Below are 115,343 nucleotides of genomic sequence, written 5' to 3'. Positions count from 1 at the left end.
CCAGCCAGGCGGCGATCCCCAGCGGCACGAAGGTGCGGGCGCGTGAGCGCTTCGGGCGGGTCGGGTCGCTCTGCTGGGATGCGCCGGTCATCATGCCTCCAAGTGTGCCCGGACCCGTGCGCGAAACGGAGCCCGGGGCCGCGTGGCCAAGGGGATCGAGGGGATCTCATGGGTTCCAACGTGCGAGGTGTCCCAGAGGCTCCAGCAGCCGGAAAAGGAGTGCGAAGAGGAGTCCGAGGAGGGGTCCAAGGAGGGGTCCAAGGAGGGGTCCGAAGGAGACCGGACGGAATCCGCGGGGAATCGGCGGTGGCGGTCCGGGTACGCGCTGTCGGCGGAGGTGTCGAATGACGGGTGTGCTGGAGGTCCTGGTGTGGTGGGCGGCGCTGACCGGGATCTGGCTGGTGCTGATCGGCACCGTCGACCCCCTGGAGATCCTGGTCGGTTCGGCCGCCGCGCTGGCCGCCGCCCTGCTCGCCCGCGCCGGGCGCCGGGCGGTGACGGGCCGGTGAGCACCTCCGAGGGCTGGCTGGCGGCGGCGCTGGTGCCGCTGCTCGCACTCGTTCCGGTGCTGTGGCGGATCGCCTACGGCTCGCCCAAGGACCGGCTGATCGGCCAGAACCTCACCTCGCTGCTGGCCGGGCTGGTGCTGCTGCTGGCCGCGCAGGGCTTCCACCGGACCTCGTACACCGATGTGGCGCTGGTGGTCAGCGTGCTCGGCCCGACCGGAACGCTGGTCTACGCCCGCTTTCTGGGCGTCCTGCCCGACTCGCGGCTGGTGCGGTGGACGGCGCTGGTGGGGGTGCCCGCCACGGTGCTGCCGCTGTGCGTGGCGACCGGGCCCGGCCGGGCCATGGCGAAGCTGCTGCTGATCGGCGCACTGCTGATCGCGGGCAGCGTGGTGACCAGCGCCCGCGGCGGAAACGGGGGCATCACGGCATGACCGATGTGCTGATCGTCGTCGCGCTGCTGCTGGTCGCGGGCGCCGCCACCGCCGCCGTACTCAATCGGGACCCGGTGCGGCAGGCGCTGGTGCTGTCCTTCCTCGGCCTCGCGCTGGCCCTGCTGTTCACCTTCCTCCAGGCGCCGGACGTCGCGCTCTCGCAGCTCGCCGTCGGCTCCGCGGTGACGCCGCTGATGATCCTGCTGACCGTGCGCAAGGTGCGGCGCCGCCCGGGGGACGGCGGCGCGGACAAGCGGGCGGGCGGTGAGCGATGAGCGCCCGGGTCCGGCTGTGGGTCTTCCTGGTGGGCGCCGCCGGGTTCGCCGTGCTGTTCGCCGTCGCCTGCTTCGGTCTGCCGGCGTTCGGCACCGGCCACCACCCGTACGGCGTCCGGGCCGTGCACGCCTCCTTGAGCCATCACACGGCCAATGTCATCGCGTCCGTCAACTTCGATCTGCGCGCCTTCGACACGCTCGGCGAGGAGACCATCCTCTTCTCCGCCGTCCTCGGCACCGTGGTGCTGCTGCGCCAGGGCCGGGACGAGCACCGCAAGGATCCCGAGCCCGCCGTGGTCCACCCCCGGGTGCGCCGGTTCGCGCTGCTGATGCTGCCGCTCGCCCTGCTGGTGGGGCTGTATGTGATCGCGCACGGTCAGCTGAGCCCGGGCGGCGGCTTCCAGGGCGGGGTGGTCGCCGCCACCGCGCTGCATCTGCTCTACATCGCCGCCGACTACCGGGCCCTGGAGCGGGTCCGGCCGCTGACGCTCTACGAGATCGGGGAGGCCGCGGGCGAGGTGGCCTATGTCATCACCGGGCTCGCGGCCGTCCTCGCCGGGTCGGCGTTCCTCGCCAACGTCCTGCCGTTCGGCACCTTCGCGACCCTGTCCTCGGGCGGCACGGTGCCGGTGCTCAACGCGGCCGTCGGCCTGGAGGTCGCCAGCGGGGTCGTGGTCCTGCTGGCCCGCTTCCTGGACCAGGCCGTGGAGATCGAGGAGCCCGGGGCGGACGACGGGAGCCCGCGCGGCGCAGGGGACAGCGGAGCCGACGGAGACAGCGGGGACAACGGAGACGACGAGAGGGAGCGAGCGTGACGGTCCTGCCGTACCTGGTCGCCGGATGGATCTTTCTGATCGGTGTGTACGGGCTGGTGACCAGCCGGGACCTGATCCATGCCGTGGGATGCCTGGCGGTCACCCAGTCCTCCACCTATGTGCTGCTGCTCGCCGTCGGCTACCGCGACGGCGGCACCGCCCCGGTCTTCGCCGACGCGCCCACCGACAGCCGGGTGGTCGACCCGGTCGTCCAGGCCCTCGCCCTCACCGACATCGTGGTCGGCGCGACCGTGACCGCGCTGCTGCTCGCGCTCGTCGTCCAGCTCCGCAAACGCCATGGCACGGTCGACCCGGACGCCCTGTCCGAGCTGAAGGGCTGACCGGGTGGAGACCGCGCGACTGCTGCCGCTGGTGGTGGCGGCGCCGCTGATGGGCGCGGCGGTGCTGGTAGCCACCGGACGGCGGCTGCCCCGGCTCGCCTCCGACGTTCTGGGCTGCGCCTTCGCGACCGCCACCGCCGTACTGGCGCTCCTGGTGTTGTTCCGGGCCGGTCATCCCGGGCCGGAGGCGTATCCGGTGGAGTGGGTGGGCGGCTGGCGGCCGGTGGGCGGCGGCGCGGTGGGCATCGTGCTGGTCGGCGATCCGCTGGGCGCCGGGCTCGCGGCGCTGGCCTCGCTGCTCGTCATCGCCGTCCTCGTCTACTCCTGGCGCTACTTCGAGCAGCCGCCGCGCCGTCACACCGGCTCCTTCCCCGCGCTGATCCTGGTGTTCCAGGCGGGCATGTGCGGTTTCGCGCTGACCGGCGATCTGTTCAACGCCTTCGTCTTCTTCGAGCTGATGGGCGTGGTCGCCTACGCGCTGACCGGCTTCCGGGTCGAGGAGCCCAAACCGCTGCAGGGCGCGCTGGCCTTCGGGGTGGTGAACTCCCTGGGCGCCTACGTCACGTTGCTGGGCATCACGCTGCTGTACGCGCGCACCGGGGAGCTGGGGTTCGCCCAGATCGGGCGGAAGCTGGACGCGGGCGGGCCGGACGGGCTGGTGCTCGCCGCCTTCGTCCTGGTGACGACGGGTCTGCTGGTGAAGGCGGCCGCCGTCCCGTTCCACTTCTGGCTGCCGGACGCGCACGCGGTCGCCCCGACGCCCGTGTGCATGCTGCTGTCCGGGGTGATGGTGGAGCTGGGCGTCTACGGCGTCGCCCGGGTCTACTGGACGGTCTTCGCCGGGCCCGGCGGTCTCTCCCACCCCGACTTCACCCGCGCCCTGCTGGTGCTGGGCGTCCTCACGGCGCTGCTGGGGGCGGTGATGTGCTGGCAGCAGCGCCATCTCAAACGGCTGCTGGCGTTCTCGACCGTCTCCCACACCGGGCTGTTCCTGATCGGCGTCGCCGTGCTGACCCCCGAGGGGATCTCGGGCACGGCGCTGTACGTGCTCGGCCACGCGGGGGTGAAGGCGGCCCTCTTCGCCTGCGCCGGGGTGCTGCTGGACCGGTACGCGTCGGTGGACGAGCACGAGTTGTTCGGCCGGGCCCGGGAGCTGCCGGAGGTCGGGGCCCTGTTCGCGGTGGGTGGTCTGGCGCTGTGCGGGCTGCCGCCGTTCGGCTCCGGGCTCGGCAAGGCCGTCGCCGAGGAGGCCGCGGGGCACACCGCCGCATGGCTGCCCGCGCTCTACGTCCTGGTGTCGGCGGTGACCGGGGGCGCGGTGCTGCGCGCCGGGCTGCGGATCTTCGCCGGAGTGGGGCGGCGGCCCCGGGACGGGCGGGAGAGCGGTCCGGAGACCACCGGCGAGGAGGAGCCCGAGACCGGCCGCCGCCTCGCGCGCATCCCGGTGCCGCTGCTGGCGGTGCCCGCCGTGCTGCTGGCCGCGTCGCTGGCCGTCGGGGTGATCCCGGCCGTCGCGTCCGCGGTGGGCCGGGCCGGGGCGCTGTTCACCGACACCGGCGGCTACCGGCGGTCGGTGCTGGACGGACGCGCCGCGGCCGTCCCGGCCTCCGTGCCGCCACACTGGCAGGCGACCGGGATCCTGCTCGGGCTGCTCTCCACTGCCCTCGCCATCACCCTGGCCACACTGGCGGTACGGCGGCCGGTCCGCACCGGGACGGCCGCGCTACTCGCGCCCGTACGGCGGCTGCAGTCCGGGCATATCGGCGACTACGTCGCCTGGCTGGTCGCCGGGACGGCGCTGCTCACGGTGCTGACCGTCCCGGGGGTCCGCTGAGCCCGAGGCTCGCTCGGTCCCGTGGTCAGCGGTGGCGCAGTGCCGAGATCAACTGACTCTTGGACATCTGGGACCTGCCCTCGATGCCCGCCTTCTGGGCCTCGCGGTACAGATCCTCCTTGGTCCGCATCTCCATGCTGCCCGACTTGTCGCTCCCTCGGGACGCCATGTCGCGCGCCGTCGACTTCCCGCTCTTCGTGGTCGCTTTAGCCATGTTCCGCCTCCTTCCGCCTCAAGTGTCCGGTACGGGACGGAAGGACGCCTGCGGGACTACTCCGAGCGCGGAGCCGGGCTTACGGCTCCTTGCGGCCCAGCATCTTGTTGACCCGTGAGCCCACGCCCCAGGACATGACCCGCCAGGCCGCCTCCGTGACGATGTCGCGGCTCATCTTGCTCTCGCCGCGCTCGCGTTCGATGAAGGTGACCGGAACCTCGATGACGTGGAAGCCCGCCTTGATGGCCCGCCAGGCCAGGTCGATCTGGAAGCAGTAGCCCTGGGAGGCGACCTCGTCCATGCCGATGCCCTCGAGCGTCTCCTTGCGGAACGCGCGGTAGCCGGCCGTCATGTCGCGGATCGGCACATCGAGGAGGAGGCGGGAGTACGTGCTGCCGCCCCGGGAGATGAACTCGCGGGACTTGGGCCAGTTGACGATGCGGCCGCCGGGCACCCAGCGGGAACCGATCACCAGATCCGCGCCCTTGAGCGCGGTGAGCAGCCGGGGCAGCTCCTCGGGCTGGTGGGAACCGTCGGCGTCCATCTCCACCAGCACGCCGTAGCCGTGCTCGATGCCCCAGCGGAACCCGGCCAGATAGGCGGCGCCGAGGCCCTCCTTGCCCTTGCGGTGCAGCACCTTGACGCGGTCGTCCTCGGCGGCCAGCTCATCGGCGACCTTGCCGGTGCCGTCCGGACTGTTGTCGTCCGCGACGAGGATGTGCGCGTCCGGAACCGACTTCCGGACCCGCTCGACGATCGACTTGATGTTCTCCGCCTCGTTATAGGTCGGGATGATCACCAAGGTCGTACCGAGCGGACCGTACTTCCGCCGGCCACCGTCGTCCTGGCGCTCGCGGCGCGACTCCGGGCCCGCGCCGTCGGTGAGCGGCTCGTCGGCTCCGGCCAGCGGCTCCTCGGCCTTCGTGCTGGGCGCTTCGGCTCCGGTGCGCGGCTCCTCGGCCATCGCGCTGGGCTCGTCGGCTCCGGTACCCGGCTCCTCGGCCTTCGCGCTAGGCTCGTCGGCTCCGGTACCCGGCTCCTCGGCCTTCGCGCTCGACTCACCGGCTCCGGCCAGCGACTCCTCGGCCTTCGCGCTCGGCTCACCGGCCTCGCGTGCGTCGCTCACGGCGTCGGATTGTTCGCTTCTCCGCCCGTGAGACGAATCATCACGGTCGTTGCTCCGGCGCGGCTCCTCGGCCTCGCGTGCGTCGCTCACGGCTACTGCCCCTTCTCGTCCGTACGTCCCCGACGGCCGATCGTGATCGCGGCCGCGCAGGACAGAACGCCCACCATAGCGAGCACCCACTCGGGGATCGCACCGACGCGGTCGGCCAGGGTCTTGCCGTCACGCAGCGGGATGCGCGCGGTGAGCACATCTTGCGTGAATTCTTTCGTCCGCTGCTCGATCGTGCCATCCGGGGAGACCACGGCGCTGATCCCGCTCGTGGCCGCGGTGATCACCGGCCGACCGTGTTCGATCGCCCTCAGCTTGGACATGACCAGTTGCTGCTCGGGCTGTCCGCTGCGCCCGTAGGTGGCGTTGTTGGTCTGGACGACGATCGCCCGGGCGCCCGCGTTGACCGTGTCGCGGACGATCTCGTCGTAGGCGACCTCGAAGCAGATCACATCGCCGAGCCGGGCGGGGCCGACGTTGAGCACACCGGTGTGGTCGCCGGGGTAGAAGTCGCGGGGCACCCGCTGGAGCCGGGTGATGATCTTGCTGAGCTCCTTGCGGAACGGGACGTACTCGCCGAAGGGCACGGGGTGCTGCTTGGTGTACGAGGCGCCGGGGCCGCTCTTCGGGTCCCAGACGATGCCCTGGTTCTCCACGTAGCCCTGCTTGGTCGGATGGTCGACCAGGGCGCCGACCAGCACCGGAACGCCGATCGCCCGCACGGCCTCGTCGATCCGGGCGTATGCCTCCCGATACTGGAAGGGATCGAGGTCGGAGGCGTTTTCCGGCCAGATGACGAGATCGGGCTTGGCGATCCGGCCGGCCTTGACGTCCTTCGCCAGGTTCAGGGTCGCCTTCACATGGTTGTCGAGGATCATCATGGGGCGGCCCAGGAAATCCATACCGGGCTGCTGCACATTGCCCTGGACGACCGCGATGTCGACCGAGTCGTCGGCCGCGGTGGGGATGGGCACCGCGAATCCGGCCACCGTCACGGCGGCGGCGACGGCCACGGCCCCGGCGGCGGGCAGGGCGCCGCGCGGCGAGAGGCCCCCGGCGCGCTTCAGCCGCCACAGGAGCAGCGCGGCGGAGGCGAGCGCCCCGCCCGTCACCGCGACACCGAAGGTGACCAGCGGGGCGCCGCCCAGCGCGGCGAGCGGGGTGTAGGGCGAGCCGGTGTTGGCGAAGGCCAGCCGGCCCCAGGGGAAGCCGCCGAAGGGCACCCGGTCGCGGGCCCACTCCTCGGCGATCCACAGACAGGCCGTCCACAGCGGCCACAGGGCCGGTACCGGCAGCCGGGAGACCAGGGCCAGGCCGGCCCCCATCAGCGCGAGGAAGGCCGCCTGGATGATCGACAGGCCGATCACCGCGTCCCAGCCCACCACGCTGAGCCACTTCAGCAGCAGCAGGAAGAACGGCACCCCGAAGGCGAAGCCCGTCCAGGCGCCCTGGCGGGCGGTCCGGCCGTGGGTGAGCAGGGCCAGGGCGGCGACGGCCACCAGGGACAGCGGCCACACCCCGAACGGCGGGAAGGCGAGGCCGAGCGCGAGCCCGCCGGCCGCCGCGAGCGCGCTGCGCCGCGCCTCGCGGCGGGCGAGCAGGCCCAGACGGCGCAGCCGGCCGGGCCGCCGCTCTCCGGTGGACGGCTCGGACGTGGACGGCTCGGACGCGGACGGCTCGGAGGCGGTCGCGGGCGCCGCGGTCCCGGTCTCGCCGCCCTCGGCGGTGTCACCGCCTTCGACGGCGCCGCCGGTGGGCGGCGTGACGGCGGGGCCGGACCGCGGACCCGGACGGTCTGCGTCCGGCCCGGTGGGGGCGGTTTCGGCGGTGGTGTCGGAACCCGATGGCACGGTGCGGCCTTCCTACAGGTCGTGCTGTGGTGAAGTGACCGTATAACGCGGGCGCCCAGAAGTTGTCCCGAGGTGCGGATTGTGACCTCGGGCTATGGAAACGCTTCGGCCATGGCGGGGGTTCCTCGCCCGGCGGCGGCCCCGCCCCCGAGTCGGGGGGCGGTCCGCCGGTGTGCGCGTGCGGAGTGGGGGCCCGACGCCCTTCGGGCCGACCTGGGACCCGCTGGCTGCGGATCGACCGAGAGCCGTTGTCTACTGAGCGTCCGGGCCCCTCCCGGGTCGCACCTGCCGACCCGGCGATCCCTCCCTCGCCCCCGTGCGCTGGACCTGGCTCCCAGTGGCGGCGCACCACGGCGGCGCGTCTCCCTCTGGCCCAGCGGCGTTCGACGACTGCGTGAAGATTCCCCGGTCGGGCGTCCAATGGTGGACGAGGCCGAACCTACCGGCCACCGACCGCACCCTGTCAACAGCCACATGACCTGCGCCGTTTCCTCAAATGACCAGGTCAGTACGGACGATGTTCAGATGCCACGACAGGCCGGGGGCTCATCGTTCGGCGGTACGGGGCGCCCGCTCGTCACTCGTCCGGCCGGAGGTGGACGGTGCGTCCGCCCACCACCGTGCGCACGCAGACGGGCAGTTGACCGCCGGGGGTGAGGTCGGGCAGGCCGGGGGTGCCGGAGCGGGGGTCGGTCGACCATCCGGCGACCCGCGTGTCGGGCACCTGCACGATGAGTTCACCGGTCCGCCAGATCGCGTAGTCGGCGGGCGCGCCGGGCACCAGGACGCCGGCGTCGTCCCGCCCGATGGCCCGCCAGCCGCCGCGGGTGTGGGCGGTGAAGGCGGCGCGGACGGAGATCCGGTGTTCCGGGGTGCGGTGGAAGGCGGCGGCGCGCACGGTGCCCCAGGGGTCGAGCGGGGTGACGGGGCAGTCGGAGCCGAGCGCCAGGGGCACACCGGCGCGCAGCAGCGCCGCGTACGGGTTGAGGGTGCGGGCCCGCTCGGGGCCGAGCCGCTGGGCGTACATGCCGTCCTCGCCGCCCCACAGGGCGTCGAAGGCGGGCTGGACGGAGGCGGTGAGGCCGAGGTCGGCGAAGGCCGCGATGGTCTCGGGGGTGAGCATCTCGACGTGTTCGACGCGGTGGCGGGCGGCGCGGACGCGGGCGAGCCCGGCCTTGTCGGCGGCGGCCCGTACGCCCTCGACGACGGCCGTGACGGCGGCGTCGCCGATGGCGTGGAATCCGGCCTGGATGCCGGCCTCGGTGCAGGCGATGACATGGGCGGCGATGGCCGCCGCGTCCAGATAGGCGGTGCCGGTGTGCGGCGTGTCGGCGTACGGCTGGTGGAGACACGCCGTGTGCGAGCCGAGCGCCCCGTCGGCGAAGAGGTCGCCCGCCGCGCCGATGGCGCCGAGTTCGCGCACCTTGTCCAGGTCGGCGGCGCTGCTCGCGGCCTCGGCCCAGTAGCCGTGGACCCGCGGTCCCGGCTCCCCGGCGGCGAGCTTCAGCAGCCCGGTGAGGTCGTCCTCGGAGGAGATGTCGGGCCCGGCGCATTCGTGGAGGGAGCCGATGCCGAGCGAGGCGGCGCGGGCGAGGGCGGCCCGCTGGGCGTCGGTGCGCTGCCGCTCGGTGACGGCCGCGTGGGCGGCGGCCCGGACGGCGTGGTGGGCGGCTCCGGTCAAGGGGGCGCCGGGACGGTGGCCGGCCAGGTCCGACACGCCGGGGACGCGGTCGAGGAGGGCGGTGGTGACGACGGCGGAGTGCACATCGATGCGGGTGAGATACAGGGGGCGACCGCCGGTCGCCTCGTCGAGTTCGGCCCGCGACGGGGGCCGTCCCTCGGGCCAGCGGGCGGCGTCCCAGCCGTGGCCGAGCAGCACCCGGTCGGCGGGGTGGGCGGCGGCGAAGGCGCGCACCCGCTCCAGCGCGTCGGCGAGCGTACGGGCGCCGGTGAGATCGAGTCCGGTGAGAGCGAGCCCGGTCGCGGTGGTGTGCACATGCGCATCGGTGAACGCGGGGGTCACCAGCGCCCCGTCCAGCGGGATGATCTCGTCCACGCCGTCCGCGAAGCTGTCCGCGGCCCCTTCGGAGCCGACCCAGGCGATGGTGCCGCGCTCGACGACCATCGCGGTCGCGAACGGATCGGCGGGGCTGTGGACCTCACCTCCGCGCAGCAGGACGGTACGGCCTTCGGGGGCCTGGGCGGGGGTCGGGTCGTTCACGGCGGGCTGCCTCGGGGGTATCAGATGAGGGGATCGGAAGGGGCCCGGCAAGAGGGGCCGGGCGTTACGAGGGGCCGGGCGTTTCAGACGCGCGGCGGGCGCGCCTCGTAGGGCGTGGAGAGGACCACGGTGGTGCGGGTGGAGACCCCGGCCAGCGAGCGGATCCGGCTGAGCAGGTGCTCCAGCTCCAGCGGGGTGGCGACGCGCACCTTGAGGATGTAGTTCTCATCGCCCGCGACGCTGTGGCACGCCTCGATCTCGGGCACCTCGGCGAGCCGCTCGGAGATGTCGTCGGGCGCGCTGGGGTCGAAGGGTTTGACCGAGATGAACGCGGTAAGGGGCAGCCCGACGGCCCCGGGGTCCACGACGGCGGCATAGCCGCGGATCACGCCCCGTTGTTCGAGGCGGCGAACCCGCTGGTGCACGGCCGATGTGGACAGGCCGGTGGCCTTGCCCAGGTCCGTGTAGCTCATCCGGCCGTCCTTGACGAGCAGCTCCACGATCTGTCTGTCCAACTCCTCCACAGCCGTTCACCTTATGTGGTCGGGAGGGCTCCGGCACAACGGGTGGGCACACCGGACACAGACGCCCGTACGCCGCACCTGCACCGGGCATGTGACGAACGACACATCTCCTCATGGGTGTCCTATGAGTTGCCGCGATTACCTATGCGGCCGCGAGGGAAATGCTTGCTGTGGTCGAGGCCGACGCGCCCGGCCAGCCCACCCGAGGGGGAAACACATGCCTCATCTCGAGCGCCTCGACGCAGGCGACATCGATATCGACGAGCACAACGACACCTATGAGATGTTCCGGGTGATCTGCCCGGACTGCGCTCGCCCCATCGCGCTCCTCGCCGACGAGGACGTTCTTCCCGAGCACGCGCTCTGCTCCTCCCCGTGGGACCCGTTCGGGCTCACGGTCTGCGCCGGCACCGGCCGCCGGGCGGCCGACGCCGCCCCCGCCGACGCGTCGCTGGAGGCGCGGGAGCGGGACGCCGCGCTGCTGCTGACGCTTCCGGCGGGCCTGGACTGGCGGACGCAGCCGTTCTCACACCTCGGCGGCCCCGGCTCGCAGCCGGTCCGCTCCCCGGTGACGCGGGGGTAGGCGAACGGCGGGGGCGCATGCCGCGCCCCCTACCGAAACACCCGGTTCGGCCGGTCTCAGGACCCTCGGCTCAGCCGGTCTCAGGTCCCGCGAGAGCGCGGGCGATGACCACCCGCTGGATCTGGTTGGTGCCCTCCACGATCTGCAGGACCTTCGCCTCGCGCATATAGCGCTCGACCGGGAAGTCCATCGTGTAGCCGTATCCGCCGAGCAGTTGGACGGCGTCGGTGGTGATCCGCATCGCGGCGTCCGTGCAGAACAGCTTGGCCATCGCCGCCTGCTTGGAGAACGGCCGCCCCGCGTCCCGCAGCCGTGCCGCCGCCAGGTACAGGGCGCGCCCGGCCTCGATCTGGGTGGCCATGTCGGCGAGCATGAAGCGCAGCCCCTGGAAGTCGGCTATCGGCCGGCCGAACTGCCGCCGCTGCGCGGTGTACGCGAGCGCCTCGTCCAGCGCCGCCTGGGCGACGCCGACGGCGCAGGCCGCGATGCCAAGACGGCCCGCGTCGAGGGCGGACAGGGCGATCGCGAACCCCTGGCCCTCCTCGCCGATGCGGCGGGCGTCGGGGACCCGCACCCCGTCGAGATGGATCTGGGCGGTCGGCGAACCCGCCATGCCCATCTTGTGCTCGGGTGCGGCCGCCGAGAGCCCGGGGGTGCCCGCGGGGACGAGGAAGGCGCTGATGCCCCGGGTGCGCTCGGGGCCGGTGCGGGCGAGCACGGTGTAGAAGTCGGCGATACCGCCGTGGGTGATCCACGCCTTGGTGCCCTCGAGCGTCCAGGTGTCCCCGTCGCGGGTGGCCCGGGTGGTGAGCCCGGCCGCGTCGGAGCCGGAGGAGGGCTCGGAGAGGCAGTACGCGCCGAGCAGACCGCCGCCCAGCATCGCGGGAAGGTGCTCGGCCCGCTGCTCCTTGCTGCCGTACCGGGCGAGCGCGTGGCAGGCCAGGGTGTGGACGCTGACGCCGAGGCCGACGGTCAGCCGGGCCGCCGCGAGCTCCTCCAGGACCTGCAGATAGACCTCGTACGGCTGGTCGCCGCCGCCGAACTCCTCGGGTTGGACCAGCCCCAGCAGCCCGGACTGGGACAACAGGGTGAACAGCTCGCGGGGAAAGCGCCCGGCGGCCTCCTCCTCGGCGGCCCGGGGCTTGATCTCCCGTTCGATCAGCTCGCGGACGAGCGAAATCAGGTCGCGGGCCTCCTCGGTGGGCAGCTCGCGTTCCACCGGCTGCGGGCCGTGGTCGGTCATGGCGGCGCTCTCCTCTCCCCTGTTCAGGCGCTGCGGCGACGTGCGCCGGGGTGTGGCGGCGCCGCCGGTGTCACTGCCGCCGGCCGGCCCGCCCGCTCGGATCGCGAGGGGTGGTGACCTGTACCGCGGCGGTTGGAGTATGCCCGATCCCGGGCCTTCCGCTACCGGTTGCCCGATCTTCGGCCAACTTCGCACACGAACGCCCACCACCGCCCATCACCTTCTTACGCGCATTCCCACCAACGGCGCACGTGCGGAGCAAATTGGCCCAGACCATTGACCCCACTGGTCTAGTCCTTCTACCTTTTCCCCACCCTGCCCTGCGCGTTCATGTCAAGCTATGGGCAGGTCGTCGGGCAGTTCACTCTCCCCTCACCCCCCACCGAGGAGATTCCATGCTCAGACCAGGCAGACTGTCGGCCGCGCTCGCGGCGCTCTGTACGGCGGTCCTGACCGCCACTCTGCTCGCGGGCTCGGCCGCGGCCGGTGAACCCCAAAGCGCCGGCATAGCCAAGACCACGCCCAAGGCCGCGCCCAAGGCCGCCGAGGCCCCCGCCACGAAGGCCGCCGGTGGCAAGGTCGTCGGCTACTTCACCGAATGGGGCATCTACCAGCGCAACTACCACGTCAAGAACGTCGAGACCTCGGGCTCGGCCGCCAAGCTCACCCACATCAACTACGCCTTCGGCAATGTCACCGGCGGCAAGTGCGCCATCGGCGACGCCTACGCCGACTACGACAAGGCGTACGACGCGGCGAGCAGCGTGGACGGCCAGGCCGACACCTGGGACGCGGGCGCCCTGCGCGGCAACTTCAACCAGCTCCGCAAGCTGAAGAAGCTCCACCCCGGCCTCAAGGTGCTGTGGTCCTTCGGCGGCTGGACCTGGTCCTCCGGGTTCACCGAGGCCGCCAAGAACCCCGCGGCCTTCGCGCAGTCCTGCTACGACCTGGTCGAGGACCCGCGTTGGGCGGATGTCTTCGACGGCATCGACATCGACTGGGAGTACCCCAACGCCTGCGGGCTGAGCTGTGACACCAGCGGCAAGGACGCCTTCAAGAACCTGATGGCCGCGATGCGCGCCAAGTTCGGTTCGTCCAATCTGGTGACCGCGGCGATCACGGCCGACGCCTCCTCCGGCGGCAAGATCGAGGCCGCCGACTACGCGGGCGCCGCGAGTTACGTCGACTGGTACAACCCGATGACGTACGACTTCTTCGGCGCATGGGCCGCGCAGGGCCCCACCGCCCCGCATTCGCCGCTCAACTCCTACAACGGCATTCCGCAGCAGGGCTTCGACACCGACGCCGCCATCACCAAGCTCAAGGGCGCCGGCATCCCGGCCTCGAAGCTGCTGCTGGGCATCGGCTTCTACGGACGCGGCTGGACCGGCGTCACCCAGGACGCCCCCGGCGGCACGGCGACCGGCGCCGCGCCCGGCACGTACGAGGCGGGCATCGAGGACTACAAGGTGCTCAAGAACTCCTGCCCGGCGACCGGCACGGTCGCGGGGACGGCCTACGCGCACTGCGGCAACCAGTGGTGGAGCTACGACACTCCCGCCACCATCGCCGGCAAGATGAACTACAAGCAGCAGCAGGGCCTGGGCGGCACCTTCTTCTGGGAGCTCAGCGGCGACACCACCAACGGTGAGCTGATCAAGTCCATCAGCTGACCCTCGTACGAACCCCGTACGAACCCCGTACGAACCCCCCTGATGACGCGGGCGGGGAGCCCTCACCGGCTCCCCGCCCGCGTCGTCGTGCGCGGCGGGTCCTGCGTACGCGGTGGGCCGACGTGCGGGTGGGCCCGACCGACACGGCGGGCCCGACCGGCGCGGCGGGCTCGACCGGCGGCCGACCGATCCTCAAGCGTTCAAGCGGCGCGCGAGGGGGCGCGGGAAGCGTAGGGGGAGATCTCCGGCAACGCCGCACACCCGGTGTGAACACGCTCCATCCGGTGCCCGTACCCGAACGCGGCTTGTTCTGACTGTTGCGGGGCATCCGCCCCACAAGGAAATCTGAGCGCACGGGTGGCCCGCACCGTCTCGTGCGCATGAACCAAAGGAACGATCATGAGCTCCGAGCAGTGCCCGAGCTGTGGTGGCCAACTCGCCGTGAACCAGGACGGGTGGAAGATCTGCCACTCCTGCGGCTACGCCTCCCCGCCCGGGGTCGTGCCCGCCCCCTCTCTGCCCGCCCGAAGCTGACAGCCGACTCCCCCATCCCGTGCGCCCCTTAGTACCGTCTCCTCGTATCCCCGAAGCTCCGAATCCCCGAAACCCTGGGACCCTGGACCTCTGAACATTCCGCCCCCCGTACCGCTGAGCGAGGCACCATGGTCAATCCCTGGCTGGCGATGGCGTCCGGCACCGACCCCGCCGAGCGCACCCGTGCCGTGCGCCGCGCCCATGAGGCATTTCTGACCGAGGGGTCGGTGAGCCCGTCCGTGCGGCCGGTGGTGGCGGAGTCCTGGCGGCGCTCGGCCGACGCGCGGGTCGCCCAGGAGCGCAACGCGCCGATCGACCTGACGGACGACGCGCTGGACACCTACCGAGCGGACCATCCGCTGGCCCGGGTGATGCCGCTGTTCCGGGAGCTGCTGGGCACCATCGCGCACGACGGCGCCCATCTGCTCGCGGTCTGCGACGAACAGGGCCGGATGCTGTGGGTGGAGGGGCACGCGGGCGTACGGAACCAGGCCGAGCGGATGAACTTCGTGGCCGGGGCGCGCTGGGACGAGAGCCATGCGGGCACCAACGCGCCCGGGACGGCGCTCACCGTCGACCACGCGGTGCAGATCTTCGCCACCGAGCACTTCAACCGCAGTGTGCAGCCGTGGACCTGCGCCGCCGCCCCCATCCACGATCCGCACACCGGACGGCTGCTGGGCGCGGTGGACATCACCGGCGGGGACCATCTGGCCGCCCCGCACAGTCTGGCCCTGGTCCAGGCGACCGCCCGCGCCGCCGAGGCCCATCTTGCCGCCGGAGAGCCGCGGGCGCGCGGGCCGCGGATCAGTCTGATGGCGCTGGGCCGGGACGAGGCACTGCTGGTCGTCGACGGGCGGCGGCTGCGGCTCGGGCGGCGGCACAGCGAGATCATGGTGCTGCTGGCGGGCCATCCGGAGGGGCTGTCCGGCGACCGGCTGACGCTGGAGCTGTACGGGCCCCGGGCCGACGACCGCTCCCCGGTGACGCTGCGGGCCGAGCTGTCGCGGCTGCGCCGCCTGGTGGGCCCGCTGCTGGGCTCGCGCCCGTACCGGCTCTGCGCGTCCGTGAGCACCGATCTGGCCGACGCCGCCGAGGCGTTGGCCTCCGGCGACGCGTATACGGCGCTGCGGGCGTATCCGGGGCCGCTGCTGCCGCTGTCAGAGGCGCCGGGGGTGTGCCGGATGCGCCGGGTGCTGGAGGACGGGCTGCGGCGCACCGTACTGTCCCACGGCGATCCGGAGCTGCTGCGGCGCTGGGCGCAGACGCCGTGGGGCGAGGACGATCTGGAGGTCGCGGAGGCGCTGCTGACCGCGCTTCCGGCGCATGCGCCGGGGCGGGCGGTTCCGGCGGCGCGGGTCCGGCGGCTGCGGGAGCTGTACGGACTGGCGGGCGTTGCCCAACACGGAGACGGCGCCCACCACGGAGACGGCACCCCCCACGGAGACGGCACCCACCACGAGGTCGGCTCCCGACGCGGAGACCACGCCGAACGGCAAGGAGGCGGCCACCGGGACGCAACGTCCCCGCAACGTGGCCGCGGCTAGCCTCCCCGTCGGCTCCGCCCGTGTCGGCGCGGGCGGGGCCGGGACGCACACGAACGACGCGTCCGACAACGTGACCCCATCACGCGTACACCACGGGAGGCCGCCCCATGACGCGTTTCGCAAACCCCGGCTCCGAGGGCTCGGTCGTCAGCTATCAGCCGCGCTATGACCACTGGATCGGCGGCGAGTACGTACCGCCGGCCCGGGGCCGCTATTTCGAGAACCCGACCCCCGTGAACGGGCAGCCGTTCACCGAGATCGCCCGGGGCACCGCCGAGGACGTCGAGCGGGCCCTGGACGCCGCCCACGCGGCCGCGCCCGCCTGGGGCCGTACGGCACCCGCCGAGCGCGCCTCGGTGCTGCTGAAGATCGCCGACCGGATGGAGCAGAATCTGGAGGCGCTCGCGGTCGCGGAGAGCTGGGAGAACGGCAAGCCGGTACGGGAGACGCTGGCCGCCGACATCCCGCTGGCCATCGACCACTTCCGCTATTTCGCGGGGGCGATCCGGGCCCAGGAGGGCAGCCTCTCCGAGCTCGACCACGACACGGTCGCGTACCACTTCCACGAGCCGCTGGGCGTGGTCGCCCAGATCATCCCGTGGAACTTCCCGATCCTGATGGCCACCTGGAAGCTGGCCCCGGCGCTGGCCGCGGGCAACGCGGTGGTGCTGAAGCCCGCCGAGCAGACGCCCGCCTCGATCCACCTGTGGATGAGCCTGGTGGCCGATCTGCTGCCACCGGGCGTGGTCAACATCGTCAACGGCTTCGGCGTGGAGGCCGGAAAGCCGCTGGCGTCCAACTCCCGGGTGGCCAAGGTCGCCTTCACCGGGGAGACCACCACCGGCCGGCTGATCATGCAGTACGCCAGCGAGAACCTGATCCCGGTCACCCTGGAACTCGGCGGCAAGAGCCCGAACGTCTTCTTCGACGATGTCTCGGCCGCCGACGACGACTTCCTGGACAAGGCGCTGGAAGGGTTCACCATGTTCGCCCTGAACCAGGGCGAGGTGTGCACCTGTCCCTCGCGGGCCCTGGTCCAAGGCGGCCACTACCAGGCGTTCATGGACGCGGCCGTGGCCCGTACGGAGAAGGTGGCGCAGGGGCATCCGCTGGACACCGACACCATGATCGGCGCCCAGGCGTCCAACGACCAGCTCGAGAAGATCCTGTCGTATCTGGACATCGGCCGGCAGGAGGGCGCCCGCGTCCTCACCGGCGGCAGCCGCGCCGAACTCGGCGGCGAGCTGGAGGGCGGCTACTACGTCCAGCCCACGATCTTCGAGGGCGGCAACCATATGCGGGTCTTCCAGGAGGAGATCTTCGGGCCGGTGGTCGCGGTGGCGCGGTTCACCGACTTCGAGGACGCGATCGGCATCGCCAACGACACGCTCTACGGGCTGGGCGCGGGAGTGTGGACCCGGGACGGCACGACCGCGTACCGAGCCGGCCGCGCCATCCAGGCGGGCCGGGTGTGGACCAATTGCTACCACGCCTATCCGGCGCACGCCGCCTTCGGCGGCTACAAGCAGTCCGGGATCGGCCGCGAGAACCACAAGATGATGCTGGATCACTACCAGCAGACGAAGAATCTGCTGGTGTCGTACTCCCCGAAGAAGCTCGGCTTCTTCTAGACGCACGAAAAAAGGCGCCTGACCTGGGCTTTCGCCCGTCAGGCGCCTTTCGCTCAACCCTCTCTCGGCCGAGCCCGGCTTGCGCGCTAACTCCCAGTTCCTCCCACTACTGCACCCCTCCTGACCAGTGCTTCCGGACCAGTCACGGACCAAACCCCGGTTCAGCCCTCGGGTACGTCACCTTGGCTGACGCGCTGCCACTCGTCCATGGACCGCTCGATGAGGCGGTTCGCCTGCTCTCGAAGGCCGTCAAGGAACTTGGCATAGTGGCGGAAGAGAACCTCGATGCTCTGGCCCGCGCGGCGGGCGCATTCGGCCGGGTCCACTCCGGAGTAGAGCCAGAACGAGATCCCGGCATGCCGGAGATCGTAAGGTCGCGTGGCCAGGCGAGAAGTCCGCTCGGTACGAGTCAGGGCGTGCTCCCGGGCCCGTGCCCACGTGATGCCGTAGGCGGCAGCGTCCACGTAGTTGCCAGCCTGGTTCCGGAAGAGTCGGCCGTCGGGTGCCACGTCGAACCGTTTCACATGGGCACGCAGCTTGCGTACGAATTGCGGCGGGATGGGAACAGGTCGCGTCGTGCTTGCCGCGCGACGCTTGAGCGAGTGCACCTCGCCGTCGTCGGTCCACTCCTTGCCAGACGTGACAACTCCGCCCGAGAGGTTGAGCATCCCCCATCCAGTCTTCGGCAAGTGGCATTGATCGATCCGAAGATGGATGACCTCAGCTGGCCGCATAGCCGCGAAGTACATGCAGCCGAAGAACGCTTCAAGATGAGGACCCCTCCCCCGCTGGTGAGCAGCTGACGGCAACGGCGAAGATCGCCGCCCGCACGGGCACCCAGTTCGCCCGTACAGTGGCGGCTCATCGCTCCCTTCGGCAAAGACTCCACCGCGCACCGGTCAGTGTTGCGCGCCATCGCCGCGTAGACACGGTCGACTTCAGCCCCCGCTCGTTCGAGCGAATTGTTTCGAACCACCCGTCGCTGACAAACGGAACTGACAACATGCCGCGGTGGTACGTCAACCTCAAGTCGAAGGCGGGTCATTGAAACGACGGGTCAATGAGCGGCAGCTCTTGATGTTGCAGTGGGTGGGAGCCGGGTGCCCTGCCGGCGTCTGGGATACCAGCTCCTACAAGACCACTTGCCAGGCACTGCAGAACCGGGGCCTGGTCACGATCTCCCGGAAGGGCGGGCAGTGGAGTGTCGCCCTGACAAGCATCGGCCAGCACTATCTGGCGCACGGCACGTACCCTCCCCGCGGTTCACGCTCGCAGAAGACCCAGGCCGCCACTCCGCAACCCCCGTCTAACCGCGCGCAGGAAACTCCGGCCTCCGTGCGAAAGCCAAGCTCTCCCCCGCAGCCTCGCGTGACGTTCACGGAGCAGCTGCTGCAAGAGCTCGCGGACGCGGGCGGCAGGATCGTCAAGAACGGAAGCGGGCGGGATTCCGTAAACTGGCCGTCCCGTATCGCCGCTGCCCGCAGGTCCGGAAGAATCCCGGAGACGAAGGAGCTGTACGGGGGCTGGTGCCGTGACGGGTACGAGATCAAGCTCGTCGACATCCCCGCCTGGCGTCTTGCCGTCCTCGAACCCGTCCCCGTGCCCTCGCGGCTCGTGCGGCCGCACCCCGTGGTCCGGGCCATGCAGAACGAACGTCAGCCGCTGGGCCTGACCAAGCCCGTCCAAGGGCGTGCTCTCCGACTCATCCAGGCGCTGATCGCCGCCGCCGAGAACGACGGACACTCCAGTTCGGCAGGACAGACTGGCTTCGCACCCTCGTCTCATCGCCGGCGCAGGGCATCTCCCCACTTCACCATCACCGCGCAGGGACAGACCGTGGGGTTCCTCGTCCTCCGGGAGCAGGACCGGACGGAGCACGTCGCCACCGAGAAGGAACTCACCGAGGCGAAGAAGTACTCCTGGGTCAGGATCCCCCGCTTCGACTACACCCCGTCCGAGCGTCTCCGCTTCGTCCTTAGCGGTGGCCAACCGCACCGGGCGAGCGAATGGGCCGACACTCTCGGACGCTCCCTCGAAGAGCAGCTCGCTGAGATCGCGCAGGAGGTCGCCCTCCGCGGCGAAGCCGCAGAACGCAGACGTCTCGACGAGATCGAAGCGTCACGCCAGAAGCGCGTCTGCTGGGAAGCTGCCATGGAGGGGGCTCGCGTCCGGTACGCGGAGGCGTACCGCGTCAGGCACCTCGAAGCCCAGGAAGCGGCATGGCGCCACTCCACCCGACTGACCGAATATGTGAGCGCCGTGCGCACGCGAATCGAGGCCATGCCGCCGGGGAAGGCGAGAACCGAAGCCGAAGCATGGATCAGCTGGGCAGCGGACACCGTGGAGCGTCTCGACCCCCTGGAAACTCCGCCCCAGTTGCCCGACATCCCCGAGCCGCGAGCCGACGACCTGAAGCCCTTCCTCGGGCACTGGAGCCCCTACGGCCCCTGACGCGCCACCCGACCGACGGCCCGCCCAGCGTCACAGCGAATTGCAGCACGCGGCGTTCAGCAACGGCTACTTCACAACACCGTGAGACCAGGCACATAGCTGGACCCACGGTGACCGCACCACAGTTCATCAGGGCCGGCAGGACGGCCGGACGCTGAGCAGCTCGGTCCGCAGCACGGGCGTGCCGTCGACAGGCGCCGGGTCCTGCGTAGTTGGCTCGATTCCGCCAGCAGCGATCTTGTCGAGCGTCTTCAGGCCGGCGGTACCGACCGTGCCGAACACCGTGTAGTTCGGTCGCAGCGCGGAGTCGCCGTAGACGACGAAGAACTGCGAACCGTTCGTGTTCGGCCCGGCGTTGGCCATCGCCAGCAAACCGCGCCCGTAAAGGCGACGGACGCCGGTCGGATCGCTCGGTGCCGGCGGCAGGTCCACCGGCAGCTCGTCCTTGTACTCGTACCCCGGCCCACCCTCGCCAGTGCCGGTCGGGTCGCCACACTGCAGGACCTTCAGTGTCGGATACGCCGTCAGCCGATGGCACACCGTACGGTCGTAGAACCGGTGCCGCGCCAGGTGCACGAAGCTCTGGACCGTGCACGGCGCCTTCGCCCGGTCCAGACGCAGCGGGAGCGGGCCCTGGCTGGTCGGGACAGCCATATCGACCGTGCCGTGACTGGGGGTGTGCCGCGGGTCGGGCGGCAGGGGAACCGGCCGCGCCGCTGGCTCGTCCGGGGTCTGGGTGTACTGGCAAGGACCGTGCGTGGTTCGCGGCGGGGCATCGGAAGCGGAGGCGGTGGTGCTGCCCCCGGACACGACCAACGCTGCTGCCGCCAATGCGGTCATGACAGCTCGGTTCATCCTGCACACCCTCCAAAAGATCGTCAGATTTCGGAGCGGTCGCAGTCTAAAGCGCGGCCCGGCGGGCGAGTACCCGTCCGCAAGCCACATCCGCCTCTCAGCCTTCGGCCCGCGGCCGCAGGCCACTTCGTTCGGATGCGGCACAGCGTCGGCTGGCCGATCAGGGCGTCCACCCGGTGCACGACGGATGCTCCCCGAACCCGGCCTCCCCAGTCTACGCAGTGGCCCTCACCGAACGCTGCGTGCGCATGAGGTGATCTCACCGGGGTGCCGCTGTCGAGACTGATGGTGCCGCTGCCGTCATCTCGGGTCACTCCGGGGGAAGGCGTCGCCGGTCGGCCAGCGTTCCGGCAGACCGAGAGCGGTGTGGACGGAGCGAATCGCGGGCTGGCGCTCGACCTGGATCCCAGCCAATTGCGCGGTTGCCCAGGTAGGGAAGATGGGGACAGGAAGCGAGGCGGGATCCGGGCTTTGCCAGAGAACGGGAGTGTTTTTCGTCCAGGTCCAGGGTGCTGGGTTGTTCACGACGAGCACGCCGCTGACACGGCTGTGGGCATGGTCGTAGGTGGCAGTCCAGTAGCCATCGGGCTTTCGGTTGAAGGTCGATCCGCTGTCGTAGGCGTACTCGACCGTACTCCCGTACAGCCCTCTCTCGATGTCCTCATCCTCGGGGAAGTCGGCTGCATAGCCTACCGCCACGATGAATGGCAGCTCCAGGTCACCATACTTCCCACCCTTGTGTGTGACGGCGTCGAGCACTCGCTCCGATCCGTCCTCGACCACCCATGCCGAGGGGTAGACGCCGATTGTCCTGCTGGATGGATTGCCACGTTTGCCTGGGCTGCGGGGGATCGCTTGAAACGTGAGGCACCAGCCAGCCTCTTGCCAAGTGTGACTGGGAAGCGGCACCTTGCGCTCATGGCCGGCGATGACCTGGTCGGGGTCCAAGCTTGCAAGCCATCGCGTGAGCCCGGACTTCAGCCGTCTCTGCGGCGGCGTTGCCGTACCGGCGCTGTGGAGTTCGCACGATACGAAGAAGTTCGAACTCGGCAAGCGATCGATGGCATCGCTCAACTGCGGTGGGAGCGAGTAAGACCCAGCGTCGCGCTTCTGAGCCTTCCAGATCGCCTCGACGACGAACTGCTCGTTACCGCGCGTAACCAGGAAGTCGGGCTTAGAGGTTGTCTCACGTGGCGATTTTCGCCAGCTTCTTGTAGCAAGTGAGGGCGGCGGCCAGGCCGAGGAAGGCAAGGAAGTGAGAGCCCTTTCGCTCGTATCGGACGGTGAGGCGTCGATAGCCGAAGAGCCAGGCGATGGACCTCTCGATCTTCCAGCGGTGCCGGCCGAGCCGTTCGCCGGACTCGATGCCGGGCCGTGCAATGCGCGGGACGATGCCCCGCCGGCGCAGCCAGGCCAGGTGGTCGGCGGAGGAGTACGCCTTGTCCGCGCGGAGTTTGACCGGGCGGCGTCGACGCGGTCCGCGCTTCCTGTCGGACGCGAACGGCCTGCCCCTCCTTGTCGGCGTCTCCGCCGGCAACACCCACGACAGCGAAGGGTTGAAGCCGATGGTCGAGGGCCACCAAACGAGACACGACCCCCACAACGGCCGCTACTTCAAGCCCCAGCGCCTGCACGCGGACAAAGCCTACGACCGCGCCGACCTGCGCAGATGGCTCCGCGGGAAGCGCATTGGAGTACGCATCGCCCGCAAAGGCATCGAGTCCAGCGAACGATTAGGACGACGCCGCTGGGTCATCGAGCGGACGATGTCCTGGCTGTCCGGCTACCGCCGACTCAGCCCCCGCTACGAACGCAATCCCCGCAACTACCTGGCATTTCTCGGACTCGCCGCTGCCCTGTGCTGCTACAAACGGCTCGTCCGCCTCGCCACGTAGGACGCGGTCTTAGCACCGGCTCACCGATTCGTCAATCCAGCTAATTAGTTCGAAACCCATCATGCGCGAGTTCGACACCTCCGCACGGGGACGCCGACGATAACTTGTTTTTGCTAACCGCCCCATTAGAGCGTGAGCTCGCCGCCCCTCAGTAGGAACAAAGGTACGCCTCTTCACTCGAAGCGGGCATCTACCGGATAAGCATGCCGCTCCTCAGCTTCCTGATGCCAGCATGCTTCCTGTTCCTAACGTGCCGATGCGGGACGTCTGTTGGCCGATGGGTCGACGTACGGCCGCGACTCCCGAAGGGCCTCAGCCATGCCTTCATCCCCGGAATCCGACCGTCCTTTCGACGAATCCCCCGAGGAGACCCGACGCAAGGAGCGGGAGCTGGCCGAAGCCGAGGTCAAGTTGGCGCGCCGACAGCGGATAGTGAACCGGCTACGGATCCTGCAAATGATCTTCTCGCTGGTCGAACTCGCGACGGGCAACCCGGCTTACCGATGGGCGGCCAGGTGCGCCCAGTGGGCCATGGAACGCTTCCGGGACTCCGAGTGATGTGAGGTAGAGCATGAGCGAGGGCAGTGTCGATGGACCGTTTCCGATGCCGGTTTCCCGGGAGGATCAAGAGGCGTGGATCAAGGCCGTGCTAGCGACCGAGGGGGTGAATCTGCCCCGTGGTGCCCTGGAGAACCTCGCCCCCTTCATCGTTGAGCCCAATGACATGCTGAGCGAGCCCGACGCCCACGGTGTGCGCACACTCAAGGCGAGCGCAGTCCGGCGCATCCACACAGACGCCGGTGACCTCGTCGTCGCCGTCGTCCGAATGCACGGCGTCGGCGGTGTGCAGTGGGGACACAACGAACGGATCAGCTCGATCTGGCGCTCCGTCGCGGATCCGACGGTTGGTCGGGAGACCGAGAGGACCTTGGCTTCGGTCCGGCCGTGGATGGGCGTCGACGACGATGGACGCACGAAGTGTTTCGCCGCGCTGGAAAGCGACGTGGCCAACCGGCGCACGTTGATCATGAACGCTGAGGACGCGGCGGACGAATTGAAGAAGCGAGACCGCCTCCGCCCTTACGACCTCGAGGAAGACCTCGTCCTCAACGGACAACAGGAACCCGGGATGTACGTTCCTCAGCAGGTGAGGATCGAGGAGAACCCGGAGAGGGACTCTGACGGCAACCCGGTTTATCCGTCCGCCTATTGGGGATGGATGGCAGTTCGAGGCAACAACCGTACACAAAAACGACAATCGATTTTTCGTTTGACATCCGGTGAAGTGCTAGCCGGTGTCCCAGCGGAGAAACTGGAGCGGGAGGGGGACGAGGTAATCTGCGACCCCCGTGACTGGCTCCCTGAATTCTCCGCCGTACTCAACAGGGAGTTCGCGGAGACGGGCGGCGGCAAACCGGATCCGACAAGCGGCTCACGGGCGCAACGTGCCGCGGCCATCGCCGTAGTGGACGCGCATCTGGTGATCGGCACCCCCACTCCGCAGCGGCTCTACCGCATCGTGCAGATGAACAACCGGCGCGATCACGTCCACCCTCCGCTGGAGTTCGACGCCCTCGACCGCTCGCGTGCGCTAGGGCGGAGCGTTCTCGGGATGTACGTGGCGCAACAGGTTATGGACGAGAAAACGGCAGAGGTCCTTTCCGGGCTCGCGCCGGTCCGTGAACTCTCTGACGCTTCAGCGGACATGACGGTCTCCGAGCTCCGAGACCTGCGCTCCATGAGGTTGATGCAGGAACTGTTTCCGGTGGATCCGCGCAAGCGTCATCTACTGCGGCGCGCGCTCAGCGAGAACCCACCATCCCAGCTCAAGTCGGGGGAAATCAACCAGCGGGCGCGCACGTGGTCCGCGCTGACCTCCGAGAGCTACCCGACACCATGGAACCCACGCGTGGGCGAGGTCTTCTCAACCCGGGCCCGGGAGGGAATCGTCCTCTCCGGGCGCAGGCTGCCAGATCTGCTCGCCACCGCGGACACCGATGACGACTCCTTCGACGAACTGGTGTCCTATCGGGCGGCGCACTGGTTGGCCTTCTTCGGCATCATCGAGGCCGACCGAGGCTCACTCGATGGCCAGGAGGCGATCGGCGACGCAGGGGAACGAATTCGCCGATCTCGCAGGACCGTCATGAACTGCCTGCAGGCCCTGAGGTACGAGAAGAGCCGGATGATGGCAGTCGGCGTACTAAAGTCGCTGGCCGCAGCCATGGACGACGGAGACCGGCGGCCCTGGCGCGTCAGCAGCTCCGGCAAGGAGATGGTGGGGCGGGAGATGACACCGCTCTGGTTCGACAGCGAATTCCCCAAGGACACCGGTACCCGGCCCCGCAAGACTGCAAATTCTGCACCGCCATTGATCACGACGGTGACGGTGCCCGGCCCCCTCCCTTCGCCTGAACTGCCCGGGCTCTCATCCATGACATCAACGTCCTCACCCGTGACATCAGCCCCTGTACAACCCGCGCCGCAGCCCGCCCCTGCAGTCTCAGCCCAGTCCGAAGCGCCCGCCACCGATGAAACCGACGGAGCTGATAGCTCCGCACCCTCCCCCGAGGAACCCCTCAACCTTGAGACACTAGTGACCCGTGTCGAAGAACGGATCCGTGGCCTGCACGCGGCCTCCGCCGAAATCGGAGAACTCCTCGGCCACCTAGCGGACCAGAGCCGGGCGGCGTCTGTCACCCAGCCCATCGGCCGGCAGCAGGCCGATAGGACCGTGCGCCTCCTGAACCAGACACTATCCAAGCTGCGCAGACTGCCGGAACTCATGGAGGAGATGACGGAACCCGTCTGACGCGGTTCGTCCGGCAGGTCCGACGCACGGGATGCCCATCGCCTGCCAACTGGCCGCGGACCAGAGCCGCGCTTCCTTAGTACTCCAGCCGGACTTCTGTATTTCTGCTGGTCAACAGCCTGGCGGTGGGGAGTGTGGCGGGGGTGCGGCTGGAGTACTAAGAAGGCTGGGAGAGCTACCTCCATCGCCCGGGAGGCGCGTGCCGATGGTTCATGCAGGGCGGAGGGTGCCTGTGGTCATCACCCGCGGTCGGCCCGATGCACGGCCTGGAAGCACGAGGCGGCGAGCGGCGCACGGGCGAGGTCCCATTACACCCAACTGACCGCCTGACCAGCCCGAATTACGCAACAAGTCTCCACCTCGACCAAAGCCATAGGGGTACCTCGGCTCGGTGCGCCGCCATCAAAGCTACGAGGCAATATCCAACTGGGCGACGTCCGGCGTGCCGAACAGGTCGTCGAAGTGACGGGCTCCCTGTGTGGAGATCAGAACGTATGGGGCGCCTGATCCCGCGATGCTGTGCGGACCTTTCTGTCCCGCGACGAGGACATCGTACGGCGAACGCGCATCAAGGCCATCGAAGACGTAGTAGACCGGGAGCTGCGTCCAGGCAACGAGCTGCAAATGCGCAACCACCGCAGCCCGTTCGACAGCGTGCCGCCCCGTCTGCCTGCTGGTCATCCCACCCTTGCAGTCGATCAGTACGAGGTCCTTGGCTTTCGCCGCAATGAGATCCGGGAACCATCGGATGGAACTGCCGGTCTTCCTGAGCGCGCATTGAAGCGCCCGGCTCAGCTGCCCTTGTCCCCAGAAGTCGACTTCCCACCCTCGCCCGGCGAGTTGCTCAGCGACGTACCGCTCATGCGCGTCACCTATTGCTTTCCGCTGCTGAAAGCTCGTCATGGATGCAGTGTGGCCCGCCAAGCAAAGTAGGTAACCCTTCGTGGATTGAACCTAGCCAGTCCCATTCAGTCTCAGCAGTTCTCACTGTGTACGCGTCAGTCCGTGGACGTCCGGCTACGTCCGCAGACGTTCACCGCAACTTGGCCGAAATTCGGGAGCGCAGCCGCACTATCTACCGCTGGCCCCGCCTCAAAGCGTCTCCGCCCCTCAGTAGCCGTGACGCCCCTGCATGGTTCCAGGGGACCGTTCCGGACTGCGGCAGCTGCCAACCGCCGCGAGTAGAGCCCCCGCCGACACCTGCCCGGCCGGGGCCTCAGTGACCCACCACGTGTCACGTTGCTGTCACCAACACCATCGATACACCTGGACCACAAAGGCCCCACCTGCATGAAGAGCAGCGACATAGACCACGTAGACGCCAGAAGACGGTTCCGCCTACCTGTGCCATGTGGTACCACGGCCCACTCGCTAACACCACGTACCACTCATCAAGATCCGGACCAGGTGCGGACCGAATCAGCCTGGCACTCGACGTTTCCACTCTTTGTCGCAGGTCAGGAGCGAGGTCAGGCGTGTACCACCAGCAGACGAAGAATCTGCTGGTGTCGTACTCCCCGAAGAAGCTCGGCTTCTTCTAGACAGCTAGACAGCAAAAAAAGGGCGCCTGACCAAGGCAGAACCCGGTCAGGCGCCCTGTCGGCCCCTGACTGCCGGTCAGTACGGGCCAGTCGTGCCTCTCGTCCATTCCATCCGGCCCTTCAGAAGGAAATTCGGTCCCGCGCCGTTCACACCCTGGACATCGGCGACGACCTGCGCGGATGCCGTCCGGTGGGATCGTATGCCGTGGGCCGGCGAGTGTGTTCGAAAGCGCGCACAGTTGCGCATGATCTCGGCCGGTCCGGCACCAGATCCGAAATGGCTCGAGCAACGGCGAGGAATCGATGAACCCGAGCGAGGCTGACCGCGCTGAACAGGCGGTCGCCGAACGCGACGCCAAGACCGCGGCCGAGGTCAAGCCGCTGTTCGACACCCCGCAGACGGCCGCGGCGGGGGTGGCAATGTGGATCTTCGTCGTCGGCCCGCCGATCTGCCTGATCGCCGCGGCGCCGTTCGTGTGGGGATGGGGCCTGTTGTCCGCGCTGGACGTCGGCATGGCGGTGGTCGCCTACCTCGTGTCCGGCTTCGGACTCACGGTCGGTTATCACCGCCTCTTCACGCATCGCTCGTTCAAGGCACGGCGGGGTCTGCGGATCGCCCTGGCCGTCGCGGGTTCGCTGGGTGTCGAGGGTTCACCGGTCCAGTGGGTGGCGAACCACCGCCGTCATCACGCCTTCGCCGACCGAGAGGACGACCCGCACTCGCCCTGGCGCTACGGGACGGACACCCGCGCGCTGCTCAAGGGGCTTGTCCACGCTCACATCGGGTGGATGCTGAAGCGCGAGCTGAGCAACCGTGCCAGGTTCGCGCCCGACATCGCCGCCGATCCCGACCTGCGGCTCGTCGGTCGGCTCTTCGGGCTGCTGACCGCCGTCTCGCTCTTGTCTCCGGCACTGGTCGGCGGGCTCGTCACCGGCACCTGGACCGGCGCGCTGAGCGGGTTCCTCTGGGCCGGCGTGATCCGGATGGCGCTGCTGCACCACGTCACATGGTCGGTGAACTCGGTCTGCCACGTTGCGGGCAAACGTCCGTTCATCAGTCGGGACAAGGCCACCAACTTCTGGCCGCTCGCGCTGCTGTCCTTCGGCGAGAGCTGGCACAACTCACATCACGCCGACCCCACGGGTGCGCGCCACGGCGTCCTGCCGGGCCAGCTCGACCCGTCGGCCCGCCTCATCTGGGTGTTCGAGAAGCTGCGCTGAGTCCATGACGTGCGCTGGCCGAGCGAAGACCGCCTCAATGCCCGACTGCTCCCCGAAGCGGCCGGCCCGTACCCGCCCGCGGTCTGACACCCCTCACGAGGCGGCGAGAACAGCACTCCACGACCCGCACGGGCACGCCGACGGCCGGCAGGGCGGTCGGTGCTGCGCTGGCACGCACGGCTCATCGCATGGAAGTGGACCTACCCCTTCCGTCGTCCAGGCCGACCGCGACACCAGCGGCCCTAGCCCCAAGGGGTCGCGCCCATGAACGCCGGTCCGGTCGGCCCAAGGCGACCGGATACAGCGCGCGAGGCGGCAGCCTGGTCAGGGAGGGGAAGCGTGACCGACACCAGCAACACCCGGCCCGCCGAGGTCGTTACGAAGACGACCCCGGCCAGGGCCTCGCGGTCACCGCCCGGCGCCGGCCCCCGCCCTGCGGGCGCTTCACTTCCGTCGACGGCACCACCCGTCGGAACAGCACCCGTCGGAACAGCACCCATAATTCGTCCGCTTGCCGCACCCGCCGGTTCTGCGGTCGGCGCAACATGAGCGCCTCGTCACGAAGTTCCGGCTGAGGGCAAATCGGCATACAGGTTGAAGGAGGACCGCATATCGGATCATCCTTGACTCCATGAGTATCATCCCGACCTCCTTCGATGTGCCCGCCATGGGCGACTACGCCTACGACTGGGCCTTGGTTGATGTGGAGACGTCGGGACTCATGGCCCGGCGAGACCGGGTACTGTCCGTCGCGGTGATCACGGTCGGTCCGGACGGTGAGCAGACCGGGGAGTTCTCGACGCTGCTCAATCCGGGCTGCGATCCGGGGCCGGTGAAGGTCCACGGGCTGACCGTCGAGCGGCTGCAGGGCGCGCCGACGTTCGACCAGGTCGCCGGGCGGATCGGAGCGATGCTTCAGGACCGGGTTCTGGTCGCCCACAATGCCCAGTTCGACTACGACTTCCTGGCCCACGAGTTCGCCCGTGCGCGGACGTGGCTGCCGGTGTCGCAGCGGCTGTGCACCCTGGCGCTGAATCGTCAGGTGGATCCGCCGACCGGCGACATGAAGCTCGGCACCCTCGCCGCCCACTACGGCATCCCCCAACAGCGTGCTCACGATGCGCTGGACGACACCCGTGTACTGGCCGGGATCCTGCGGGCGTCACTGCGCGAGGCAGCGCAGCTCGATCTGCCCTTGCCGCTGGTGGCCTGCCCGCCCCGGGCAGAAACGCAGTTCACGCCGAAGCCGCCGAAGGCCCCCTGCGCCTACCGCAATCCGGGACGTCTGGCTCCCGGCGAGCCTCTCCAGCAGGGGATGAAGGTCGCGATCACCGGTGAGACCGCCCATGCCCGGGCGGAACTGGTCGGGCGGGCGGTCGCCGCCGGGCTGAACATGATGACCTCCGTCAGCCGGCACACCAGCGTGCTGGTCACCAATGAACCGGCGTCCGATTCGGCAAAGGCCCGACGCGCACTCGCCGAAGGCGTGCCGGTCATCGACGAGCACACCTTCCTGCGGCTGTTGGCCGACGTACGGCCAGGGACGGAGCATGAGGCGACGGCCGTCGCTGTCGCCCCCGCGGCTGAGCGGCAAGCCGAACCAGTCGTCGGGCCCATGGAGTTGGCACCCGCCACAACCTCTGCCGCACCCGTCCCGGAAGCCGCGGCCCTCCCCACGGTCGCCCCTGGTGCGCCGGTACCCGCGCCACGCCGGCCGGAGCCCTCCGCCGGCACCCTCGGCAAGCCTCTGGCGGGGCGTCGCGTGCTGGTGCTCGGTGGTGCCCATCCCGATGCCGCGGCGGCTCGTACCCGCATCGTCGAGCTGGGCGGGTCCGCGGCGGTCAACCTGTCGGCCAGTGTCACCGACGTCGTACTCCTGGAGGGAGGGCAGGGTGACCGGCGCATGCGCCGCATCACCGCCCTCGGACTCCCCGTGCACGACCACCACTGGCTCACCGCTCCGACCGCCACCGCCACCGCCCCGGCCGCGGCGGCGCTCCGGCCTCAGGAGCCGCATGTGATGCCGAGAGGCGGCGTCATCGACCTGCCCATGCCGCACGGCAGGCCCGCGCCGGAGTGGTATGTCACCGCCGGCTGGGCCCCGCAGACCGACTACGAGATCGACGTCGTCGCCTTCCTCCTCGACGATGACGAACAGGTCACCTGTGACGAGGACCTCATCTTCTACGGAGCTCCGGAGAGCCCCGCCGGAACCGCGCGACTGCTGACCGGCGGCCCTGCCGAACAGAGCATCGCCCTCAACCTGGCATCCCTGCCGCCCGCGACGCGCAAGGTCGTCATCGCCGCCGCCATCGACGGCGCCGCCACCTTCGGGACGGTCGGTGCGATCCAGGTCGGTGCCGCACCCGGGAGCAGCGGGGCACCTCTCGCCCGGGCGACTCTGGACGCCGCCACCACCGAACGCACCATGCTGCTCGCGGAGATCTACCGCAGGGGCCCGGTCTGGCGCCTGCGCGCCGTCGGCCAGGGCTACGACCACGGGCTGGACGCCCTCGCACGTGGATACGGGGTCGACATCGCCGAGTGAACGACGGTGCCGGAGGCGGAGGTCTGTGCGTCCCCCGGGCCTGGGTCAGGCCCGGCGACGCGGTGTGGGCGTGGAGCCAGGCGTGGTATCCCTAGAAGGTATGAACGCCAGCTCACGCGCCCAGTCGTTCGATGTGGCCGCGGCTCAGTACGCGGCAAGTCGGCCTTCTTACCCAGCCGCGCTCTTCGACCGCATCGAGGAGTTCGCAGAGTGCCGCCTGGCGGGTGCGCGGGTCGCCGACGTGGGCGCGGGCACCGGAATCGCCACCGTCCTGCTGCGAGAGCGGGGTGCCGAGGTGATCGCTGTCGAACCAGGTGCGGCCATGGCCGGTGAGTTCCACCAGGCGCTCCCGGGTCTGCCGATTGTGAGGGGCGATGGTAACGCTCTGCCGCTTGCCGAGGCTTCCTGTGACCTCATCACCTATGCGCAGTCCTGGCAGTGGACCGACCCCGGCCGGTCTGTCCCGGAGGCGTTGCGCGTCCTGCGAGGGGGCGGTGCGCTGGCGATCTGGTGGAACACCACGGCCTTCGACGTACCGTGGATCCGCGATCAGCACGAACGCATCGCGCACCACTGCGGGGTGGAGCCAAGGTCTGCGGTGCGGCCCCCGGACAGGGAGGCCATCCGGCTGGCGGGCCTGACGGGTCTGCGGGTCGCGCGCCGTCAAGTGCGCTGGAGCCGCACTGTCTCCCTGGACACGCACATCGCCAACATCGGCAGCCGCTCGGCATTCCTCGTCCTTGATGAGGCCGACCGTCATGCCTTTCTCGTCGATGAGCGGGAGCGGCTGGGCAAGGCTTTCCCCGGCGAGGAGGTGGAAGAGACCTACGTGGTTGATCTCCTGGTGGCACTCCGCCCCTGACGTTGCGCGGCGGCGGGGCGGGACGGTGCGGTGCGGTGCGGTGCGGTGCGGTGCGGTGCGGTGCGGTGCGGTGCGGTGCGGTGCGGTGCGGTGCGGTGCGGTGCGGTCGGTCAGGCTGCCGAGGCAAGGCTTATTCCCCGAAGAAGGTGGGCTTCTTCTGGACACCGAAGAAGGCATACGCCGCCGTCTCACAAGGCGGTATGGAACGCTTCCGCCGGCTTGCGAGTCTGCTCGTGGGAGTCGGCCATGGAAGCCTGATGCAGCGGCAGGAGTTCGGAAAATCCGCGAACACCGCGCCCGCTCCGGCCGAACGGTGCCCACGGCATAGGTCCCCGCGGAAACGGTGACGCTCACTCCTCCGCCTGAACGGGACGCATCGGCGCAGCTCCGCCTAAGGGCCCGCACCGCGCTGACCTGGGATGTGCAACTCCCAGAACCAGCACGTTAATTGGCTGCGCGCCCTAGCAGAGCCTGTCAGGCGGTGTACCTCATCGGGTCACCGCCCCGACGAGGTCGGCGGTGGCGTCCCACAGTCGGCCGGCCATGGCCTCGTCGAGACCGGCCTTGCCCTGTTGGCGCACGGCCGGGTCGCCCCGGAGGCCGCCCAGGCAGTCCGGCCCGACGTAGGAGTTGCCGGGGACGTCCTGGGTGGCGGCGTAGAGCAGCGACAGCGCTCCGCGCTCGGCGTCGTTGGTGAGGAACGTGAACCGGTTGATGACGTTCGACCGGGAGTGGGCGGCCAGAGAGGTGCGGGCGATGCCCGGGCTGGCGAGCACCGAGCGGACCGGGCTGCCGGCGGCGGTCAGCCGGCGCTGCAACTCCAGGGAGAACAGGACGACGGCAAGCTTCGACGCCTCGTAGGCACCCATCCCGTTGTACGTGCGGGTCCGCCAGTCGAGGTCGTTCAGGTCGATCTTGCCCTGCCGGTGAAGCTGGCTGGTGACGTGCACCACACGATCGGTGATGTGCTCGAGCAACAGGTTGGTCAGCAGGAAGGGACCGGAGTAGTTGGTGGCGGTCTGCACATCGAGGCCGTCGGCCGTGCGCGCGGCGGGGATGCCCATCACACCGGCGTTGTCGATCAGGATGTCGCGGTCGCCGGACCAGGCGTCGGCGAAGGCTCGCACCGAGGTCAGATCCGCCACGTCGAGCGGTCGGACCTCGAAGGTGCCGGGCAGGCCGGCGACGGCGCCGTGGGTCTTGCCGGTGTCGCGTACGCCCAGCACGACGCGGGCCCCTGCGTTCGCGAGCTCACACGCCGCGATCAGGCCGAGGCCACGGCCGGCGCCAGTGATCACCACCGTCCGGCCGGTCAGGTCCGGAAGGTCAGCACGACCAGTTCCCCGACCAGGTGGTTTCGCTGATGCTCGCCTTCCTCCGCTCGGACGCCGCTCATGCCTAGGGCCGGCCTGGACCCGACGGCCGTGGTCGCGGCCGGTGCCGCCCTCGCCGACGAGGTGGGCATCGCCAACCTGACGATGGGTCTGCTGGCCGAGCGGGTGGGCGTGCGCACCCCGTCCCTGTACAAGCACGTGGGCGGCCAGGAAGACCTCAACCGGCGCATCGCGGCCCTGGCGTTGAGCGAGGCCGCCGACGCCGTCGGCGGCGCGGTCCAGTGGGTACGCGGGCCGCGACGCCCTGGCGGCCGCGGCACGCGCCTTCCGCGCCTTCGTCCTGGAGCACCCCGGCCGGTACGCCGCGACGATCGGCCTGGAACCCTCCGGCCCGGACGACCCGCTGGCCATCGCGAGTCAGCGGCTGCTCGACGCGTTCACGGCGGTCCTGCGCGGCTACGACATCGCGGAGTCCGACGTGGACCACGCCCTGCGCATGCTCCGCAGCCTCTGCCACGGCTTCGCCACGTTGCAGGCGGCGGGCGGCTTCCAGTGGAGCACCGACATCGACGAGAGCTTCGAGTGGCTGATCGCCTTCACCGACCGGGGCCTGCGCGCCAGGTGAGGGCGCTGCCCGGCCCCGGCCCCGTCGTATCAGGCCCGACGGGGCCGGCGAGCGCCATGTGCGGGGGTGCGCCGCGGGGCGGAGCCGCGCCGCTACATGAAGCACACCATCCGGTAGGTGGACCACCGCGCCGCGGCCTCGTCCGCGGGCATCGGCCGTACCCGGTCCAGGAGGCGCCCCTCGCCGTCCAGTCCGTAGGCGGCCAGGCCAGGCTCCTCGGCGTACACCCGCACCCCGGCGTCCAGCAGCCGCAGCACGTCACCGCGCGGATCGGTGAGCGTCTCGATCACTCGGTTGCCGAGCCGCAGCGGGGGCACATGGGCATCGCGCGCCGCATACGTCACGGCCTGGCCGCGCAGCAGGATGTCGATCCCGCCGAGCTGGCGGTGCAGTTCGAGCGCCAGGTACAGGGCGTCCGCGAACTGCTTCTCCACGGCGCCGCGGTAGGCGCGCTCCACGATGGCCAGCACCTGGGGCCGCTGCGGTGCGGCCGAGGGCAGGTCGGGACGGTCACGCATCTCACATCACCCCGACCATCAGCGTCTTGCCGGTCGCGGCGCTGTTCGCGGCGAACGTGGAGGGCCGGCGCAGCACGACCTCGGGCACATGATCGTGGACGCCCCGGTCCTCGCTGCAGAACTGGCAGCCGTACCAGTAGAGCTGGTCGGGGAAGGCCGCGAGCATGTCCTGGACGAGCGTGGCGGTCGTCGGATAGGAGGTGGTCCAGGAGGCGATGTTGCGCTGTTTGGCCGCGCCGAGCGCCTGCCGAGTGAGATGGGTGGCGTGGCCGCAGGTCCACACCTGCACCCGGCCACCGCGCTCCAGCATCGCCTGGACCAGCCGCAGCACGCTGGTGGTCTGGTCGGACTCATGCGGTGCGCCCATGAGGATCACCATGACGTCGGTGTACGGAACGGGACGGCCCATCAGTGCCACACCACTTTCACCGCCGGGTTGAGTACCGCCTCGGCCACCGCGCCCATATCGGTGCGGTGGGCCGCGGGCAGGAGTCCGGCGCTCGCGAGGCCCCGCTGGGCGAGCGAGAAGTCGTCCACCCAGACCCGGCCGCCGGCCCCGATGAAGGCCTCCAGTTCCGGTGAACGGCCCGGGACGGCCAAGGCCACGGCGTCCTGAATGAGGAACAGCACCACCGGATGGCCGAGCCGTGCCTGGGCCACCGCGTCACGCGGGAATCCCACCCCGCCCGGCACGGCCGCCGCCTGAGTCTCGATCAGCAGGAACCCTTCACGCACTGTGGTCATCGATTGCGCTCCCCCTCAAGTCGAGAATGCGGCAGACCGTGATGGTGAATCTTCCGCAGCCGCCCGCGGTGCACGGAAACCGCCCGAGGAATTCCCGGGCAATACGCCGATGAAAAGCCGCCGACGACCGGTCCCCGAGCATGACGAACATACGGGGAGGTCTGCGAGCTTCTCACATTTATCCGTGTCGGCCCCGGGAGTGCAACCCCCAGACAAGAAGTTGACAGCCGGCGCCAGCGGGAATCCGACACCGCACGACCCCTGATTGCTGGCCGATACACACACCGGAATCAATAATTACGCATGATCCGGAACTCCGGATTACGCAATTCCCTTCACGGTCAGGAGGCGAATCCTTCCGGCCCCGCCCCTGATCCGGGCGTTCCCTCTGATCATGCCGAAAGCCCTGGTCACGCCTGCCGCGCATGGCCCCGCGCAGTCCGCGGAATTCTTCATTTCGCCTCTACGGAATCATCCGTTACGCAATTGATTATTCGATGCGGGGTGTCCAGGCGTTGTCCCGCTGCCCAGGATGAGGGCTCAGCCGGACGGCGCATGATCCCAACCGTGGAATTGCTGATTCTGCCGCCGCTGTCCACCGCGTGTGGCCGGCGGACATCGATACCCGAGAGGCCCTGTGGTGGAGACCATCCGTGTCGAAGAACTGAGCAAGTCCTATGCGAAGACCCAGGCGCTGTCCGAGGTCGGATTCACGGCTCGGGCCGGGACCGTTCTGGGGCTGCTGGGCCCGAATGGATCCGGCAAGACCACCACGGTGCGCATTCTGTCCACCCTGATCCGCGCGGACAGCGGGCGGGCCTGGATCGACGGACACGACGTCATGGCGCAGCCGCACCTGGTGCGGGCGGCGATCGGTCTGACGGGCCAGTACGCGGCGGTGGACGACGAGTTGTCGGGGCAGCACAACCTGGAGCTGGTCGGCAGGCTGCTGGGCCTGTCCCGGGGGGCGGCGCGCGGCCGGGCCACCGAGTTGATCGAGCGGTTCCGGCTGGAGGACGCCGCGGGCCGGCTGGCGAAGACGTACTCCGGTGGCATGCGGCGCCGGCTGGACGTGGCGGCGAGCCTCGTCGGGCGGCCTCGGGTGCTGTTCCTGGACGAGCCGACGACCGGGCTGGACCCGCGCAGCCGCACCGAGGTCTGGACGCTGGTGCGCGAGCTGGTGGCGGACGGCGTGACGGTCCTGCTCACCACGCAGTACCTGGAGGAGGCGGACCACCTGGCGAACGATCTGGTGGTACTCGACCAGGGGCGCGTGGTGGCCACCGGCACCCCCACCGAACTCAAGGCCCGGGTCGGCGGCCTCGCCCTGCAGATGCGGGTGGCGGATCCGGCCCAGGGCGCGCAGGCCGCCGCGTACGTCGCCGAGGCGACGGGGGTGGAGCCGACCGTCGACGCGGACACCGGCCTGATCGACGCCGCCGTCGCGGATGTGACGGCGCTGCGGCGAGTGGCGGCGCGGCTGGAGGCGGAGGGGATCGGCTTCGTCGAGCTGGGGCTGCGTCAGGCCACTCTCGACGAGGTGTTCTTCGCGCTGACCGGCCGTACCGCCCAGCCCGCCGACCCCGTCCAGGACCCCGATCCGGCACCGGTCACGGCCGGGTCCGCCGAAAGGAAACCGCGATGAGCAGCGCCCAGCACAGCACCCCGGCCCAGCTCCCCGTCGACCCGGGCCGCGGGGCCCTGGTCAGCCATACGCTGATCCTCGCCGGACGCCATCTGACCAAGTTGCGCGCCTCGCCGCAGATCGTGGTGTTCAGTGTGTTGCAGCCGCTGATCATGATGCTGCTCTTCATGGTGCTGTTCGCCGGGGCGGTGTCCGGGAGCCAGTCGGCCTATCTGCAGTTCCTGCTGCCGGGGATGCTCGCGCAGAACGCGGCGTTCATGGTCACCACCGTGGGCCAGGCCATCAACAGTGATATCGACAAGGGGATCTTCGACCGGTTCCGGAGCCTGCCCATCGCCCGGCCCGCACCCCTGATCGCGCACATCCTCGGGGACCTGCCACGCCAGGCCGCCACCACGCTGACGCTGCTCGCCTTCGGCTTCTGCATCGGCTTCCGCGTCCACACCGATCCGCTCTCGGCGCTGCTGGCCGTGGCGTTGGTGCTGTTGGTGTCGTTCGCGTTCTCCTGGATCGCCCTGACGATAGGGCTGATCGCGGACAAGCCCGAGTCGGTCAACATGCTCGTGATGATCCTGCTGTTCCCGATGGCGTTCGGCAGCAACACGATGGTCGCGACCGACACCCTTCCCGGATGGCTCCAGGCCTGGGCGAAGGTCAATCCGGTGACCCATCTGACCGATGCCGTACGGGCCCTGCTCACCGGTCCGGCTTCGGATTCCGGTTCGGCTCTCGGCAGCACGCTGCTGGCCTCCGCGGTGATCCTCGCCCTCTTCGTACCGCTGGCCATCCGCGCCTTCACCCGCCGCCTGTAACCGGCCGTTCCACACCATTTCGTTCTTCCGGATCAGCCAGGTCCGAGCCACTGCAGAAGGGGACGTCGACGTGTTTAGCGAGACCTCGGGGCGCGCCACGAATGAGCGCGAGGGAGCGGACGGCCGCGAGCGGCGGCAACTGCCGCTGACCGCCGCGCAGCTGGGCATTTGGCATGCGCAGCAGCTCGCCCCGCTCAGCACCGCCTACCAGGGCGGGGAGTACCTGGAGGTCGCGGGCCCGGTGGACGCCGCGCGGCTGGAGGCAGCGGTCCGGCGGACGCTGGAGGAGGCCGAGACGCTGCGGGTGCGGGTGGTGGACGGACCCGACGGGCCCCGGCAGGTCATCACGCCCCTGGGCGACTGGACGTTGCCGGTGGTGGATCTGCGCGACGAGCCCGATCCGCGGGCGGTGGCCGAGCGGGCGATGTGGGAGCGGCTGCGCACCCCGCTCGACCTCGGCGGGGAACCGCTCTTCGGATGTGTGCTGTTCGCCGTCGCGCCGGACCGTTTCTTCTGGTTCCACCACTACCACCATCTGGTGGGCGACGGGTTCACGGTGGCCGCGGTGGCCCGTCGGGTCGCGGAGCTGTACACCGTGGCGGGCACCGAGGGGGTGGCCGCGGGCACGCCGTTCCCGCCGCTGGCGGGGCTGGTCGAGGCGGACGCCGCATACCGTGCCTCGGAGCAGTTCGGGGCCGACCGTGCGTTCTGGGCGCGGGAGCTCGCGGACGCACCGGCACCGGCGTCGCTCAGTGCCAGGCCGCCCGCGCCGCCGCGGGAGAAGGTGCGGCGCGGGATGAGCTTGGAAGCGTCCCAGCTGGAGCGGCTGCGGGACGTGGCGCGTGAGGCCGCGCTGCCCTGGCCGATCGCGGTGCTCACAGCGGTCGCCGTCTATGTGCAGCGGATGTCCGGGGCCGGCGAGGTCACCCTCGGCGTGCCGGTCGCGTCCCGGATCGGCCACGCGCCGCAGCGGACTCCGGGCATGATGTCCAACCTGCTGCCGCTACGGCTCGGTCTGGGTCCGGGCCTGACCGTCGGCGAGGCGCTGCGCCAGGTGTCCCGGCGGCTGCGCGCGGTCCTGCGGCACCAGCGGTACCGCTACGAGGATCTGCGCCGCGAGCACGGCGGCCCTGACGCCCTCACGCCCCTGTTCGGCCCGCAGGTCAACATCATGTCCTTCGCCGCCGAACTGACATTCGACGGCGCCCCGGTCACCGTTCACAATCTGTCCATCGGGCCCACCGACGACTTCTCGGTCGTCGTCTCCGTCCACCCCGGCGGCACCGCGCTGAGGATCGAGCTGGACGGCAACGCCGACCGCTATGACGAGGCCGATGTCGCCGCGCACCAGCAGCGGCTGGGGCACCTTCTGGAGCGGCTGGCCCGGGCCGATGTGGACACTCCGCTGGGCCTGCTGGACATCACCACGCCCGCCGAGCGCACCCGTGCCCTTCCGGCGGCCGCGCCCCTCCCCCCTGCGGCCTCGCCCGAGGCGCGGGCCACGCTGCCCGGCCTGTTCGCGCACCAGGCCCGGCGTACGCCCTACGCCGCCGCGCTGACCTACGGCGACACCACGCTCACCTACGGCGAACTGAACGCCCGGGCCAATCGGCTGGCGCACCGTCTGATCGGGCACGGTGCGGGCCCGGAGCAGCTGGTGGCCATCGCGCTGCCGCGCTCGATCGACCACATCGTCGCGATCCTGGCCGTGTTGAAGGCGGGCGCGGCGTATGTGCCGCTGGATCCCGCGGCCCCGGCCGAGCGGCTGGCCCTCATCCTCGGCGACGCCCGCCCCGCGCTGCTGGTGACCGCCGCCGAGGTGGACGCCGTGGTCGGCGCGCACACCGGGGACGCGGTGCCGCGGCTGGTCGTCGACGCGCCCCAGGTCCGTAACGCCATGGCCCAGGAGCCCGCGACCGACCCGGTCGTGGCCGCGCTGCGGCCGGACTGCCCGGCATATGTCATCTACACCTCGGGCTCGACCGGGCGGCCCAAGGGCGTCGTGGTCACCCATCACAACGTCACCCGGCTGTTCGCCGCGGCCGCCGAGCACTTCGCGTTCGGCCCACGGGACGTGTGGACCATGTTCCACTCGCTCGCCTTCGACTTCTCCGTGTGGGAGGTGTGGGGTCCGCTGCTGCACGGCGGGCGGCTGGTGGTCGTCCCGTTCGACGTCTCCCGCTCCCCCGAGGACTTCCTGGACCTGCTGGCCGAGCAGGAGGTCACGGTCCTGAACCAGACTCCGTCGGCCTTCTACCCGCTCATCCAGGCCGACCGGGAGCGGCCCGGGCGCCACTTGGCCCTGCGCCACGTGGTGTTCGGCGGCGAAGCGCTCGACCTGGGGCGGCTCGAGGGCTGGTACGACCACCGCGCCGAGGACACGCCGGTGCTGTCCAACATGTACGGCATCACCGAGACCACGGTCCATGTCACCCACCTCGGGCTCGACCGCGCCACGGCGGCCCGCGCGACCGGCAGCCTCATCGGCGGCCCGCTCGGCGACCTTCGGGTGCTCGTGCTCGACCAGGCGCTGCAGCCCGTGCCCGAGGGCGCGGTGGGCGAGATGTATGTGACCGGTCCCGGCCTCGCCCGCGGCTATCTGGGCCGCCACGGGATGACGGCGAGCCGCTTCGTGGCCGCGCCCTTCGGCCGCCCGGGCGAGCGGATGTACCGCACCGGCGACCTCGCACGGCGGCGCGCGGACGGTTCGCTCGCGTACCTGGGCCGGGCCGACGACCAGGTCCAGATCCGCGGGTTCCGCGTCGAACCCGGCGAGGTCGCCGCCGTACTCGCGGATCTGCCGGATGTCGCGCAGGCCGCCGTGGTGCCCCGGACGGACCGGCCCGGGCAGACCACGCTGGTGGCCTATGTGGTGCCCGCCTCCGGTGCGCGGCCGGAGGTGTCGGCGTTGCGCGCGGGGGCCATGGCGGCGCTGCCGGACTACATGGTCCCCGGCGCGTTCGTGACCTTGCCGGCGCTTCCGCTGACCGTCAACGGCAAGGTCGACCGCGCCGCGCTGCCCGCGCCCGACCCGGGTGCCGAGGTGTCGGGGCGGCAGCCGCGCACCGAAGAGGAGACGGTGCTCTGCGACATCGTCGCCGAGCTGCTGCATCTGGAGCGGGTCGGCATCGACGACGACTTCTTCACCCTGGGCGGCGACAGCATCGTCTCGATCCAGCTGGTCGGCGCGGCTCGCCGCGCGGGGCTGCGGTTCACCACGCGTGAGGTGTTCCGGTGCCGCACGGTCGAGGCGCTGGCCGCGGTGGCCGAACGCGGCGCGGCCCAGGGCGGTGACGGCGACGACGGCACCGGGGAGCTGCCCGCGACCCCGGTGATCCGCTGGCTCCAGGAGCGGGGCGGCGCCATCGACCGCTACCACCAGGTGATGACGTTCACCACCCCGCCCGGCGCGCGCCACGAGGAGCTGACCGCGGCCCTGCAGGCGCTCCTCGACGGCCATGACGCGCTGCGCGCCCGGCTGCTGGACGACGGCGACGGCCCGTGGCGGCTGGCCGTCGCCCCACCCGGCGCCGTACGGGCCGCCGACCGCCTGCGGCGGGTGCCGCTCGCCGACGCCGATGCCGATGCCGACGCACCGGCCGAGGCGACCGCGCAGGCGGTGCGCGCCGCGGTGGACCGGCTGGCCCCGCGCGCCGGAACGATGCTGCAGGCGGTGTGGTGCGACGCGGGGGGCGACCGGCCCGGGCGGATGGTGCTGGCCGTCCACCACCTGGTGATCGACGGAGTCTCCTGGCGCGTCCTGCTGCCCGATCTGGCCGCCGCCTTCACCGCGGTCCGCGAGGGCCGCGACCCGCGGCCCGCACCCGTGGGCACCTCGCTGCGCCGCTTCGCCGGACTGCTGGCCGAGCAGGCGGCGACCGGCGCCCGGGACGGCGAGGCCGTGTACTGGCGGGCGGTGCTGACCGCCGCCGAGGAGCCGACTCTGGGGGCCCGGCCGCTGGACCCGGCGGCCGATGTGGCCGGGGCGCGGCGGCAGATGACGGTCACGCTGCCCACCGCTCTGGCCGAGTCCGTGCTGACCACGGTCCCGGCCGCGTTCCATACCGGGGCGCGTGAGGTGCTGCTGGCCGGGTTCGCCGCCGCAGTCGCCGACTGGCGTCGGGAGCACGGCGGGGCGGCGCCGGAGGTGCTGCTGGACCTGGAGGGCCACGGCCGCGACGCGCTCGCCGACGGGGCCGACCCGACCCGCACGGTGGGCTGGCTGACGGCCCTCTTCCCGGTCCGCCTCGGCCTGGGCGCCCTGGACTTCGCTGAGCTCGCCGCGGGTGGCCCGGCCGCCGGCCGGGCACTGCGGGAGGTCAAGGAGCGGCTGCGGGAGGTCCCGGACGGCGGCGTCGGCTACGGCGTACTGCGCTATCTGGCCCCGTCGGGCACCCTGCCGGACGACGGGGCCCGCCCGCAGATCCTCTTCAACTACCTGGGCCGGTTCGGTGCGGCCGACCCCGGGCGGCCCTGGACGCCGCTGCCCGGCCTGGAGGGGTTCGGCGGGGGCGACGACCCGGCGATGCCGGTCTCGCATGCCCTGCAGGTCGACGTGGTGGCCCAGGACGGGGCCGGCGGGCCCGCGCTCACCGCGGTGCTGTCCTGGCCCGACGGCGTCCTGGACGAGGTGGCGCTGGAGGCGCTCGCCCAGAGGTGGCGCCGGGCACTGGACGGCCTGGCCGCCCATGCCGCCCGCCCCGGCAACGGCGGCCTCGTACCCGCCGACGTCCCCCTGGCCGGGCTGACGCAGGACCAGCTGGACACGCTCGCGGCCGAGTCGGGTCCGCTCGCCGACGTGCTGCCGCTCGCCCCGCTCCAGCGGGGCCTGCTGTTCCACGCCGCCTACGACACCGAGCAGCCCGACGCGTACACCGTCCAGTTCCGCTTCACGCTCGAGGGCACGGTCGACCCGGAGCGGCTGCGGCGGGCGGTGGAGGCCACGCTGCGCCGCCACCCCCAGCTGCGCGCGGGCTTCTGGGACGACGGGTCCGGAGTGCCGGTGCAGTTCGTGCCCCGGGCGTTCACGGTGCCCTGGCACCGGATCGACCTGCGCCATCTGGACGAGCGGGCGCGGGCGGCGGAGCTGGAGCGGGTGTCGGTCGAGCAGCCGCGGTTCGCCCCGGACCGGCCGCCGCTGTTCCAGTTCCTGCTGGCGCGCGCCGGCGAGGACCGGCACATCCTGGTCTTCCGCCATCACCACCTGCTGCTGGACGGCTGGTCGGTGCCGCTGCTGCTGCGCGACATCCTCTCCGCGTACGCCGCGGAAGGGGCGGACTCCGGCTCGGCCACGCCCTGGGCCGTGCCCTCCCACCGGTATCTCGACTGGCTGCGCGGCCAGGACCGGGGGGCGGCCGAGGCGGCCTGGCGGGCGGCGCTGGCGGACCTGCCGGGGCCGACGAGGCTCGCCCCGGCGAACGCCCCGCCCGCCGGCGGAGCCGTCGAGGAGCTGGCCGTGGACCTCGGCGCACCGCTCACCGCTGCCCTGGAGGCTGCGGGCCGCCGCCACGGCATCACCCTGGGCACCGTGGTGCAGGGTGCGTGGACGATCGTCCTGGGCGCCCTGACCGGGTCGCGGGACGTGGTCTTCGGCGGCACCGTCGCCGGGCGGCCCGCGGAGGTCGACGGCGTCGAGTTGATGGTGGGCCTGTTCATCAACACCCTCCCGGTGCGGGCGAGGTTCCGCCCGGACGAGCCCGTACGCGCCCTGCTGGAGCGGCTGCAGCAGGAGCAGGCGGAGCTGACCGCCCATCACCATCTGCCGCTGGCACAGGTCCAGCGTCTGGGCGGGGTGGGCGAGCTGTTCGACACCCTGCTGGTGATCGAGAACTATCCGTTCCCGCCCGAATCGCTGCGGACGGCCGACGGCGCCTGGCACGTGGCGGGCATCGACGGCAGCGACGACACCCACTACCCACTGAGCATCGCGGTGATGACGGGCGACGCGCTGCGGCTGCGCCTGGGCCACCGCACCGATGTGTTCACCGCCGAGCAGGTGCGGACCGTCGCGTCCTGCCTGCACCACGTCCTGGCACGCCTCGCCGACGACCTGGAGCAGCCGGTGGGCCGGGTGCGGCTGCTGGACCCCGCCGCGCAGCGCACCGTCCTCGGCTGGGGCCGGGGCGCGGCCGCCTCGGCCGCGGCCGGCACCGTCGGCCGGCTGCTGGAGGATGCCGCCGCCCGCACCCCGGACCGCACGGCGCTGGTCGGCGCGGGCGGCACGCTGACCTACGCCCAGCTCGACGAGCGGGCCAACCGGCTCGCCCGGCTCCTGGCCGCCCGGGGCGCCGGGCCCGAGCACACGGTCGGGCTGCTGCTGCCCCGCGGCGTGGACGCGATCGTCGCCATGTTCGCGGTGCTCAAGGCGGGCGCCGCGTACGTCCCCATCGACCCCGGGCTTCCGCCCGAGCGCATCCGCTTCGTGATCGAGGACACCGCCCCGGCCGCGGTCGTGACCGCGACCGGACCGGCCCCGGCCCTCACCGGCGTGCCCCTGGTCGTCCTCGACGACCCGCGGACCGCGGCCGAACTGGCCGCGCTGCCCGGGCGGGCCCTGGCCGACGAGGAGCGCGGCGGCCCGGTGCGGCCGGAGAACCTGGCCTACCTCATCCACACCTCCGGCTCCACCGGTGTGCCCAAGGGCGTGGGGGTCGAACACCGCAACCTGGTCAGCCTGTTCGCCGCCCACCGGCGCGACCTGGTCGAGCCCGCGGTGGCGGCCGCGGGGGGACGCCGCTTCCGGGCCGCGATGACCGCGTCGCTGTCGTTCGACACCTCCTTCGACGGGGTGCTGTGGATGCTCGCGGGCCATGAACTGCACGTGGTGGACGACGACACGCGCCGCGATCCACGGGCCCTGGTGGCGTACGTCGCCGAGCACCGCGTCGACTTCCTCGACATCACCCCCTCCTACGCCGCGCGGCTGCTGGACGCGGGCCTGCTGGAGGCCGACGCGGCGCCCGCGGTGCTGATGCTCGGCGGCGAGGCGCTCGGTCCGGACCTGTGGGGCCGGCTGCGCGCGGCGGCCCCGGCGACCGCCGCGCACAATTTCTACGGTCCCACCGAGTTCACGATCGACGCCCTGTCGGCTCCGCTGGCGGCCGCGGAACACCCCGTGGTCGGACGGCCGCTGCGCGGTGCACAGGCGTACGTCCTCGACGACGCGCTGCGGCCGGTGCCCCCGGGCGCCCCCGGGGAGCTGTATCTTTCCGGGCCGCAGCTGGCGCGCGGCTATGCCGGGCGGCCGGCGCTCACGGCGGACCGGTTCGTCGCCGACCCGTTCGCCCCGGGCGGCCGGATGTACCGGACCGGCGATGTGGTGCGCTGGTCGGCCGAGAGGCAGATCGAGTTCCTCGGCCGCGCGGACGAGCAGGTCAAGGTCCGCGGGCACCGCATCGAGCTCGGCGAGATCGAGGCGGCGCTCACCGGTCACCCCTCGGTGGCCCGGGCCGCCGTGGTGGCCCGTAGCGACACGCCGGGCGTGACCCGGCTGGTGGCGTACGCCGTCGCCGCCGCGGGCCCCTGCGACCCGGCGGAGCTGCGCGAGTATCTCGCCCGGACACTGCCGGAGTACATGGTCCCGGCCGCGGTGGTACCGATGGCCGAGCTGCCACTGACGGCGAACGGCAAACTGGACACCGGCGCCCTGCCGGCGCCCGACTTCGCCGCCGCGGCCTCCTCGCGGCCCGCGGCCACCCCGGCCGAGCACACGCTGTGCGCACTGTTCGCCGAGGTGCTGGGGTTGCCCGCGGTCGGTGCCGATGACGACTTCTTCGCCCTCGGCGGCGACAGCATCATCTCCATCCAGCTGGTCAGCCGGGCCCGCCGGGCCGGGCTGGGCTTGAGCCCGCGCGATGTCTTCACCCGCCGCACCGTGGCGGCCCTCGCGGCCGCGGCCACACCGGTGACCGCGGACGAGACGGCCGACACCCCTGGCCCGTCGGCCTCGGGTGAGCTGCCGCTCACCCCGATCGTCGCGGCGCAGCGCGAACTCGGCGGCCCCATCGACGGCTTCCACCAGGCGTTCGTGGTGACGGTGCCCGCGGGCTCCACCGCAGAGGCGCTCACCGAGGTCCTGCAGGCTCTCGTGGACCACCATGACGCGCTGCGGCTGCGGCTGGACACCGGGGACGGCGACTGGCGGCTGACCGTACGCGAACCCGGCCGGGTGTCCGCCGCTCCGCTGCTGACCGCGGTCGAGGTCACGGTGGCCGGAGCGGACGGGGGCGCCGACCCGTACGAGGATGCCTTCGCCGGCGCGCTGCGCACGGAGCTGCCGCAGGCGCGGGCCCGGCTGGACCCGGCGGCGGGCACCGTCCTGGACGCCGTGTGGTTCGACGCCGGCCTTGAGCGTGCCGGGCGGCTGCTGCTGAGCGTGCACCACCTGGCCGTCGACGGGGTGTCCTGGCGGATCCTGCTGGAGGATCTGGCCCTGTCCTGGCAGGCGCGGGCCGCCGGCCGACGGGCCCAGCTGCCGCCGGCCACCACCTCGCTGCGGACCTGGGCCACCGGCCTGGCCGCGCTGGCGCACACCCCGGAGGTGGAGCGGGAGCTGGAGGTGTGGACGGGGCTGCTGCGCACCCCGGACCTGCCGGTGGCCGACCGTCCTCTGGACCCGGCCCGGGACGTGGCCGCCACGGCCCGCACCCTGACCGTGACCGTGTCCGCCGCGCACACCGCGCCGCTGCTCACCACGCTGCCCACCGCCTTCGCCACCGGGGTGAACGAGGTGCTGCTGGCCGGGTTCGCGGTCGCCGTCGCCGACTGGCGGCGACGGCGGGGCCAGCACCCGGACGGTCCGCTGGTGGACGTGGAGAGCCACGGCCGGCACGACCTGCTGGAGGGCGCCGATCTGTCCCGTACGGTCGGCTGGTTCACCGAGCAGCACCCGGTGCGGCTCGACCCCGGCCCGCTGGACTGGGCGGACGCCACGGCCGGCGGCCCCTCCCTCGGCCAGGCGGTCAAGCGGATCAAGGAGCAGATCCGGGCCGTCCCCGGCGACGGCGCCGGGTACGGCCTGCTGCGGTACCTCAATTCGCGCACCGCCGCGACGCTGGCCGAACTGCCGCGCGCCGGGTGGGGGTTCAACTATCTGGGCCGGTTCACCGCCGGGCGGACGGACGAGGACTGGGCGCCGATCGGCCCGGCCGGGCCGCTCGGCGGTGCCGACCCGCAGATGCCGCTGGAGCACGCCCTCGACCTCACCCTGGTCACCCAGGACCAGCCGGAGGGCCCCACGCTGGTGGCCACCTGGACGTGGGCGGGCGAGCTGCTGTCCGAAGCGGACGTGCGGGAGCTGTCGCAGGCCTGGCTGCGGTCGGTGGAAGCGCTCGCCGCCTACGCCGCCCGGCCCGGCGCGGGCGGCCGCACCCCGTCCGATTTCCCGCTGGTGTCACTGTCCCTGCACGAGGTGGAGCGGCTGGAGGCCGCCAGGCCCACGCTGGTGGACGTGGTGCCGCTCGCCCCGCTGCAGCAGGGCCTGATGTTCCAGAGTCAGCTGAGCGAGGGCCAGGTCGACCTGTACACCTCGCTGCTCACCCTGGAGGTGCGCGGCCCGCTGGACACGGCGCGGCTGCGCGCCGCGTGGGACGAGCTGATCCGCCGCCATCCGCTGCTGCGCACCGAGTTCCGGCAGGACGGGCTGCGGGAGACCGTCGGCGTGGTCGTGGACGCGGTCGAGCTGCCCTGGACGGAGGTGGATCTGTCCGGCTGCGCGCCGACCGAACGCGAGAGCCGGCTGGCGGGGCTGGTGGAGCGGGAGCGCGGCCACCGATTCGACCTGGGCAACGCACCACTGCTGCGCTTCACGGTCGTCACGCTGGGCCCCGACCGCCGCGCGCTGCTGTTCACCAACCATCACATGCTGGTGGACGGCTGGTCGATGCCGATGCTGTTCGCCGAGCTGTTCGCGCTGTACGGCGGTGACGGCGCCGTACGGCCGCCGTTCGCCTACCGGGACTATCTGGCCTGGCTGGGCCGGCAGGACCGGGCGGCAGCCGAGCGCGCCTGGAGCGAGGAACTGGCCGGTCTGGGGGACGCCACGGTGCTGGCGCCCGGGGAGCGCTCCGGCGCGGTCGTGGTCCCGGAGCGGCTCACCGCCGAGCTGCCCGAGGAGACGACGGCCGCGCTGACGGCCACCGCCCGCACGTTCGGCCTGACCCTGAACACGGTGGTGCAGTCGGCGCTCGCCGTGCTGATCGCACGGGCCACCGGGCAGAGCGACGTGGTGTTCGGCACCACCGTCTCCGGCCGTCCGGCGCAGTTGCCCGGTGTGGAGGACATGCTGGGCATGTTCATCAACACCATTCCGGTGCGGGCGGCGGTGCGCCCCGAGCAGACCCTGGTGGAGACGGCCAAGCTGCTCCAGGAGCGGCAGGTGCGGTTGCTGGACCACCATCACCTGGGGCTGGCCGACATCCAGCGGGCCGCGGGGCGGCGCGAGTTGTTCGACACCGTCATCTCGTTCCAGAACTTCCCGCTGCAGCAGGCGCTGCCCGACCTCGGCGCGACCGGTCTCGAGGTGACGTCCGCGGTGAGCACCGACGCCAGCCACTACCCGTTCGTCTTCCACGCCTTCCCCGGGGAGCGGCTGGAGCTGCGCATCACCTATCAGCCCGATGTGCTGGATGCGGCGGGGGCCCGGGCCATGCTGGACCGGCTGGCCCGGGCGGTGTCCGCGTTCGCCACCCGGCCCGAGGCCCGGGTGGGACGGCTGGACCTGCTCGCCGACGGCGAGCGCCAGGCGCTGCTCTCGGTCGGCAACGGCCCGGACGAGCCGGTGGCGGACGGCCATCTGGCCGCGCTGTTCGAGCGGGTGGCCGCCCGCGCGCCCCAGGCGTGCGCGGTCCGCTGGGAGGGCCAGGAGCTGAGCTATGACGAGCTGAACCGGCACGCCAACCGGCTCGCCCGGCGCCTGGTGGCGATGGGCGCCGGGCCCGAGCGGTTCGTGGCGGTGGCCCTGCCCCGGTCCGTCGCCTGGATCACCGCGGTGCTGGCGGTGGCGAAGGCCGGGGCCGCGTACCTGCCGGTCGACACCGACTACCCGCATGAGCGCATCGCCTTCATGCTGGACGACGCGCGTCCGGCCCTCGTCATCACCGCCGACACCGTCCAGGACCCGCTGCCGCCCGCCGATGTGCTGCCGCGGCTGTGCCTGGACGACCCGGCGGTCGCGGACGCGCTCGCCGCGGCCTCCGACACCGACCTCGGCGACGCCGACCGGGCCGGCGCCCTGGCCACCGCCAACGCCGCCTACATGATCTACACCTCGGGCTCCACCGGTCGCCCCAAGGGCGTCGTCGTCACCCACACCGCGCTGGCCGCACTCGCCGATCTGCACACCCGCCGGCTCGGCGCGGGCCCCGGCAGCCGGGTGCTGCAGTTCGCCTCGCCGAGCTTCGACGCCTCCGTGTGGGAGGTGTGCATGGCGCTGCTGACGGGCGCCACCCTGGTGCTCGCCCCCAAGCACCGACTGCTGCCGGGGCCCGCGCTCCTCGAACTGATCGCCGAGCACCGGGTCACCCACGCCACCATCCCGCCGACCCCGCTCGGGGCGGTGGGCGAGGAGGATCTGCCCAGCCTGACCGCCCTGGTGGTGGCGGGCGAGGCCACCGGCGCCGATCTCGTCGCCCGCTGGGCCCCCGGCCGCACCATGATCAACGCGTACGGGCCCACCGAGACCACGGTCTGCGCGACCGTCAGCGGCCCGCTGACCGGCGGCCGCCCCTCCATCGGCCGCCCCATCCCGCACGCCCGGGTGCGGGTCCTGGACAGCACGCTGGCCCCAGCCCCGGCCGGTGTCACCGGCGAGCTGTACATCGCGGGCCTGCCGCTGGCCCGCGGCTACTGGGGCCGTCCGGACCTGACCGCCGACCGGTTCGTCGCCGACCCCTTCGGTCCGCCCGGAGCCCGCATGTACCGCACCGGCGACCTGGTGCGCCGGCTCCCCGACGGGGAACTGGACTTCCTCGGCCGGGCCGACCACCAGGTGAAGCTGCGCGGCTTCCGGATCGAACCGGCCGAGATCGAGGCCGTCCTGTCCGGAGCGCCGGGCGTGGCCGAGGCGGTCGTGACGGTACGGGAGGACCAGCCGGGCGAACCGCGCCTGGTCGCCTATCTGCTGGCCGAAGACGGCCCCGGCCCCGACGTGGACGTGGTCGCCGCCACCGCCGCCGCGGCGCTTCCGGACCACATGGTGCCGCGGGTGTTCGTGCCGATGTCCGAGTGGCCGCGGACGCCCAACGACAAGCTGGACCGAGCCGCACTCCCCGCGCCGCAGGCGCCGGTCGCGGCCGGCCGGCCCGCGCGCACCGTGCTGGAGCAGGTGCTGAGCACTCTGTTCGCCGAGGTGCTCACGCTGCCCGCGATCGGCGTGGACGACGACTTCTTCCAGCTCGGCGGGCACTCCCTGCTCGCCAGCCGGCTGGCCGGCCGCATCCGTTCCACGCTCGGGGCCGAGGTGCCGGTGCGGACGCTGTTCGAGAACCCGACGGTCGGCGGGGTCGCGGCCTGGTTCGGCCGGGAGACGGCGGCGCTGCGGCCCGCGCTGCGCCGGATGTCCCATCCGGACCGGCTGCCGCTGTCCCACGCCCAGCGGCGGCTGTGGTTCATCGACCGGTACGAGGGCGCCAGCGCCACGTACAACATGCCGATCGCGATGCGGCTCCACGGTCCGCTGGACGCCGGCGCGCTGCGCGCGGCGGTGGCCGATGTCATGGCCCGTCACGAGGCGCTGCGCACGGTCTTCCCCGACGAGGCCGGCGTCCCCTGGCAGTGCGTCCTGGACCCCGGGGGACTGCGGATCGACCTGCCGGTGACCACGGTGGCCGCCGACGGGGTCGCAGAGGCGCTGACCGAGGCGGCCCGCCGCCCCTTCGATCTGGCGGTGGACCCGCCGCTGCGCGTGGAGCTGCTGCGGCTGGACGAGCGGACGCATGTGCTGCTGGTGGTGGTGCACCACATCGCCGGTGACGGCTGGTCGATGGACCCACTGTGCCGGGACATCAGCACCGCCTACGCGGCGCGACTGCACGGCCAGGCCCCGGACTGGGAGCCGCTTCCGGTCCAGTACGGCGACTACACCCTGTGGCAGAGCGAGCTGCTGGACGAGGAGGCCGGGCCGGACAGCCCGTTCGCCCGACAACTGCGTTTCTGGACCGAGACCCTGGAGGGCGCGGCCGAGCAGCTGGCCCTGCCCACCGACCGCCCGCGTCCGGCCGTGCCCAGCTACCGCGGCGACGATGTGGTCTTCCAGGTGGACGCCGAGACGCACACCGGGCTCACCGAGCTCGCCCGCCGGTGCGGGGTGACGGTGTTCATGGTGCTCCAGGCCGGGCTCGCGACCCTGCTGACCCGGCTCGGGGCGGGACCGGACATCCCACTGGGCAGCCCCATCGCGGGCCGCACCGACGAGGCCGTACAGGACCTGGTCGGGTTCTTCGTCAACACCCTGGTGCTGCGCACCGACACCTCGGGCAACCCCGGCTTCCGGGAGCTGCTGGACCGGGTGCGCGGGACCGACCTGGCCGCCTACGCGCACCAGGACATGCCGTTCGAGCGGCTGGTGGACGCCCTCAAGCCCGAGCGCGATCCCTCCCGCAACCCGTTGTTCCAGGTCGCCTTCGGGCTGCAGAACGACGCCACACCCGTGGTGGACCTGCCCGAGGTGCGGGGCGAGGAGGAGTTCGTGGGCATGAAGGTCGCCCGCTTCGACCTCATGTTCGGCTTCACGGAGACGCATGACGCCGACGGTCTGCCCGCCGGCATGAACGGGTCCGTGGAGTACGCCACCGACCTGTTCGACGCGGAGACGGTCGAAGGCTTCGTCCGTCGGCTCATCCGGCTGCTGCGCAGTGCGATCCAGGACCCGGACCGCGGCTTGGACGCGCTCGCGATCATGGACGAGGACGAGCGTCGCCGCATACTGGTCGACTGGAACGACACCGCGCGCCCCGCCCCCACCGGCACCCTGGTCAGCCGCTTCGAGGAGCAGGTGGCCCGCACCCCGGCGGCCCCCGCGCTGCTCGGCGGCGACCGTACGCTGGCCTATGCCACGCTCGACCAGGAGGCCAACCGGCTCGCCCGGCTGCTGGTGGAGCGGGGCGTCGGCCCCGAGGCGCTGGTGGCGGTCGCGCTCCCGGCGTCGGTCGAGCAACTCGTCGCGGTGTTCGCGGTACTCAAGGCGGGCGCGGGCTATCTGCCGCTCGATCCGCGCCACCCCGTCGAGCGCGTCCGGTTCATGCTCGACGACGCCCGGCCCACGCTGCTGCTGTGCACCGCGCAGGGCGCCTCCCAACTGCCCGCGGACGATACCCGGCCCCGGCTGTACCTCGACGCCCCGGATACCCGGGCGGAGCTCGCGGCGCGTCCCGGCCATGCCCTCGACGACGCGGAGCGGCGCCGTCCGCTGCATCGGAGCAATGTCGCGTACGTCATCTACACCTCCGGCTCGACCGGTCGCCCCAAGGGCGTGGCCGTGGCCCACGCCTCCGTCCTGCAATACCTGGACTGGGCCCTGGACATCTATCCGGCGCTGCGCGGCACCGCGCTGCTGCACTCGCCGATCTCCTTCGACCTGACGGTGACCGCGCTGTTCGGGCCGCTGCTCTCCGGTGGCCGCCTGCACGTGGCCGGAATGGAGGAGGACCGGCAGACCGTCGAGGCGCTTGACGCCGCCCCGCTGTCGTTCCTGAAGGTGACGCCCACCCACCTGCGGCTGCTCGACGCGCTGCCGCCGGAGTTCTCCCCCGCCGACGACCTGGTGATCGGCGGCGAGGCCCTGACCGACGCCGCGCTCGCCAACTGGCGTGCCCGCAACCCGCGGACCACCGTGCACAACGAGTACGGCCCCACCGAGACCACGGTCGGCTGCAGCGTCCACCGGATCGCGCCGGGCGACGAGGTGCGCCCCGGCGTCGTGACCCTCGGCGGGCCCGCGTGGAACACCCGGATGTATGTGCTGGACGCGCGGCTGCGGCCGGTTCCGGTGGGGGTCCCCGGCGAGCTGTACATCGCGGGCGGGCTGCTGGCCCGCGGCTATCTGTACCGGGCTCCGCTGACGGCCGAGCGGTTCGTCGCCGACCCGTTCGGCACCCCCGGCGAGCGGATGTACCGCACCGGCGACCTGGTGCGCTGGCTCCCCGACGGCCGGCAGGAGTTCGTCGGCCGGGTCGACAACCAGGTCAAGGTGCGCGGCTACCGCATCGAGACCGACGAGATCGAGCGCACCCTGCGGGACCACCCCGAAGTGGACGAGGCCGTGGTGACGGTGCGGGCGGACCACCCGGGGGATCCGCAACTGGTGGCGTACGTGGTGCCCGCACTGGACGGTTCCCGGGAGGCGACCGGCTCCGCCGAGGAGCAGATCGACCAGTGGCAGCAGGTGTACGACCTGATGTACGGGGCCGAGCGGCCGGAGGAGTTCGGCGAGGACTTCAGCGGCTGGGCCAGCAGCTACACCGGCGAGGACATCCCGATCGAGGAGATGCGCGAGTGGCGGGACGCCACCGTGGAACGGATCCGTGCCCTACGGCCCCGCCGGGTGCTGGAAATCGGCGTCGGCAGCGGACTGCTGCTGGCCAAGCTCGCCGGCGACTGCGAAACCTACTGGGGCCTGGACTTCTCCGCCGAGGCCATCGCCGTACTGCGCCGTCAGGTCGCCGCCCGGCCCGAACTGGCCGGCCGGGTCGAGCTGCAGCTACGCGCCGCGCATGAGCTGGACGGGCTGCCCACCGGCTTCTTCGACACCGTCGTCATCAACTCCGTCGCCCAGTACTTCCCCCACGCCGCCTACCTCACCGACCTGCTGCAGTCACTCGCGGACCTCGTGGCCCCCGGGGGCGCGGTGTTCCTCGGCGACCAGCGCAATCTGCGCACCCAGCGCGCCTTCCAGACCGCGATCCGGCTGCGCCAGCGCGCCGAGCACCAGGACGAGGCCGCGGTGTCCCGGGCCGTCGAGCAGACGATCATGATGGAGAAGGAACTCCTGGTCGACCCCGAGTACTTCGCCGCCGTCGCCCGCCACATCCCCGCCTACACGGCCGTGGACGTCCGGGTCAAGCGCGGCCACGGCGACAACGAGCTCACCCGCCACCGCTTCGACGTGGTACTGCGCACCGGCCCGGCGGACCCACACGACCTCGGCACCATCGAGCACCTGCGCTACGGCGTGGACCTCACCGACCTGGCCGACATGGAACGCATGCTGGCCGGGCGCGGCGGCGGGCCGGTGCGCGTGACGGGCATCCCGGACGCCCGGCTGGCCGGGGAACAGGCCGCCCTCCAGTCCCTCGCCGAGGGACGGGAGGTCGCCGAGGTCCTGGAGGCTCTCGGCCACCCCGACGAGCCGGGGGTCGATCCGGAGACACTTCACTCCCTGGCCGAGCGGCACGAGCTGCCCGTCCTGGTCACCTACGCCTCCGGCGCCCCGGGGCGGCTCGACGCCGTCTTCGGCGCCGACGGGCCGGCCCTGACCGAGGTGTACCTTCCCGCCACCCGGCTGGAGCCCGGCGCATACGTCAACAACCCCCTCGGCTCACGCCGGCTGGGCACCCTCGTGGCCGGCCTGCGCGCCCACGCCGAGCGGCTGCTGCCCGCGTACATGGTGCCCGCGGCGATCGTCCCGCTCGACGAGCTGCCCATGACGGTGAACGGCAAGCTCGACCGCCGGGCGCTGCCCGCGCCGGAGTTCACCGGCGGCACCACGTCACGGGCGCCGCGCACCGAGCTGGAGGCCCTGGTCTGCGCCGTGATGGCGGAGGTCCTGGCCCTGCCCACGATCGGCATCGACGACAACTTCTTCGACCTGGGCGGCGACAGCATCATCTCCATCCAGCTCGTCAGCCGTCTGCGGGCCGCCGGTGTGGTCCTCACCGCCCGTGATGTGTTCCGGCACAAGACGGCGGCGGACATGGCGGCCGTCGCCGATACACCCACCGACATCACACCGGAGGGGGCCCCGGCGCCGAGCGCGCCACCGCCGCCCGACGACGGGACGGTCGACCGGTCCCTGGTGTCGCTCTCGGACGACGAACTCTCACTGCTCGAATCTGACTGGAGGTTGCCGGAATGAGCACATCGGCAGTTGAAGCGATCCTGCCGCTCACCCCGCTGCAGGAGGGGCTGCTCTTCCACAGCCTGTACGACGACCGCAGCGTGGACCTCTACACCTCGCAGCTGAGCGTCGAGCTGGAGGGCCGGCTGGACGCCGACGCCCTCCGGGCGGCCGCGGCCACCGTGCTGCGCCGCCACGCCAACCTCCGGACGTCCTTCCAGCACCGCAGCTCCGCCCAGCCCGTGCAGCTGGTGATCCGGGAGGTGCCGGTCCCCTGGGCCGAGCATGACCTCGGCGGGCTGACCGAGGAGGAGCGCGCGGCCGAGGTGGCGCGGCTGACGGAGGAGGACCGCACCCGCCGGTTCGACCTCGCGCGCCCGCCGCTGCTGCGGTTCACCCTGATCCGTCTGGGTGCCGAGCGCTGCCGGCTGCTCTTCACCCACCACCACATCCTGCTGGACGGCTGGTCCATCCCGCTGCTGTTGAGCGAGTTGTTCGCGCTGTACGCGCGCGGCGGCACCAATGACAGCAAACTGCCGCCGGTCCCGCCGTTCCGCGACTACCTCGTCTGGCTGGCCGGGCAGGACCGGCCGGCGGCCGAACAGGCGTGGGCCGAGGCGCTCGACGGCCTGGCCGAGCCGATGGTGGTGCGGCCGGTGGCACCGGACCGCATGGCGGTGCTGCCCGAGCGGGCCACCCTCGACCTGAGCCGTTCGCTGACCACCGCGCTGACCGCACTGGCCCGGCGCCATTCGCTCACCCTCAACACGGTCGTCCAGGGTGTGTGGGCGCTGCTGTTGAGCCGGCTCACCGGGCGCCGCGACGTGGTCTTCGGCACCACCGTCTCCGGCCGCCCGCCGGAGCTGCCGGGTGTGGAGAACATGGTCGGCCTGTTCCTCAACACCCTGCCGGTGCGGGTGCGCATCGATCCCGGCGAGCCCGTCCTGGACATGCTGGTACGGGTCCAGGCCGAGCAGACGGAGCTGCTGCCGCACCAGCACCTGGGGCTCGCCGCGATCCAGCGGCTGGCGGGCGGGGCCGAGCTGTTCGACACCATGACGGTGTTCGAGAGCTTCCCCGTCGACCACAACGCCGAGAGCCTGCCCGGCACCGGGCTGCGTGTCGTGGAATCCGAGGGCACCGACTACAGCCACTATCCGATCGCGCTGATGGTGCTGCCCGGGGAGCGGCTGCATCTGCGGCTGAGCTACCAACCCGACCTGTTCGGCGCCGAGGAGACGGCGGCCCTGCTGGACCGGGCGCGGCGGCTGCTGGAGACCCTGGTGGCCGAGCCGGAGCAGCCGGTCGGGCGTCTCGACCTGCTGGACGCGGCCGAGCGGCAGCGGCTGCTGGTGCGGTTCAACGACACCGGCCGACCCGTCGAACCGGCCACCCTCGCCCAGCTCTTCGAGGCCCAGGCCGCCCGCGCACCGGAGGCCGTCGCCGTCGAGTACGAGTCGACCACCGTCACCTACGGGGAGCTGGACGCGCGGGCCAATCAGCTGGCCCGCCAGCTGGCCGCCCGCGGCATCGGGCCGGAGCGGGTCGTGGCGCTGGCGCTGCCGCGCGGCATTCCGTTCGTGCTGTCGGTGCTCGCGGTGGCCAAGGCCGGGGCCGCGTACCTGCCGGTCGATCTGCGCTACCCGCGGGAACGCATCGCCTTCCTCCTCGACGACGCGCGGCCCGCTGCGGTGCTCACCACCAACGACGCCACCCGGTTGCTGCCCGCCACCGGCGCCGCCGAGGTGCTGCCGCTGGACGACCCGCGGCTGGGCGCCGCGCTGGCGGACACCGCGCGCACCCCGCTGACCGAGCAGGAGCGCACCGCTCCCGCGCACCCGCTGCACCCGGCCTACGTCATCTACACCTCCGGCTCCACCGGGCGCCCGAAGGGCGTCGTGGTGAGCCACCTGGGTCTGGCCAACGCCGTCGCGGTACAGCGCCGTAAGCACCGGGTGGGGCCGGGCGACCGGGTACTGCAGTTCGTCTCCCCCAGCTTCGACGCCTCGTTCTGGGAGCTGTCCAAGGCTCTGTTCACCGGCGCCACCCTGGTGTGCGCGCCCGAGGAGCGCCTCGCGCCGGGCCCCGACCTGGCCACGCTGCTCGACGAGCGACGGATCACCCATCTGATGATCCCGCCGTCGCCGCTGTCGATGATGCCGGCCGGCAGCCTCGGCACGGTGCGCGGGCTGATGGTGGGCGGCGAGGCGTGCTCGGCCGAACTGGTCTCCGCCTGGGCGCCCGGACGCCACATGGTCAACGCGTACGGGCCGACCGAGGCCACGGTCGCCGCCACCATGACCGACGGACTCACCCCGCAGGGCGCCGCGCCGTCCATCGGCGCACCGCTGGACAACATGCGTGGCTATGTGCTGGACCAGGCGCTGCGGCCGGTGCCGGTGGGCTCGGTGGGCGAGCTGTATCTGAGCGGGGTGGGGCTCGCCCGCGGCTATCTGGGGCGGGCGGCGCTGACCGCGGAGCGGTTCGTGGCCGATCCGTTCGGCGCGGCCGGGGAGCGCATGTACCGCACCGGCGACCTGGTGTCCTGGACCGACTCCGGGGAGCTGACGTTCGCCGGGCGGGCCGACGACCAGGTCAAGATCCGCGGCTTCCGCATCGAGACCGGTGAGATCGAGGCCGCCCTGCGCGGCCACGCCGCGGTGCGGCAGGCGGTCGTCACCGTCCGCGAGGACCGCCCCGGCGACCGCCGCCTGGTGGCATACGTGGTGGTGGAGGGGGCCGGTGCGGACGAGGTGCGCGAGCACGTCGCGGAGCGGCTGCCCGGCTATATGGTGCCCGCCGCCTTCGTCGTCCTCGACGAGCTTCCGCTGACCCGCAGCGGCAAGGTGGCCAGGGCCGCGCTGCCGGCGCCGGCGGCGCAGGGCACCCGGCGCGCGCCCTCGACCCCTGAGCAGGAGATCGTCTGCGGTCTGTACGCCGATGTCCTCGGCGCACCCGAGGTCGGTGCCGACGACGACTTCTTCCAGCTGGGCGGGCATTCGCTGCTCGCGATCCGGCTGGCCGGGCGGATCCGCTCGGCCTTCGGGGTGGACGTGCCGATCCGCGTCATCTTCGAGGCACCCTCGGTCGAGGCGCTGACCGCCCGGATCACGGCCGCGCTGCCGCAGGGTGACGCGGCGTCCGCGGCCGGGGCCCGCACGGTGGAGGTCTCCCGCGCGGACCGCCGGCTGTGGTTCATCAACCGCTTCGAGGAGCACCGGGCCGCCACCCACAACGTGCCGTTCGCCGTGCGGCTGACCGGCGACCTCGACCAGGATGCGCTGCGCGGCGCGCTGCACGATGTGCTGGCCCGGCACGAGGCGCTGCGTACGGTCTTCCCCGAGCGGGACGGCGAGCCGAGCGGTACGGTGCTGCCGCCGTCGAGCGTGCGCGTCCCGCTCACGGTGGCCGACTTCGACGAGGCGGCGGTGGCCGCCGAGGTGGCCGGCGGATTCGACCTGGCCACCCGGCTGCCGGTGCGGTTCGCGCTGTTCCCCGTCAGCGACCGCGAGGCCGTCCTGGTGACGGTGGTGCACCGGATCGCCGGCGACGACTGGGCGGGCGGACGGCTGCTGCGCGACCTGGCGTCCGCCTACCGGGCCCGGACCGGCGGCGAACCGGTGCGCTGGGAGGCGGAGCCGGAGCCGGACCGGGCCCGGGACGAGGAGGCCCTCGCCTGGTGGGCCGGACACCTGGCGGGCGCGCCCGAGGAGCTGCCGCTGGCCACCGACCGGCCGCGCCCGGCCGTGGACGCCCAGCCCTCGCACGCCGTGCCCGTCCGGCTGGGCGCCGCGGCACGCGAGCGCCTCGGCGCGCTCGCCGAGCGGGCCGGCACCGACCTGGAGACGGTGCTGCGCGCCGCGTTCGCCCTGGTGCTCGGCGGCCTCGGGGCCGGCCATGACGTGCCCGTCGCCACCCTGTCCCACCCCGCCGGGGAGACCGGCCCCGCGACCTTCGGGGCACAGCTGTCCGTGCTGCGCGTCGACACCTCCGGTGATCCGACGGTGGCCGACCTGCTCACCCGCGTCGGCAAGGCGGCCGCCGAGGCCCGGCGCCACCCGGTCCCGTTCGAGCGACTGTTGCGCCGTCTGGAGCCGGATCTGATCGCCTCGCGCCATCCGCTGGCGCAGGTCGCCGTGACCGTACGGAGCGGTGGGGACACCGCGCGGTGGCCCGGTCTGGTGGTGCGCCCGGACGACGCGGCCCTGGGCGTGGAGAAGTTCGACCTGGCGGTGGTCCTGGCCGATGAGCCCGGCAGCCAGGAGCTCACCGGGCGGCTGCACTACCGCTCATCGCTGTTCGACGCGGAGTCCGTGGCGCGGCTGTGGGAGCGCATGACATCGGTGCTCACCCAGCTCGCCGACGCGCCCGGCGGGCGGCTGTCGCGGCTGCGGCTGCTGACCGGGGCCGAGCACGCGCGGCTGCTGACCGAGTGGAACGACACCGCCGTCGAGGTGCCCGCCCTGGTGGAGACCGTGCAGCGCCGTTTCGCCGAACAGGCCGCGCGGGTGCCGGACGAGCCGGCCCTGCTGTGGCAGGGCGGGCAGCTGACGTACCAGGAGCTGGACACGGCCGCCAACCGGCTGGCCCATCTGCTGCGCGCCTCGGGCGTGACCGCGGGCTCCCGGGTGGCCGTGCTGCAGCGCCGCTCGCCGGATCTCGTCGTGTCGCTGCTGGCCGTGCTGAAGGCCGGAGGGACCTACGTACCGCTGGACGCACGGGCACCGCTGGCCCGCACGACCCTCATCGTCGCCGAGACGGGCGCCGCGGTGGTGCTGACCGACACCGCGTCGGTCTCCGAGGCACCCCCGGCCGGCGGTCCGGTCATCGTCGTGGACGACGAGCCGCGGCTGGCCGAACAGCCGGCCGAGGACCCACAAGTCGCGGGCCATCCGCAGCAGCTCGCGTACATCATGTACACCTCCGGCTCCACCGGTCGCGCCAAGGGTGTCGCCGTCACCCACCGTGACCTGCTGGCGTTCGCGCTCGACCGCTGCTTCGCCGGGGACGCCCACCACCGGGTGCTGCTGCACGCCCCGCACGCCTTCGACGCCTCCAACTACGAGCTGTGGATGCCGCTGCTGAGGGGCCGTCAGGTGGTGCTCGCTCCGCCGGAGGACCTGGACGTGGCGTCCCTCGGGCGGCTCCTGAGCGAGTACCGGGTGACGGCGCTGCATCTGACGGCAGGGCTGTTCCGGCTGGTGGTGGACGAGGACCTGGAGTGCCTGGCGCCGGTGCGCGAACTGCTCGCGGGCGGCGACGTGGTGCCCGCCGCCTCGGTCGCCCGGCTGCTGGACCGCTTCCCCGGCATGGTGTTCAAGGACACCTACGGTCCGACCGAGACCACCAGCTTCGCCGCCTTCCACCGGATGGACGCCGCCACCCCACCCGTCGGCACCGTGCCGATCGGCGGCCCGATGGACAACATGCGCGTCTATGTGCTGGACAGCATGGTGCGGCCGGTGCCGGCCGGGGTCACCGGCGAGCTGTACATCGCCGGTGAGGGGCTCGCCCGCGGCTACTGGGACCGGCCGGGGCTGACCGCCGCGTCCTTCGTGGCCGACCCGTTCGGCCCGCCGGGCTCCCGCATGTACCGGGTCGGCGATCTGGTGCGGTGGACACCCGAGGGCAGACTGCTGTTCGCGGGCCGCGCCGACGACCAGGTCAAGATCCGCGGGTTCCGCATCGAGCTGGGCGAGGTGGAGGCGGCCGTCTCCCGGCTGCCGCGAGTGGCCCAGGCCGCGGTGATCGCACGCCGCGCCGCCGACGGCCCGCAGCGGCTCATCGCCTACCTCGTGCCCGCCGACGGCGCGGCCCTGGACGCCGAGGCGGTGCGCCGCCGGCTGGCCGACGAGTTGCCGGACTACATGGTGCCCTCCGCCGTGGTCACCCTGGACCGGCTTCCGCTCACCGCCAATGGGAAGGTCGACCGCGCGGCGCTGCCCGCGCCCGAGGTCGCCGTCTCCGGCCGGGCCGCCCGTACCCCGCGCGAGGAGCAGCTGGTGAGGTTGTTCGCCGACCTCCTGGGGCGGCCGGACGTGGGCGTCGACGACAGCTTCTTCGCCCTGGGCGGCGACTCGCTGCTCGCCACCCGCCTGGTCAGCCGGGTCCGGGCCGCCTTCGGTGTGGAGCTGCCCATCCGGGCGGTGTTCGACGCGCCGACGGCCGAGGCGCTCGCCGCCCGGCTGGACGACGCCCGCGCCGGGCGCAGCGCGCTGCGGGCGATGGAGCGGCCGGAGCACATCCCGCTGTCGTTCGCCCAGCGGCGGCTGTGGTTCATCAACCGGTTCGACGGCCAGAGCGCCACGTACAACATGCCGATCTCGATCCGGCTGCGGGGCCCGCTCGACCAGGCCGCGCTCGCCGACGCGCTCGGCGATCTCGTCGGCCGGCACGAGAGCCTGCGGACGGTGTACCCCGAGCGGGACGGCGTGCCCTACCAGCGGATCCTGCCCGCGCAAGAGGCGCGGCCCGACCTGACGGTGGTGGAGGCCGGCCCCGGGGACGTGGACGAACGGCTGGAGGCCGAGGTCCGCCGCGGTATCGACCTGACAGCCGAGGTGCCGCTGCGGGTGTCGCTGTTCCGCCTGGCGGAGGAGGACCACGTCCTGCTGTTCGTGCTGCACCACATCGCCGGTGACGGCTGGTCGATGCGACCGCTGGCGACCGACCTGGCCACCGCCTACGCCGCGCGCTGCGACGGGACGGCACCGCGGTGGGAGCCGCTGCCGGTGCAGAACGCCGACTACGCGCTGTGGCAGCAGCAGGTGCTGGGCGACGAGGACGACCCGGACAGCGTCTTCTCGGGGCAGCTGCGCTACTGGCGGGAGCAGCTCGCCGCGCTGCCACAGGAGCTGGCGCTCCCGGTGGACCGTCCGCGCCCGGCGGTCGCGAGCCACCGCGGCATGCCCGTGTACTACCGGCTCGACGCGGAGCTGCACGGGAAGCTGCTGGCGCTCTCCCAGGAGACGGGCGCGAGCCTGTACATGGTGTTGCAGGCCGGTCTCGCCACGATGCTGCACCGGGTCGGTGCGGGCACCGACATCCCGATCGGCAGCGTGATCGCCAACCGCACCGACGAGGCGCTGGACGACATGGTCGGGTTCCTCACCAACATGCTGGTGCTGCGCACCGACACCTCCGGACGCCCGACCTTCCGTCAGCTGGTGGACCGGGTGCGGGAGACCGATCTGAGTGCCTACGGCAACCAGGACGTGCCGTTCGAGCGGCTGGTGGAGGCCGTCAACCCGCCTCGTTCGCTGGCCCGGCACCCGCTGTTCCAGGTGCTGCTGAACCTGCAGAACCTGCCGGACTACGCCAGCGAGATGCGCGGCCTGGAGGTGACCTCGTACGTGGTCAACCTCGGCGCGGCCCGGTTCGACCTGGCCTTCGGCTTCTCCGAGGAGTACGACGCCGACGGCGCTCCCGCCGGGCTCCAGGGCGACATCCAGTACAGCGTCGACCTGTTCGACCAGGCCACGGCGGAGGACTTCGCCGCCTGTCTGGGCCGGGTGCTGCGGTCCGCCGTGGACGACCCGGACCGGACCGTCGGCCACCTGGCGATGCTGCCCGCCGAGCGACGCGACCGGCTGGTGTCGGGGTACGCGGCGGGCCCCGCCGTGCAGGTGCCTGCGGCGCCCCTGCCGGAGCTGTTCGCCGCCCAGGCGGCGCGCACCCCGGAAGCGCCCGCGGTGGTGCGCGGCCCGCTCACGCTGACGTACGCGGAGCTGGCGGCCGCCGCGGGCCGGCTCGCCCGCCACCTGAGGGCGGCCGGCGCCGGGCCCGGCGCGCTGGTCGCGGTCGCGCTGCCCAGGACACCGCTGCTGGTCACCGCCCTGCTCGGGGTGGTGACATCCGGTGCGGCGTATCTGCCGATCGACCCCGGCAACCCGGCCGACCGCATCGCCTTCATGCTCGGCGACGCGGCGCCCGCACTGGTGCTCACCGACACCGCCACCGCGGCCCGGCTCCCGGAGTGCGCCGTGCCCGTGGTCCTGCTGGACGCGCCGGAAACGGCGGAGGTCCTGGCGGCTGCCGACAGCGGACCGATGGCCGACGCGGAGCGCACCCGCCCGTTGTCCATGCTGGACGCGGCGTACATCATCTACACCTCCGGCTCCACCGGGCGGCCCAAGGGCGTGGTGGTCGAGCACCACTCGCTCGCCGACTACCTGGCGCACACCACCGCCGCGTACGCGTCGGCGCGCGGGGTGGCACTGGTGCACTCGCCCGTCTCGTTCGACCTGACCGTCACCGGCCTGTACACACCGCTCCTGGTCGGCGGCTGCGTCAACCTCGCCTCGCTCAGCGAACCCGCGCCGCCGGAGGAGGCCGGGCTGACCGCGGCGCCCGCCACGTTCCTCAAGGCCACCCCGAGCCATCTGCCGCTGCTCAACGCGCTGCCCGACGGCTACTCGCCCTCCGGCGACCTGCTGCTCGGCGGCGAGCCACTGCTCGGCACCAGCCTGCGCGCATGGCGCGAGCGGCACCCGGACGTGACGGTGCGCAATGTGTACGGGCCGACCGAGGCCACCGTGAACTGCGCCGAGTACCGCCTCGCCCCCGGGGCGCGGCTGCCGGACGGGCCGGTGCCGATCGGGCGGCCGCAGGCCAACGCCCGGCTGTATGTGCTGGACGCGGGGCTCGAACCGGTGCCCGAAGGCGTGACCGGGGAGCTGTATCTGGCCGGTGAGGGGCTGGCGCGCGGCTATCTGCACGCGCCGGCGCTGACCGCGGAGCGGTTCGTGGCCGACCCGTACGGCCCGCCCGGCGCCCGGATGTACCGCAGCGGCGACCTGGCCAAGTGGAACCGGGCCGGGGAGCTGGTGTACGTGGGCCGCGGCGACGACCAGGTCAAGCTGCGGGGCTTCCGGATCGAGCTGGGCGAGATCGAGGTGGCGCTTGCCGCGCATCCGGCCGTCGCCGGCGCGACGGTGATCGTGCGCGAGGACCGGCCGGGCGACCAGCGTCTGGTGGCCTATCTCGTCCCGGCGCCCGGCGCCGCGCCCTGCGCGCCCGCCGACCTGGCGGGGCATCTGGCAGGGCGGCTGCCGGAGTACATGGTGCCGCAGGCGTATCTGACGGTGGACGAGCTGCCGCTGACCGCGCACGGCAAGGTGGACCGCGCGGCGCTCCCCGCGCCGGTGGCGGACCGGCGGGACGGGCCGGGCGCGGCCGGTGCGCGCACCCCGCAGGAAGAGCTGCTGTGCCACCTGTTCGCGGACATGCTCGGGGTGCCGGACGTCGGCGTGCACGACAACTTCTTCGATCTGGGCGGGCATTCGCTGCTCGCCACCCGGCTGGTCAGCAGGATCCGCTCGGTCTTCGGGCTGGAGCTGCCGATCCGCGCCGTCTTCGAGGCGCCCACGGTGGCCCGGCTGACCGCGCACCTCACCCAGGCCGGGGCGGGCCGCCGCGCGCTCGCGCCGATGCCGCGCCCGGCCGAGGTACCGCTGTCGTTCGCTCAGCGGCGGCTGTGGTTCCTCAACCGCTTCGACGACGCGGCCGACTCCGCGTACAACCTGCCGATCGCCCTGCGGATGACCGGTGCCCTCGACCGGGACGCGCTCACCGCGGCGCTGGGTGATCTGGTGGCGCGGCACGAGGTGTTCCGCACCGTCTTCCCCGAGTCCGTCGGCGTCCCCGTCCAGCGGGTGCTCCCCGTGGACGGGGCCGCGCCGCGGCCGGACGTCACCGAGACCACCGAGGAGCGGCTGCCCGGGCTGCTGGCGGCCGAGATGCGCGGCGGCTTCGATCTGACCGTCGAGCCCCCGCTCCGGGCCCGGCTGTTCGCCCCGGCCGCGGATACCCATGTGCTCACCCTGACGATGCACCACATCGCGGCCGACGGCTGGTCGCTCGCCCCGCTCATGGCCGACCTGGCGACCGCCTACCGGGCGCGGGCCACCGGCCGCGAGCCCGGCTGGCAGCCGCTGCCCGTGCAGTACGCCGACTACGCGCTGTGGCAGCGCGCGGTGCTCGGCGACGAGGCCGAGCCGGACAGCCCCATCGCCCGGCAGCTGCGCTACTGGGAGGAGACGCTGGCCGGGCTGCCCGACGAGCTGTCCCTGCCCACCGACCGCCCCCGCCCGGCCGTGGCGAGCTACCAGGGCGCGCACGTCCCGGTGGAGATCCCCGCCGAGCTGCACCAGCGGATCGGCGAGCTGGCCCGGTCCCGGCAGGCGAGCGTCTACATGGTGTTGCAGACGGGCCTGGCCGCGCTGCTCTCGCGCCTGGGCTGCGGCACGGACATCCCGATCGGCAGCCTGATCGCCGGACGCACCGACGAGGCCCTGGAGGACCTGGTCGGCTTCTTCGTCAACACCCTGGTGCTGCGCACCGACACCTCCGGAGAGCCGACCTTCGCCGAGCTGCTGGACCGGGTGCGCGCGACCGACCTGGCGGCCTACGCCCACCAGGACCTTCCGTTCGAGCGCCTGGTGGAGGCGGTCAACCCGGGCCGCTCGATGGCCCGCCACCCGCTGTTCCAGGTGGCGCTCAACCTGCAGAACGCCGCGCGGGCGGACTGGAGCCTGGGCCTGCCGGGGCTGACGGTCGAGCCGGAGGGCTTCACGCTGGAGACGGAGAAGTTCGACCTGTCCTTCACCTTCACGGAGCACCACGCCGCGGATGGCACACCGGCCGGTATCACCGGCACGGTCGGCTACGCCGTCGACCTGTTCGACGGCGAGCGGGTGGCCGGTCTGACGGCCCGCCTGGTGCGGCTGCTCTCCGCGGCCATCGCCGCGCCCGACGAGGCGGTCGCGGAGCTGGAGCTGCTCGACCCCGAAGAGCGGTCGGCGCTGCGCACGGCGGGCACCGGGCCACGGCGCACGGTCCCCGCCGACGGTGTCGACGCGCTGCTCGCCCGGCGCGCCGCGGCCACCCCCAGCGCTCTCGCGGTGCGCGGCCCCGACGGGTCGCTGACCTACGGCGAACTGGACGCCGCCGTGACCCGGCTGGCCCGGCGCCTGATCGAGCGCGGCGCGGCGCCCGGCAGCCTGATCGCCGTGGCCCTGCCGCGCGGCACCGGCATGCTGGTGGCGCTCCTTGCGGTCCTGCGCTCGGGCGCGGCGTATCTGCCGCTGGACCCCGCGCACCCCGCGGAGCGGCTGGCCGCCACCCTCGCCGACGCACGTCCGCTGCTCGCCCTCGCCACCCGCACCACCGCCGCGGCCCTGCCCGAGGGCACGAGCCTGGAACTGCTGGACGACGTCGAGCCGCACCGCGGACCCGATGCGCCGGCGCGGCCGTGGGCCGACGGCGAGCGGGCCGCGCCGGTGCATCCGGAGCACCCCGCGTACGTCATCCACACCTCGGGATCGACCGGACGGCCCAAGGGGGTGGTGGTGCCGCGGCGCGCGCTGGCCAACTTCCTGGGCGACATGGCCGAGCGGTTCCCGCTGGGGGCCGCCGACCGGCTGCTGGCCGTCACCACGGTGTCGTTCGACATCGCCGCGCTGGAGCTGTACCTCCCGCTGGTGAGCGGCGCCGCGGTGGTCATCGCCGACCGCGACACGGTGCGCGACCCGGCGGCGCTGCTGCGGCTGGCCGACGAGGCGGGCGCGACCGTTCTGCAGGGGACGCCGTCCCTGTGGCAGGCCCTGGTCGCCCACGCCCCTGACGCGCCGCGGGGCCTGCGCGCCCTGGCCGGCGGTGAGGCGCTGCCGCGCGAACTGGCGGACCGGATCACCGGGGCCGGCGCGGAGCTGACCAACCTGTACGGGCCGACGGAGACCACCATCTGGTCCACGACCGCGGCGCTCGGCGCCCGCCCGGGCGCCCCGGCCATCGGCGCCCCGATCGCCAACACCACCGTCCATGTCCTCGACGGGCGGCTGCGGCCGGTCCCGGCCGGGGTCGCGGGCGAGCTGTACATCGGCGGCTCGGGGCTGGCCCACGGCTATCTGGGGCGGCCCGGCCTGTCGGCGGAACGCTTCGTGGCCGACCCGTACGGCGCGGCGGGCACCCGGATGTACCGCACCGGGGACCTCGCCCGGTGGGGCTCCGACGGATGCCTGGAGTACCTGAGCCGGGTCGACCACCAGGTGAAGCTGCGCGGGTTCCGCATCGAACCCGCAGAGATCGAGGCGGCGCTGACCCGCCATCAGGACGTCGCCCAAGCGGCGGTGCTGTTGCGCGAGGACAGACCGGGCGACCAGCGGCTCGTCGGATACGTCGTGCCGGCGCCCGGCCGGGCGGCCGACACCGGGGCGCTGCGCGCGCATCTCGCGGCGTCTCTGCCCGAGTACATGGTCCCCGCCGCGATCGTCCCGCTCGACGCGCTGCCCGTGACGCCCAACGGCAAGCTCGACCGGCACGCCCTGCCGGAACCGGCGGCCACCGCCCAAGGCGCCCAGGGCGGCGCCCCGCGCTCCCCGCGCGAGGAGATCATGTGCGGGCTGTTCGCCCAGACCCTCGGCATGGACGCCTTCCCGGTCCATGACAGCTTCTTCGAGTCCGGTGGCCATTCGCTGCTGGCGACGCGGCTGATGAGCCGGGTGCGCACGGTCTTCGGCGTCGAACTGCCGATCCGCGCCCTGTTCGAGCACCCCACCGCGGCCGGGCTGGTCGGCCGGCTCGACGGCGCCGACCAGGCGCGCCCCGCGCTGCGCCCGCTGCCCCGCCCGGAAGTGCTGCCGCTGTCGTTCGCCCAGCGCCGGATGTGGCTGCTGCACCGTCTGGAGGGGCCGAGCCCGACGTACAACATGCCGTTCGTGGTGCGGCTCTCCGGCGACCTGGACCGGGACGCGCTGCGGACCGCGCTGGACGACGTCCTCGACCGGCACGAGAGCCTGCGCACCTTCTTCCCCGAGGTCGACGGCGTGCCCAGTCAGCAGATCCTGACCGGGGATGACGCCCGGGTGGAGATCGCCGCGCGCCAGGTGACGCCGTCCGAGGTGGAGGCCGCGACGGCCGAGGCGGTCCGGGTCCGGTTCGACCTGACCGCCGGCCTGCCGGTGGCCGCGTCCCTGCTCTCCCTGTCGCCCACCGAGCACGTCTTCGTGCTGGTCGTCCACCACATCGCGGGCGACGGCTGGTCGATCGGCCCGCTGGCCGGGGACGTGGCCCGGGCGTACGCGGCCCGCTGCGCCGGGCGGGCGCCCGACTGGGAGCCGCTGCCGGTGAGTTACGCGGACTACGCGCTGTGGCAGCGGGAGCTGCTGGGCGAGGAGTCCGATCCGGACAGCCTGTTCGCGGCGCAGGTCGGCCACTGGGAGCGGGCCCTGGCGGACCTGCCCGACCAGCTGAATCTGCCCACCGACCGGCCGCGCCGGGCGGTGGCCGGCTTCGAGGGCGGACGGCTGGGCATCCGGCTGCCGGCACCGCTGCACACCGCGATCCGGGCGCTGGCCCGGCAGCAGGGTGCGAGCGCCTTCATGGTGATGCAGGCCGCGGTGGCGGCGCTGCTGAACAAGCTCGGCGCGGGCACGGACATTCCGCTGGGCAGCCCCATCGCGGGCCGCACCGACGAGGCGCTGGACAAGCTGGTCGGCTTCTTCGTCAACACCCTGGTGCTGCGCAACGACCTCACCGGCAACCCCTCGTTCGCCGAGCTGGTCGGCCGCGCCCGGGAGACGGCGCTGGCCGCGTACGCCCACCAGGACGTGCCGTTCGACCACCTGGTGGAGGTGTTGCGGCCGGACCGCTCCGCGGCACACCAGCCGCTGTTCCAGGTGATGCTGGCCCTGCAGAACGCCACGGCGGCCGCGGACCTCGAGCTGCCCGGGCTCACCGTCACGGCCGCGGACGGCTTCACCGGCGCCTCCCGTTTCGACCTGTTCTTCAGCTTTGCCGAGCAGTTCGACGACGACAGCGGCGCGCCGGAGGGCATGGACGGGTTCGTCGAGTACAGCACCGACCTCTTCGACGCCGCCACGGTCGCCGGGCTGCTGGAGCGCCTCGAGCGGCTGCTGACCGCCGTGACCGCGGATCCGGGGCGTCCGGTCTCCTCGATCGATCTGCTGGGCGAGGAGGAGCGGGAGACCGTGGTGCGGCGGTGGAACGACACCGCCACCAACGCCGTGCCGGACAGTGTGACCGGGCGGTTCGCCGCCCAGGTGGCGCGCACGCCGGACGCGGTGGCCGTCGCCGCGGGCGAGCGGCGGCTGACCTACCGGGAGCTGGACGAGGCGTCCGACCGTCTCGCGCGGCGCCTGGTCGCACTCGGGGTCGCCCCCGAGGACCGGGTCGCCCTGTTCCAGGAGCGCTCGCCCGGGCTCGTGGTGTCGATCCTCGCGGTGCTCAAGTCCGGCGCCGCGTATGTGCCGATCGATCCGCGCTACCCGGCCTCCCGGCGCGGCCACATCATGGCGGCCAGTCAGGTCTCGGTACTGCTCACCGACCTGGCCTCGCCCGCGCCGGAGTGCGCGCACGACGCCACCGTCCTCGTGGTGGACGCCCCGGCACCGGCCGACGGGCAGGACGCACCGCTCCCGGCGCCCGTGCGCCCCGAGCAGCTGGCGTACGTGATGTACACCTCCGGTTCGACCGGGGTGCCGAAGGGCGTGGCGATCACGCACGCCGACGTCACGGCACTCGCGGCGGACCGGGCGTTCGCCTCGGGCGCGCACCGCCGGGTGCTGCTGCACTCGCCGCAGGCGTTCGACGCCGCCACGTACGAGCTGTGGGTGCCGCTGCTGAACGGCGGCCAGGTGGTGGTGGCCCCGCCGGGTGACCTGGACCTTCCGACGCTGGAGCGGGTCGTCGCCGAGCACGCGGTCACCGGGCTGTGGATGACCGCCGGGCTGTTCCGGCTCACCGCCGAGGAGGCCCCGTCCTGTTTCGCGGGCGTGGCCGAGGTGTGGACCGGCGGCGACGTGGTGCCCGCGGAGGCGGTGCGGCGGGTCATGGCGGCCTGCCCGGGGACCGTGGTCGTGGACGGCTACGGCCCGACCGAGACCACCACCTTCGCCACCCGCTTCCGGGTGCCGGACCCCGATAACGTCCCCGCCCGGATCCCCATCGGACGGCCGCTGGACAACATGCGCGTCCACGTTCTGGACGACGGGCTGTGCCCGGTCCCGCCCGGCGTCCCGGGCGAGCTCTACATCGCGGGCGCCGGACTGGCACGCGGCTACCTGGGACGGCCGGAGCTGACGTCCGAGCGGTTCGTGGCCGATCCGTACGGCCCGGCGGGCGGCCGGATGTACCGGACGGGCGACCTGGTGCGGTGGAACGCCGGGGGCGCCGTGGAGTTCCTCAGCCGCGCCGACGACCAGGTCAAGATCCGCGGCTTCCGGATCGAACCGGGCGAGATCGAAGCGACGTTCGCCGGCCACCCGGACGTCGCCCAGGCGGCCGTCGTGGTGCGCGAGGACCGCCCCGGCGACCACCAGCTGGTGGCGTATGTGGTGCCGGGCGCCGACGGCACCGCGGAGGCGACCGGCTCCGCCGAGGAGCAGATCGACCAGTGGCAGGAGCTGTACGCGCAGATGTACGGCGCGGAGCGGCCGGAGGAGTTCGGCGAGGACTTCAGCGGCTGGGCCAGCAGCTACACCGGCGAGGACATCCCGATCGAGGAGATGCGCGAGTGGCGGGACGCCACCGTGGAACGGATCCGTGCCCTACGGCCCCGCCGGGTGCTGGAAATCGGCGTCGGCAGCGGACTGCTGCTGGCCAAGCTCGCCGACGACTGCGAAACCTACTGGGGCCTGGACTTCTCCGCCGAGGCCATCGCCGTACTGCGCCGTCAGGTCGCCGCCCGGCCCGAACTGGCCGGCCGGGTCGAGCTGCAGCTACGCGCCGCGCATGAGCTGGACGGGCTGCCCACCGGCTTCTTCGACACCGTCGTCATCAACTCCGTCGCCCAGTACTTCCCCCACGCCGCCTACCTCACCGACCTGCTGCAGTCACTCGCGGACCTCGTGGCCCCCGGCGGTGCGGTGTTCCTCGGCGACCAGCGCAATCTGCGCACCCAGCGCGCCTTCCAGACCGCGATCCGGCTGCGCCAGCGCGCCGAGCACCAGGACGAGGCCGCGGTGTCCCGGGCCGTCGAGCAGACGATCATGATGGAGAAGGAACTCCTGGTCGACCCCGAGTACTTCGCCGCCGTCGCCCGCCACATCCCCGCCTACACGGCCGTGGACGTCCGGGTCAAGCGCGGCCACGGCGACAACGAGCTCACCCGCCACCGCTTCGACGTGGTACTGCGCACCGGCCCGGCGGACCCACACGACCTCGGCACCATCGAGCACCTGCGCTACGGCGTGGACCTCACCGACCTGGCCGACATGGAACGCATGCTGGCCGGGCGCGGCGGCGGGCCGGTGCGCGTGACGGGCATCCCGGACGCCCGGCTGGCCGGGGAACAGGCCGCCCTCCAGTCCCTCGCCGAGGGACGCCAGGTCGCCGAGGCCGTGGACGCCCTCCACCGCCCCGCCGAGCCGGGCATCGATCCGGAGGCGCTGTATGCCCTCGGCGACCGCCTCGGGCCGGCCGTGCTCGTCACGTACGCCCCGGGCGCACCCGGGCGGCTGGACGCGGTCTTCGGCGCCGACGGGCCCCTGCTGACCGACGTGTACCTGCCCGCCACCCGCCTGGAGCCCGCGGCGCACGTCAACAACCCACTCGGATCACGGCAGTTGGGCACCCTGGTGGCCGACCTGCGCGGCTACGCCGAGCAGCGGCTGCCCGCGTACATGGTGCCCGCCGCGATCGTCCCCCTCGACGCCCTGCCGACCACCGTCAACGGCAAGCTCGACCGACGTGCCCTGCCCGCGCCCGACTTCTCCGCCGCGGCCACCTCGCGGGCGCCGCGCACCGAGCGGGAGGTGCGGCTGTGCGCGGTGATGGCCGAGGTGCTGGCCCTGCCCTCCATCGGCATCGACGACAACTTCTTCGACCTGGGCGGCGACAGCATCATGTCGATCCAACTGGTCAGCCGCGCCCGGCGGGCCGGGCTGCTGATCGGCACGCGCGATGTGTTCCAGTACCCGACCGTCGCGGAGCTGGCCGGGGCGGTCCGCCTCGACGACGCCGCCGCGGACGGGGCCGACGAGCCGGACACCGGTGAGGTGCCGCTGCTGCCCATCGTGTACTGGCTGCGCGAGCGGGGCGGCCCCATCGAGGGCTTCCACCAGTCCCGCGTCGTCCCGCTGCCCGCGGGGGCCACCCGCGAGCCGCTGGTGCGGGCGCTGGAGGCACTGCTGGAGCACCATGCGGCGCTGCGCATGCGGCTGCACCGGGACGAGGAGCGGTGGCGCCTGGAGATCCCACAGCTCCCGGCGGCCGGCGCGGAGAAGCTGCTGGAGCGCGTGGACGTGGCGGGCCTGGACGTGGCGGCGCTGGAGGCCGCGGTCACCGCGCACCGCGAGACGGCGGCGGCCCAACTCGCCCCGGACGACGGGGTGATGGTGCGGGCCGTGTGGTTCGACCCGGGCCCCGACCACGGCGGGCACCTGCTGCTCCTGGTGCACCACCTGGCCGTCGACGGAGTCTCGTGGCGGGTGCTGGTGCCCGACCTGGCCGAGGCGTACGAGGCGACGGCCCAGGACCGGGAGATCGCCCTCCAGCCGGTGGGAACCTCGCTGCGCGGCTGGGCCACCCGGCTGCACCGGCTGGCGGCCGAGCGGCGTGCCGAGACCGGGTTCTGGGAGGAGATGGTGCGCGCACCCGAGCCGACGCTGGGCCACCGCCCGCTCGACCCGGCCCGCGATACCGTCGCCTCGACCCGGTTCACCCACGTCCGGCTGCCCGTGGAGCTGAGCACCGCGCTGCTGACGGACGTACCGCGCGCCATCCACGGCGGGGTGGACGACATCCTGCTCACCGCGCTGTCGCTGACCCTGACCCGGTGGCGCGCCGCGCGCCGCGGCGACGCCCGCGACGACGTCCTGGTGGCGGTGGAGAGCCACGGCCGGCACGACATCGTGGACGGCGTCGACCTGACGCGGACCGTCGGCTGGTTCACCGCGATGTACCCGGTGCGGATCGACCTGTCCGGTCTCGGCCCCGCGCGGGTGGGTGGGCCGGCCGCCGAACGGGCCGCGAAGGCGGTGAAGGAGCAGTTGCGGCGGGTCCCCGACCACGGGATCGGCTACGGGCTGCTGCGTTACCTCGACCCGGAGTCCTCCGCCCGCCTCGCGGGCGGCGCCGAACCGCAGGTCGCGTTCAACTACTTCGGCCGGTTCGCGACACCCGGCACCCCGCTGCCGCCGACCGCCACCGAGCCGGTGTACGAGACCGGCCGCTATGACGGCGACACCGACGGGCAGCGGCCGTTCGGCCATCCCCTGGAGATCAACGCACGCGCGGACGACACGGCCGACGGCCCGTCCCTGAGCTGCATGTGGAGCTGGCCGGACGGGCTGTTCACCGACGAGGAGGTCCTCGAGCTGTGCGCGGGCTGGGTCGAGGCGCTCCAAGCGCTGGCCGACCTGGGGCTCCGGCCGGGCGCCGGCGGGCGCACCCCCTCCGATCTGCCGCTCGTCCAGCTCACACAGCGCCAGATCGAGCGGCTCGAAGCCGATCTGCCCGGCCTGGCGGACGTGCTGCCGCTCACCCCGCTGCAGGAGGGGCTGCTCTTCCACGCGCGCTATGACGACGCCGGCCACGACCCGTACACCGTCCAGTTCCTGTGGACGCTGGACGGTCAGGTGGACCGGGACGCGCTACGGGCCGCGGCGCGCACCCTGCTTCGGCGCCACCCCAACCTGCGGGTGGCCTTCCGTCAGGACGACCTGGACCGCCCGGTGCAGGTGGTGGTCGACGACCTGGCGCTGCCCTGGTACGAGCACGATCTGCGGACCTTCGGCGGCGAGGAGCTCGACCGCGAGGTGGAGCGCATCGTCGCGGAGGACCGGGCGCGCCGCTTCGACCCGGGCCGGCCACCGTTGATCCGCTTCACCCTGATCCGGGTGGCCGAGGACGCGTACCGCTTCCTGTTCACCAACCACCACATCCTGCTCGACGGGTGGTCCATGCCGATCCTCCTGGGCGAACTGGTGTCCCTGTACGGGGCGGCGGGCGACGACCGGGCGCTGCCCGTCCCGGCGGACCACCGCGCGTACCTCACCTGGCTCGCCCGGCAGGACCGGGGCGAGGCCGAGGACGCCTGGCGCGAGGCGCTGGCCGGGCTGCAGGAGCCGCTGCTGCTCGCGCCGCGGACCGGCGCCCGGGTGACGGCCGTGCCGTCGCGCCGGGTCGTGGAGGTGGACGCGGAACTGAGCGCGGCGCTGGCCGAGGTGGCGCGCCGTCACGGGCTGACCCTCAACACGCTCGTGCAGGGCGCCTGGGCCACCCTGCTGGGCCGGCTCGCCGGCCGGGACGATGTGGTATTCGGCGCCACCGTCTCCGGGCGGCCACCGGAGGTGCCGGGCATCGAGACGATGGTCGGGCTGTTCATCAACACCCTGCCGGTCCGGGTCCGCCTGGACCAGGCGGAGCCCCTGTCGGCGCTGCTGGAGCGGATCCAGCGGCAGCAGTCGGCGCTGATGCCCTATCCGTATCTGCGCCTGTCCGATGTGCAGCGGCTGGCGGGGCTCGGCGAACTCTTCGATTCGGCCACGGTGTTCGAGAACTACCCGGCCCCGCCGCCGGGCCTGGACACCGAGCCGGGCGAGGTGGACGTCAGCGGAGACGAGACGCGCGAGGCCACCCATTATCCGCTGGCCCTGTGCGCGTCCATGCGCGGGGCAACACTGCGGCTGCGGCTGGACCACCGGCCCGATGTGGTCGACGCGCCGACCGCGGCGGGGCTCGTGGACCAGCTGATGCGCTGGCTGCGGGCGCTGGCCACCGACCCGGACCAGCCGGCCGGCGGGGTCGACCTGCTCGGCCCGGGCCAGCGCGACCAGGTGCTGCGGCGGTTCAACGACACCGCCCGCGTCGTCCCGTCGTCGCGCTGGTCCGAGCTGGTCGCCGAGCAGGCCCGGCGCGCCCCGCGGCGCACCGCCGTGGCCTGCGAACAGGAGCGGCTGAGTTACGCGGAGCTGGACCGGCGCGCGAACCAGCTCGCACGGCTGCTGGCCGAGCGCGGCGCGGGGAAGGGCTCACTGGTCGCTCTGGTACTGGAGCGCACGCCCGATACGGCGGTGGCCGTGCTGGCCGTCGCCCGGGCGGGCGCGGCGTACCTGCCGGTGGACCCGCGCTATCCGGCCGAGCGGTGCGCGTTCATCCTGGACGACGCGCGCCCGGCGCTGATGGTGGCGACCACGGACACGGTCCGCCTGCTGGAGGAGGCCGGCGGGAACCGGCCGGCGCTCGTGCTGGACGACCCCGCGGTACGGGCCGCGTGGGCGGCCCACAGCGACGCACCCCCGGTCCCGGCCGGACCCGCCTCACCCGACGAGGCCGCGTACGTCATCTACACCTCGGGCACGACCGGACGGCCCAAGGGCGTCGTGGTCACCCACCGCGGCATCGGCAATCTGGCAGCGGCGCAGACCGAGCGGTTCGCGATCCAGGCGGACAGCAGCGTGCTGCAGTTCGCCTCACCCAGCTTCGACGCGGCGGTCTCGGAGATCGTCACCGCCCTTACGGCGGGCGCCACCTTGGTGCTGGCCCCGGCGGCCGAGCTGATGCCGGGTCCGGCGCTGGCCGAGGTGATCACCCGGCACGGGGTCACCCACGCCACCATCCCGCCCACCGCCCTGGCCGCGGTGGCACCCGACGGGCTGCCCGGGCTGCGCACCCTGGTGGTCGCGGGCGAGCCCTGCCCGCCCCATCAGGTGGAGCAGTGGGCGCCGAGGCTGCGCATGATCAACGCGTACGGGCCGACCGAGCTGACCGTCTGCGCCACGATGAGCGATCCGCTCACCGCGGGTGCCGCGGTCCCCATCGGCCGGCCCATCGCCGGCACCTCCGCCTACGTGCTGGACGCGCGGCTGCGGCCGGTGCCACCCGGGGTGGCCGGCGAGCTCTACGTCAGCGGGCCCGGCCTGGCCCGCGGCTACCTGGGCCGCGGCGCGCTGACGGCGGAGCGGTTCGTCGCCGACCCGTTCGGCACGCCCGGGGGACGCATGTACCGCACCGGCGACCTGGTCCGCTGGAGCCACGACGGGCAGCTCACCTTCGTCGGCCGGGCCGACGAGCAGCTGAAGGTACGCGGCTTCCGGATCGAGCCCGGCGAGATCGAATCGGTGCTCCTCGGCCACCCGGACGTGGCCCAGGCCGCCGTCGTGCTGCGGGAGTCCGGCCCCGCCGGGCGCCGCCTCACGGCGTACGTGGTGCCGCACGACGGGGGCCGGCTCGACCCGATGGTGCTGCGCAAGCACCTCGCGGGCCACGTGCCCGACTACATGGTGCCCGCGGCGTTCGTCGCCCTGGACACCCTGCCGGTCACCCCGCACGGCAAGTTGGACCGACCGGCCCTCCCCGCGCCGGACACCGCGGGCAGCACCGGCGGCGGCGCGCCCAGGACACCGCGCGAGGAGGTCCTGTGCGGGCTGTTCGCCGAGGCGCTGGGAGTCGGCCGGATCGGGATCGAGGACAACTTCTTCGACCTCGGCGGTGATTCACTGACCGCGGCCGGGCTGGTCAGCAGGGTGAACCTCGCCTTCGGCACCGCGGTGAGCATCACCGCGCTGTTCGACAGCCCCACCGTCGAGGGCCTCGCCGAGCGGCTGACCGCCGGCGACGAGGGCGACCCGCTGGACGTGGTGCTGCCGCTGCGGGGCACCGGCGGCGCCGAGCCGGTGTTCTGCCTGCCGCCGGCGGGCGGGCTGAGCTGGACGTACGCGGGGTTGCTGCGCCACATCGACCCCGAGCACCCGGTGTACGCGCTCCAGGCGCGCGGCCTGGCCCGCGATGAGCCGCTGCCGGAGTCGGTGGCGGCCATGGCCGAGGACTATCTGGAGCAGATCCGGGCCATCCAGCCGCACGGCCCGTACCATCTGCTGGGCTGGTCGCTCGGCGGTGTCCTGGGGCATCTGATCGCCACCCGGCTGCAGGCCGCCGGGGAACACGTCGCGACGCTGGCCATTCTCGACGCCTACCCCGTGGTCAACGCCCATGAGGCGGTCGAGGAGCGGCCCGAGGACGTTCTGCGGCAACTGCTGGCATACCTCGGCCACGACCCGGCGGAACTGGGCGACGGCCCGCTGGACCACGCACGGGCCCGCGCCCTGCTCGACGACGGCGACAGCGCCATCGCCGGGCTGGAGGAACGGCACATCGAGGCCCTGGCGCGGGTGGGCACCAACATCTCCCGCATCACCGCGGACTTCCGCCTGGACCGGTTCCGCGGCGAGGTGCTGGTCTTCCACGCCGCGCAGGGCAAGGAGGGCTCGGCCTACACCCCCGAGTTGTGGGGCCCGTACGTCGACGGGCGCGTGGTCCGGCACGACGTGGCCTGCACCCACAACGACATCACCAAGGCCGCCGCCTGGGCCGTGATCGGCCCGGTGCTCGCCCGGTCCCTGCGCGACGCGCGCACCACCCCGACCCCGTCCGACCGTTGACGGACCTCTCCACCGAAGGAGCACATCCGATGCGACAAGCGACCGACGCGCGCCAGGACCCGGCGGGCCCGTCCGGTGACGGCGTCCCCGTCTTCCAGCTGATGGACCCGGAGCTGGTGCGCGACCAGTACGCCTTCTTCGCCCGGCTGCGGGAGAAGTCGCGCGTGTGGTGGGCGGAGCTGCCGGACGGTTCCCGGTGGCTGGTGCCCACCCGCTACGAGGACATCCGGCTGGCCCACCTGGACCCGGTGCTGCGGCAGAAGCCGGACCCGGAGGACGACCCGGTCTCCGACGAGGAGGGCGGCATCTGGCGGATCTACAACGAGCACCCGGTGGTGACCGACCCGCCCAAGCACACGCGGCTGCGCAAGCTGCTCAGCGGTGCGTTCACCGGGCGGCAGACCGAGCGGATGCGGCCGCGGGTCGAAGCGACCGCCGCCGAGCTGCTGGACCGTCTGGCCGAGGAGGGCGCGGACGGCAGCCCCGTGGATCTGATGGAGCATTACGCCTGGCAACTGCCGCTGGTCCTGATCTGCGAACTGCTGGGCGTCCCCGAGGACCGTCGCCAGGTGTTCCACGACTGGTCGCGGAACGCGCGCGACTTCACCGGCGGTGCCACCCACGAGGGCCGAGAGGAGATCGCCTACCGGATCATCGACGTCATCAAGGAGCTCATCGCCGAGCGGCGCGCCCACCCCACCGAGGACCTGCTGGGCCAGATGGTGCAGGCCCGGGACGCCGAGGAGGGCAGGCTCAGCGAGATCGAGCTGACCTCGACCGCGTTCATCGTGCTGCTCGCCGGGTTCGAGACCAGCGTGGGCCTCATCGGCAACGGCGTGCACGCGTTGCTGCGCAACCCCGAGCAGCGGGCGCTGGTGGAGAACGACCCGTCGCTGATGCCGGGCGCGGTCGAGGAGTTCCTGCGGTTCGACCCGTCGCTGTTCCTCACCAACGTCCGGATCTCCGGCGCCCCGACCACTGTCGCCGGGGTCACCATCCGCAAGGGCCAGCCGGTCCTGCTGTCCCTGGGCGCCGCGAACCGGGACCCCGAGCAGTTCCCGGACGCCGACCGGCTGGACGTCACCCGCCATGCGGGCGGCCATCTGACGTTCGGCTACGGCATCCACCACTGCCTGGGCGCCCCGCTCGCCCGGATGGAGGGGGCCATCGCCATCGGGCGGCTACTGGAGCGCTTCCCGCGGCTGCGGCTGGCCGGTGACGGGGACGTGCCGTTCATCCCCAATCCCATCTCCCGCACCCCGCTGACGCTGTCCGTGCTGCTCATCTGACATCCCGCGGGGTGGGTCCCCGGAGCCAGGATCCACCCCGCGGGCCCCGCGAGCGTCTCCGGCCCGGGCCCCGGCCGGGCCGGGCCGGGCCAGAGCCTCACGACCGCGCACAGACGGGGCAGCCCGCGGTGGTGCGGTGGTATTCCCAGGCCGCCCCCGCCAGCGCGACGCCCCACAACACCCAGGAGGCATAGAACGTGAGCGGAACCCACGGGCGCAGCCCGATCTCCTCGACCGGCGGCGTGGCCGGGTCGTTGACGTACCGCACACCCGCCACCAGCGCCGCCGGGGCCACCTCGGCCAGCACCGCGAGGCCGAAGCAGCTCGGCACCAGCACCAGCGGCCGTGGCACCCGCGAACCCCCGACGGCCGGGACCCAGGGCGGGAACGTCCGGCCCCAGGGCCGTACCAGCGCCAGTGACAGGAGCGATCCGGCGAGGGCCGGCACGACCGGCAGCCAGCCGCCCGGCACCGCGTGGATCACCTCGGGCCGGGTGATACCGATGTCGCTGCCGCACTCCCAGGCCAGCTTCACCACCGGGTACGGCAGGGACAGCGCGCACGCCGCGTACCCACTCCACGCCAGGGCCCGCGGCGCGGCCGGGCGCGGTCGGCGCCCGCACCGCGGGCAGGTCCCCGCTCCCTCCCGCACCTGCCACCGGGCGGCCACGAGCGTCAGCGCGGCCGAGCCGAGGGCGAGGCAACGGGCCGCCACCCGGCCCGGGGCCACTTCGGCGGCGTCCGGGTCCGTCGTTCCGGCCGTACGGCGGAGGGCCACGGCCAGCGCGTCGAACAGGAGGTGACTCCCGCCCTGAACCAGTCCCGCGGCCGCGCCGCGCGCCGCCAGCTCCGCGGCCCCGCGCGTCCGGTGCCGGGCCGGCGGTACGGCCGTGAGCGCCACCAGCGCCAGGCCACCCGCGGCGGAGGCGCCCTTCAGCAGCCGCTCGCCGGGGAACGGCTCCCGCTCACGGCGGCGGGCGAGGGCGGTCGCGGCGAACGTGGCGGCGCACCCCGCGACCGCCCACGCCGCCCGGACCCGCCCCCGTCGTTGTGTTGACGCCATGTCAGCTCTCCCGTCCATCCGTTCGCCACTGCCGAGCACACCGTACGAACGGGCCCGTGCGATAGGGCAGTCGGCTTCCAAGAATCGAGAATCGGCAGATCCCATGTCCCAGATCACCGACCCCCTGCTCATCACCGCACCACCCGACCTGTCCGACCCCCGCCGCTACGCCGAGGACGGCATCGAGGAGGTCTGGCGGCGGCTGCGCGCCACCCACCCCGTCTTCCTCACCCGGCGGCCCCACGCCGACGACTATTGGTCCGTCCTCGGCCACGATCCGGCAGCCCGGGTGCTCAAGGACGCCGCCGCCTTCTCGTCCACCGGCGGCATGCGCCTGGACGCCGACCCGACGTCCAACGCGGCAGCGGCCGGGAAGATGCTCATCGTCACCGACCCGCCCCGGCACGGCGGCATCCGCCGCGTCATCAACTCCGCGTTCACCCCGCGCATGGTGGGACGGCTCAACGACACCATCCGGCAGACCGCGGTCGAGGTCATCGAGGCCGCGCTGGACCAGGGCGACGCCGACTTCGCGCAGGTCGCCGCACGCCTCCCGGTCTCGGTCATCTCCGACATGCTCGGCGTGCCGCGAGCCGACTGGGACCTCATGCTCAAGCTCACCATGATCGCCTTCGGGGCGGACGAGAACGCCGGCACCGACCCCCAGCGGATCGCCGAGGCGCACACCGAACTCCTCGTCTACTACGACAACCTGCTGGCCCGGCGGCGGCGCGACCCGCAGGAGGACATCGTCAGCGCCCTCGCCCACGGCACCGTCGACGGTGCGCCCCTGACGGACGAGGAGGTCCTGCTCAACTGCAACGGGCTCATCTCCGGTGGCAACGAGACCACCCGCCACGCCACCATCGGCGGGCTGCTGGCCTTCCTCCGGGCACCCGACCAGTGGGCCCGGCTTCGCGCCGAGCCCGAGCTGCTGCCGTCCGCCGTCCAGGAGATCCTGCGCTTCACCAGCCCGGCACTGCATGTGCTGCGCACCGCGCGGCGCGAGGTGGACCTCGGCGGCCACCGGATCCGGCCCGGCGACCAGGTGGCGGTGTGGCTGCCCGCGGCCAACCGTGACGAGGCCGTGTTCGCCGGTCCCGACCGCTTCGACATCGCCCGTAGCCCCAACCGCCACCTCACCTTCGCCACCGGCACGCACTTCTGCCTCGGCTCCGCGCTCGCCACCAGCGAACTGACCATCTTCTTCGAGGAGTTCCTGGGGCGGGTGGGCCAGGTCGCGCCACGCGGCGCGCCGCGGCGCATGCGGTCCAACCTCATCTGGGGCTTCACCTCGCTGCCCGTCACCCTCACCCGCCTTGCGACCTCGTCGCGCTGACCTGTGCCGGCGTCACAGGCCGGCCCTGAGGACCTCCAGGAGAGACAAGACATGACCACTGTGAACCTGTCCGCCCAGGACCGCCGGGAGACGGGCGCCCTGGCGGCCGAACTGGCCGCCAGCGCTCCCGGCCTCATCGACGATCCGCACTGGGTGGCCGAAGCCCGAAGAATGTCCTGCCGTCTTCCGCTGCGGCTGCGGGAGGCCACCCGCCTCTATCGCCACGACCCCGGCCGCGACGGCGTTCTGATCGTGCGCAACCTGCCGGTGGACGAAGCGGAGCTGCCCCTGACTCCCACCGTGCCCGAGTCGGTGGAGCGCACCGCCACCGTGCCCGCTGCCGTCGCCGTGATGGTCACCCTGCAGATCGGCGAGATAGCGGCGTACCGGGACGAGAAGTCCGGTGCACTCGTCCAGAACGTGGTACCCGTGCCCGGCCGCGAGGGGTCGCAGAGCAACGCCGGCTCCACCCCGCTGGAGCTGCACGTGGAGAACGCGTTCCATCCGCACTGCCCCGACTACGTCAGCCTGCTCTGTCTGCGCAACGACGAGCCCCTGAACGCGGGCACGATGGTGTCATCGATCCGCACCGCCCTGGAGCTGCTGAGCCCCGGGACGCTGCGCGTCCTGCGGGAGGAGCGCTTCACCACCGCCCCGCCGCCGTCCTTCCGCGGCGGCGGCCCCGGCCCCGCGCACGCGGTGCTCAGGGGAGACCCGGACGATCCCGACGTGAAGGTGGACTTCCACGCGACGACCGCCAACGACGACGAGGCGAAGGTTGCCTTGGAGGCCCTGCGGGGCGCGTTCCTCGACGGCGCGCGGACGCTGGTCCTGCGGCCGGGCGAGATGGCCGTGGTGGACAACCGCATCGCCATCCACGGGCGCACCGCGTACCAGCCCAAGTACGACGGCTACGACCGGTGGCTGCAGCGCACCTTCATCCATCTGGACCACCGCCGTACCCGGGCCCACCGGGCCGGCAACGGAAACGTCCTGTTCTGATCCGCTCCTGCTCCGCTCCTGATCCCCATCTGCTCCGCTTCTGATCCGCCCGGCCCGCGGGTCGTGTGGAGAGGGCGGAGTGTCATCCGCGAGGCTCATCCGCCCTCCCCCGCGCGGTGGAGGGCGTCGCCCCCGGGACGGATGCACCCGCCGCCGCTACCGGACAGGCTTGAGTATCGGCACCGCGAAACCGGAGGTCACGGTGACTGTTCCCGCGCAAACCCCGGCCCGCCCCGGGCTTCCGTCCCCGGAGCCCGGGTGGCGGGTGTGGCCGCGGCGGTGGCCCCGGTGGGCGCCCCACGCCGCCGCGGCATGGGGCGTGGTGTACGCCGCCGTCCAGGTGGTCTGGGCCGCGACGGGCGCCACCGTGCCCTGGTCGCCGCATGTCGCCTACGCACCCGGCGTCCAACTCGCGCTGGCCGCCCTGGCCCTGCTGGCCGCCGGCGCCTGTCTGGCCACGCCCCGGCCGCCCGCCCGGCGCGGCCGGGTGGCGGTGACGGCGGTACTGGCCGTGGCGGTCCCCGTCTTCGCGATGGGCATGGCGAGCCTGCCCGCGTACGTCGTCACCTTGGCGTCGTTATCGGGCGTGGAGAGCGCCACCGGCTTCGCCCATGTCCTGCTGAACACCGTGGGCCTGGCCCTGCTGCTGCTGGTCGTCGTCTCCCACCGACGGCGGCTGCGGGGCCGGTGTCCGCGGTGCGGGACCGGGCACACCGGCGACGGCAGCGGACCGCTGGCCCACCCGCCCGCCTCCGTGGCGTCCCGGCGGACCCGGATCCAGGTGTACCTGCTGATGTGCGGCCTGCTGCCGTGGGCGGTCGTCAAGACCATCTGGACACTCGGCGGCGACGCGCTGAGCGTCACGGCGGAGAAGTGGCGCGAGGAGAACGCGGGCGGCTCGGGCGCGGCCAAAGCGCTCGCCTCAGTGGGCATCGACGTCACCGTCCTGGCCGCGCTCGCCGGGATCTTCCTGCTGCTGGGGTTGATGTACCCCTGGGGCCAGGTGTTCCCACGCTGGACACTCCTCCTCACCGGGCGACGGGTGCCCCGCCTCCTGCCCCTCCTCCCGGCATGGCTCTCAGCGATCGGCCTGTCCGTCTACGGCGTCGTCCTCGTGATCTACGCCCCGCTCAGCGCCGCGGATGTACTGCCGCGGCTCAAACCGGACGGCGCGTTCACCTCCAGCGCCGGAATCACCTGGATGGTGCTGTTCGGTGGGCTCGCCTTCGGCGGCCTGGGCTTCGGCCTGATCGCCGCCGCCCGCTCATACGCCGCCCGCACCCGCCCGGTCTGCGCAATCGCCGCTGCCACGGACGCGATCGCGCCTCCAAAAGCCGGACCGGACTGCGACTACGCAAGTCCGCGAGATGATCGCATCATGACTGAGATCGTTCTGATGTCCGACCCACAGGTCGCGGCCGTACCCGTTCAGGAGTGCGGTGAACGGCTCGTGGATGTGAGGCGGGACAGCCGCCTGTTGGTCGACGAGCGGAAGTGGCAGGACTCCGCCGGCGCTTTCGCTCACCTGAGGGAAGGAGTACTTGGCCGACTCCTCGAAGCGCAGGCACAACTGCCTCAAGGGATGCGGCTGCTGTTCGTCGAGGGATACCGCCCGCCATCCCTTCAACGCCGCTACTTCGACGCATACGCGGCCCAACTGCGCGCCACGCACCCCGAATGGGCCGCCGAGCAGGTCCACTCGGCAGCCAGCCGCTACGTGTCGCCACCGCAGATCGCACCGCACAGCGCCGGGGCAGCCGTTGACCTGACGCTCGCTGATGCGGACGGGCGTGAGCTCGACATGGGCACCCGCATGAACGCGACTCCTGAGGAGAGTGCGGGCGCCTGTTACACGCAGGCAGACGACATCAGCCGCGAGGCTCGCTCCCATCGGGACATCCTGAGCACCGCGCTCACCACTGCCGGACTGGTCAACTACCCGACGGAGTGGTGGCACTGGTCATACGGAGACCGCTACTGGGCCTTGCAGACTGGAGCGGCAGTTGCCCACTACGGGCCCATGGAGCTCAACTGATGGCGGACTTCTCGCCTTGTCGACGTGGAACTCGCCTCGATCTCAGCGGAGATGCTTTGACTTCGTGCTCTTCACGATGGTCACCTGGGGGTTCTCCGGGAGGGGGCTCCCGTGCGGTGAGTTCGGCGGGCCACGAAGTCCCGGGATACAAGCCGACCGCTTCGCTCTTCATGCGAACCGTCGCATCAAATCCATGATCGCCGCTGACGCGGACGGCGACTTCGTAGAACGCACGTTGATCGCCACGGCTGGTGATCTTTATCGGCACCATTAACGCGGATCCGCTGCGTACGGGCTTGAACGCCGTCACATCCCCCTGGGTCACCACAGGGTGTCTGAAGTGCTCACCCTCCTTGGACATCCCCGGCGTGACCGGCACGCCACTTGGAGCCGCCGCGGCCGTTCTTTGGCTGCCTCCTCTTGAGTGCGTCATGCCGACCGCCCGAGGGTCGCCTCGCCGCGCCTCGCACCTGCCGGGTGCAGTCGCAGCGTACTGGGACGATGAAGCTCATGCGCTCGTCGGCAAGGGGGATGCGTGGTGAAGGTGGGGGCGGGACGTTCCATCGCGGCGGAATGGGTTGCCCGGCATGCCCGCTCCGATGTGGTCTTTCGCGGGGCGTATTTCAGCGGGTCAACGGTCGGGCTGCCGGACGACGCCGAGTTGCCGCCCTCCTCTGATATCGACATTGTCGTCATCACCGCCACGGACGACCCGCCCGCCAAGCCGGGCAAGCTCCGCTACCGCGACACGCTGCTCGAAGTCAGCTACCTGCCCTGGTCACAGCTCGTCTCCGCCGACGACGTCCTCGCCTCCTATCACTTGGCCGGGAGTTTCCGCACCGACGCGATCATCGATGATCCCACCGGGCACCTGCGCACACTGCAGGCACATGTCGCGGGCCGCTTCGCGGCGCGGCCCTGGGTTCGCCGCCGATGCCAGGACGCCCGCCGCCGGATTGAAACCCGGCTCGCGGCGATCGACGCCTTTGCGCCGTTTCACGAACAGGTGCTGTCCTGGCTGTTCCCCACCGGCGTGACCACCCATGTGCTTCTGGTCGCCGCCCTGCGCAACCCCACCGTGCGCCTGCGCTATCTGGCCGCTCGTGACGTCCTCACCGAGTACGGGCGCCTCGGCCGCTATCCGGAACTGCTGGACCTCCTCGGCTGCCGGAATCTGTCCGCCCGGCGCGTCCAGCACCATCTGCGTGAACTCACCAAAACGTTCGACGCCACCACCGAGGTCGCGACGACCCCGTTCCTCTTCAGCAGTGACATCACCCCGCCCGCACGGCCGATCGCGATCAACGGCAGCCAGGACCTCATCGACCGTGGCGACCACCACGAAGCCGTCTTCTGGATCATCGCGACCTTCGCCCGCTGTCACACCATCCTGGCTGCGGACGCCCCTGAGTCGCACCGCGCTCTCGCCCCCGCGTTCCATGCGGCCGTCAGCGACCTCGGCATCAGCTCGACCGAAGACATCCTCCACCGCGCCGGGGAGGTCACCCGGTTCCTGCCCTGCCTTTGGCAGACCGCCGAGGACATCATGGCGAGCAACCCCGAGATCGGCGGATAGGCGACCACGTCATGAGCGAGTCGCCGGCCCTTCGGCCGGACTTGCGGCGTCGGCGACGATTTCCCGCAGTGCGGCGACATGGCCGGTGAAGGCGTCCCGGCCGGTGGGGGTCAGCCGGGCGCGTACCTTGCGGCGGCTGCCGCTGAGGCGGCGTTCCGTGGCGACATACCCGGCCTCTTCGAGGGTCGCGAGCTGCTTGGACAGTGCCGAGTCGGACATCCCCAGCCGGTCCTTGAGGAAGGCGAACTCGGCCCAGTCGGCGGCTGCCAGTGTCGCCACCAGCGACAGGCGGGTGCTGGGATGGATCAGCTCGTCGAACCGCGCCTCCGTCATGCCCGCGCCCAACGACGCAGCACCCGCAGGATTTCCGGTCCGCCGAACCCGACGACGGCCGCGATCAGCGCCGCCGCCCAGATGCCGGCGTGGGCGGCGCCGTCGGCGTCGAGCGCGAGTGCCACGAGGACAGTGGCGCCGATGAGTCCGAGCAGCATGCCGACCACGACCAGTGGGATGCGGTGGCCGGCGACCGCCGCGCTCACCTGCAGCCGATCCGTGCGCCGGCGGCCGTCGAGCAGGCGGGAGGCGAGCCACCCGTGCCCGATGCCGAAGGCCACGGTCGCTATCCCGGCCAGCCACTGCGGCAGTACGTTGCCGAGTACGCCCAACAGAAGCCAGCCACCAGCCATTGCCCACCAGTAGCCGCGAGGCAAGCCGACTTCCTCGGCCACCTGGCGTTGGGCCCGGTCGACCACGCCCAGTGCGGCGCCGGCCTGCTCAGGAGCGATGTTCTCCATGACGAGGCCTCACTTTCCTATCAGGAAAGTCATCGCCCTACTTTCCTGATAGGCAAGTCAAGGAACTCGGCGAGGGAGCGCTTGGCGGCTAGCGGCGCGCCAGGCCGTCGACCATCAACGCGAGCGTGAACTCGAACCGGTCGTGGCCCTCCCCCGCGGTGAGCTCGGCGGCGTGGCGGGTGGTGTGGGGGAAGGTCTCGGCAGGCAGGGCGGCGAACCGGCGCAGCAGTTCGGCGCGGTCGAGGACCCAGGCAGCGTCATCCTGCGTTGATCGCCGGCGCGCGATCGACACCTCGAGGCAGTAGCCGGCCACGTACAGCAGGAGGGCGTCGATGGCCCAGGCCGCGGTCTGCGGGGCGACGCCACCGGCGAGCAGGATCGCCAGCATTCCTTCGCTGACGCGCAGGATCTCGAGGTCGGTGGGGGCCATGGCGAGCGCGGCGCGGGAGATTCCCGGGTACTTCAGGTACTGGTCGCGCATCTGGGCACATACGCCGCGGATCTGGTCCCGCCAGGCCGCGGGGTCGGCCTCGGGCAGGACGAGCTCGGCGCACAGCCGCCCGATGAGCAGCTCGTCGAGGTCGGCCTTGTTGACCACATGGGCGTAGAGCGAGGCGGGTCCGGTGTCGAGCGCGCCGGCCAGTCGGCGCATGGTCAATGCCTCGTAGCCCTCGGTGGCGACGAGGTCCAGGGCGGTGTCGATGACCTGCTCGACCGTGATCGGGGCCTTGCGGCGCCGCGGCCTGGGGGTGGCTTCGGCGTCGGGGTTCGGCGGCTGGTGGCGCGCCGCGCGTCGCTCTCTCGGGTTCACCCGACCCATCCTAGCTTGACACGAACACTGTTCGTACATAGAACACTGTTCGTGACAGTGAATGTGAACCAGGACATGGACGTGACCGTGGTCGGAGCCGGGCCGGTGGGCCTCGTGCTCGCCGCGGAGCTGGCGCTCTCCGGGGCGAGCGTGCAGATACTCGAGCGGCTGGCCGAGCCGAGCGAGGCGATGAAGGCGGGGGCGATCAATGTGCCGACGGCCGAGGCCCTCGACCGCCGCGGCCTGCTGCCCGCCGCCGAGCAGGTGCAGCGGGAGATGCTCGAGCGGGTGGGGTCGTTCGCCCGCACGGCCGACGACCAGCCACCCGGTGGCGGCCGACGCGCGCCCGGGTCGCGGTTCACCGGGCATTTCGCCGGAATGATCCTCGACGCCGGCCTCGTGGACTGGTCCGATCACGACCTCGCCGCCCACACCGCGGTCGACGGAGGCAGGCTGGTGCCGCAGCGCGAGCTGGAGGAGCTGCTGGCCGGCCATGTCGCGCGACTCGGCATACCGGTGTGTCGCGGGGTGGAGGTCACCGCGCTCGAAGACACCGGCGACGGCGTGCTCGTCGGCACCACCGCCGGCCCGGTGCGCACCGGGTGGCTGGTCGGGTGCGACGGCGGGCGCAGCGCCGTACGCCGCCTCGCGGGCATCGACTTCCCCGGCACCGACCCCGAACTCACCGGACACCTGGCGGTCGCCGACATCGCCGACCCCTCGATGCTCGCCGACGGATGGGTGTGGTCGACCCGGGGGGCGTACCGCTACGGGCCACAGCCCGGGCGGGTGGTCACCGTGGAGTTCGACGGACCTCCCGCCGACCGCTCGGCGCCGGTCACCCTCGAGGAGGTGCAGACCAGTCTGCGCCGGGTCTCGGGCACCGACGTCACGCTGACCGCGCTGCGCGGCGCCGCGACCCGCTGGACCGACAACGCCCGCCAGGCCGCCACCTATGGGGCGGGGCGGGTGCTGCTGGCCGGCGACGCCGCGCATGTGCACTCGCCGTTCGGCGGTCAGGGGCTCAATCTCGGGGTCGGCGACGCGATGAACCTCGGCTGGAAGCTCGGCGCCGTGGTCGCCGGATGGGCACCCGAAGGGCTGCTCGACACCTACGACGCCGAGCGGCGTCCCCTCGGCGCCTGGGTGCTGGACTGGACGCGGGCGCAGATCGGGGTGATGCGCGGGGACGCCGAGTCGGCCGCGCTCCGGGAGGTCGTCGCCGATCTGCTGAGCACGCGGGAGGGCGCGACCTACGCGGTCAAGAAGATCTCCGGTGTCTCGCAGTGCATCGACCTGCCAGGCGACCATCCGCTGATCGGCCGCTACGTCCCCGACCTGCGGCTGGGGGACGGCTCGCGGCTGGTCGACCACGGACACGGCGGCGGGTTCCTGCTGCTCGACCGCTCTCCGGACGGCACGTTCGCCCGCCGCGCCGCGGCCTGGGGCGGGCGGGTGAGCAGCGTGACCGACGGCCACGCGGCGCCGACCGGGGTGTTGGTACGCCCGGACGGGGTGGTCGCCTGGGCCTCCGACACCACCGGCCTCGCCGCCGTCACCGGCCTCGAAGCCGCCCTGCACCGATGGACCGGCGCGCCGACGTCCTCACCGGAGCACGAGGCGGTGGAGCCGGTGCGGTGAGCCCCTGGTGTTCGGCTGACGAACCCGTCGCGGACAGGCCCGGTTGCGGGACGCCGCGCGGGCAACGTTCTCGCAACGTGGCGAGGGGTTCGCTGGGTCTGGCCCCTGACCGCTCGGTGAGCATGATCGGAGAGGGATCGCCCATGGAACGTATCGCGCTGACCCCGGCCGCGGCCGAGCTGATCCGCCAACTGCGAGCGGAGCACGGCCCGTTGATGTTCCACCAGTCGGGCGGCTGCTGTGACGGCAGCGCGCCGATGTGTTTTCCGCTCGGCGAGTTCCGTACGGGCGGGTCGGATGTGCTGCTCGCGGAGCTGCAGGTGGACGGGGTCGAGGAGCCGGTGGGCTTCTGGATGTCGGCCTCGCAGTTCGAGCGGTGGGCGCACACGCATCTCACGGTGGACGTGGTGCCGGGGCGCGGCAGCGGCTTCTCCCTGGAGGCGCCGGAGGGTGTGCGCTTCCTGATCCGCTCACGGTTGCTGGACGACGCGGCGAGCTGAGCGCGGCGCTTGCCGGGGAGCGCTTGCCGGGGAGCGTGGCCTGCGCGGCACGTTCACCTGCGGGGCGCGGCGTGTGCAGGGCGCACCACCTGCACTACGCACCACCTGCGGGGCGCAGCACCTGCGGGGCGCGCCCACCTGCACGACGCACCGCCTGCGCTGCACATCACCTGCAGGAGCGCATCATCTGCGTGGCGCGACGTCCGCCGGGCGCCTCACCTGCACGGCACATCGCCCGCATGGAACGTCCCCTGCGCGACGCACCGCCTGCGCTGCACATCACCTGCGGGAGCGCATCATCTGCGTGGCGCGACGTCCGCCGGGCGCCTCACCTGCACGGCACATCGCCCGCTTGGAACATCCCCTGCACGACGCACCACCTGCGCGACATACCACCTGCAGGAGCGCACCATCTGCGAGGCGCATTACCTGCGAGGCGCGGCGTCTGCGGGGCGCGTGGCCTGCGGGGCACATCGCCCGCGTGGAACGTTCCCTGCGGGGCGCGCCACCTGCGCCACGCATCGCCTGCGCGGCGCGTGACCTGCAGGCGCATCCTCTGCGCGGCGCATCGCCTATGCGGCACATGGCTCGCGGGGCACACCGCCTACGCGGCGCATCGCCCGCGCGGCGCATCGCCCGCGCGGCGCATCGCCCGCGCGGCGCATCGCCCGCGCGGCGCATCGCCCGCGCGGCGCATCGCCCGCGCGGCGCGCGGCGCGCGGCGCCGGCCAGGCGCCGCGCATCGCCCTCTCGCGGCCTCAGCTCGCGTCGGCCAGTGCCAGGGTGTGCAGTCGCTCGGGCGGGCCCGGGCGGGCGTAGTACCAGCCCTGGGCGGTGTCACAGCCCAGCCCCCGCAGATGCTCGGCCTGTACGGCCGTCTCCACGCCCTCGACCGTCACCGCGAGGTCCAGCGTGTGGGCGAGCGAGACGATGCCCTCGACGATCTTGACGTCGACCGGATCGGCCGGGGCCCGCTGCATGCCCCGGGTGAAGGAACGGTCCAGCTTGAGCGTGGAGACCGGGAGCCGGCGCAGGTACGACAGGTTGGAGTAACCGGTGCCGAAGTCGTCCAGGGCGATGTCCATGCCGAGGTCGGCGAGTTGCCGCAGGGGCCGCAGGGCGCTCTCGTCGGCGCCGATGAGGTCGTTCTCGGTGACCTCCAGGCACAGCGCGCTGGGGCATAGCCCGGCGTTCTCCAGGACCGCCACCGTGTCGGAGACCAGCGTGGGGTGGCTCAGTTGGCACGGCGAGAGATTGACGTTGACGCGCAGCGGCTCGCCGTCGTCCTCGTCGGCGTCGCGCCACTCCCGCGCCTGCCGGGCGGCCTGCTCCAGCACCCAGCGGCCGAGCGGCACGATCAGCCCGGTGTCCTCGGCGAGCGGGATGAACTGGTCGGGGCCGAGCACGCCGTGCACCGGATGCAGCCAGCGTACGAGCGCCTCCGCACCGCGCACGGTGCCGTCGGTGAGCCGTACCAGCGGCTGGTACTCGATGAAGAACTCGCCCTTCTCCAGGGCGGAGGGCAGCCCGTTGGTGAGGCTGTGGCGGGCGATCACCCGGGCGTTGGAGTCGGCGTCGGCGATCTCATAGCGGTTGCCGCCCGCGGCCTTGGCCCGGTACATCGTGATGTCGGCGCTGCGCAGCACCTCGGCCCGGCCGATCTCCCCCGCCCGGCCGTCGACCACGCCGATGCTGGCCCGTACCCGCAGCTCACGGCCCTCGACCCGGACGGGTTCGGCGAGCGCGGCGAGCATCCGGCGGGCCAGCCCGGCGCCGTCGGCCTGCGCCGCGGGGCCGGTGACCAGGGCCAGGAACTCATCGCCGCCGACCCGGGCGATGAGCTCGGCGGGAGTTTTCACACAGTCCTGGAGGCGCTTGGCGACGGCCTTGAGCATGCGGTCGCCGGCGGCGTGCCCGAGGCTGTCGTTGACGGCCTTGAAGCCGTCCAGGTCCAGATAGCACACGCCGAACCGCTCGGCGTCCGCGCCGGCGGCCAGCACCTGGTCCAGCCGCTCCAGGAACAGGGTGCGGTTGGGCAGTCCGGTCAGCTCGTCGTGGGTGGCCTCGTAGCGCAGCCGCTCGCGCAGTTGCCGGTGCTCGGTGATGTCCTCGGCGAGGGCGAGCTGGTACTGCGGGGCGCCGCTGGAGTCGCGGAGCAGGGTGACCGTGAGATTGGTCCACAGCTCGCTGCCGTCGTCGCGGTAGTGCGGCTTCTCGATGCGGAAGTGGTCGCGCTCCCCGTTGACCAGCTCGCGGTAGAGCTCATGGGCGCCCGGTACGTCGTCGGGGTGGACGAATTCGGTGACGTTGCGGCCGGGGCGGAAGAAGTCCATCCCGCCGAACATCCGGGCCATGGCGTCGTTGACGACGAGCACCTCGCCGTCGAGTCCGGCGATGCCCACGCCGATGACCGCGCCCTCGAAGACGGCCTGGAACTTGGCCTCGCTCGCGTGCAGCGCCTTCTCGGCCTCGGTCCGGGCGGCCAGCGCGGCCCGCGAGATGGCCTCCTGCTCATCGCGCTCGCACTTGCGCAGCTCGCGGACGAACCCGGCGGCGAGGGCGTGCTGCAGCCGCACACAGCGGGCGCGCGCCTCCTCCTCGGACAGGGGCTCGTGGCCGGGCGCGGCGGGCGGTTCGGCGGTCGGCGCGGCAGAGGGTGGCCCGGTGGGCGCCGAGCAGGACACCAGGTGCGCGTCGATGACGCCCAGGATGGCGGGCAGCGCTTCCGGCTCGGTGCACTGCGCGTTCACCAGCGCGGCCCCGACCGTGTACGCCGCCTCGGTGTCGAAGGGAGAGCCGCGTAGGGCGGCGCTCAACCGGTGGGCCAGCGGCAGCAGATAGACCTCGAACTCGTCGGAGGTCATCGTCGTGGCCGCCAGCGGGTGGACGGCCCGGCACCAGATGCCCGCGAACCGCCTCAACTGATCTTTCTCCGTGGGGGCGGGGGGCCCGGCGGCGTCCCCGGCGCCGCGGTCACATCTCGGCCCGCCCGATTCGGAGGTCATATCGCGCGCTCCCCGGGGCAGCCGCCATGGACTGTGTCCCTGTCACGTGCCGCGTCCTCGCCTGTGGCGTCGATGCCCTCCGGCCGCCAGTCCACGTCCTGCACTTCCTTCGCCCTCTTCCGGCTTCCGGGGCCGCCCTCGGGTCGTCCGCGTCCTCGGGGAAGTTGAGCACGACGAAGAGCGGCACGGCAACCCGCTGCTGAGGCGAGATTACTGATCAACCGTTCGATGGGGAAAGGAAAAACGGAAAACTTCAATCCGGATCTGACCATGGAGACGTGCGCCGCCGGAGGAGGCCGGGCACCTGTCACCGGCATCTGCCAGCGGCCCGATCCCCGCGCTGACCTCGACCCTCCAGAGGGCGGGCCATTGGAAGCGGCTCCGCTGAACCCCTCAGGATCCGCCCCTCTGACGCGCCGCCAATCTTGCCCGCGGACAGTCGAATTGGGAAATGCATCACGTCCGCGCGCTCCGCCGTCACACCGGGCGAGGAGACGGGACACACCTCCTCCCGGCCCGTCCGCTCCCCCTCCGGGCCCGCCCACTGCGCCCAGGAGATCGAAATGCGCGCACCGTTTTCACCCTCATGCGGTGAATTGCCATGAAGTGGGTACTCGCCCGGGCGGATCTCCTCGAGAAGGCATCTCAAGAAGGCATCTCGAGAAGGCATGAGGACGCACAGGACACATGAGGACGCACGGAGTGACCCAATGGCCCCACCAGGTGTCGCCCACGATCTGCTGCTGCACCGCTGTCTGACCCTGTTCACCAGCTTCGACGGGATCGACGGGAAGGACAGGAACGACGGGATCGACGGCCAGGACGGGGCAGAGATACTGCGCCGGGCGATGGCCCAGGTCAGCGCGGTCGGGACCGGCCGCGCCGAGGCGGGATACCTACGGCTCGGCGAGGGTCTGGTCCGCTGTCCGCACGACGGCCAGCGAGCCACCGAGGCCCTGGACGCGCAGGTGAGGGAGCTGGCCGGACGGGACGGGCCGGTGCGACTCCCCCGGCGGGCCTGGGGCTGGGCATTCGGGCTGCGCGAACCAGGTGGGCTACGCGAGGCAGGCGGTCCGCATGGGCCGGACGGCCTGCACGGCGCCCTGGTCGTGAGCTACCGCGACCGGCCCGGCGAGGACGAACGGCTGCTGCTCACCCTGCTCGTACGGCAGACCGCCGCGGCCCTGTCCGCCGCCGCCGCGCACCGCCGTGAGCGCGCCCAGGCCCTGGAGCTGCGCCGGGCATGGGACGAGCGGGAGGCGATACGGAAGCGGCTGGACGCCTCGCTGACCGATCTCTCCCGGCTGCGGGAGGTGCATGACGCCCTCGCCCGCTCGGCCGCCCACGGCGACGGCGAGGACGGGATCGTCCGGACGCTGTACCGGATCACCGGGCTGGCGGCCGCCGCCGAGGACCGGTTCGGCAACCTCCGGGCCTGGGCGGGCCCCGGCCGCCCGGACCCCTACCCCAAGCCCGATCCGGCGCAGCGCGAGGAGCTGCTGCGGGAGGCCGCCCGCCGGGCGCGTCCGGTGCGGGTGCGGGACCGGCTGGCCGCGATGGCCGATCCGCGCGGCGAGGTGCTGGGCGTGCTGTTCCTGGTGGACCCGGACGGCCGGGCCGATGAACGGGCCGTTCGCGCACTCGACCACGCCGCGGCCTCGCTCGGCCTGGAGCTGGCCCATCTGCGCGAGCTGGCGGAGGTGGAGCTGCGGCTGCGGCGGGAGCTGGTCGACGATCTGCTCTCGGGCGCGGACGACACCAGTGCGTACGCCCGCTCGGAGGCGGTCGGCCACGATCTGCACGGTCCGCACCATGTGATCGTGGTGCGCTGGAGCGACCGCCCGGCCGACGATGTCTTCCTGAAGTCGGTGAGCCGGGCGGCCACGGGCATGGGCCTGCGGATCCTGCCCGCCCTGCGCTCGGACGCGGCGGTCCTGGTGGCCCAGAGCGCACCGGGCGAGCGGTCGCTGCACTCGGCGCTGAGCCGTGAGCTCGGCACGGACAGCGGGGCGATCGGGGTGGGCGCCTCCTGCGACACCCCGCACGAGGTGCCCCGCTCGTACCAGGAGGCGCTGCGGGCGCTGGAGGTGCGCCGCCGTTCCAACAGCGCGAGCGGCATGACGTTCTACGACGACCTGGGGCTGTACCGGATCCTGCGCACCGGGAGCGACCACCGGGAGGTCGAGCGGTTCGTCAGGGAGTGGCTGGGCCCGCTGATGGACTACGACGCCCTGCACCACACGGACCTGGTGGAGACCCTCTCCCAGTACTTCGACCGCGGCGGCAACTACAGCGAGACGGCCGCGGCGCTCGTGATCCACCGATCGACCCTGCGCTACCGGCTGCAGCGCATCCGCGAGATCAGCGGAAGCGACCTGGCGGACGTGGACAGCAGGCTCAACCTCCAGGTCGCCACCCGCATTTGGAAGGTCATGCGCAACGGGCCCGAGTGAGCGGAGCGCCACCGGGCACCCGTGACCGACGCGACGGCACCACACGACGAGGCGGGATGGGCGATGGGCGACAGATACGAGAGCGTGGCGCGCAGTCTGCTCGACCAGCAGGGCACGACCTTCGCCACCCAGGCCGGGATCAAGCTCCGCGACACCCCCGGCCCGCTCTACCAGCTCCTCGTACTCGCGCATCTGCTGTCCGCGCGGATCAGCTCCGATATCGCCGTCGCCGCAGCCCGCGCCCTCTTCGACGCCGGGATGCGCGACCCGCGGCGGATGGCGGAGGCCACCTGGCAGCAGCGGGTCGACGCGCTGGGCGAGGGCGGCTACCGGCGTTACGACGAGCGGACCGCCACCCAGCTCGGTGAGGCGGCCGAGCTGGTGAACCGCGAGTACGGGGGCGATCTGCGGCGGATGCGCGAGGCCGGGGACCCGAAGAAGCTGCTGCCGGAGATCAAGGGCATCGGGCCCGCCGGGGTGAACATCTTCCTTCGCGAGGTGCAGGGCGTCTGGCCCGAGTTCGCCCCGTACTTCGACCGCAAGGCGCTGGAGGGCGCCGAGCGCGTCGGGCTGCCGAAGAGCGCGGGGGCGCTGGGGCGGCTGGTGGCCGAGAAGGACCTTCCCCGGCTGGCCGCGGCCCTGGTCCGCGTCGCGCTCCACGCGGACGCCGCCCGGGAGGTGCGCGCCGCCGCGTGACGCGTTCACACGTGACGGGTTCAGCCGCCACGTAACGCCTTCAGTCGCCGCGTAACGCCTTCAGCCACTGCGTAACGCGTTCAGGTGAGGAACTGCGAGCACAGCCGGTCGCAGAAGTCGTCGGCCGTGGCCGGTGGCCGTCCGCCGTGGTCGCCGCCGAGGAGGCGGGAGATATCCGGGAAGAGGGAGGACGCCCCGGTCGGCAGCGGGCATTCGATGCCGTCGATCGCGGTCAGCCGGGCGTGGGCGGCGTCGCGCCGCTCGCGATACCCGGCCGGCCGCCGCCACGGTACGTCGTCGAGCGCGCCGAGCGCCGCGTGCTGTGCGACGGCGGCCACATTCGAGGTGCACTGGCTGTGCCTCAGCGGATGCCGAGTTCGCCCAGCACCCGGCGCTGGGCGGAGGTGGGCTTGGCCGGGAAGTAGAGGTAGCAGACGCCTCCGGTGCCCGAGACCACCTTGCCGTTCGCGTCGTACCGCTTGGTCCGCAGCCAGATGTTCTCCCACTGGCGCCGCTTGTAGACATGGCGGACCGCGTCGTTGCTGGGCGAGGCCGGGTCGTTGGCGATGACGTCGCCGTCCGCCGTGAAGCCGATGACGGTCATCAGATGGCCCGAGGTGCCGTATCCCGCGCCGTCCAGCTCGGTCTTGAGGAAGGACTGCGAGGTGATCACCGGAATGCCGGCGCCGATCAGCTTCTCGGCGTCGGCGAGCGAGCCGAGGCGGGTGACCACGCCCTGCAGATCGCGGTAGGTGGCGGCATAGGCGGCGTTGAACGGCCAATTGCCGCAGCCGTCGTACTGGTAGTCGAAGGTGGCCCGGGCGGCGTGGCAGACCTGCGGATCGGCGTAGTCGGGGTTGACCCAGGACAGGTCAGCGGCGGAGGGCTTACGGCCCCAGTACTCGATGATCATCTGCGAGGAGGTGGGGCTGCACCATGCCTCGCCGCCGTTGTCGTACTCCGGGTACTGGCCCTTGTGGATCTCCTGCGAGTAGCGCGGTACGCCCAATTCGCGCCCCTTGGGCAGGCTCGGTGTGGAGGCGGGCACCTCGAACCGGTCGGGGACGTCCGAGCCCATCGCGCCGACCCGCCATACCGTGGGGGTGAGCTTGGAGCCGGGCTTGCGGTAGAGAGTGAGCCGCACCTGGTACTTCGCCAGCCGCAGCCCGCTCGCCGGGTCGTCGATGGAGAAGGTGTCGGTCCACACCGAGCTCTTGTCGTCGCTCTGGTCGTCCACCGAAGTGCGCCGGATGGAGGAGGCGCCGTCGTCGGAGGCCCAGCGGCCCATGACGTACCAGGGGGTCGCGGTGCCGTCGGAGTAGGTGCCCTTGAGCTCGATCTGGATCCAGGTGCCGGCGGGGGTGCGGGCGTTCCAGGAGACAATGGCCTCGGTCGCGGGTACGGAGAGCGTGCGCACCGGGGAGGTCCAGGTGGCGTACTCCCAGGCGGCCTTGGTGCCGGTGTGCGGATCGGTGTAGTCCACGCTGCCCAGCGGACGGGAGATCACGATGCCGGGGCGGGCGCCGCCCTCGGCGCGCACGCCCTTGGCGGCACCGGCCAGCCAGTCGGCGTGGCCGCTCCAGCCGTGGTACTCCGCGACCCGGGCGGCCTTCGAGCCCGCCGGGGCCGCGGCGGCCCCGGGGACCTCCGAGCCCGGTGTCGCGGCGGCGGCCGGACGGGCCGCCCCGGCGGTCGCGGCTGTCGTGGTGACGGCGGCGGCGCCCGCGACGCCGAGGGCGACGGCGAGCACGGAGCGGCGAGGCGTGGATCCAGATCTGGTCATGCGGGGTTCCCCCAGTCGTCGTCCAGTCCAATGGGCGGCGGGTGCGCGACAGTCGCACAACTATGGCCGCTGCGAGTGGTCTCAGGCCAGTGATTCCCCCGGTACCCGCTCCATCAATATTGGTGTGAACCAATGGAGTGAACGAGCCGGAAGGGCCGTATGGTGGTCCCCGATGCGAACATACCCACCGGTTGGCGGCCTGGACGCGCTGGCGCGGCGCCTGCGTGCGCTGCCGCCGTCCTGCGGGCCGGTCCGGCTGGTCGCGGTCGACGGTCACGCCGGCTCCGGGAAGACCACCTTCGCCGGACGGCTCGCCGAGGCACTCGGCGGTGCCCCCGTCCTGCACACGGACGACTTCGCCACCCATGAGGAGCTCTTCGGCTGGGCCGGGCGGCTGCGGAGCGAGATCCTCGCCCCGCTGGCCCGGGGCACGGCCGCGCGCTACGCCCCGTACGACTGGGTGGAGCGCCGCTTCGCCACCACCCGGCGGCGGCTGGATCCCGCGCCGGTCGTGCTGCTGGAGGGCGTGGGCAGCGGCCGCCGGGCGGTGCGCCCACGGCTGGCGCGGCTGTTGTGGATGGATCTGCCGGAGCGGGACTCCTGGCGGCGCGGACAGTTGCGGGACGGCCCGGAGCTGTCCGCATTCTGGGACGGATGGCTGCCCGCCGAGCGTGCGCACTTCGCCGCCGACCCCTCTCGCCCGTACGCCGGAACGTTGGTTCTGCAGCGAAAGGAGGGGTATGAGGTGCTACCGGGACCTGCGGCGAACGACGGAGACGCGCCCTGGCCTCACACAGCGTGAACCGGCATTTCCGACCGGGTCCGACGCCCGCACCCGACGCATGACGCGTACCCCAACTCGGCTTGACCTGGGGCCCATACAGGTCTTACGTTCTCAATGTGCGACTCGTACGAGTCGTCCCATAACGCGAAGCCCCCGGTTGTTCCCCCGTGATCGGGGGCTTCGTCCTGTCTCGCGCCGGTTTTCCGCTGCTTTGCGCCGCCACCTCCTCACTCTGGGTGACGAGCCACCCCAGGCCCTGTGCGCCCCTTACACGCCCCCGCGCACACCAACCCGACCTTGTGTGATTGCGACGAACAACAGTGCGGCACCCTCGGCCCATGCGGGCTGCGCAGGTACGATGCGAAAGGGGCATTCGCCCCTGCGGCATCCACGGGGGCTGGGGTTGTGGGGGACGTGATGGATTTCGGCACGCAAGGTTCGCACGCCCCGGCCGACCTCGCCTGGCTGCGAGCCGTCGACGCCTACACGATGGGCGCGTACGCACAGGCCGAGGAGGAGTTCCGGGCCGCGACCCGGCTCGACCCCGGAATGGCCGACGCCTGGCTCGGACTGCACGCGCTGCGGGCCGACACCACGGCCGCGCTGCTGCGGATGTACCGGCACCGCGACCGCTTCGGCGAGCAGCGCGCCCGCCACCGCCGCACCCTCAACTCCTGGTACTGGCTGGGCTGGTGGGTCCAGCCCGTGCTGGAGACCAGCCGGGACCTGCTGCTCGCCCACGCCTCGCACTGGCTCGACGGCCGCCATGTGCCCGAGCTGGACCGGGCGCTGGCCGGCTGCCCGCCGGTGGAGGCCGATCCGCAGGCCCGCTTTCTGCACGCCTGCCGCGCCTATCTGGTCAAGGACTGGGAGCAGCTCGTGCGCCACACCGAGCCGCTGCTGGACGATCCGTTCCTCGGTATCGAGGCGGGGCTGTTCGCCGGGATGGCGCGGGTCCGGCTGGAGATGTACAGCCAGGCCGAGCCGCTGCTCGCCGCCGCCTTAATGCGCTGTCGCAGCGAACAGCCCCAGCGCAAGGAGCTGCGCTACTGGCTCGCCCGCGCACATGAGGGCACCGGGCGCAGCGCCGCCGCGCTCCCCCTCTACCGCGCGGTGCACCGCATCGACTCCACCTTCATGGACACCTCGGCGCGGCTCGCGGCGATAGCCGAGTCCGACGGGCTGGACGAGCCCGCGGACCTGGCCGCCATCTCACTGGCCGGCGCCGGTGGCCAGGACGCCACGGACGGCCGGGACACCACCACCGACCCCGCCGATACGCTGCCCGCCGACGGCCGCGATCCGCGGGCCGCGGCCGAGGGGCCCGAGGGCCCGCCGCTGATGGGCCCCGCCGTGGTGGGCGCGGGCGGCACCCGCGCCCGGGCCGGTCTGCCGTCCCAGCCCGGCCCCTCGGATCCGGTGCTGCTGGAGAGCGCGCTGCAGGAGCTGGAGCGCATGGTCGGCCTGGAGCCGGTCAAGCGGCAGGTGCGGGCGCTGTCGGCGCAGCTCCACATGGCGCGGCTGCGCGCCGGGCAGGGCCTGCCGGTCCAGCCGCCCAAGCGGCACTTCGTCTTCTCCGGCCCCTCCGGCACCGGCAAGACCACCGTGGCCCGCATCCTCGGCCGGGTCTTCTACGCCCTCGGGCTGCTCGGCGGCGACCATCTGGTGGAGGCCGGGCGCGCCGATCTGGTCGGCGAGTACCTGGGCCAGACGGCGGTGAAGGCCAATGAGCTGATCGACTCGGCGCTCGGCGGGGTGCTCTTCGTCGACGAGGCGTACTCGCTGTCCAACTCGGGCTACAGCAAGGGCGACGCGTACGGCGACGAGGCGCTTCAGGTGCTGCTCAAGCGCGCCGAGGACAACCGCGACCGGCTCGTGGTGATCCTCGCCGGCTACCCCGAGGGCATGGACCGGCTGCTGGCCGCCAACCCCGGCCTCGGCTCCCGCTTCACCACCCGCGTCGACTTCCCCAGCTATCGCCCGCTGGAGCTCACCCGCATCGGTGAGGTGCTGGCGGCGGAGAACGGGGATGTGTGGGACGAGGAGGCCGTGGAGGAGCTGCGCAGCATCAGCGGCCATGTGGTGGACCAGAGCTGGATCGACGAGCTGGGGAACGGCCGGTTCCTTCGCACGCTGTACGAGAAGAGCTGCGCCTACCGGGATCTGCGGCTCTCCGGGTGGAGCGGCACGCCGACCCGTGACGACCTGGCCACGCTGCGGCTGCCGGATCTGATGCAGGCGTACGGGGAGGTCCTGTCCGGTCGCGGTCCCATGTACCGCGACCCCCAGGACCCGCCCCTGGGGTAGCGGCGCCTGCGGCGGGCTTTCCCTGGCTGAAAATCCCCCTCCGGCGTTTGAGGAGCGGGGTCCGGGGCGGAGCCCCGGTTGTGGAAGGCCCGCCGCAGGCGCGACCGCGGTCAGCCGACCATCGCCCGCTCCTCCTTGGACAGGGAGGCCGCCGCCTCGCCCCTGGGCTCGGCCACCCGGTCCCGGGCCCCGCGGCGGTGGGATGGGTCATGGACCTCGCCGACCAGCTTCTCCAGGACGTCCTCCAGGGCCACCAGCCCCAGCACCGTGCCGGACCCGTCGGCGACGGCCGCCAGATGGGAGGCGGCCCGGCGCATCGCGGTCAGGGCGTCGTCCAGCGGCAGCTCCGCCCGGAGCGTCTCGATCGGATGCCAGACCCGCTGCGGCACCGCCCGCTCCCGGAACTCCAGCTCCAGGACGTCCTTCACATGCAGATAGCCCATGAAGGCGCCGCCGGGGCCGCGCACCGGAAAGCGCGAGTAGCCGGTGCGCACGGTCAGTTCCTCGATCTCCCGGGGGGTGACCGAGGGGTCGACGGTGACCAGGCCCGCCGGGTCCAGGAGGACGTCGGTGATCGGGCGGCTGCCCAGCTCCAGGGCGTCCGCGAGCCGCTCTTGCTCACCGGGGTCGAGCAGCCCGGCCTGCCGGGAGTCCTCGACCAGATGGGTGAGCTGCTCACTGGTGAAGACGGCCTCGACCTCGTCCTTGGGCTCCACCCGGAACAGCCGCAGCACCAGCCGGGCGCACGCCCCCAGCAGCGCGGTGACCGGCCGGCACAGCCGCGCGAAGCCGACCAGTCCGGGGCCGAGCCACAGCGCGGTCTTGGCCGGCGCCGCCATGGCCAGGTTCTTCGGCACCATCTCGCCGATGAGCAGATGGAGGCAGACGACCACGGCGAGCGCGATGGCGTAGCCGAGGGGGTGCACCAACTGCTCGGGCAGCTGGACGGTGTGGAAGACCGGCTCCAGGAGCTGGGCGACGGTCGGCTCGGCGACCGCGCCGAGGGTCAGCGAGCAGATGGTGATGCCGAACTGCGCGGCCGCCATCATCTGCGGCAGGTTCTCCAGGCCCGTCAGGACCGTACGGGCGCGCGCGGAGCCCTCGGCCGCGCGCGGTTCGATCTGGCTGCGGCGCACCGAGACCAGGGCGAACTCGGCGCCCACGAAGAAGCCGTTGACGAGGACCAGCAGGGCGGCGAAGAAAAGCTGCACCACACTCATCGTCCGGTCCCCTCCCCGGCCGCGGCGCCGGCAGTCACCTTCGGCGGCGTACCCGGCTTCGTACGGACGATGCGCACCAGCTCCGCCCGGTGGTGGCCGACCTGCCGGACGGCCAGCTTCCAGCCGGGCAGCTCGGCGGTGTCGCCGGGGACGGGGATCCGCGCCAGCAGATCGGCCACCAGCCCGGCCACGGTTTCGTACGGCCCGTCGGGCGCGTCGAGGCCGATCCGGCGCAGGGTGTCGACGCGGCAGCCGCCGTCGGCGTCCCATGCGGTGCGGCCGTCCTCGGTGAGGGCCTGCACCAGGTCCGGGGTCTCCGCGGCCTCGTCGTCGTGCTCGTCGCGCACCTCGCCGACCAGCTCCTCGACGATGTCCTCCAGGGTGACCACACCGGCCGTGCCGCCGTACTCGTCGACGACCACGGCTATCGGCTGTTCGCTGCGCAGCCGCTCCAGCAGCGGCTGGACCGGCAGCGTCTCGGGGACCAGCAGCGGCGGCTGGGCGATCCGGCTGACGGAGGTGCGCAGCCGGTCCCCCGAGGGCACCGCGAGGGCGTCCTTGAGGTGCACCATCCCGATGACCTCGTCCAGCCGGTGGCGGTAGACGGGGAAGCGGGACAGCCCGGTGGCCCGGGTGAGGTTGAGCACATCCACGGCGGTCGCCGAGGAGTGCAGGGCGCTGACCCGCACCCGCGGGGTCATCACATGCTGGGTGGTCAGCTCGCCCAGGGACAGGGTGCGGACGAACAGATCCGCCGTGTCCTGCTCGATCGCGCCGGCCCGCGCCGAATGGCGGGCCAGCGAGACCAGCTCACCGGGGGTGCGGGCGGAGGCCAGCTCCTCGGTGGGCTCGACGCCCAGTGCCCGCACCAGCCGGTTGGCCACGGTGTTGAGCAGGGCGATCACGGGGCGGAAGAAGCGGGCGAAGGCGTACTGCGGGCCCGCGACGAAGCGCGCGACCTGCAGCGGCCGGGAGACCGCCCAGTTCTTGGGCACCAGCTCACCGATGACCATCTGGACGGCCGAGGCCAGCAGCATGCCGAGGACGACGGCGACACCGGAGACGGCGCCGTGCGGCAGGCCGACCGCCTCCAGCGGCGCGGTCAGCAGATGGCCGAGCGCGGGCTCGGCGAGCATGCCGACGATCAGGGAGGTGATGGTGATGCCGAGTTGGGTGCCGGAGAGCTGGAAGGACAGCTCGCGCAGCGCCTCGACGACGGTACGGGCGCGCTTGTCGCCCTCGTCGGCGGCTCGCTCGGCGTCCGGCCGTTCGACGGTGACCAGGCCGAACTCGGCGGCCACGAAGAAGCCGTTGGCGAGGATCAGGACAAGTGCCGCACAGAGCAGCAGGAGGGACAGGGTGGTGCTCATGCCGCCGCCTTGTGGTCGGCGGCGGCGCAGGTACTACAGGACGATCCGTCCATCTGCGGAGGGAGTCACTCCTCGGGTCGCAGGGGAGCCCGCCGGCGCGCACGGGGTGCGTGCGCACAGGGAGAGGCGGGGTGGGGCACCGTTCGGCCCCGGCAACAGGGTAATCAAGGATGGGGCGTGACGGGCAGGCCCCTCACGCCGTTGGAGTGCCGATCAGTTTACCGACCGGTTCGGTGGGACCTGTCCGGCGGGGGCGAAATCGGGCGTAAAGGGGCAGCTCAGCACTGCTGGGGCCGGGCGGCCCGGCCGGGCGGCTCAGTCCATGGCACGGCCCGTGCCGTGTTGCTCGGCGAGGGCGCGCAGGGCCCGCGCGTCGCTGATGGCCCGCGCCTTGGCGATGCCCGGCTGGATGCCCATCGCGGGCAGGCTGGTGCCGTCGGCGAGGTCCAGGTAGACCCATGGGTCGCCGGGGCGCAGATTGACCCGGAGCACTTCCGCCCACTCCAACCGCCGCTTGGTGGTGAGGTTGACGACGGTCACGCCGCCCTCCTCGGCCACCACCTTGGGGCGGCTGAGCAGCGTCAGCACCCCGAAGAACAGCAGTCCGGTGATGATGAAGCTGGCCTTCTCCCCCGGCCCCAGCCGCTCCAGCAGCAGCGCGACGACCGTGAGGACGACCAGGACGGCGATGCCGACGGTCATCAGGACGGCGCGGGTCCTGGTCGGCCGGAAGGTGACGGGCAGGGCGGGCGGGGGCGCGGCGGCGGACACGTGGGTCGGCCTCTCGGATGAGAAGGGAACGGGTGGGAAGGCGAGACGGGGCGGGGGCGGGCCGTCAGAGGCGGCAGGCGTGGATGCCCGTGGTGAGGATGGCCCGGGCCCCCAGGTCGTAGAGCTCGTCCATGATCCGCTGGGCGTCCTTGGCGGGGACCATCGAGCGGACCGCGACCCAGCCCTCGTGGTGCAGCGGGGAGACGGTGGGCGACTCCAGGCCCGGGGTGAGCGCGACGGCGCGCTCCACCTGCTCCACCCGGATGTCGTAGTCCATCATCACGTAGCGCCGGGCGACCAGGACGCCCTGCATCCGGCGGAGGAACTGCTGGACCTTGGGGTCGTCGCTGGGGTCGCCGGTGCGGCGGATGACGATCGCCTCGGACTCCAGGATGGGCTCGCCGATGATCTCCAGCCCGGCGTTGCGCAGGGTGGTGCCGGTCTCGACCACATCCGCGATGATCTCGGCGACACCGAGCTGGATGGCGGTCTCGACGGCGCCGTCGAGGTGGACCACGTCGGCGTCGACCCCGTTGTCGGCGAGGTGCTTGGTGACCAGTCCGGCGAAGGAGGTGGCCACGGTCATCCCGCCGAACTCGCTGACGTCCTTCGCCGTGCCGGGACGGGTGGCGTAGCGGAAGGTGGACCCGGCGAAGCCGAGCTGCATGATCTCCTCGGCCTTGGAGCCGGAGTCCAGCAGCAGATCGCGGCCGGTGATGCCGATGTCGAGCCGGCCGGAGCCCACGTACACGGCGATGTCGCGGGGGCGGAGGAAGAAGAACTCCACCTCGTTCTCCGCGTCGACGAGGACCAGCTCCCGGCGGTCCTTGCGCTGCCGGTAGCCCGCCTCATGGAGCATCGCCGACGCAGGCTCGGACAGTGAACCCTTGTTGGGGACGGCGATGCGCAGCATGAGTGCTCTTTCCTTCGGTTGCGAGGGTGAGGGTGTGGGCGGGGGGTGTCAGAGGTGGGCGTAGACGTCGTCGAGGGTTAGCCCCTTGGCGACCATCATCACCTGAAGGTGGTACAGGAGCTGGGAGATCTCCTCGGCGGTCGCCTCGTCGCTTTCGTACTCGGCGGCCATCCACACCTCGGCGGCCTCCTCCACGACCTTCTTGCCGATGGCGTGCACACCGGAGTGGACCAGTTCGGCGGTGCGGGAGGTGGCGGGGTCGGCCGTGGCGGCCTTCTGCTGGAGCTCGGTGAAGAGCTCCTCGAACGTCTTCTTGGGCATGGTGTCCGTCATCCTACTTGGGCCGTGCGACACCCCTCAGCGCCAGGGTTCGGCGACCGAGCGCAGGGTGGTGGCGGTGGCGACGGCCGCGGTGACCGCCTCATGGCCCTTGTCCTCGCTGGAGCCCGCGATCCCGGCCCGGTCCAGGGCCTGCTCCTCGGTGTCGCAGGTCAGCACGCCGAAGCCGATCGGAACGCCGGTGTCCACGCTGACCTGGGTCAGCCCCTGGGTGACGCCCTGGCACACATAGTCGAAGTGCGGGGTGCCGCCGCGGATGACGACGCCCAGGGTCACGATCGCGTCATAGCCGCGGCCCGCGAGCACCTTCGCGACCACCGGCAGCTCGAAGCTGCCCGGCACCCGCAGCACGGTGGGCTCGTCGATGCCCAGCTCGCCGAGGGCGCGCAGGGCGCCGTCGAGCAGCCCGTCCATCACCTTCTCGTGCCACTGTGCGGCGATGACGGCGACGCGCAAGTCCCCGCAGTTCTTCACGGACAGTTCGGGGGCGCCCTTACCGCTCACGTCTCTCCTCGGTGCTTTCGCTGATGTGCTGGTGTATGGGGGTATTTGAGGTGGTCACTGGTTGCCGCAGGCGGAAACGGGCTCGGCGCGGTCGCCGTCCAGCCAGGGCAGGTCGTGCCCCATCCGGTCCCGCTTCGTCCGCAGGTAGCGGAGGTTGTGCTCCCCCGCCTGGACCGGCATCGGCTCCCGGCCGGTGACCCGCAGCCCGTGCCGGACCAGCCCCGTGGTCTTGTCCGGGTTGTTGGTCATCAGCCGCAGCGAGCGCACGCCGAGGTCGGCGAGGATCTCCGCGCCCGCGGCGTAGTCCCGCGCGTCGGCGGGCAGGCCGAGCTCCAGATTGGCGTCCAGGGTGTCCCGGCCCAGCTCCTGCAGCTCGTACGCGCGCAGCTTGGACAGCAGTCCGATACCGCGCCCCTCGTGGCCGCGCAGATACAGGACGATGCCACGGCCCTCGGCGGTGACCCGCTCCAGCGCGGCGTGCAGCTGGGGGCCGCAGTCGCAGCGCAGCGAGTGGAAGACATCGCCGGTGAGGCATTCGGAGTGGACGCGCACCAGCACGTCCTCACCGTCCCCGATCTCGCCCTGGACCAGCGCGATGTGCTCCACGCCGTCGGACGCGCGGTAGCCGAACGCCCGGAAGTCGCCGAAGGCGGTGGGCAGCCGGGTCTCGGCCTCGCGCCGCACCAGCGGCTCGGCGGGCTTGCGGTACGCGATCAGATCGGCGATGGAGACGATCGCCAGGTCGTGTTTGCGGGCGAACGCGACCAGGTCGGGCAGGCGCAGCATCACGCCGTCCTCCCCCGCGATCTCGCAGATCACGGCCGCCGGGCGCAGTCCGGCGAGCCGGGCCAGGTCGACCCCGGCCTCGGTGTGGCCGTCGCGGGCGAGCACGCCGCCGGGGCGGGCGCGCAGCGGGAAGATATGGCCGGGGCGCACGAGGTCGCCGGGGGCGGTGCCCGGGTCGGCCAGCAGCCGCAGGGTGGTGGCCCGGTCGGCGGCGGAGATTCCGGTGCTGACGCCGTGTTCGGCGGTGGCGTCGACCGAGACGGTGAAGGCGGTCCGCATGGACTCGGTGTTCTCTTCGACCATCTGGGGAAGCCGGAGCCGGTCGAGGTCGGCGCCCTCCATGGGCGCGCAGATGAGTCCCCGGCACTCGTTCATCATGAACGCGACGATCTCCGGGGTGATCATCTCGGCGGCGGCGACGAGGTCGCCCTCGTTCTCCCGGTCCTCGTCGTCCACGACGACGACGGGGCGGCCCGCGGCGATGTCGGCGATGGCCCGCTCGATGGGGTCCAGGGCCAGTTCGTCGGGCCAGTGCGGGGCTCGCAGGGGAGCGGCCGGGCCACTCGGATGCGGTTCGGTGACCGCGTATGCCTCGCTCATGCTGTGGCCTCCTTGTCCTGCGTGCCGTTGTTCCGCATGCCGTTGTCCAGCAAGCCGGTGCCCTGCGGGTCGTTGCTCTGCGGGCCGTTGTTCTGCAGGCCATTGCCCTGCGGGCCGTTGTCCCGTCCCAGCAGCCGCTCGACGTACTTGGCGAGCACATCCACCTCGAGGTTGACCGGGTCCCCGGCCTGCTTGACGCCGAGCGTGGTGAGCGCGAGGGTCGTCGGGATGAGGCTGACGGTGAAGTAGTCGGAGCCCGCGTCGACGACGGTCAGGCTGATGCCGTCGACCGTGATGGAGCCCTTCTCGACGACATAGCGGCTCAGCTCGGCGGGCAGCGAGATCTTCACGATCTCCCAGTGCTCGGAGAGCTTGCGGTCCACGATGGCGCCGGTGCCGTCCACATGGCCCTGCACGATGTGGCCGCCGAGCCGTCCGCCCAGCGCCATGGGACGCTCCAGGTTGACCCGGGAGCCGATGTCGAGCGCGCCGAGGCTGGAGCGGTCCAGGGTCTCGGCCATGACATCGGCGCTGAACCGGGTGCCCTCCGCGTCCTCGATGAGGTCGACGACGGTGAGACAGACGCCGTTGACGGCGATGGAGTCGCCGTGCTTCGCCCCCTCGGTGACGACGGGGCCGCGCACCTGGAAGCGGGACGCGTCGCCCAGGTGCTCGATGGCGACGATCTCACCCAGTTCTTCGACAATTCCGGTGAACACTTCAGTTCTCCTCGGCGAGGGGGGCGGGGGCGACGGGAACGGCGGTGACGCGCAGATCGGGGCCGAGCCGGGTGACGTCGGCCGTCGCGAGGCGCAACGCCTGCGCGATGGTGGTGATTCCGGCGTCGGCGAGGGCGGCGGGGCCCGCGCCGAGCAGGACGGGAGCGAGATAGCCGATGACCTTGTCGACGGCGCCCGCGGCGAGGAACGCTCCGGCGAGGGTGGGCCCGCCTTCCAGCAGGACGGAGCGCACCCCGCGGCCGTGCAGCTCGGCCAGGAGCGCGGGGATCGCGAGGCCGCCGTCCGCGCGCGGCAGCCTTACGGTCTCCACGCCCGGCCGCCGGGGCAGATGGGCGGTACTGGCGTCCTCGGCGACGGCGAGCAGCGTGGGCGCGGCGTCGTCCAGGATCCGGGCGCCGGGCTTGATGGTCGCGGCCGTGTCCACGACGACCCGCAGCGGCTGGGTGACGCCCTCCCGGTCCCGTACGGCCAGGTGGGGGTCGTCGGCGCGCTGGGTGCCGGAGCCGACGACGACGGCGTCGGCCTCCGCGCGCAGCCGGTGCACATCGGCGCGGGACTCGGGGGAGGTGATCCACCGGCTGGTGCCGTCGGCGGCGGCGCTGCGGCCGTCCAGGGTCGCGGCGAACTTCCAGAGTACGAAGGGGCGGCCGCGGCGCATCGCGGTCAGCCAGGGCTCGTTGACCGCCTCGGCCTCCTCGGCCAGCAGCCCGGCCTCGACCTCGACCCCGGCGGCGGCGAGGGTGGCGGCGCCGCCCCTGGCCTGTGCGGTGGGGTCGCCGACGGCGTAATGGACGCGGGCGATCCCGGCGGCGATCAGGGCCTGGGAGCAGGGGCCGGTGCGACCGGTGTGGTCACACGGTTCGAGGGTGACGAGGGCGGTGCCGCCACGGGCCCGGTCCCCCGCCGCGCGCAGCGCGTGGACCTCGGCATGCGGACCTCCGGCCCGCTGGTGCCAGCCCTCGCCGACGACGCGGCCGCCGGCGTCGAGGATGACGCAGCCGACGACGGGGTTGGGGCTGGTGTGGCCGAGGCCGCGGGCGGCGAGCGCGACGGCATGGCGCATCGCTTGGGCTTCGGCTGCGGTGGCCACCGGGTCCTCCTGCCTCTTCGGGCACGGACTCCGGGGCTGTCGAGATGACAAAGAAACGGGAACGCCGCCGCCGGCACGCCAGGTTTCGGCAAAAGGCCCGCCCTGCCTACGCAAGGACGGACCGCCGAGGCGGCGCACCGGTGATGTCGCTACCGCCGCGCACTGCCTCCCATCCGGACTTTCACCGTCGGTCCAGGAATTTCACCTGGTCAACCGGCCGCTGGCGGCGGACGGGTCGCGGACTGTAACCGCCGGTTCGGATTTTCACCGACCCCGGAGTGCGCTGACGTCACTGGTACGCCCCCAGTGTGCCATGGCCATCGGCGCAGGTGGGAGGCAAGACCAATGTGGCCTCCCTCACCCACCCCGCCCCGGGGGTGTTTCCCCCACCCCGCCCCGCCCCTTCGCGAACCGGGGCAAGCCCCCGGCCCCCGGCAGCCCCGGACCGACGCGTCCACCACCGGCGACCGCACCGGCCACCGGGCGCGGACCCACACCTGCCCCGGCCACCGGCGAGGCACCGGGGCCTCAACGGACTCCGCAGCATCCAGACCGGTCCCGAACGGGGGGGCACAACCCCGGCCCCGGCAACCCCGGGCCGATGCCTCCGCCTCCAGCGGCTCGAAGGCTGCCCGCGGCCACCGGGCGCGGACCCACACCTGTTGCCTGTGGAGCGCCGAGGCCTCGGAGCTGAGCCCCCGTCCCTTCCCGAGCCAAGGGCACGGCCTCAATCCGCCAGCCCCGGGCCGACGCCTCCAATAAACGGCGGCCCGAAGCCCGTCGCGTCCACCCGACGCGAGCCCAACTCCGCCCCGGCTGCCCGTGGGTCGCCGGGGCCTCAACGGAGTCCACGGCATCCAGACCGGTCCTGAACGGGGGCGCAGCCCCGGCCCCGGCAACCCCGGGGCGACGCCTCCGCCACCAGCGCGTCGATAACCGCCGCGGACCCGCCCCAGCCCCTGGCGCCCGTGGGACGCCGACGTCTCGGCGCGCCGAGCCGCAGCAGGCGCAATCCCGAACGGGGGGGGCCGGGGACGTGCCCCCGATCACAGCCCCCGCCCGGGCCAAGAGCACAGCCCCGGCCCCGGAGCCCCGGGATAGCACCTCCGCGACCGCCGGTCCGAAGATCGCCGCGGGGACGCCACCGCCCCTGGCGCCTGTCGGGCGCCGGGGCTCGGCGGCATGCGCGGCATGCAGGCCGGTCCCGAACCGGGGGCCGGGGGTCGGGGGCCGGGGGCCGGGGGCTTGCCCCCGGGTTCGGGGAGGGGCGGGGTGGGGGAGAAAGCCCGTTGCCCCGCTACCCCTGCGCGATGCTGTCCAGTTGCTCCACCGCCGGCCGCAGGGCCCACAGGTCGCCGCCGGGCGGGGCCTGGAGTTTGTCCACCGCCGCGCGGGCCTTGCGGTCACCGGCGTCGGCCGCCGCGTGGACGATGTCGCTCGCGGCGTAGGCGCGGAGGTCGAGTTCCGGATACGGCCAGGGCGCGGCGCCGGTGGCCGCCGGGAGCAGGACGTCGACCGCCTTGAAGAGGTTCGCACCGCCGGGCCCGGTGTAGTGCCACAGGTCCACGCCGACGTGCTTGCCGATGGCGGCCATCCGGGTGTACGCGACGAGGTTGAACGTCGAGTAGTGGAAGCTCCGGGTGCGCTCGAGCTCCTGCGGCTGCGTGCCGTCGGCCGCGATCTGGGTGTCGATGCGCTTGGTGCGGGCGTCGCGGAGCACCTGGCGGGCGCGGTCCCGGTCGCCCACGGCGGTGGCGATGGCGGCGACCTGCATGTCGTAGAAGGTGCCGTGGTTGTTCTCGGCGGCGCCTTCCTCCTTGCCGAAGTCGCTGTTCACCAGCCAGTCCAGGAACTGCTTGTTCCAGGTCCGGAAGCCTTCGTGATCGCTCTTGGACCAGCCGGGGGCGCCGGTGTCGAGGAGGGCTGCGGCGTCGAGGAGGCTGGTGAAGCCCTGGGAGAAGTCGATGATCCCGATCGAGCGGCCGTCGTACATGCAGGGGATGAACTGGGCGTGGTTCAGGCTCGGGTTCATCCGGGTCGCCGGGGTGACGAACCAGGTGCGCAGGATGTCGGCGGCGTGCTCGGCGTAGGCCCGCTTACCGGTGTAGTACCAGGCCAGGGAGAGCTCGTAGGCGGATTCGAAGACCTTGCCGACCTCGGGACGGTCCGTCATCTTGTCCACGTCGGGGTTCCGTTGGCCATCCTTCTGAACATAAGGGCAGCCGTACGGATTGTCGTCGGTCTTGGGCCGGCTGGGCCACCAGTAGGGGGCCTGGCTGAAGTAGTCGTGTTTGTCGCCGCTGGGCGGCGCCTGGTCCTTGTCGGTGACCGTCCAGGGGCCCTGCTCCATCCACTGGTCGGCCTGGGCGGTCAGATCGCGTACGGTCCGCCGCAGATTCCGGTCTCCGAGCTGCAGTTTCAGCTTGGTGAGGGACAGTCGGGGCCCGTCGAGCACCACCGTCCGCGGCACCGAGCCGGCATGCCGCGCGGGCTCGGCGCCCTGCGCGGAGGGGGCGGCGGAGACCGCGAGGACGGCCAGGAGGGCGGAGGCGGTGACGATCGCCCGGGCGAACCGCCCGCGTCCCGCTGGAGGTGCACCCATTGAGCACTCCAATCAGATATCTGAACGCTATTCAGACTTGAGATCGGGCTCAGAGTAGGGCGGCTCCATGGGCACGACAAGAGATCGCACAGAATGCCCTCACCCGGGAGGGCGCCGACCGGCGGACCAGGTCCTGTCCGGCGGGCCGTCGCGCCGGTGTCAGCAGCGGCTGACGCCGCAGGATCCGCGGGGCCTGGCGCCGGGGGCGCCTCCCAGTGGCCGCCGGGGGCCCGGGCCAGGCCGCTGGGGGCCGGGCCAAGCCGCGGGGGGCCTGACCAAGGCCGCTGGGGGCCGGGCCGAGGCCGCGGGGGGCCTGACCAAGGCCGCTGGGGGCCGGGCCGAGGCCGCGGGGGGCCTGACCAAGGCCGCTGGGGGCCGGGCCGAGGCCGCGGGGGGCCTGACCAAGGCCGCTGGGGGCCGGGCCGAGGCCGCGGGGGGCCTGACCAAGGCCGCTGGGGGCCGGGCCGAGGCCGCGGGCCCGGGAAGATCGACGAGACGGGGCCTACGACGCGCGAGCTCCGCAGGATAGGGGCTACGGGGCGCCGAACAGCTCGTTCTGTGCCGCGTCCAGCGCCGTCAGCACGGCGCCCCGCAACACCCCGCCGCCGCCGACGACCCCCGCGCGCACCCGCGTCCGCAGCGGTGACAGCCGGGCGGCATGGTCCTCCACGCGCCGGGCGAGCCCGTCGCCCCCGGCCCGGCCGACCTCACCGCCGAGCACCGCGCACCCCGGGTCGAGCACCGCACAGATCGCCGCGACGCCCAGCGCGATACGGGCCGCCAGCGCGTCCAGGAACGCCTCGCCGCGCTCCCCCGCGTCGAGGGCCGCGCGGATCGCCGCCTCCGCCGCGCCGGAGCCCTCCGCTCCCTCCCCGCGTTCGCCGCCCGCCGCGGCCTCCAGACCGTGTTCCTGGGCGAGTTCGCAGACCGCACCACTGCTCACCAGGGAGTGGAACCCGCCGTCGCAGCCGGTGGCGGAGGGCAGTCCCGAGGTGCCCGGCACCGGCAGAAAGCCGATCTCCCCGGTGCCGCCGGACGCGCCGCGCCGCAGCACCCGGTCGAGCACCACGGCCGCGCCGATGCCGTGGCCGAGCCACAGCAGGACGAAGGTGTCGCGGTCGCGCACCGTGCCCATCCGCTGTTCGGCGACGGCCGCGAGATTGACCTCGTTCTCCAGCAGCACCGGTGCCGCGAGGTCGGCGTGGAGCGCGGTGGCCAGCTCACGGTGCCAGGAGGGCAGTCCGCCGGTGGAGTTGAGCTCCCCGGTGGCGGGGTCGATGAGACCGGGCACCCCGATGCCGATGTGGTGCAGCCGCGCCGCCCCGGCCCGTTCGGCGGTCCGCTCCACCAGCGCCACCGCGGCCGCCACGGTACGCGCCGAGTCCCCGTCCGGGGCCACCGGAAGCGACTCCTCCGCCTTGGTCCGGCCCAGCAGATCGGCCACGCATACGGCCACGCTGTCCGTACGGACGTCGACCCCGGCCACATGCGCGCTCTCGGCGACGATCCCGTACACCCGCGCATTGGGCCCCCGGCGCTCCGCGCCCGCCTCCCCCACGACCGCCACCAGCCCGGTCTGCCGCAGCCGCTCGACCAGGTCCGCGATGGTGGGACGGGACAGCCCGGTCAGCGACTTGAGCTGCCCCGCGGTCAACGGCCCCTCGTCCTTGAGCAGTTGCAGGGCGAGGCGGTCGTTGATGGCCCGCGCCGTACTCGGGGAGGCGGTGCGGCCCGCCACGGACACGCTCGTCGACGTCATGCCGGGATCCTTCCAGAAGGCCACGGGAAAAGCCCTATCTATCAGGGAGCCTTCCTGATAGTTTCCCGTGGACCACGGCACGGGCCGGCGCTACGGGGAGGGTGCGACAGGTATGGGCAGGCTCAAGGAATCGGGGGCGTCCGAGATGCGCCCGGTACGGCGGGCACGGATCGCCGTAGCCGCGGTGTTCGCCGTGCACGGGGCGGTGACCGGCAACTTCGCCACCCGTATCCCCTGGATCCAGGAGCGGCTGGACCTCAGCGCCGGTCAGCTCGGCCTCGCGCTCGCCTTTCCCGCCATCGGCGCCTCGGTCGCGATGCCCCTGGCCGGGCGGATCAGCCATCGCTTCGGCGCCCGCGCCGCGCTGCGCGGACTGCTCGCCCTGTGGACCGCCTGGCTGGTGATGCCCCCGCTGGCGCCCGGTCTGGTCTGGCTGTGCGGTGCGCTGTTCGTCTTCGGGGCGACCGCGGGGACGTCCGACGTCGCCATGAACGCCCTCGGCGTGGAGGTCGAGAACCGCCTCGGCCGCTCCATCATGTCCGGGCTGCACGGCATGTGGAGCGCGGGAGCGCTCATCGGTTCGGCAGCGGGCACGATCGCCGCGCACGCCGAGGCCGACGCCCGGCTCCACCTCGCCATCGCCGCCGGGGTCCTCACGGTGCTCGGCGCGGTGGCCTGCCATTGGGTCCTCGACCTGCGCAGCGCCCCCGAGGAGCACCCGCCGCCCCGGTTCGCTCTCCCGCCCCGCTCCGCGCTGATCATCGGCGCGGTGGGATTCTGCGCGGTCTTCGCCGAGGGGGCGAGCCTGGACTGGTCGGCGGTCTATCTGCGCGATGTCATGGACTCCTCCCCCGGTATCGCCGCCGCCTGCACCACCGCCTTCTCCTGCATGATGGCCGGTGCCCGGCTCATCGGAGACGCGGTGGTGGGCCGCTTCGGGCCGGTGCGGACCGTACGGACCGGCGGCCTCCTCGCCACCGCCGGGGGCATCCTGGTGGTCACCGCCCCCGGTGCCGCCCTCGCCATCGCCGGATTCGGCCTCATCGGCCTCGGCATCGCGGTCGTGGTGCCCCTGGCCTTCGCCGCCGCCGGGCGCAGTGGCCCGGCCCCGAGCCAGGCCATCGCGGGCGTCGCCACGATTACATACACCTCGGGTCTGATCGCTCCGGCGGCGATGGGCTCGATCGCGGACCTGACCTCGCTGACGATCTCGTTCTGCCTGGTCACGACGTTGACGCTGGGGCTGGTGGCGGGGGCGGGGGTGCTGCGGACCCCGACGGAGACGGACGCCGCGGACCCCGCCTCGCACCCCGATCCGTCCGCGTCCCGGGCCACGCTTCCCTGACCGGGAGGGAGAGGGCAGGCGCGCCGGTCCCCGACGGCGCCACTGTTCGGTGAGCGCCGAAGCGATCCGGCCCTACGGTCGGTGATATGAGCGACAAGAGCGACGCCCCGGCGTCCGACCGCCACACCGCCTTCCGCCGCCTCCACCACGGCGACCGGCCCCTGCTGCTGCCCAACGCCTGGGACCACGCCTCCGCCGCCGCCCTCGTCCGGCGCGGCTTCCCCGCCATCGGCACCACCAGCCTCGGCGTGGCCGCGGCGGCCGGGCTGCCGGACGCGACGGGCGCCGCCCGCGACGAGACCCTCGCGCTCGCGCGCGGCATCGCCCGGCTCCCGGCGCTGGTGAGCGTCGACATCGAGGGCGGGTTCGGCGAGCGGCCCGAGGAGGTCGCGGCGCTCGTGGCCGAGCTGGACCGGGCCGGGGTGGTCGGTGTGAACATCGAGGACGGCCGCCCCGACGGCACCCTCGCGCCCCTGGCCCACCAGTGCGCGGTGCTCGCGGCCGTCAAGGAGCGGGTGCCCCGGCTGTTCGTGAACGCGCGGACCGACGCCCACTGGCTCGCCGCGATCGGTGGCGGCGCCCCGCCCTCGCTGTCCGCCGCCGCCGAGCGCATCGAGGCGTATGTGCAAGCGGGCGCGGACGGGATCTTCGTGCCCGCGCTCACCGATGAGTACGACATCGGCGCACTGGCCGACGACCTCGGCGAGACCCCGCTGAACATCCTCTTCACCCCCGGCCGCCATAGCTACGAGCGGCTCGCGGAGCTCGGGGTGCGGCGGATCAGTTGCGGTTCGCTGCTCTTCCGGGCCGCCTTGGACCGCGCCGTCGAGCTGGCCTGGACGATCGCCCATCCCGACGCCCCCGCCCCCGCCCATCAGGCCGCCGACCTGCCCTCCTACGCCGAGGCACAGTCACTGGCCGAGGACTTCACCGACGACTTCACCAAGGACGTCACCGAGAGCACCCCCACATAGCTGCAGGGCGCACATTTTCGGCCAACTAACATTGCTGCGAATTCCCCGTAGCGATGAAGTGGAGCAGTCATGGGCCTCGGCGTGCGCTGGACCCTGCACGGTGATGGGCGCACCCCCGCCCCCGGCGCCGTCGTCAGGCCGGATGAGCGGCTGTCATGGCCGAGGACGGCGGGGCTCGGCGCACAGCATGTCGTGGCCATGTTCGGGGCCAGCTTCGTGGCCCCGGTGCTGATGGGGCTCGACCCCAACCTCGCGATCATGATGTCCGGCGTCGCGACCATCCTCTTTCTGCTGGCGACCCGCGGCCGGATCCCCAGCTATCTGGGGTGCAGCCTGTCCTTCGTCGGCGTGGCCGCCGCGATCAGGGCGCAGGGCGGCGGCAGCGCCGCCGTCACCGGGGCGATCCTGGTGGTCGGCGGGGTGCTGCTGCTGAGCGGTCTGGCGGTACGGAAATTCGGCGCCCGGATCATCCACACGGCGATGCCGCCGGTGGTGACCGGCGCGGTGGTCATGCTGATCGGGTTCAATCTCGCACCGGTG

General features: G+C 72.5%; 69 protein-coding genes, 2 pseudogenes and 1 riboswitch (2 of these 72 only partly in view). Of the genes and pseudogenes, 37 read left to right on the top strand and 34 right to left on the bottom strand.

Features of this window, described 5'->3' with window-relative positions:
- Window positions 1–94: the start of an FxsA family membrane protein gene (gene fxsA, locus STRVI_RS14270; protein ID WP_043235907.1), read on the bottom strand. 512 nt of this gene lie to the left of the window's left edge; the window shows 94 of its 606 coding nt (coding positions 1–94); it begins with the start codon at window positions 92–94; its stop codon lies off the left edge, out of view.
- A 250-nt stretch (window positions 95–344) separates the two neighbouring features.
- Between fxsA and STRVI_RS52635 the strand changes: the two genes are divergently transcribed.
- Genes STRVI_RS52635 through STRVI_RS14245 form a run of 6 tightly spaced genes read left to right on the top strand, consistent with a single transcriptional unit; the run spans window position 345 to window position 4,205 of the window.
- Entirely contained in the window at window positions 345–509 is a 165-nt protein-coding gene (locus STRVI_RS52635) for a hypothetical protein (RefSeq protein WP_014056356.1), read from the top strand.
- Window positions 506–940, top strand: coding sequence for an MrpF/PhaF family protein (locus tag STRVI_RS14265; protein WP_014056355.1), 435 nt, complete (start codon window positions 506–508; stop codon window positions 938–940). The genes STRVI_RS52635 and STRVI_RS14265 overlap by 4 nt, the downstream gene beginning before the upstream one ends.
- Entirely contained in the window at window positions 937–1,215 is a 279-nt protein-coding gene (locus STRVI_RS14260; RefSeq protein WP_014056354.1) for a DUF4040 domain-containing protein, read from the top strand. The genes STRVI_RS14265 and STRVI_RS14260 overlap by 4 nt, the downstream gene beginning before the upstream one ends.
- Window positions 1,212–2,030, top strand: a complete 819-nt coding sequence (locus tag STRVI_RS14255; protein ID WP_014056353.1) for an MnhB domain-containing protein — start codon at window positions 1,212–1,214, stop codon at window positions 2,028–2,030. The genes STRVI_RS14260 and STRVI_RS14255 overlap by 4 nt, the downstream gene beginning before the upstream one ends.
- On the top strand, window positions 2,027–2,371 hold the full coding sequence (locus STRVI_RS14250) for a sodium:proton antiporter (RefSeq protein WP_014056352.1): 345 nt from the start codon (window positions 2,027–2,029) through the stop codon (window positions 2,369–2,371). Before STRVI_RS14255 ends, STRVI_RS14250 begins: the two co-directional genes overlap by 4 nt.
- 4 nt (window positions 2,372–2,375) lie before the next feature.
- Entirely contained in the window at window positions 2,376–4,205 is a 1,830-nt protein-coding gene (locus tag STRVI_RS14245; RefSeq protein WP_014056351.1) for a complex I subunit 5 family protein, read from the top strand.
- A gap of 25 nt (window positions 4,206–4,230) precedes the next feature.
- On the opposite strand, the gene STRVI_RS14240 is transcribed toward STRVI_RS14245, so the two are convergent.
- From STRVI_RS14240 to STRVI_RS14220, 5 genes are all read right to left on the bottom strand, one after another.
- Complete coding sequence (locus STRVI_RS14240; RefSeq protein ID WP_014056350.1) at window positions 4,231–4,419, bottom strand: Rho termination factor N-terminal domain-containing protein; 189 nt, start codon at window positions 4,417–4,419, stop codon at window positions 4,231–4,233.
- 79 nt (window positions 4,420–4,498) lie between these two features.
- Complete coding sequence (locus STRVI_RS14235; protein WP_078505725.1) at window positions 4,499–5,383, bottom strand: polyprenol monophosphomannose synthase; 885 nt, start codon at window positions 5,381–5,383, stop codon at window positions 4,499–4,501.
- A 254-nt stretch (window positions 5,384–5,637) separates the two neighbouring features.
- Complete coding sequence (gene lnt / locus STRVI_RS14230) at window positions 5,638–7,443, bottom strand: apolipoprotein N-acyltransferase (protein WP_014056348.1); 1,806 nt, start codon at window positions 7,441–7,443, stop codon at window positions 5,638–5,640.
- 577 nt (window positions 7,444–8,020) lie between these two features.
- A complete protein-coding gene (locus STRVI_RS14225) occupies window positions 8,021–9,664 on the bottom strand; it encodes an amidohydrolase (RefSeq protein WP_014056347.1) in 1,644 nt (547 codons plus the stop codon).
- An 83-nt stretch (window positions 9,665–9,747) separates the two neighbouring features.
- Window positions 9,748–10,188, bottom strand: a complete 441-nt coding sequence (locus STRVI_RS14220; RefSeq protein WP_014056346.1) for an Lrp/AsnC family transcriptional regulator — start codon at window positions 10,186–10,188, stop codon at window positions 9,748–9,750.
- Window positions 10,189–10,405: 217 nt separating this feature from the next.
- Between STRVI_RS14220 and STRVI_RS14215 the strand changes: the two genes are divergently transcribed.
- Window positions 10,406–10,771 carry a hypothetical protein gene (locus tag STRVI_RS14215; RefSeq protein ID WP_014056345.1) on the top strand — a complete coding sequence of 122 codons (366 nt, stop codon included), beginning with the start codon at window positions 10,406–10,408 and terminating at the stop codon, window positions 10,769–10,771.
- A 70-nt stretch (window positions 10,772–10,841) separates the two neighbouring features.
- Here the strand turns inward: STRVI_RS14215 and STRVI_RS14210 are convergent, their stop codons facing one another.
- Window positions 10,842–12,014: an acyl-CoA dehydrogenase family protein gene (locus STRVI_RS14210; protein WP_014056344.1), complete on the bottom strand. Its 1,173-nt coding sequence runs from the start codon at window positions 12,012–12,014 to the stop codon at window positions 10,842–10,844.
- Window positions 12,015–12,409: 395 nt separating this feature from the next.
- Between STRVI_RS14210 and STRVI_RS14205 the strand changes: the two genes are divergently transcribed.
- The 4 genes from STRVI_RS14205 to exaC all read left to right on the top strand — a co-directional run bounded on the left by STRVI_RS14205 (window position 12,410) and on the right by exaC (window position 17,399).
- Window positions 12,410–13,687, top strand: a complete 1,278-nt coding sequence (locus STRVI_RS14205; RefSeq protein ID WP_014056343.1) for a glycoside hydrolase family 18 protein — start codon at window positions 12,410–12,412, stop codon at window positions 13,685–13,687.
- 399 nt (window positions 13,688–14,086) lie between these two features.
- Window positions 14,087–14,221, top strand: coding sequence for a hypothetical protein (locus STRVI_RS55520; RefSeq protein WP_014056342.1), 135 nt, complete (start codon window positions 14,087–14,089; stop codon window positions 14,219–14,221).
- 128 nt (window positions 14,222–14,349) lie between these two features.
- A complete protein-coding gene (locus STRVI_RS14200) occupies window positions 14,350–15,768 on the top strand; it encodes a GAF domain-containing protein (RefSeq protein ID WP_014056341.1) in 1,419 nt (472 codons plus the stop codon).
- Window positions 15,769–15,875: 107 nt separating this feature from the next.
- On the top strand, window positions 15,876–17,399 hold the full coding sequence (gene exaC / locus STRVI_RS14195) for an acetaldehyde dehydrogenase ExaC (RefSeq protein WP_014056340.1): 1,524 nt from the start codon (window positions 15,876–15,878) through the stop codon (window positions 17,397–17,399).
- A gap of 161 nt (window positions 17,400–17,560) precedes the next feature.
- Here exaC and STRVI_RS14190 read toward each other — a convergent pair whose 3' ends face one another.
- On the bottom strand, window positions 17,561–18,067 hold the full coding sequence (locus STRVI_RS14190) for an integrase (RefSeq protein WP_251982618.1): 507 nt from the start codon (window positions 18,065–18,067) through the stop codon (window positions 17,561–17,563).
- Window positions 18,068–18,767: 700 nt separating this feature from the next.
- Here STRVI_RS14190 and STRVI_RS54245 point away from each other — a divergent pair.
- Entirely contained in the window at window positions 18,768–19,850 is a 1,083-nt protein-coding gene (locus STRVI_RS54245) for a hypothetical protein (protein WP_251982617.1), read from the top strand.
- A gap of 129 nt (window positions 19,851–19,979) precedes the next feature.
- Here the strand turns inward: STRVI_RS54245 and STRVI_RS14180 are convergent, their stop codons facing one another.
- From STRVI_RS14180 to STRVI_RS54240, 3 genes are all read right to left on the bottom strand, one after another.
- Window positions 19,980–20,690, bottom strand: coding sequence for a peptidylprolyl isomerase (locus STRVI_RS14180; protein WP_251982616.1), 711 nt, complete (start codon window positions 20,688–20,690; stop codon window positions 19,980–19,982).
- Between the two features lie 315 nt (window positions 20,691–21,005).
- Window positions 21,006–21,779 carry a hypothetical protein gene (locus tag STRVI_RS47810; RefSeq protein WP_208949136.1) on the bottom strand — a complete coding sequence of 258 codons (774 nt, stop codon included), beginning with the start codon at window positions 21,777–21,779 and terminating at the stop codon, window positions 21,006–21,008.
- Window positions 21,780–21,891: 112 nt separating this feature from the next.
- The gene (locus STRVI_RS54240) at window positions 21,892–22,245 is read right to left on the bottom strand and encodes a transposase (protein WP_208949135.1); all 354 of its coding nucleotides are present in this window, start codon (window positions 22,243–22,245) and stop codon (window positions 21,892–21,894) included.
- Between STRVI_RS54240 and STRVI_RS14170 the strand changes: the two are divergent.
- The 3 genes and pseudogenes from STRVI_RS14170 to STRVI_RS14160 all read left to right on the top strand — a co-directional run.
- Window positions 22,193–22,600: pseudogene (locus tag STRVI_RS14170) on the top strand (IS5 family transposase); the annotation flags it as partial. The gene STRVI_RS54240 and the pseudogene STRVI_RS14170 overlap by 53 nt on opposite strands.
- Before the next feature lie 318 nt (window positions 22,601–22,918).
- Entirely contained in the window at window positions 22,919–23,158 is a 240-nt protein-coding gene (locus STRVI_RS14165; protein WP_014056336.1) for a hypothetical protein, read from the top strand.
- 13 nt (window positions 23,159–23,171) lie between these two features.
- The gene (locus tag STRVI_RS14160) at window positions 23,172–25,412 is read left to right on the top strand and encodes a hypothetical protein (protein WP_014056335.1); all 2,241 of its coding nucleotides are present in this window, start codon (window positions 23,172–23,174) and stop codon (window positions 25,410–25,412) included.
- Window positions 25,413–25,820: 408 nt separating this feature from the next.
- On the opposite strand, the gene STRVI_RS54235 is transcribed toward STRVI_RS14160, so the two are convergent.
- Entirely contained in the window at window positions 25,821–26,315 is a 495-nt protein-coding gene (locus STRVI_RS54235; protein WP_014056334.1) for a hypothetical protein, read from the bottom strand.
- Between the two features lie 941 nt (window positions 26,316–27,256).
- On the opposite strand from STRVI_RS54235, the gene STRVI_RS14150 reads away from it, so the two are divergent.
- From STRVI_RS14150 to STRVI_RS47060, 3 genes are all read left to right on the top strand, one after another.
- Entirely contained in the window at window positions 27,257–28,174 is a 918-nt protein-coding gene (locus STRVI_RS14150; protein ID WP_014056333.1) for an acyl-CoA desaturase, read from the top strand.
- Between the two features lie 631 nt (window positions 28,175–28,805).
- Window positions 28,806–30,722 carry a TerD family protein gene (locus STRVI_RS14145; RefSeq protein WP_014056332.1) on the top strand — a complete coding sequence of 639 codons (1,917 nt, stop codon included), beginning with the start codon at window positions 28,806–28,808 and terminating at the stop codon, window positions 30,720–30,722.
- Window positions 30,723–30,822: 100 nt separating this feature from the next.
- Window positions 30,823–31,584 (top strand): class I SAM-dependent methyltransferase, encoded by a 762-nt coding sequence (locus STRVI_RS47060; protein WP_078505242.1) that lies wholly within the window; start codon window positions 30,823–30,825, stop codon window positions 31,582–31,584.
- Between the two features lie 488 nt (window positions 31,585–32,072).
- Here STRVI_RS47060 and STRVI_RS14135 read toward each other — a convergent pair whose 3' ends face one another.
- Complete coding sequence (locus STRVI_RS14135) at window positions 32,073–32,882, bottom strand: SDR family NAD(P)-dependent oxidoreductase (RefSeq protein WP_014056330.1); 810 nt, start codon at window positions 32,880–32,882, stop codon at window positions 32,073–32,075.
- Window positions 32,883–33,008: 126 nt separating this feature from the next.
- On the opposite strand from STRVI_RS14135, the pseudogene STRVI_RS14130 reads away from it, so the two are divergent.
- A pseudogene (locus STRVI_RS14130) lies at window positions 33,009–33,543 on the top strand (TetR/AcrR family transcriptional regulator).
- Between the two features lie 92 nt (window positions 33,544–33,635).
- On the opposite strand, the gene STRVI_RS14125 reads toward STRVI_RS14130, so the two are convergent.
- Genes STRVI_RS14125 through STRVI_RS14115 form a run of 3 tightly spaced genes read right to left on the bottom strand, consistent with a single transcriptional unit; the run spans window position 33,636 to window position 34,805 of the window.
- Window positions 33,636–34,061 (bottom strand): hypothetical protein, encoded by a 426-nt coding sequence (locus STRVI_RS14125; protein WP_014056329.1) that lies wholly within the window; start codon window positions 34,059–34,061, stop codon window positions 33,636–33,638.
- A gap of 1 nt (window position 34,062) precedes the next feature.
- Window positions 34,063–34,470 (bottom strand): hypothetical protein, encoded by a 408-nt coding sequence (locus STRVI_RS14120; protein WP_014056328.1) that lies wholly within the window; start codon window positions 34,468–34,470, stop codon window positions 34,063–34,065.
- Window positions 34,470–34,805, bottom strand: coding sequence for a DsrE family protein (locus STRVI_RS14115; protein WP_014056327.1), 336 nt, complete (start codon window positions 34,803–34,805; stop codon window positions 34,470–34,472). Before STRVI_RS14115 ends, STRVI_RS14120 begins: the two co-directional genes overlap by 1 nt.
- A gap of 640 nt (window positions 34,806–35,445) precedes the next feature.
- On the opposite strand from STRVI_RS14115, the gene STRVI_RS14110 reads away from it, so the two are divergent.
- The 5 genes from STRVI_RS14110 (at window position 35,446) to STRVI_RS14095 (ending at window position 78,001) form a co-directional block, all read left to right on the top strand.
- Window positions 35,446–36,450 (top strand): ATP-binding cassette domain-containing protein, encoded by a 1,005-nt coding sequence (locus tag STRVI_RS14110; RefSeq protein WP_014056326.1) that lies wholly within the window; start codon window positions 35,446–35,448, stop codon window positions 36,448–36,450.
- The gene (locus STRVI_RS14105) at window positions 36,447–37,262 is read left to right on the top strand and encodes an ABC transporter permease (protein ID WP_014056325.1); all 816 of its coding nucleotides are present in this window, start codon (window positions 36,447–36,449) and stop codon (window positions 37,260–37,262) included. The genes STRVI_RS14110 and STRVI_RS14105 overlap by 4 nt, the downstream gene beginning before the upstream one ends.
- A gap of 70 nt (window positions 37,263–37,332) precedes the next feature.
- Window positions 37,333–54,330, top strand: coding sequence for a non-ribosomal peptide synthetase (locus tag STRVI_RS46305; RefSeq protein ID WP_014056324.1), 16,998 nt, complete (start codon window positions 37,333–37,335; stop codon window positions 54,328–54,330).
- Window positions 54,327–76,712, top strand: coding sequence for a non-ribosomal peptide synthase/polyketide synthase (locus STRVI_RS46300; RefSeq protein ID WP_050993662.1), 22,386 nt, complete (start codon window positions 54,327–54,329; stop codon window positions 76,710–76,712). Before STRVI_RS46305 ends, STRVI_RS46300 begins: the two co-directional genes overlap by 4 nt.
- A 29-nt stretch (window positions 76,713–76,741) precedes the next feature.
- A complete protein-coding gene (locus tag STRVI_RS14095; protein ID WP_014056322.1) occupies window positions 76,742–78,001 on the top strand; it encodes a cytochrome P450 family protein in 1,260 nt (419 codons plus the stop codon).
- A 97-nt stretch (window positions 78,002–78,098) separates the two neighbouring features.
- On the opposite strand, the gene STRVI_RS46295 is transcribed toward STRVI_RS14095, so the two are convergent.
- Complete coding sequence (locus tag STRVI_RS46295) at window positions 78,099–79,064, bottom strand: hypothetical protein (RefSeq protein ID WP_014056321.1); 966 nt, start codon at window positions 79,062–79,064, stop codon at window positions 78,099–78,101.
- Between the two features lie 103 nt (window positions 79,065–79,167).
- Here STRVI_RS46295 and STRVI_RS14085 point away from each other — a divergent pair, with 103 nt between their 5' ends.
- The 4 genes from STRVI_RS14085 (at window position 79,168) to STRVI_RS14065 (ending at window position 85,016) form a co-directional block, all read left to right on the top strand.
- Window positions 79,168–80,403: a cytochrome P450 gene (locus STRVI_RS14085; protein WP_014056320.1), complete on the top strand. Its 1,236-nt coding sequence runs from the start codon at window positions 79,168–79,170 to the stop codon at window positions 80,401–80,403.
- 51 nt (window positions 80,404–80,454) lie between these two features.
- Window positions 80,455–81,405, top strand: coding sequence for a TauD/TfdA family dioxygenase (locus STRVI_RS14080; RefSeq protein ID WP_014056319.1), 951 nt, complete (start codon window positions 80,455–80,457; stop codon window positions 81,403–81,405).
- Between the two features lie 1,378 nt (window positions 81,406–82,783).
- The gene (locus STRVI_RS14070) at window positions 82,784–83,440 is read left to right on the top strand and encodes a M15 family metallopeptidase (RefSeq protein WP_043238721.1); all 657 of its coding nucleotides are present in this window, start codon (window positions 82,784–82,786) and stop codon (window positions 83,438–83,440) included.
- A 535-nt stretch (window positions 83,441–83,975) separates the two neighbouring features.
- A complete protein-coding gene (locus STRVI_RS14065) occupies window positions 83,976–85,016 on the top strand; it encodes a hypothetical protein (protein WP_014056317.1) in 1,041 nt (346 codons plus the stop codon).
- A 9-nt stretch (window positions 85,017–85,025) separates the two neighbouring features.
- Here STRVI_RS14065 and STRVI_RS14060 read toward each other — a convergent pair whose 3' ends face one another.
- The 3 genes from STRVI_RS14060 to STRVI_RS14050 form a co-directional block, all read right to left on the bottom strand.
- Window positions 85,026–85,349: a winged helix-turn-helix domain-containing protein gene (locus tag STRVI_RS14060; protein WP_014056316.1), complete on the bottom strand. Its 324-nt coding sequence runs from the start codon at window positions 85,347–85,349 to the stop codon at window positions 85,026–85,028.
- A complete protein-coding gene (locus STRVI_RS14055; protein ID WP_014056315.1) occupies window positions 85,346–85,810 on the bottom strand; it encodes a hypothetical protein in 465 nt (154 codons plus the stop codon). Before STRVI_RS14055 ends, STRVI_RS14060 begins: the two co-directional genes overlap by 4 nt.
- 88 nt (window positions 85,811–85,898) lie before the next feature.
- Window positions 85,899–86,630, bottom strand: a complete 732-nt coding sequence (locus STRVI_RS14050) for a TetR/AcrR family transcriptional regulator C-terminal domain-containing protein (protein ID WP_043235895.1) — start codon at window positions 86,628–86,630, stop codon at window positions 85,899–85,901.
- Window positions 86,631–86,696: 66 nt separating this feature from the next.
- Here STRVI_RS14050 and STRVI_RS14045 point away from each other — a divergent pair, with 66 nt between their 5' ends.
- A complete protein-coding gene (locus tag STRVI_RS14045; RefSeq protein WP_043238715.1) occupies window positions 86,697–88,262 on the top strand; it encodes an FAD-dependent monooxygenase in 1,566 nt (521 codons plus the stop codon).
- Window positions 88,263–88,405: 143 nt separating this feature from the next.
- Window positions 88,406–88,762 carry a DUF779 domain-containing protein gene (locus tag STRVI_RS14040; RefSeq protein ID WP_014056312.1) on the top strand — a complete coding sequence of 119 codons (357 nt, stop codon included), beginning with the start codon at window positions 88,406–88,408 and terminating at the stop codon, window positions 88,760–88,762.
- A gap of 758 nt (window positions 88,763–89,520) precedes the next feature.
- Here the strand turns inward: STRVI_RS14040 and STRVI_RS14035 are convergent.
- Window positions 89,521–91,767 carry a putative bifunctional diguanylate cyclase/phosphodiesterase gene (locus STRVI_RS14035; RefSeq protein WP_014056311.1) on the bottom strand — a complete coding sequence of 749 codons (2,247 nt, stop codon included), beginning with the start codon at window positions 91,765–91,767 and terminating at the stop codon, window positions 89,521–89,523.
- Window positions 91,768–92,477: 710 nt separating this feature from the next.
- On the opposite strand from STRVI_RS14035, the gene STRVI_RS14030 reads away from it, so the two are divergent.
- Both STRVI_RS14030 and STRVI_RS14025 read left to right on the top strand, forming a co-directional pair.
- Window positions 92,478–94,220: a PucR family transcriptional regulator gene (locus STRVI_RS14030; protein ID WP_014056310.1), complete on the top strand. Its 1,743-nt coding sequence runs from the start codon at window positions 92,478–92,480 to the stop codon at window positions 94,218–94,220.
- 63 nt (window positions 94,221–94,283) lie between these two features.
- Window positions 94,284–94,916: an endonuclease gene (locus tag STRVI_RS14025; RefSeq protein ID WP_014056309.1), complete on the top strand. Its 633-nt coding sequence runs from the start codon at window positions 94,284–94,286 to the stop codon at window positions 94,914–94,916.
- Window positions 94,917–94,996: 80 nt separating this feature from the next.
- Here STRVI_RS14025 and STRVI_RS14020 read toward each other — a convergent pair whose 3' ends face one another.
- Window positions 94,997–95,254 carry a hypothetical protein gene (locus STRVI_RS14020; RefSeq protein ID WP_043235890.1) on the bottom strand — a complete coding sequence of 86 codons (258 nt, stop codon included), beginning with the start codon at window positions 95,252–95,254 and terminating at the stop codon, window positions 94,997–94,999.
- A 23-nt stretch (window positions 95,255–95,277) separates the two neighbouring features.
- Window positions 95,278–96,699 (bottom strand): peptidase C39 family protein, encoded by a 1,422-nt coding sequence (locus tag STRVI_RS14015; protein ID WP_014056308.1) that lies wholly within the window; start codon window positions 96,697–96,699, stop codon window positions 95,278–95,280.
- 172 nt (window positions 96,700–96,871) lie between these two features.
- Here STRVI_RS14015 and STRVI_RS14010 point away from each other — a divergent pair, with 172 nt between their 5' ends.
- Together STRVI_RS14010 and STRVI_RS14005 are read left to right on the top strand one after the other, a co-directional pair.
- Window positions 96,872–97,501, top strand: coding sequence for a uridine kinase family protein (locus STRVI_RS14010; protein ID WP_014056307.1), 630 nt, complete (start codon window positions 96,872–96,874; stop codon window positions 97,499–97,501).
- A gap of 399 nt (window positions 97,502–97,900) precedes the next feature.
- Window positions 97,901–99,790, top strand: a complete 1,890-nt coding sequence (locus STRVI_RS14005; RefSeq protein WP_014056306.1) for an AAA family ATPase — start codon at window positions 97,901–97,903, stop codon at window positions 99,788–99,790.
- 110 nt (window positions 99,791–99,900) lie between these two features.
- Here STRVI_RS14005 and STRVI_RS14000 read toward each other — a convergent pair whose 3' ends face one another.
- From STRVI_RS14000 to STRVI_RS13950, 11 genes are all read right to left on the bottom strand, one after another.
- Window positions 99,901–101,010, bottom strand: coding sequence for a hemolysin family protein (locus STRVI_RS14000; RefSeq protein ID WP_014056305.1), 1,110 nt, complete (start codon window positions 101,008–101,010; stop codon window positions 99,901–99,903).
- A complete protein-coding gene (locus STRVI_RS13995; RefSeq protein ID WP_014056304.1) occupies window positions 101,007–102,380 on the bottom strand; it encodes a hemolysin family protein in 1,374 nt (457 codons plus the stop codon). The genes STRVI_RS14000 and STRVI_RS13995 overlap by 4 nt, the downstream gene beginning before the upstream one ends.
- A gap of 315 nt (window positions 102,381–102,695) precedes the next feature.
- Window positions 102,696–103,151 carry a PH domain-containing protein gene (locus tag STRVI_RS13990; protein WP_014056303.1) on the bottom strand — a complete coding sequence of 152 codons (456 nt, stop codon included), beginning with the start codon at window positions 103,149–103,151 and terminating at the stop codon, window positions 102,696–102,698.
- Between the two features lie 64 nt (window positions 103,152–103,215).
- On the bottom strand, window positions 103,216–104,064 hold the full coding sequence (gene hisG, locus STRVI_RS13985) for an ATP phosphoribosyltransferase (RefSeq protein WP_014056302.1): 849 nt from the start codon (window positions 104,062–104,064) through the stop codon (window positions 103,216–103,218).
- Window positions 104,065–104,112: 48 nt separating this feature from the next.
- Entirely contained in the window at window positions 104,113–104,397 is a 285-nt protein-coding gene (locus STRVI_RS13980; protein ID WP_043235886.1) for a phosphoribosyl-ATP diphosphatase, read from the bottom strand.
- 24 nt (window positions 104,398–104,421) lie between these two features.
- Window positions 104,422–104,907, bottom strand: coding sequence for a 6,7-dimethyl-8-ribityllumazine synthase (gene ribH, locus STRVI_RS13975; RefSeq protein WP_014056300.1), 486 nt, complete (start codon window positions 104,905–104,907; stop codon window positions 104,422–104,424).
- 54 nt (window positions 104,908–104,961) lie between these two features.
- Entirely contained in the window at window positions 104,962–106,293 is a 1,332-nt protein-coding gene (locus STRVI_RS13970; RefSeq protein WP_014056299.1) for a bifunctional 3,4-dihydroxy-2-butanone-4-phosphate synthase/GTP cyclohydrolase II, read from the bottom strand.
- The gene (locus tag STRVI_RS13965; protein WP_014056298.1) at window positions 106,290–107,012 is read right to left on the bottom strand and encodes a riboflavin synthase; all 723 of its coding nucleotides are present in this window, start codon (window positions 107,010–107,012) and stop codon (window positions 106,290–106,292) included. The genes STRVI_RS13970 and STRVI_RS13965 overlap by 4 nt, the downstream gene beginning before the upstream one ends.
- 1 nt (window position 107,013) lies before the next feature.
- Complete coding sequence (gene ribD, locus STRVI_RS13960) at window positions 107,014–108,123, bottom strand: bifunctional diaminohydroxyphosphoribosylaminopyrimidine deaminase/5-amino-6-(5-phosphoribosylamino)uracil reductase RibD (protein WP_014056297.1); 1,110 nt, start codon at window positions 108,121–108,123, stop codon at window positions 107,014–107,016.
- A gap of 155 nt (window positions 108,124–108,278) precedes the next feature.
- Window positions 108,279–108,409, bottom strand: a riboswitch (FMN riboswitch).
- A gap of 1,011 nt (window positions 108,410–109,420) precedes the next feature.
- Window positions 109,421–110,725 carry an alginate lyase family protein gene (locus STRVI_RS13955; protein WP_014056296.1) on the bottom strand — a complete coding sequence of 435 codons (1,305 nt, stop codon included), beginning with the start codon at window positions 110,723–110,725 and terminating at the stop codon, window positions 109,421–109,423.
- 532 nt (window positions 110,726–111,257) lie between these two features.
- A complete protein-coding gene (locus STRVI_RS13950) occupies window positions 111,258–112,484 on the bottom strand; it encodes an ROK family transcriptional regulator (protein ID WP_014056295.1) in 1,227 nt (408 codons plus the stop codon).
- A gap of 112 nt (window positions 112,485–112,596) precedes the next feature.
- Here STRVI_RS13950 and STRVI_RS13945 point away from each other — a divergent pair, with 112 nt between their 5' ends.
- The 3 genes from STRVI_RS13945 to STRVI_RS13935 all read left to right on the top strand — a co-directional run.
- The gene (locus tag STRVI_RS13945) at window positions 112,597–113,829 is read left to right on the top strand and encodes an MFS transporter (RefSeq protein ID WP_014056294.1); all 1,233 of its coding nucleotides are present in this window, start codon (window positions 112,597–112,599) and stop codon (window positions 113,827–113,829) included.
- 86 nt (window positions 113,830–113,915) lie between these two features.
- On the top strand, window positions 113,916–114,803 hold the full coding sequence (locus STRVI_RS13940; protein ID WP_014056293.1) for an isocitrate lyase/PEP mutase family protein: 888 nt from the start codon (window positions 113,916–113,918) through the stop codon (window positions 114,801–114,803).
- Window positions 114,804–114,872: 69 nt separating this feature from the next.
- On the top strand, window positions 114,873–115,343 hold the 5' portion of the coding sequence (locus tag STRVI_RS13935; RefSeq protein ID WP_014056292.1) for a uracil-xanthine permease family protein. It continues 912 nt past the right edge of the window; 471 of the gene's 1,383 nt are visible here — the first part of the coding sequence; the start codon lies at window positions 114,873–114,875; its stop codon lies beyond the right edge, outside the window.

The organism is Streptomyces violaceusniger Tu 4113, from assembly GCF_000147815.2.
Taxonomy (GTDB): Bacteria; Actinomycetota; Actinomycetes; order Streptomycetales; family Streptomycetaceae; genus Streptomyces; species Streptomyces violaceusniger_A.
This window is presented reverse-complemented; position numbering and strand designations above follow the sequence as displayed.

Excerpts from the sequence above, each read along its gene's own strand:
- STRVI_RS52635 (WP_014056356.1), top strand. The coding sequence starts at position 345 with ATGACGGGTGTGCTGGAGGTCCTGGTGTGGTGGGCGGCGCTGACCGGG.
- STRVI_RS14260 (WP_014056354.1), top strand. The coding sequence starts at position 937 with ATGACCGATGTGCTGATCGTCGTCGCGCTGCTGCTGGTCGCGGGCGCC.
- STRVI_RS14255 (WP_014056353.1), top strand. The coding sequence starts at position 1,212 with ATGAGCGCCCGGGTCCGGCTGTGGGTCTTCCTGGTGGGCGCCGCCGGG.
- STRVI_RS14240 (WP_014056350.1), bottom strand. The coding sequence starts at position 4,419 with ATGGCTAAAGCGACCACGAAGAGCGGGAAGTCGACGGCGCGCGACATG.
- STRVI_RS14235 (WP_078505725.1), bottom strand. The coding sequence starts at position 5,383 with ATGGCCGAGGAGCCGCGCACCGGAGCCGAAGCGCCCAGCACGAAGGCC.
- STRVI_RS14215 (WP_014056345.1), top strand. The coding sequence starts at position 10,406 with ATGCCTCATCTCGAGCGCCTCGACGCAGGCGACATCGATATCGACGAG.
- STRVI_RS14210 (WP_014056344.1), bottom strand. The coding sequence starts at position 12,014 with ATGACCGACCACGGCCCGCAGCCGGTGGAACGCGAGCTGCCCACCGAG.
- STRVI_RS14205 (WP_014056343.1), top strand. The coding sequence starts at position 12,410 with ATGCTCAGACCAGGCAGACTGTCGGCCGCGCTCGCGGCGCTCTGTACG.
- STRVI_RS55520 (WP_014056342.1), top strand. The coding sequence starts at position 14,087 with ATGAGCTCCGAGCAGTGCCCGAGCTGTGGTGGCCAACTCGCCGTGAAC.
- STRVI_RS14200 (WP_014056341.1), top strand. The coding sequence starts at position 14,350 with ATGGTCAATCCCTGGCTGGCGATGGCGTCCGGCACCGACCCCGCCGAG.
- exaC (WP_014056340.1), top strand. The coding sequence starts at position 15,876 with ATGACGCGTTTCGCAAACCCCGGCTCCGAGGGCTCGGTCGTCAGCTAT.
- STRVI_RS14190 (WP_251982618.1), bottom strand. The coding sequence starts at position 18,067 with ATGCTCAACCTCTCGGGCGGAGTTGTCACGTCTGGCAAGGAGTGGACC.
- STRVI_RS14180 (WP_251982616.1), bottom strand. The coding sequence starts at position 20,690 with ATGACCGCATTGGCGGCAGCAGCGTTGGTCGTGTCCGGGGGCAGCACC.
- STRVI_RS14165 (WP_014056336.1), top strand. The coding sequence starts at position 22,919 with ATGCCTTCATCCCCGGAATCCGACCGTCCTTTCGACGAATCCCCCGAG.
- STRVI_RS14160 (WP_014056335.1), top strand. The coding sequence starts at position 23,172 with ATGAGCGAGGGCAGTGTCGATGGACCGTTTCCGATGCCGGTTTCCCGG.
- STRVI_RS54235 (WP_014056334.1), bottom strand. The coding sequence starts at position 26,315 with ATGACGAGCTTTCAGCAGCGGAAAGCAATAGGTGACGCGCATGAGCGG.
- STRVI_RS14150 (WP_014056333.1), top strand. The coding sequence starts at position 27,257 with ATGAACCCGAGCGAGGCTGACCGCGCTGAACAGGCGGTCGCCGAACGC.
- STRVI_RS14145 (WP_014056332.1), top strand. The coding sequence starts at position 28,806 with ATGAGTATCATCCCGACCTCCTTCGATGTGCCCGCCATGGGCGACTAC.
- STRVI_RS47060 (WP_078505242.1), top strand. The coding sequence starts at position 30,823 with ATGAACGCCAGCTCACGCGCCCAGTCGTTCGATGTGGCCGCGGCTCAG.
- STRVI_RS14125 (WP_014056329.1), bottom strand. The coding sequence starts at position 34,061 with ATGCGTGACCGTCCCGACCTGCCCTCGGCCGCACCGCAGCGGCCCCAG.
- STRVI_RS14120 (WP_014056328.1), bottom strand. The coding sequence starts at position 34,470 with ATGGGCCGTCCCGTTCCGTACACCGACGTCATGGTGATCCTCATGGGC.
- STRVI_RS14115 (WP_014056327.1), bottom strand. The coding sequence starts at position 34,805 with ATGACCACAGTGCGTGAAGGGTTCCTGCTGATCGAGACTCAGGCGGCG.
- STRVI_RS14105 (WP_014056325.1), top strand. The coding sequence starts at position 36,447 with ATGAGCAGCGCCCAGCACAGCACCCCGGCCCAGCTCCCCGTCGACCCG.
- STRVI_RS46300 (WP_050993662.1), top strand. The coding sequence starts at position 54,327 with ATGAGCACATCGGCAGTTGAAGCGATCCTGCCGCTCACCCCGCTGCAG.
- STRVI_RS14095 (WP_014056322.1), top strand. The coding sequence starts at position 76,742 with ATGCGACAAGCGACCGACGCGCGCCAGGACCCGGCGGGCCCGTCCGGT.
- STRVI_RS46295 (WP_014056321.1), bottom strand. The coding sequence starts at position 79,064 with ATGGCGTCAACACAACGACGGGGGCGGGTCCGGGCGGCGTGGGCGGTC.
- STRVI_RS14085 (WP_014056320.1), top strand. The coding sequence starts at position 79,168 with ATGTCCCAGATCACCGACCCCCTGCTCATCACCGCACCACCCGACCTG.
- STRVI_RS14080 (WP_014056319.1), top strand. The coding sequence starts at position 80,455 with ATGACCACTGTGAACCTGTCCGCCCAGGACCGCCGGGAGACGGGCGCC.
- STRVI_RS14070 (WP_043238721.1), top strand. The coding sequence starts at position 82,784 with ATGACTGAGATCGTTCTGATGTCCGACCCACAGGTCGCGGCCGTACCC.
- STRVI_RS14060 (WP_014056316.1), bottom strand. The coding sequence starts at position 85,349 with ATGACGGAGGCGCGGTTCGACGAGCTGATCCATCCCAGCACCCGCCTG.
- STRVI_RS14055 (WP_014056315.1), bottom strand. The coding sequence starts at position 85,810 with ATGGAGAACATCGCTCCTGAGCAGGCCGGCGCCGCACTGGGCGTGGTC.
- STRVI_RS14050 (WP_043235895.1), bottom strand. The coding sequence starts at position 86,630 with ATGGGTCGGGTGAACCCGAGAGAGCGACGCGCGGCGCGCCACCAGCCG.
- STRVI_RS14045 (WP_043238715.1), top strand. The coding sequence starts at position 86,697 with ATGGACGTGACCGTGGTCGGAGCCGGGCCGGTGGGCCTCGTGCTCGCC.
- STRVI_RS14040 (WP_014056312.1), top strand. The coding sequence starts at position 88,406 with ATGGAACGTATCGCGCTGACCCCGGCCGCGGCCGAGCTGATCCGCCAA.
- STRVI_RS14035 (WP_014056311.1), bottom strand. The coding sequence starts at position 91,767 with ATGACCTCCGAATCGGGCGGGCCGAGATGTGACCGCGGCGCCGGGGAC.
- STRVI_RS14030 (WP_014056310.1), top strand. The coding sequence starts at position 92,478 with ATGGCCCCACCAGGTGTCGCCCACGATCTGCTGCTGCACCGCTGTCTG.
- STRVI_RS14025 (WP_014056309.1), top strand. The coding sequence starts at position 94,284 with ATGGGCGACAGATACGAGAGCGTGGCGCGCAGTCTGCTCGACCAGCAG.
- STRVI_RS14015 (WP_014056308.1), bottom strand. The coding sequence starts at position 96,699 with ATGACCAGATCTGGATCCACGCCTCGCCGCTCCGTGCTCGCCGTCGCC.
- STRVI_RS14010 (WP_014056307.1), top strand. The coding sequence starts at position 96,872 with ATGCGAACATACCCACCGGTTGGCGGCCTGGACGCGCTGGCGCGGCGC.
- STRVI_RS14005 (WP_014056306.1), top strand. The coding sequence starts at position 97,901 with ATGGATTTCGGCACGCAAGGTTCGCACGCCCCGGCCGACCTCGCCTGG.
- STRVI_RS14000 (WP_014056305.1), bottom strand. The coding sequence starts at position 101,010 with ATGAGTGTGGTGCAGCTTTTCTTCGCCGCCCTGCTGGTCCTCGTCAAC.
- STRVI_RS13995 (WP_014056304.1), bottom strand. The coding sequence starts at position 102,380 with ATGAGCACCACCCTGTCCCTCCTGCTGCTCTGTGCGGCACTTGTCCTG.
- hisG (WP_014056302.1), bottom strand. The coding sequence starts at position 104,064 with ATGCTGCGCATCGCCGTCCCCAACAAGGGTTCACTGTCCGAGCCTGCG.
- STRVI_RS13980 (WP_043235886.1), bottom strand. The coding sequence starts at position 104,397 with ATGACGGACACCATGCCCAAGAAGACGTTCGAGGAGCTCTTCACCGAG.
- STRVI_RS13970 (WP_014056299.1), bottom strand. The coding sequence starts at position 106,293 with ATGAGCGAGGCATACGCGGTCACCGAACCGCATCCGAGTGGCCCGGCC.
- STRVI_RS13955 (WP_014056296.1), bottom strand. The coding sequence starts at position 110,725 with ATGGGTGCACCTCCAGCGGGACGCGGGCGGTTCGCCCGGGCGATCGTC.
- STRVI_RS13950 (WP_014056295.1), bottom strand. The coding sequence starts at position 112,484 with ATGACGTCGACGAGCGTGTCCGTGGCGGGCCGCACCGCCTCCCCGAGT.
- STRVI_RS13945 (WP_014056294.1), top strand. The coding sequence starts at position 112,597 with ATGGGCAGGCTCAAGGAATCGGGGGCGTCCGAGATGCGCCCGGTACGG.
- STRVI_RS13940 (WP_014056293.1), top strand. The coding sequence starts at position 113,916 with ATGAGCGACAAGAGCGACGCCCCGGCGTCCGACCGCCACACCGCCTTC.